This window comes from Methanomicrobium sp. W14, from assembly GCF_017875315.1.
Taxonomy (GTDB): domain Archaea; phylum Halobacteriota; class Methanomicrobia; order Methanomicrobiales; family Methanomicrobiaceae; genus Methanomicrobium.
The window spans coordinates 461371-576713 of record NZ_JAGGMM010000002.1 but is presented as its reverse complement, the minus strand read 5'-3'; the positions used below and the strand labels follow the sequence as shown (position 1 = coordinate 576713).

Sequence of the window (115343 nt, the reverse complement as noted above, 5' to 3'; positions counted from 1 at the left end):
ATATATCCTCTATTTCAGGTGAGGGTTCTCCTTTTACCACAGTCCGGGTCATATCCGAGTAATAACCGGTTTTCAGGTCGCTTGGGAAGATGTCCATTAAAATCGGCTCATTTTCAAGAAGAACACCTTTTCCGGTACAGTGGGGCATTGCGGTCTCAGTCCCACAGGAGACTATGGTGTCTCTTGCAAGAAATCCTCTTTTTAAGAGAAAACACTCTATTTCACCCCTGAGATACGAAGAAGTCATACGTGTTTTTCCGTCATACAGCTCTCCGTTTTTAACCAGTGCAGCCGAGATTTTATTCACCGCAAACTCCATCACTGCATCATTCGCCTTCTGGCATTCGCGGATTTTTTCAATCTCTCCCGGAGTCTTTACAGAGCGCATCTTCTCAACCGTGCCCCGGTCAACGCTTACCCTGCAGAACTTTTCAAGTTCTCTTGCAAGAATAACGGGAAAATCCGCGGGTACAAGTATGTCGCCTCCGGCGACATAGGAGATCATCTCTGCCTGGGCCGTATAAGGGTCAGGTGCGGATTTCAGGTAATCGAAATAGCCTGCTTCTCCCCTTGTGATTACATCGCATTTCGACTCGGACAGTGCGCGATCCTTTTCCATCTGCGGGACTATAAGCTGACCACGACCGCCATGACGCCTGATATAGATAAGGGGGTCGGTCACCGAAAAACCTGTAAGATAGCGCATATCAGGATTTTCGGAAGATGCAACCATAACGTAAGCTTTTGAATTTGCAGCCTCAAGAGACTGGTCTAAAGAATTTATCATAATGCAGTACCCTTACTATTCGACTCAGACTTAGAAGTAATTTTACCAAGAGAGAGACAATTCGTATTAATAATGAATGCATCAGCTGAAAGAACACTCAAGATGAAATTTGCCAAGCTGACGATGATGCTTAATGCGGTATTTCTGCTTGTAGCAATTTCGATTCTGGCTTTTTTTGGCCTGATTCCTGTATTCAGCATTCAGATCTCTGCCATATGCGCTGTTCTGGCTGTCATAACAGCTCTGATGTTCAGAAAGCATTACAGGCAGGACAAGGCATGGCTGAATGAACAGGAAGACTAAAAGACTAAACCCAAAAAATTTTTTGAACCTTTTTCATGGAAAAGATTACTTTAAAATGTTTGAAATGCAAAAAGGTATCCTGTCCGGATATTTTAAAGAAACAGGTTAAAAAAACAAAAAGAACGGCCAAGGAAATGCGCACCTGCAAATATATGCTTCATGGTGCAGGCCGGATTTATTTTCACAAAAAGCGGGGCTTAACAAATTGCTTCAAAAACTGCTTAACGAGATAGAACTTGTCGGAAGACACCTTGAGGTAATAAGGGTTGTACAGAAAAACCAGCCCATCGGAATAATGAAGCTCTCGGAGATACTTGGCATTCCGTCTCACAGGGTGCGCTATTCACTGAAGGTCTTAGAACAGCTCGGTTACATCCGGGCTTCGCCTTCTGGGGCTGTAGCAACGGAAAAAGCCTCGGATCTGATAGATAATCTGGACAGGGAGATCGATTCCCTTATCTCACAGCTTGAGTCTATAAGGAACAGCAGTCCAGATTAATTCCATAATCTTTAAAAGGTAATAAGTAGACGTTTATTGGCAAGTTGCAGAGCAAAAAAGCAGATTGCATTGCCTCCATAACTCAGTTGGTAGAGTGTCTGGCTGTTAACCAGAATGTCACAGGTTCGAGTCCTGTTGGGGGCGCTTTTCCTGAAATTCAGCTTTTTTATACTTTTTATATACAATTCTGGCAATGATTTTGGCTGTAACATAAGTTCCACCGTAAATTAAGCATGGACTTCTTGCAAAAAGGCAGGTTCTAAAAAATATTTCTTTAATGGTTTTAATATCAAGGCTGATTGAAGATAAAAGCAGAAACACGGGCTATTGAAAGTGATTTAAAGATTTCCCGGACTTTTTATCTAAAAAAAATATTTGCATATATCCAACCACTTTAATAAACTCAGACATATTGGTATATACATCTATACCCAATTATAATACAAAGAAAGATGAAATCAAATGAAAGACCTGTATAAAAACATAAAAGAGTTGAGGATGTGGTTTGTGCTTATTTTTGCAGTTATTTTAATTATAGCTATAGTACTCCTGGTAGACCCCGCTACTTTAACCAAATAAAGCTCTCGAAATACTTTTTTTAATGCCTGAATCATAATCTGACATATCTCTGCATGACACAAAATAAAAAGTATAAATGTTGAAATCCGATAGAACAGGATATCTGGGTTTCTAATGTTTTACCACTTCACGCTTTTTAGAAGTATATATGCAGGAATGTCTAAAAATTATATCAGATATTATCTTATTATTGCCTAATTACTCATAAAAAATTATAGAGATATTATTTATTCTTCTGGATTTTCCAATATATAAATAAAAATTATATTTTTGCAACATAAATTTGAGAGAGAGAGAGAATCAGTAGCTAAATTTACACACTTTATACCAGATTTTCAATTTTTCCTTTATAATTATCTGCAGATACTTTTAAACCAGCCCCATATATCACAACACCGTCCGAATCTAAATTATTTGCAGAATTCAGTATATTATTTAATAAATCAGTAATTTCATCCCCGGATTCTGAGACCAATGATCTGAACTCTTTGTCATGATAAGAAACATTTGTCGAAGAAGTACACCCGGCGAAAACAATACCCACAAAAAACAATACAATTAAAAATAGCTACCCCGTTTTCATAATATCAGGATTAAAACAATTATGTCATATAGATATCGTTTTTAACTAGATCTATTCTAAAGAGCAGACAGATGTTTTAGTATAGATTATTTTATTTTAATTAGATTTAAGGTTACAATAAGACAAATTCGCCGTATTTAGGAATAATTTTTTAATCACCACAGGGTTTACTTCATAACAAAAAAAAATGGGAATAATTTTTTATGTATAGTATGCGTATTTGCACATCATGACAAAAGAGATAGCCATTTTCCTTTGCCTAATTTTAATTACTACCGGTATTATCTTTACAGGCTGCACTTCTTCTAAAAATACAAATTCCCGGACTTCTGTAACAATTGAGGAAACAAAATCCTCAACACCAATTGAAACCGAACTTGAGACTATTAAGGCAACAATTGCATCAATGACGGAAACACCGGCAAAAACACCGACACCTTCAAAAACTCCCACACCAACGAAAACGATAAACCCCACAAAAACTGCGACTCAAACACCATCCCCCTCCAAAACAGATTCTTCATCTGCTGTCTGCTCCTGCTCAGGAAATATCTACAACTGTGATGACTTCAAAGACTGGTCTTCAGCTCAAAAATGCTACGAATACTGCCTCTCAGCCACAGGTGATGATGTTCACGATCTGGACAGAGACAGTGACGGTTGCGCCTGCGAAAGCAACAAAGGGTGTACATGCAAATAAATTTTCTCCTTTTTTCCGGGAATACTTTACAGAACTAACAGAATTTTTACAACTCAAAAGGATTTTTAAAAAACAGCTACATTGAACGAACCTAAAAAAATAATATGACCTTAAAGATAAATAATATTCTTAAATGACTAAAGGTTTAAACAGCCTTTCATAGTCTTTATTGTTCAGGCAGTCGTCAATAATCAGGATTTTTTCATCGTCATCAGCTGCAATACTGTAGATAAGTTTCCACGAGTGAGTCATGTTTAATTTCCATACATTCAGCGACCCGTATACATTTTCATACTTCCTTGGTATGACACTTCTCGGAATTAGTTCTCCTGAAAACATGTGTTCTTCAAGAGTCTTTATTGCGTCCTGCATGTATTTCAGACCGTTTTGCTCTTCAATGCTCGAAGAGGTAATCATGTCCCGGTACACCGAAACGATGTCTTCACTTCCAAAGAAAACCGAATCCAAAGCATCTCTGCCGAAAAACTTCAGCTTATCATTTTTTTTGTAGAATGAAACGGTTTCGGGGTCATAAACCCAACAGACATGACCGATTCTGTCAAAAGAGATCTTCCCGGACTCCTGGTAAAAATCAATTATCTGCTCATAAACACTGCTCATAATCCTGCGTGGAAGCTTCATCTGGACAGGAAGGTTTTTGTAAAGCAAATCACGTGTGAATTTTCCGCTGTTTTCCCTAATGGCAGTTTCAACCATCTCCATGCAGTGAGCAACTGGTGACCCAGCTTTTGGCCGGGTAAGGTCAAGGTCGGCAAAACCCTGCATTACAGATACAGGCTCTGTATTTTCACTAATCTCTGTCATCAGTTATAGCATATTGTTGCCACATAAGATAAATTTTTTTGCCTGAAATTTGAGCGTTAAATCAAAAAATAAGCTTATTTATTTGATAAATTTAATCTGATTAACTTCATATCAGATAACCGGCATTTTGCACATAAGACCCGGGGATTCATTAAAATCGTATCCTTTTCAAAGAAGCGTTTACCGTTCTCCGCCACATCAGGTATGAGAATTTCCAAGTTCTGAAATCAAACTTTGAATCCTTAACAGAAAAATAAGCAGGTCCAGTTTACAGGAGCACAAAGGATTCTCAAGACGCATTAAAAAAATAAAAAAACAATTCATTAAAAAAGTTTAATAGGGAGGGTTTATTTTTCAGATAACATACTTTTTCATATCATTCGAAAGACCGCCGGCAAGAGAGGATACCTCATTGATTGCAGCGCTTATCTCTTCAACCGAGGCACTGGTCTCTTCTGCAAGAGCTGCAAGCTCCTCTATCTCGCGTGAGACATCGCCCGTAAGTCCTGCCAGCTCCGACGTGTTATTCGAAACGTTGTTTGCTATATTTACCTGCTCTTCAATGGCATGAACGATTCTTTTGACATCAGCGTCTATTTTTCCGGCATTGTCAATTATTGAATTTAAGCCGTCAAGCGTCTTGTTGACGCTTTCAACACTTTTGATTATCTCAGAGTTGGCCTTGTTTATTGCAGAGGCGGTCTTTTCACTTGACTGCTGGACTGCAGAAACAACACTTTCTATGTTGTCAGTTGCAGCTCTCGCTTCTCCGGCAAGATTTTTGACCTCTCCGGCAACGACTGCAAAGCCTCTCCCGTGTTCCCCTGCACGTGCGGCTTCGATTGCGGCATTTAGTGCAAGAAGATTTATCTGACCGGTAATATCGTTGATAAGCTTTACAACCTTTCCGACCGTATTTATCTGCTCGGAAAGGGAGTTGATTTCATTAACACTTCCTCCCGCAATCTTCTTGACGCTGTTCATCATCTTTCTTGAATCGTCTCCGGAAGACTGTGCAGTCTTTCCTATATCGACCACATGATTGGTCTGCTTCATAACATGGCGGGCAGCCGAGGATATCTCCTGGTTTGAAGAAGAGAGGTCAAGAATCTGTTCGTTTATCTTTTCTATACTGTTATTAAGCTTTTTTGTAAGCCCTGCAGAGTTTGACGCCGACATTGCCACCTTTTCCGCAGCCTCCGACATATCGCCCGCACTGCGCCCGACATCGGTTGAATTCCTGTTTATAAGTTCGACAGAAGCCCTGACCTCTGAAACTGTATGCGAGAAGACTCCACCTACATTGTTAAGGCTTTCCTTTATTGAAGCCATATCGCCTTCAAAGGATAGTCTTTCATCAACTTTCGTGCGGAAATTTCCCCTGTTAAACTCATCAGCAATTCTTGCTATCTCTTTTACTACCTCTCCGATTTTGGACCCCAGGGCATTGATGCTGTTCTTTAGTGAGATGAAGTCCCCTTCAAAACCTTTTACGTCATTTATAGCGGAAGAAAAATTGCACCTTGAGTATTCTTCCAGTGTTTCAACCATCTTTTTGAAAGGTACAGAATAAGAATCAAGAATACTGTTTACGCCCTCAACAACCTTTTTCAGGTCTCCGGAATGCCTGGAAACCGTTATACGGTTTTCTATATTTCCGTGCTCGATCTCTTTTGAGATATATATGATATCTTCTATTGCCCTGTTTGTCTCCTCGTTTCTGTTGAAAATGTTCATTGAAGCGGGCAGCATACTGCCTATAACGTTTATCAGATTTCTTTCCTCTTTTAAAAACGGCCCTTCGTAGTCCCCAGGCTTTTCTTCAAGATACAAAACGTCAAGATAGCCCCCCTCGCCGTTTGCGTCAACAAAGGATACTCTCTGCTTCCACGGAGTTTCCCTGAAATTCAGACTTTTTATGTCATAATTTTTGTATTTAAACCTGGCTACAGTAATTTCGGGGTACTGCCAGCCCGGAGGAACAAGCTCTACTACCTTCATGAGAATGTATTCTCTTTCAAGAGTCGTATCAAAAAGGAATTTGGATACTTCATTTACAAGAGCCTGCTCTTTTAAGCGCTCGTTGTAATGGTAGGCCAGAAGCTTCAGCTTTTCATCCGCCGTTTCATCGGCAGACATCAGTTTCTGCAATCCTTCAAATTTCATTTAAAACACTTCTTCGGGGATTTTACTAGGAATTAACAAAAAATATGGTATTTTTCATCAAATGCATTCATCCTGCTGTCATTTGCTGCTGTGTTTACTGCAAAACGGACATGACCAGATAAAAATAACTGATCAGTTGTGTTCATTGTTGATCTCATTGGGAAAACTGCCAGTAGGCCTGCAAACCAGAGCAGGCGGAGACTAGATAGACTCTCCCGTGACGGATAACTTTTGTGTACGCTAAATACCGCGGTAAATGTTCAGATAAGAAATAATCTTTGGCTGCCTCCACCTGTTTTAATGAATTGTCCGGAATACACAAACTTCATATAATCCTCAAAAAGTCCACATTCAAAGGTTTTTCATTAACTTTTGGAGGAGCGCATCAAAACGCATCAGATTACACCCTTCTGAAAACACCTGTATTTACAATACGCCTAATCGTTTTCCTTTTCAGAATTCTTAAAAACCTGAAATATTCCGGAGATTTTCTTTTTGCGCTGACTACTCTCTATATCATGCCGTACCCAGACACAGTTAGAAGTATCCTTCCATCAATGTAAAATATTAACGATCCAAAAATAATTAGTCTATATAGTTATTGTAGATAATATAGAAATGATTTTTTGAAATGCCAAAAAAAGGAAATAAAGTTTAGTCTTCACGAACCATAATTATCGCTTTTTTCGGGCAGACCTCTACGCATATGCCGCATCCCTTGCAGAAGTCATAGTCTATGACAAATTCTGTATCTACCGCGCCGTCCGGGCAGTAGAGATAACAGTTTCCGCACCTGCTACATTTTTCATCAGATACAACAGGCCGAAACGTTCTCCATGACCCGGTATTTCCGGAAGCTCCCTTTTTAGGTCTTGATATGGCGAGTTTTGCACTCATAACACCAGCTCCTCGTATGCCTTAAGTGCGGCATCAGCATTTCTTTTATCTTTAAACGAACCAGCTATGGCTTTTCTTACCGACTCCCGGGACACAAGGCCCATCTTCGCCACGGCACCCAGAAGAGGTGTATTTAATATAGGATTTCCTGCGACTACAAGGTCAAGAGACAGGGCAACTCCGGTAAGGTCCACATTATAGACTTTATGACCACCAAACTCCATTTTATGAGGACTGTTTATCAGGACTTTCCCGTCAGGCTTTATACCGTGCATAACATCAACAGTCTGCATAACCGAGGCGTCAAGGACTATCACAAGGTCAGGCTTTCTTATCTGCGAGTAAATCCTTACAGGCTCATCGTCTATTCTTATGAATGAAACCACGGGTGCACCACGCCTTTCGGCACCATAAAGAGGAGTTGCTGTTGCATATTTCCCGTCAAGAAAAGCTGCCTGGGCAAGGAGTTTTGCAGCAGTCACACCGCCCTGGCCCCCCCTTGAGTGAAGTCTTATTTCATACATCACTCATCAACTCCGAACCAGAACTCTTCACCGGCTTTCCTTCTCCTGACAAAGCCTGCAATATCATCATAAGTGACTTCCTGACCGCCAAGACCTGCAATCACGCTGAAAGGAGAGCATCCCGTCTTTGCCCGGATCTCGTTTGCAAGAATTCCGCCGTAACCGAACGAACAGTCACGGTCTATCACAACGACATCCTTTCCTTTTACTGCATCGCTTAAATCGGGGAAAGGCCTGAACCAGCGGACACGGATGCATCCGGCTTTTATTCCTTCCTTCCTTAAGAGGTCTGCTGCGACTTCTGCCTCTTTTGCCATCGTGCCCATTGCAATGACAACAATTTCGGCATCCTCTGTCCTGTATTCCTCGTAGATATCGTAAGTTCTACCGAAGCGTTTCCCGAATTCAGCCTGTGTATCTCTTATGACGGCCACTGAATCCCTCATCGCACGCTGGATGTCATACCTGAATTTGAAGTGCTCATCCGAAGGGGTCAGGGTACCGTAGCCGCCGGGATTGTTGATGTCTATTGCATGCGGCAGATTTATCGGCGGGATAAAGTCGCCGGGCTCTACAGTCTCAAGAGGCTGCGTAATATGAGTCAGCAAAAACCCGTCAAGGTTTATCATGACGGGCAGGAGGACATTGTTGTTCTCTGCAATACGGAAAGCCATAAGTGTCATGTCATAGGCTTCCTGAACCGTTGAAACGTAGACCTGGAGCCACCCGGTGTCTCTCATCGACATGGAATCGGAATGCTCCGCTCCGATATTCCAGCCAGGTCCCAGTGCACGGTTGGCGTTCGCCATTACTATGGGAAGACGTGCACCGGCGGACATATGAAGCATCTCGCACATGTATACAAGTCCGTGCGAACTTGTTGCAGTAAAAGTCCGGACTCCTGTTGCAGAAGCACCTATGCATGCACCCATAGACGAGTGCTCGGACTCAACGGGGATATAGTGTGCATCAAGCTGTTTTGTTGCGACATAGTTTGCGGTCTCCTCAACGACCTCGGTCTGGGGAGTTATAGGATATGCAGCTACAACGACCGGCTTTGCATCCTTTACAGCCGTTGCTACGGCCTTGTTTCCGGTAGATACCGTCAGCATACTCCTTTTTCCTCCTGTTCAAGCCTTTTCATGTTCATATCGACATGCTCCTGAAGAATTTTTATGTCATTATCCGATGCAGTCTTAAACCGGCCCTGCATTCCCAGATAGGCGGTTACCGGTATTCTCTTTTTCATTGCAGTCTTTGAGGCACCGGTCACGGAAAGCTTTCCGTATTCACGTTCATAAAGGACCCACATCCCGGACTTAACCGCCAGTTTTCCAACTTCGATAGTCTTTTCAGACGGATATCTCCACCCGGGAGGACACGGTGTCAAAACGTGCATAAACTTTGGGCCGGGTATCGAAAGGGCCTTTTTTACCTTATTATACAGGTCAACAGGGTAGGCACTGCACGCAGTCGCCATATATACAGGATTGTGCGCCTGAACAATCGCATCAAGGTCTTTTTTATATTCAGTCTTTCCGAGAGGCGTTGTGGTCGTCCTTGCACCGATAGGAGTCGCACCTGACCTCTGCATACCAGTGTTGGAATAGGCCTCATTGTCATAACAGACGTACAAGAAGTCTGTTCCACGCTCCAAAGCTCCGGATAACGCCTGTATTCCGATATCCACGGTTCCGCCGTCACCTGCAAAACAGATGACATTGGTCTTTTTCCCTACAGCCCTGAAAGCTTCGCTCATACCGGATGCGACAGCAGCCGCGGATGCAAAAGCAACGTTATATACCGGTATATTCACAGCCGTATCGGGATATTTTCCCTGAATTACACTTGTACAGCATGCGGGAACGACAAGGACAGTGTCTTTTCCTGCCGCTTTTGTGACATAGCGGAGAATAAGAGAGGCACTACACCCTGCACATGCCGATGTTGTTTTTAATATAAATTCCTCCTCAGGAATGTCAGCCAATGTTATAACCTCACTAAAAAATTTGTCATCATTTATAATGATAGTTTGGCTGAACACACTGTCGGGCCATGCCCTCCCGGCTTCGTGCAGCAGAAATTATCATATATGAAAAAAATACTCAGATCTGAGAAACACATGCCTGAAAGAGAGGATACAGAAGATTATTACGAGATTCTTGGTATTGACGACGATGCAGACGAAAACGAGATAAAAAAAGCATACAGAAGCCTTGCAAGGGCATTTCACCCTGATACGTCCACGCACCCGAATGCAAAAAAGATGTTCATACTAGTAAATGAGGCATACGAAACTCTCTCTGACAGCGCAAAAAGAAGCGATTATGACAGACTGCTCAAGGAATCACGCAGTTTATCTTCAAACGAACCCGGCCCTGAAAACCAGACGGAAAACAGTTACACCAAAAATGATGACAGGAACTGCGACACAGATGAAGGCGACGAATTTTCAAAGATGGCTGACCTTGAGTATTACTCGGATGAACCCGAAAGCTATCTTGTAAACGGTTTAAAGAGAACTTTTGAAAACGCCCGCCACATAATAGCCGGAAACACCGAATACATAATAGACGGCGACGAGATGATAAACGTTGGAGAAATCCGGAAGTTCACGTGCAGAAACGAGGAAAAATATCTTATCAACGGCGAAGAATACAGGATTAAAAACGCTCTTCACTACCACACAAATGACACGGAATACGTTGTTATCGATGATAAGCCGTACAGAATCAGAAATCCCTGAAAGTTCCAAAAACAGTAAATCAGAACAAATTACTTAGTAAAATTTAATATTTTTGGATTTTAAGGGATATTATCAGGTACTTCCCACCTAAAAAATCATTCCATACAGCCGGATAAAAATGTGAATTTAAAACCTGCGTATTCCCGGACAATACTTTTTTATGCATAATAATATGCGCACAATACAATAGTTTCAGATACGTCCATAACAGATAACTCGTGACTTCCATCTTTAATAAAAGTCTGAAAATAACCCGAACAGCTTAAATATTTATAAGGATATGTCATCATTAAAGGTGAATTAATATGGTAAAACTGCCAGATAAAAAATCACTGGAAGGCTTTTCCAAAAAGATTTCGGACGCAGTAAGACTTCCGGATGAAGCTGAAAAAAAGCCTGACACAACAACGGCGGAGGCTCCAAAAACAGGCCTTTCAGAAAAGGAACTGGAAAAAATAAGGGAGGAAGAAAGAAAAAAAATAGAGACCGAGAGGAAAGAGAAGGAAGATGCTGAAAAAGCAAAAAAATACGAGGAGATAGAAGCCCAGAAACGTGCGGAAGAGGCAAGACTTCTGGAGGAAAAGAAGAAACAGGTTGAAATGGACCGTCTTGAAAAGGAGAGGCTTGCAGAAGAGGCGAAAAAGCAGAAAGAACGTGATGAATGGGCCCGTGAAGAGGAGAAAAAACGCCTTGAAGATGAGAAGAAAAGAGCCGAGATCGAAAAGGACATACTGAAGAAACAAAAGGAAGAGCAGAAGACCAACGGCAAAAAGAGCCACACATTAAGAAATATTCTTATCGTAATAGTTATAATTCTGGCAGTAATTGCGGCAGGATATGTATCACTTATAACGGGAAACACTAACGTAAGTGCATACGGATACCCGCTTTCATATTCCACAACATATGATGTCCTTGTCCCTGACGACACTTCCCTTGACTTCGGGGGGATTCCTGTCAGTGCTATCAGCAGCGGCGGTTCTGTAACTCTTAAAATAAACAATGACCGAAGAACGCTTTCAACAGGCGAGACGGCGACCTTCCCCGCACAGCACATAATAATAAAAACTCTCGGGATAACCGTATACGACACTGATTACCAGATTACTGCAACTTACCTGGGCGTTGTAACAAACAGGGACGACTTCAGGGTAACAGCCCAGACATCGGCATCTATTCCCTCCTGGCTCATAAGAATTATGATACCGTCAGGGGTAGAACTGGTAGCGGCATAAAAATGCAAAAATAAATTAAGAAAAAAATATATTTTCCTTTTTTAAATGGTTTTTCTTGTATTCCTGTATTGATTACTGGTTTTTTCGGTCTGAAGGCACCACACGGATTTTACCAGACAAAAGACATTTTTTTAAGCTGTGAACTGCTCCTTGCAAGCTCTTTTGAGAATAAAATACTTTTTTCATGAAGATTTACCGGCGTAAATTCTATCCCGCAGTCAACATCCCATAGAATCAGACCTTCCGGTGGTGCTGCAGGAAACCTGTTCCCGGAAGGGTTGTCAAGTGCATTTTTTACCGTATCGAGAGTCATCTCTTTCTTTCCCGCAGAATCAAGGCAGTACGAAATGCAGCGGACCATATTCCACAGAAAAGAGTACCCGCAGATTTCATATACCAGAAAGTCATCATCAACAGAAACTTTTGACGAGAGAATAACCCTTTTCGGGTCTTTTCCGAAAGATTTTGAAAAAGACATAAAATTATGCTCTCCTTTAAAAAGTACCGCCACATCCTTCATAAGGGAAACATCATATGAAATCCCGGGGACATCTGTGGGAAAATAATACCTGTATGTACGGCTTCTGGCATCAAAACGCGGACTGAACGATTCGGAAACCATGCAGTAGCCCTTAAACCTGATATCAGGCGGCAGTTTTTTGTTCGCAGCGGCAACAGCCCTTTCAGGAAAGTCGGTATTGAAAGCAAGAATCTGTCGTCTTGCATGGACGCCCCGGTCCGTCCTCCCGGAAAACACTATATGAGCGTCTTTTTTTTCAGAGGAAAAAAGGTTTAGTTCAGAAAGGCAGCGGATAATTTCACCGAGAACAGTTCTTTTTCCCGGCTGCTGCTGTGAACCGCAGAAATCAGTCCCGATATAAGAGACCTCAAAGGCAATCCTCATTAATACCCCCTCATCTTCTGTGAACCCTGCGTATAATTTTTCTTTTCGTGTTTTTAAGTGACTGCCTTGTATATGAACGAAGAGGGGTCATTTTTCCACCGGGCTCCGTTTTTCCGGCCTTTATAGCCGCAAGAATTGACGGAACATTTTTTTCCGCTTCAATTTTCGTTACACCATATCCCACGAATCGGCAGTTGTGCGCATCACTTCCGGCAACGCACGGTTTCCCGAAAAACCTGGCTTTTATTCCGGCCTTTTTGTTGGCTGATCCGACAATATATCTGCTGTTGAACGACTCAACAGCGTCGACCACCTCTATTGCGTTCTTTACCTTTCTCGCAACCCCGTGCCTGCACTGGTGATACGGGTGCGGAAGTATCAGAAGACCACCCGCCTCCCTTGCAATCCTGACAGTCTCATAAAAATCAAGGCCGGCGGGGACCGGTTTGTCTACGCCCATAACAAGAAGATGACCCTGCTTTGTGGAGACCTCTATTCCCGGAATTACAAGAACACTCCCACCGAGAGTTTTTGCATACTGCGCACCTTCGACAGTATCGTGATCAACGATTGCTATCGCATCAAGGCCTGCCTTTTCCGCCCTTTTAAGCACATCCTCTACGCTGCTTTCACCGTCTCGGGAGAAATTGGTGTGGACATGCAGATCACACTTCAGCATCAAATCAGTAGTATTTTTCACCTATTGCATATTAATTCAAGCTACAATGAAGATTCTCCTGCCAACAGGCTCTCTTGCATACCCAATCGTTAAAGAGGCCTCAAAAGGCTTTGACGTAAGAATCACGGTATCCGGAAAAATCGCGGCATTCTTAACACCTGCAACATTAAAGCGACTTGTTCTTGAAGAACCATGCGACATGGTTCTTGTTTCAGGGATGTGCTCTGCCGATTTTTCGGGGGTTGAAAGGGAAACAGGAGTACCGGTATTTATGGGGCCGCGCCATGCGGCCGACCTGGGAATTGTCCTGGGAGCACTTGACAGCCTCATACTTTCAAAAAGTGTCCCGGCAGACGAACTCATCTCGGAGAGCAAAAAAAGGGATGCTTACGACAAACTTGAAACCCTTGAAAAAGAAGCAGATTACGATTTTGAGGTAAAAGGACTTAAAATCGGAAAAAAATCAAGAATCAAGGTTCTTGCAGAGATTATGGACGCCCATAAACAGAAAAAACTTAAAGAGATAGTTGAATATTTTTTTAAATCAGGAGCGGATATAGTTGACCTCGGGTTCGGTTTTGATGCATCTCCTGAGGATGTGGCAGAGACATTTGAGTCGCTGAAAAACGTAAAAGGAATATTTGCCTGCGATACCCAGGACCCGGGCCTTATCAGAACCGCAATACCCTATGCAGACATATTTCTCTCGCTCCACGAGAACAACATTCCTCTTGTCGCGGGAGAAATTGCAAAAGCTCAAAAAACCGTCGTTATAGTTCCTCTTGAAAAAAGCCTTGATGAAAATATAAATGAAGCAAAAGATGCCGGAATTGAAAAAATTATTGCCGATCCCCTGCTTCAGCCTGCCGGATCAGGTCTTGTAAAATCTCTTGAAGGTTTCCGCAGTTGTAAAACACCGCTTTTTTTCGGTGCAGGAAACGTGACCGAACTGATTGACGCGGACTCTCCGGGTGTCAACGCACTCCTTGCAGGCATGGCAAAAGAGTTAAATGCATCGGTTATATTTACAAGTGAACACTCTGACAAAACAAAAGGAAGTGTCCGTGAAATGAGACGGGCTGTTGAAATGATGGCTTTGATGACAGACAGGCCATACCCCAAAGACCTTGGAATATCCCTTTTCTGCATAAAGGAAAAGCGCAGAAGAATTACACCTACGCTTGATTATAAAAAAGAAATATTTGTCGACAATATTTCCCGCCATACTACAAACGACCCTGCCGGAAACGTCAAAATCGGAACCGAGGGGGAATACATCGTTGCAGTCCATAAAGGAACTGCCTTCAAGGCAAAAAAATGGCAGGACATATTCGACGCACTTATGGAGTCAGACAGGGTTTCACTTCTGGACCATGCTGCATACCTTGGAAAGGAACTATACAAGGCAGAACTATCGATAAAATTTAACCGCAGTTTTGACCAGGACGGACATTTTTAAGCCGCCGACTTTAATTTCTGAAGAGAATTAAAAAAATTAATTTTCCCCGGAAAAAACGCAGGTAAAATTACCTGACTACAAGGACTGAGATTTTGCTGTTCACTACAACAGCAGAGCTCACACTCCCGAGAAGGAACCTTTGTGCTTTTCCCTTTCCTGTAGAACCGACTATAATGAGATCCGCAGAAATATCAGAAGCATACTCAAGAATAGTGTCTCTGGCGTCACCGAACCGGGATATAAACTCGACAGGATAGTTTGCCTCCGAGGCAATTTTTTTTGCATTTTTAAGGATTTCATTGCCTTCAGTCTTAAGAAGGTCAAATATTTTGTCAGAGGAAGGGTCTGACACTCCGAGTGATGGGTCAACTATTGATGTCCCGTATATGCCCACATTTATGGCATATAACCCGTAAAGATTTGCATTCCACGAAGATGCTATATTTATAGCCTTTTTAAGGGCTTTTACGGAAGATTCAGAGCCGTCGATTGCTACCAGAATTTTAGAGTACATGATTTGATCTAATGGCCTTAAAATTATTAATTCTATCCAAAAAGCCAAATTAAGTAATCCGTTTAATGAAACAATTATCAGTGACGCAATTTAAACGTATATTACATTTATGCCGGACATCAGGATTAAAACAGAAGTTCTGAAGACGCTTCTTGAACTTGGTAAAAGTCAGCACCCTAATGAGTTTCTGGCAATTTTAAAGGAAAAAGACGGCATTATCCACGAACTGGAACTTGCTCCCGGAACCATTTCCGGAAGGTCAAGCGCCCGTTTTGACACATTTATGCTGCCGCTTGGGACAAACACTGCAGGGAGCGCCCACTCGCACCCAAGCGGTGCTGTAAGACCGTCTGATGCGGACTTAAGATTCTTCCCGAAAGTAGGAAGATACCACATAATCGTAGGAGCGCCGTACACAGAGATGACATGGAAATGCTTCAGGGCAAACGGCGAACCCTACGACCTGGAGGTAATATGAAATGACAAGAATTGTTGCAACAGGGACTTTTGATATCCTGCACCCCGGTCACATATACTACCTTACGGAATCAAAAAAACTGGGCGACGAACTCTATGTAATAATCGCAAGAGACCATAATATAAAGCACAAGCCAAAGCCCGTTATCCCGGAGGAGCAGCGGCTTTTCATGGTCAGTTCACTCGGAGTCGTCGACAATGCACGTCTTGGCGATATAGAAGACATGTTAAAGCCGATAGAAGATATAAAACCTGACATAATCACGATCGGTTTCAACCAGTACTTCGATATTGAAAAACTTAAAGCAAAACTTGAAGAAAGGGGAATCAAAGCTGAAGTGGTAAAAATTTCCGGGTATAAGGAAGACAATGGTTTTTCAAGCTCAAGAAGCATTATGCATCAGATTCTAAAAAAACGCTGCCACAACAAGCCCTCCGGCGAAAAAAATAACATAACTACTGGCTGAAAAAAACTCTGCCTCAAAAGGCATTTCTTAAATTTCAGAATAATTATATTCAGCAAATAACTTTTCAACAAACAATTTTTAAAAAATTTCATTCCAGAAGAATTCTCCAGATTCTGTTGTTCTCTATTAAAAACCAGTAACCTGAAAGTTCCTTACGGTACTTCCTGTATTCAGGACAGAACATTTCGACAACCCTCCAGAAAGCTTTCGAGTGGTTATGTTCAATTATGTGCGCCAGCTCGTGGACTACGATATATTCTCTTAAATAGTCAGGGAGGGCTGCTATTCGAAGGTTAAAATTAAGCGAGCCTGAAGACGAACAGCTTGCCCATCTGCTTTTCTGGCGCCTTATGCCAAATCCTGAATATTTAACTTCCATGCGTGCCGATACATCGGCAGTCTTTTTGTCAAGGTCTTCCGCCAGTTTTTTCCTGACATACTTTTTGAATTCACGTACAGAAGGATATTCCACGGTCATGTTTTCATAATCAAAACAACAGGAATTACCTGAAAAAAGCGTGAAATAAGACCCGAAAAAAAGCATCATACCGGAATTTTCCTGATTCTGGTTAAATATCTCGGTTTTCTGTTTTATTTTTTTTAAAATCCAGTTCTTTTTTTCATAAAAGACTTTTTCTGCTTCAAAACCTTCTGGTGCGACAATCTTTACAGAACAGTCTGAAAGAACAGAAATACGTACATATTTTACAGGCTTTCTCACGACCGATACTTCAATGCCATCAAGAATCATTCCTAAATCCGGCTGTAAACAAAACTGAAACAGATATCAGTATACCTCATTGGTTTTGAGCATTCCGATGGGGCTTTCCACATTCGGGCGGCGTTTCAGTGTAATTCCATAATGTTTTGAAAGCATATCCCTTACCTTTTCGGATTCTATCCAGCCTGTGTCAAGCCTCGTCACAATATCATTTATCTCGTGGGCCTGGGAGATAATTTTACTGCCCATGTCTCCGCCGTAAAGGTCTGCAAGGCCTACAATTGCCTGGAGAGGATTTCTTATATGATCGTTTAATATTGCAAACTGCTCCATATTTTTTTCAATCTGGAAAAAAGCCTCTTTTTTTAGCTCTTCAAGATTATAATTCTGCGTCCTGTCCCGCAGTATTGTAACAACCTGAACCACATGGTCATTGCCAAAAACAGGGCTCTTTATAACTTCGTAGTATGTAAGACCACCTTCATGCCTGTATTTCACCGTATTGTCAAGAGATTCCCCGGAAGTAAATACAAATTTATATTCCAGACCAAGTTTTCCGGTAAGAAAACCGGCCACTTCCCCGAGTTTTTTACCCAGAACCTCCCCGGAAAGGCTTCCTGACGACACAACAGACGAGAAGGCCTTGTTGCACATTGTAATATTCATGTCGCTGTCAACAACAACAACTCCATCGCGAATCGCATTAATGGCCGAACTGCACTGGACTTCTGATTCACGCAGAGCCCTTTTATTTGTCCTGGTACCCGAAATTTCCTTTGCATAAACCAGAATAAGTGAATATTTTCCGCCGGATATATCAACAGCCGTAAGTTCTGCTTTTTGAATGCCTTCTGTCTTTAAAAGAACAGAGATCTTTTTTCCAGCAGAACAGTCCTCCGGTACCGTTATATCTTTTAGACAGAATTTATACAATTCACCAGGTGAAAAAATATCGGAGATTCTGCTGTTTAATGCCTTTAAACCGTATGACGAAAGCCATTTTTCCATCGCAGGGTTTACATATACAATCTCTTTTGAAGGAGATGAGACAAAAAATACCTTTTCAGGGGATAAAACAAAAATTTCCATTAACTGCTCCGCAAAAGGGCACTCTTCAGGCTCCCCTGCTTCAGCCTCACCCTGCGGAATTACGGCATGAGATGCAAGCATTTTGCAAAGAATTTCTGATGCAATTTCAGTTTTCTTTGCTGTCCCGGACAAATATCCGGTATTATGCAGATTCGAATCTATACGAATACACCTCCTCCGGCAAATAAAATTTTCCTGATTAATTCACCATTCTCTGAAATAAATTCCAGATACGACCCTGATTTCTATATTACGACCGAGTAGGATATATTATTTTGGTTTTCCCTTTAAAATTGATTTAATTACTGCATATCAAACCTGGGAGTCTTTCCTGTTTCAAAAAAATGAAAGTGGCGGAATTATTTTTTTAGTAGACTTTATTGTCTTCCCAGAACTTTACTATTTCATCGCCGCCAATAAATACAAGCCCGTTATCATCGGCATATTTCATAGCATCTTCTTTTTTCAGAGCTCTTCCTGTACTGTCGTCAAGCATCTCACAGATGGTTACGCATGGGTTGATTCCTCCCAGTTCAGCCAGAGTTATTGAAAGTTCGGTCTGACCGCGCCTTACGTCAAGAAGTTTGTCGTTCGCACGAAGAGTCGCCATATGCCCCGGAGTTCTGAACTCTGCCGGAAAGTCCAGAGGGTCATTGTTCATCGCGTGCTTTACATGCTCTGCGAGTTTATTGGCAGTCAGTGCACGGTCTATATCAGTAACACCTGTAAAAGTATCCTTGTGATTAACCCACAGGGAGAATGACGAGTGGTTTGCCCTGTCATAAGGAATATCACCGTCTTTTTCCGCAAGATGGGTCGGCCTTAAGACGTCGCTTGCAAAAGGAAGACCCATAATTTCAGCAGCCTTCGAATGTATCGAAGTGCAGATGAGGCCTCCCGCATCGTTTCTCATATTTCTGATGCTGTCATGATTTATTGCATCAGAGCGTATTGCAAAGTCAGTTTCTCCCTCTCTGTCGGCAAAATCATAAATCAAAATAAATTCGCCGTTTTTCAATGATTCAATTGCATCGTCTATCATCTTATACAAACCTCAACCTTTACCCTGTTGCCGTCTTCAAGATTCATCTTCTCACGAAGTTTTACCTCGGATATTACCTCTATAACGTCGTCAGGATAATGTGACCTGCCGGGAACGATTATTGCGCATTTATACCCGTTTATTCTGCACGGAAGGCATTTTGCACTTCCAAAAGTCCGGTCATCAGCCTGAAATCCTTCTATATCGACCCAGCTGTGCAGCTCAGCCCTTTTCCTGACACTTACACTGAACGGGTCTATCTTCAGGTTCAGAGTCCCCGGATAAGGTCCAAAACCAAGTTTTTTCCGGAACTGGTCCACATAGCCGGGGATACTGACATAATAACGGCCCTCACCAAGTCCGCTTATGACTTCGCCCTCTATAAGCAGAGTTCCCGAATTGTCCTCAAAAAGTTTTTTATAATCCGCGTATTCCCGTTTTAAAGCGTCTTCGCCAAGACGCGTGACTGCAACATACTGACCGTCAGGTCTCACAGACCTTACTATGTAATTCTCTTTTTCAAGTGATGACAACCTGCGGGAAACAGTCATGGGGCTCATTTTAAGTGACTCTGCAAGTTTTTGAGAGGAGACCAGAACCTGACCGTTAAGTCCGCCCATAAGGCCCATCTTTTTAAGAAACAAAAGATCTTCTGCAGTAATCATTCTCATACCACATATGATATGCTTAACATATATGGGTATTGATCTGACACAATCTTCTCAGGTCAATAATTTTCGTGAAATGACGAATGGATATTCGCTAATTATATAATGTAGTAAAATCTCATATAATAATATGAAATCCGCACTGCGGAACCGTCTTGCCGAAAAAATGGCAGGAGAGATTACGCTTTCAGAATCACCCGGCGACGCCCTGAGAAAGTGGAGAATGAATTTCAACATTCCACCGGGAGTTCTGGCAGAAAAACTCGGGTTTTCACCGTCTGTCATTTCAGACTACGAAGGTGGCAGAAGGAAAAGTCCCGGAACAGCAGTAGTCGGAAGGATTGTTGAAACAATTCTCAAAATCGATGAGGAGAACGGGGGCAGGTACATGAAAAAGTACGCCAATATTCTCTACAGCGATTTTGATGATGACGTTATTTATGACATGCACGACTATGACACTTCCATTCCGCTCAAAAGTTTTTGTGATTCAATAGACTGCAGGCTTATTGAAGGCTCAACTGATCACAGAATCTACGGTTATACGGTTGTCAACAGTCTGAATGCCATAGTATCTCTGTCCGCTCCGGAATTCAACAAGATTTACGGCTGGAGCACAGAGAGAGCACTTATTTTTACAAACGTATCTACAGGCAAATCGCCTATGATAGCAATCCGGGTCACTCCATTCAAGCCGCGCTGTGTAATTCTTCAGGGTATAACACCCGAAAAAATTCACCCCATAGTCCCTGAACTCGCTTTAAGAGACAAAATTACACTTTTTACGACAGAAATGGATACAGACAGGATTGTCAAAGTACTGAGGGAAGAACCATGGTAGGAATTCTAACATACGGTGCATACATTCCAAAATTCCGCATAAAAACAGAAGAAATAGCGCGGGTATGGGGTGCAAACGGCGCCGAAATCGCCAAAGGACTAGGTGTGACGGAAAAATCAGTCCCTGACCTTGACGAAGATACGCTTACAATAGCTGTAAACGCTGCAAGATACGCTCTTGACAGAAGGGAGATAGACCCCGAGGATATCGGTGCTATTTACGTGGGCAGCGAATCGCACCCATATGCTGTAAAGCCGACATCAGTTACAGTGGGAGAGGCGATAGGAGCAACCCCTTTGATGACAGCGGCAGACTACGAATTCGCGTGTAAAGCAGGAACCGCCGGAATACAGACATGCATGGGTCTTGTAAAAAGCGGCATGATAAAATACGGGATTGCAATAGGATCGGATATAGCACAGGGAGCTCCCGGGGATGCCCTTGAATACACCGCAGCAGCAGGCGGAGCTGCATTCGTCATAGGAGAAGAGGACGTAATCGCCGAAATAAACGATACATGCTCGTATTCATCCGATACCCCTGATTTCTGGAGGCGCGAAGGACAAACATACCCGAGACACGGAGGACGTTTTTCAGGCGAACCTGCATACTTCAAGCATGTCCAGAGCGCCGCAAAACTCATGATGGAGAAGATGGGAACAAAGCCGTCTGACTACGATTATGCAATATTCCACCAGCCAAACGCAAAGTTTCCGAGAAGTGCAGCCAAGATGCTCGGCTTTACATCAGAACAGATTAAACCGGGCCTTGTAGTTCCGCGCCTTGGAAACACCTACTCCGGAGCAGTACCTGTAGGGCTTTCGGCAACTCTTGACATTGCAAAATCTGGCGACAGAATTTTCGTTACATCATACGGGTCAGGTTCGGGAAGCGACTCGTTCGACATCACGGTTACGGATGCAATCGAGTCTGAAATTGACAGAAAGGCCGCTCCTTCTGTGGAGGAGCTTCTTGACGAGAAAGTATATCTCGACTATGCCGTTTACGCAAAACACAAGGGTAAAATAGTGATGCAAAAATGAGAGAAGTAGCAGTTGTTGGAGTAGGACTCACAAAATTCGGTGAGAGATGGGACACTTCGTTCCGTGACCTCTGCGTTGAGGCAGGTGTTAAGTCAATAGAGGATGCAGGTCTTGACGGCGACAGGATACAGGAGATGTTTGTCGGGAACATGAGCGGGGGACGCTTTGTATCGCAGGAGCATATAGGTGCCCTGATAGCGGACTACGCAGGCCTTGCGACCAACCATATCCCGTCGACAAGGACTGAGGCTGCCTGTGCATCAGGAGGTCTTGCATTCAGGCAGGCTGTAAACTGTGTTGCATCAGGAACCCAGGACATCGTCATAGCGGCAGGCGTAGAGAAGATGACCGATGTTTCCGGAGGAGAGACCACTGATGCACTTGCAGGCGCCGCCGACCGCGAGTGGGAAGGGATATACGGAGTCACATTCCCGTCCCTTTACGCAATGATAGCAGTCGACTATATGAACAAATACGGCCTGACACGCGAGCAGCTTGCGCAGGTCGCAGTTAAAAACCATTACAACGGTGCAAGAAACCCTATTGCGCAGTACCAGAAGGAGATATCCCTTGACACCGTAATGAAATCCACTCTTATTGCAGATCCACTAAGGCTTATGGACTGCTCGCCTGTAACAGACGGTGCCGCGGCAGTCATTCTCTGCCCCCTGGAGCGTGCAAAAGAATTTACCGATACCCCGGTGAAGGTCCTTGCATCCACACAGGCTTCGGATACTATATCTCTTCACGACAGAAGGGATATCAGCACGCTGGATGCAACAGTTGCCGCGGCAGACCGGGCTTTTAAGACAGCAAAGGTCGAAAGAAAGGACATAGACCTCGTGGAAGTCCATGACTGCTTCACAATCGCTGAACTGTGCGCCATAGAAGACCTCGGGTTCTGTAAAAAAGGTGAGGCCGGAAAACTTACCGAAGAAGGATGGACCGCACTTGACGGAGACCTTCCGGTAAACACAAGCGGAGGACTCAAATCCTGCGGACACCCTGTAGGTGCAACAGGAATAAAGCAGGTCTGCGAAATTGTCATGCAGCTCCGTGGAGAGGCAGGCAGGAGACAGGTGGACGGCGCCGAAACAGGTATGTCACATAATGTGGGCGGAACAGGCGCCACTGCGGTAACAAGCATATTCAGGAGGGTTTAAGGATGTCGGTACCGCGGTTCTGGCGTAAACAGCAGAACAGATACAACCTGATAGGAACAAAATGCGAGACATGCGGAACATATTATTACCCGCCGAGATCGCTCTGTCCTAAATGCAGGAGAGAAGGAAAAATAGTTGACCATAAATTCAGGGGAACCGGGAAGGTTGTCACGTACTCCATAATCCGAACGACAAGCGAGCCTTATGACATCCAGACGCCATTTGCAGTAGCTATAATAGAGCTTGACGAAGGAACACGGCTCACTGCCCCTGTCATATGCGATATAGACAAAATATATATCGGGATGCCGGTAAAATCCACATTCAGAAAGATTACCGCAGAAGGAGACAGCGGTATAATCGTATACGGAACAAAATTTGTCCCGGCCTGAAAAATTTCAATAAAAATCCCTTTTTTAGAGCTTTTGATTTATTTCATCTGTAACATCTGCAAAAACGACGAAAATATTATAAACCAGTTCTATTACATATTGGAACAAAAACACATTAAAATAGTAAGCCTGAATATACAGGCAAAAGCGGCATTAAGTAAAAAGTGAAGTTTTTATTCCCCGGAGGACAGGTACAGATGAAAAGGATAAACGTTATAAAAAATCCGTGTCTTCTTGCCGTATCAATAGTCATATGCATAATTCCCGGAATTTTCGGGAGTCTTTTCACCAGTACCAGTGATGGATCATGGTATTCCAGCCTGGCAAAACCCTGGTTTCTGCCGCCTTCATTTCTTTTTCCGGTGGTCTGGACAGCCCTTTACATAATGATGGGAATATCCCTTTACCTCATCCTCAAAGAAGACATATCAAAAAGGAACGTGAATATTGCAGCAGTTTTTTTTGCAGTCCAGCTTATACTGAATGCGTGCTGGTCATTCTTGTTCTTCGGCCTTGAAAGCCCTTTATACGGACTCATAGGCATAATATTTCTCTGGATATTCATACTCCTGACAATTGTCGCTTCATACAAAGTCAGCAGATATGCAGGGGTTCTCCTGGTCCCGTATATATTATGGGTGACTTTTGCGGCAGTTTTAAACGCCGCAGTCCTTGTGCTAAATCCGGTTGTACTTTAAAGACATTCCGTAAAAAAAGATTGGATTTCAATAATCCACTGTTTTGGGTTTTTCCCCGTATCAGCCAAATCTCAGTCAAGAATTACATTCTCCCTGTAAAATACGACAGGTACCTCGTCATAGCCAAGACTTTCTGCCGATTCTTCTATTATATCGTAAATCTGCATAATCTTATCATGGCATGGGTGCTCTTTGTAATATATTCCGGCCCAGACTACCCTGCTGTCACAGCCGAAAGCCATCAGAGGGCCTTCAGGCATAAAAAGCCCGGCTGAAGCCATACCGGCGTCTGCTGCTGCATCGGTAATTTCGTCTATATGCATGCGGACAGGATAATTGCTGGTGTTCCACGAGAATATGCTCGCATTACCGGAATACATCTCAATTCCTTTTGGTCCTCCGGTCATATCATAATCCAGTAGAACGTACTGCCTCTCGGGGTATATCCCGGAGGCCGTTCTAAAAGACATTTCGTCAAGGACTGACAGTGACGCAGAAACTCCCTGAACAAAAACCCCTGAAAAAGCAAGAATTAGAATTAAAACAACGAAAATCCTCAATTTTCTCCCCATCTGAAAACCCTCCACGTATATTTGGAATATATAGCATTATATATATATCATTTTGTAGGAAAACATCTGAAAAAATAAAAAATAAATTTCACTGTTCTTTCATATGCACATCCACCTGGGGGAATGGGATGTTTATTCCGGTTTCAGTGAGTTTTTCAAAGAGCATCTTTAAAACATCCGATTTTACAGGGTAATAGTCATCTGTGTCAACCCATACCCTGAGCTGAAGAACAATAGAGGAATCAGCCATCTCTTTGAACCTTACAATAGGAGCAGGCTCTTTGTGAAGTTTTGGATGGCTGTCTGCGACGTCCAGTGCTACCTTTATCGCATCGTTTATATTTGTATCATACGATACGCCATAATCTAAAACAATTAGTCTCTTATCCATTTTGGTGACATTGATAATCGCACTGTTCCAGACTTTGCCGTTGGGAATTATAACTCTTGTATTGTCAAGTTTTTTTAGTTCGGTCGCCATAATAGAGACATTTTTGACAGTTCCAGTCTCACCTGCAATTGTCACCTCATCCTCAAGGTCATAGGCACGGCTTGCCGAAATCCATATTCCTGACGCCAGGTTGTTTATCGTATCCTGAAGACCGAAACCGAGAATTATCGAGATCCCTGCCGTAATGCTTATAAGTATTCCATCAATATCAAAACCAAGAATTCCAAGAACTGCCATGATAAGGACAAAATACAAGAGCACCTTAAGAGCACGCGTCAGCTGCAGCATTGTCAGAGAGGGGATATTGAGATTTTTCTCACCTATTCTCCCAAACTGTTTCATTAAAACTTTAATGACCAGATAACCCACTATAAGGACCAACAGGGCCGCAATTACCTGCTCTAACGAGACTGAACTGACTGAATCCACATAACTGCCCAGACTGGACAAATCCACTGTCACTTTATCTGCCATTTCGGTTAATACCTCCCGGATAATTCTGATTAAACGGGGTAATGACACAGGGAAAAAGCACAGACGCTCATATGCCGGGGGATCATTTCAAAGGTTTTTAAACTGACAAAACAGAATTTTAAAAATTCCCGCAGTCATATTTATATATATACCATTTAGCCCGTTTAATCAGATTTCTGCTCCCATTTAAGGGAACCGACACATATTTCAAAAAGGCAAAATCCAAAGATAAAAACCTGAAAGACATTTTGCCTCAATGCAAGTCCAGTGTATATTTCCCGGTATACATAATGGTTTTTCTTATCCCCAGCAGATGCAAAAGATTGTAACTAACAAAACGTTTATTTAACTAAAATTAAATTTATCAATATGCGGGCAGAGACTGAACAGGACACAACAAAAAATGAAGGCAGAAATGCTCCCGTCAAAAACAGCAGAAAAATTCTGCTTAAAAGTGAATTTTTGCAATATGTCAGGGAAATTAAGGACCTTAAATTTGAAAAGGCCGTAATTTTTGATAAAGAAGGCAATTTTCTCTTCAGAATGAACGGAAAAAGAAACAACATAGATTTCAGGTACTGTGACATGTTTCTGCTCCAGGAGAATATTTTCATGCACAACCATCCCCGCGGGGGAGGATTCTCACTTCCTGACATCCGGTCTGCATGTGCACTCAATATGGCCGGAATGATAGTTGCAACTCACAGGTTCATCTTTATGTTCTTTCCTCCGGAAAAACAGGAGCACTTTGCAGTATCAGATTATTACAAAATACTAAAGTGCTACAGGATAAGGCTGAAAAGTGTTCCGCTATCTAAGCGCTTCAGACCTTACGATGAAATCTGGAGAGACATTGCAGGCGACCTGGGATACCGGTACCTGAAAATAAGAATATAATAGAAAATAACGATAAAAAATAAAAAACAGGCTGGGAAGAAACTGGACGGTTATACCATTTTAAAGACAGTTGATATCATATACTGCATGGTGCTGCGCCGGAGAGTACGACCTGACCACCTTCTCGCAAATCCTGCCTTTTGTGTACCGCCCCAGTGTGTCAAGCATCTCCCCCTTTTCGGACTGAAGAGTGTAATAATGAATTACACCGCCTTTTTTGCAGAGACTAAAAGCCACTTCCAGAAACTCCTCAGACCTCATAGGAAGGTTCATTATAATCCTGTCAAACGAATGTGCACTGAAAATGCCTTTAAGGTCAAGCGCATCAAAAAGCATGGGTATTATATTTTTTTTATGGTTCAGCTCAATATTTTCCTTCATTAAAGCTACAGCACCGGGATTTATGTCACCTGCATAAATGACAGACGCTTTTTCTGAAAGTACAACCGGGAAAGGACCGACACCTGCAAACATGTCAAGAATTCTCTCTTTTTTTTCTATAAGTGAATATATCCTCTGCCTTTCGTTTGCAAGTCTTGCAGAAAAGTACGCTGCCGAAAGATCGATTACAAAACGGTTGTTGTACTCGATATAATGCGTCTTTGTGGTATTTTCACCTGCAAGGACCACGAAATCCTTTGTCCTGTACTCACCGGATACCGGGCTTTTGGAATAAAGGACTGTATGTATTACAGGTCTTGATTCCAGGAGGTATTCGGCTTCACCCGGGTCGTCGGACTGCATTACGGCAATTCCACCAATAAGTTCGTGCCGTGCAGGCTCCCTTTTCTTCGGCCTCTTTTCAAAAATATATTCTCCTGAAGACTCTTTTTCCGACACCACCGGAAACACGATGAAGTCGTCTTCACAGACAGGCTTAAATTCCGTATCGTACATTCCAAGAGCTATCAGCCTTTTTCTGACAGCCTCACCATTTGACTTTTCTACCTTTATTCCCCAGTGCTGCTCTTTCATTCAACCGCCATAATATTGTATCTTATCCGACTAATAACTAAATGCAATGGAAGACTACATCGAAAAGCTAAAAAACGGCAGCATAAAAATTCACGAGCTTGAAAAGGAAATGCCGGCAGAAAAGGCTGTATCGGTCAGGAGGGAGTACATAGAGGAAGAGACCGGATACAAATTCGACAAAGTCGGCAAATTTTCGATAGACGCAGAAAGGGCGGCAAGGAAGAACTGCGAAAATATGATAGGTACAGTTCAGGTCCCGCTCGGCGTTGCAGGAAAAATCAAAGTAAACGGAGAATACGCAAACGGAGAATTCTATATACCCCTTGCAACGACAGAAGGCGCCCTTGTCGCTTCAATAAACAGGGGATGCAAGGCCATTACAAAAGCGGGCGGTGCGGATGTAAGAATACAGCGTGACGGAATGACAAGGGCACCGGTTTTTGCCGCTAAAAGCGTCGTCCATGCAATAGACATTATAAGATGGATAGAGAGCAACAAAGATGAACTGAAGAAAATCGCCGAAGAGACGACTTCTCACGGCAAACTGACTGACATCAAATGCTTTCTTACCGGAACAAACGTGCATGTAAGAATAGAATTCTTTACAGGCGACGCAATGGGGATGAACATGGTTACCATTGCATCCGAAAAGATTGCACAGAAAATAGGGCAGGAAACCGGTGCTGTTTTTATATCCCTCTCCGGAAACATGTGTACCGACAAAAAACCGGCTGCAATAAATCTGATACTTGGAAGAGGAAAAACGGTCGCAGCAGGTGTCTTTCTTACGGATGATATGATAAAAAACATATTCAAGACTGATGCCAGGACCATGGCTGAGGTCAATACCCGCAAAAACCTTGTCGGTTCAGCACGTTCGGGCGCACTCGGCTTCAACGCCCAAGCTGCAAACGTTATAGCTGCTATGTTTATTGCGTGCGGGCAGGACCCTGCACACGTGGTTGAAGGGTCAAATGCAATAACCACAGTCGACCAGACGGACGGAGGTGTATATGTTTCCGTCACGCTCCCGTCCCTTCAGGTCGGAACAGTAGGCGGAGGGAGCGGACTTGACACACAAAAAGAATGCCTTGAAATGCTGGGCTGCCACGGCGGCGGGGAAGAGCCGGGCAACAATTCCAGGAAATTTGCCGAAATCGTTGCATCAGCAGTTCTTGCAGGCGAACTTTCTCTTATAGGCGCACTGGGCGCAGGACATCTTGCAAGGGCGCACAAACAGCTTGGAAGGTAAACTCCTGCCTTTTTTTAAAATACTATTTTTATCCAGGATTTTTTCAGGTTATGTCTGCACTTGTCCTGATTTCAACAGGGCGTTTTGTCAGATTATTTCAAAAAGCATATATATAATAATACTAAAATTCATATTTGTATTACCGGGAGCTAAAAAAACAGAAATGTACCCGGATAATGCAACAGTATCACCAAAAAGAACAGCCAGTGATGTCTGCCGATGCCGTAAAATATCCGGAAATGATCCTAAACCCTTACCTGCACATGTAAGATGAACCGTATTTGAACGATGCCGGAAAAACATTTGAAATACCTGAATTTCGGGCTTAAATTTATTTTCACACAAAGCAGACCAAATCCACATAAAAAAAGGCCTCAATAAAAATTCCGGGTACCGGCAGAAAGCAGACGTTCTGTTTTTTCATAATGATTTACTAAATTTTTACTCTTTTGAGGTTCTTCAAAAAACGCGGTGAAAATCCTGTACGCATATTCTAAATGATACAGAAAATACAAAACCACAATCATAATCAATGGGGGCCCTATTTCAAATACGGTTATCAGGTTATATAATGGACATTTTCAGGGAGACCACAGAAGAGAGCAAAATCAGGTGGGAAGCAAATGCAGACTTCCGGGATTTCAAAATGGGCGATGATTCAAACTCTTTCCAACGAAATATAGTAAGACCTCATACCGAAAGAGATGCTTGACGCAGAAAAAAAGGCGACCTTATTCTGGATGTAGCCTGTGGAAACGAAAATTTTTCCCTGTGCCTTGCAAAGAAGGGTGCTGAAATAGTCGCTTTTGATTATTCTGACAAAATTTTCCCAAACGCAAAGAAAAGACGTATGAAGCATTCTGAAAATATTCTTTGATGCAGGATTTGTCATGACCGGATTTTACGAAGAAAACGACGATGAAATGGAATTCCCGGCAATAATTATAGCAGGACTACAAAAAACTGAATCCGCCTGACAGCAATTCATTTATTCAAACCACTTCATCATAAGAATTGCATCTTCACCGTCGCTGTAGTAGTTGCCTACAAGAAACACCTGCGAATAACCCATTTTCTGGTAAAACCTCCGGGCTTCCTGATTCGAAACACGCACCTCGAGCTGGACACCGGCTGCACCTATCACCAGACATTCATACTCTATTCTCTGCAACAGTCTTCCGCCAAGGCCAAGTTTTCTGAACTGCGGCAGGACTGCGATATTCATGATATGACCGTAGACCGCTTCAGAAGTGTCCTCCACACCTGCCGTGACAAATCCTGCAATTTTTTCTTCTGCTTCGGCAACAAAAAATGTTGATGAGGAATAGAATAGTGCATCTACAAAGGCCGATTCGTCCCAGGGGTCTTTAAAAGAGCTGGTTTCTATTGAAACAATCTGCCGGAGGTCTCCTCTTTTTGCCCTTCTTATTGAAATATTTTTTTCATCCATCTGATTACCGGATAAAGTCGCACCTGAATTAAGGTGCAGTCATTTTATTTTTATTTTAATGATATAGTTTTGTTCTATTTTCTGTATTAAATGCACCCAGATAACAGATAAAACCAGAGGTCAGGCCATTTAACCTGCACAAATAAACGAGGAACGGTTTACCCCACCGCTGAAAACTATAAAGAGAAATATACATGATAAAAATTCTTACGTCAAAGTGAAACAATAGAATAATGTTTCACAAACTCTTAATTTGTACCCCGCAGATAAACCTGAATGCCACCGGCGCTTCAATCCAATGGAATTTCTGTGCACAATGCATAAAAACAGAAAATAAAATAAGCCTGCCTTTAAACGGTAATTAAGGTATAAACCCTAATAGGCAATAACTTACTCTGGCATAATTCAGACAAATAATTTAAAACAAGGAGGACTTTTCCGTTATGGTGAAAATATTCAGCTTCCCCGCAATAAGACCTGTTCCAAAAAAAGCTGCTGATATCGCATCAGCTCCGTACGATGTCGTAAGTACCGAAGAGGCGCGTGAATGCATTGAAAAGAACCCTGACAGCTTTATGAAAGTCATAAGGTCTGATGCAATGATGCAGGACCTGGACCCGAAAGACTCGCAGGTCTACGCGACAGCAAAAAGAAACCTTGAAGAGATGATCAAAGGCGGACTTTTAAAGCGGGATGATAAACCTGGAATTTATGTCTACAGAATAGAACAGGACAAAAGCATATACACCGGATTTGTCGCCGATGTATCGGTAAAGGATTACGAGGAGAACAGAATCAAAAGGCACGAACTTACCCGCTATGAAAAGGAGGAGGACAGGACAATGCACATTGATACTACAAATGCAAACACAGGTCTTGTTGTTCTGCTCTACCGCGACCCCGGTGAAATCACCTCTTACGTAGAATCACTTATAACCAATAAAAACCCGGACGGCATTGCAAAAAGCGAATCGGGTGCATTACATAAAGTGTTCAGGATATCTGACGATGAACCGGTAAAAAAACTGGTCTCTATGTTTGAGGACGTAGGTGCACTTTATATTGCCGACGGTCATCACCGTGCCAAATCATCGGTAAACGTTGCACAGAAAAGAAGAGCAGAGGGAAGGGTTACAGAAGAGGCCGGGAGGTTCATGGCTGTTATCTTTGCGGAAAGCAGTGTAAAGATATACGGGTATTCGCGTCTCGTAACGGATCTGAAGGATTATAACCCTGAGACTTTTTTGAATAAACTCTCGGAGGTCTTTGAAATAAACTCCTGCAAAAAAGTTGACGGCAGTTTATCCCAGATACCTCCGCATAAAAAAACAGACAAACCCCTTCACGTATTCCACATGTACATGGGCGGAAAATGGTATGAACTTTCGGCGCCGGTAGAAAATCCTGATGACATAATAGCATCTCTGGATGTTTCGGTCCTCCAGAAAAAAGTTATGGAGGACATACTCGGGATAACCGACCCGAGAGGTGACCAGCGTCTTCAGTATCTCGGCGGTTCAAAACCTGTTCACGAACTTGAAGAAAGCGTTGATTCGGGAATGTTTAAGGCGGCCTTTTCAATGCAGCCCGTTAAAGTTAAGACTGTCCTAAAAGTTGCGGATAATGGTGAAATCATGCCTCCGAAATCAACATGGTTTGAACCAAAACTCCTCTCGGGGCTTGTCATTCATACCCTGGATTAACACATTTTTCGATAAACAGGCCACATAATTATTTATTTCTAGTTTTAAAGCAAATGGAGCGATAAAAATAATTTTTTATACACAGTTCTAATTAGCAACTGTTATATTTTACTCATATGATATAATTAAACATCCAAGATAAACCCGTTAACCGCTACCCACATGGATCGTGATTCTGTTGAAAAGGGCATTAACGTTCATACTGGCTGCTTTTATGATATGCTTCTGCACTGTGTGTGCATGCGTCAGCCAGAACAGCCAAAACACTACCCAAAACATATCCCTTCTGGGAGACGCTACACTCACGGGTGACCATGGCAGCATAACAGAAACAGGTAACATCTCCCTTAAAGAAGCTCTGGATAAACTGTATTCGTCTGTAAACCCGGATTTTCCGGGAGCAGAAGAAACCGGGTATCATGTAGCCGCAAAAGACAGTGAAATACAGATTGCCAATATAGCAGGTGCAGGTGTAAACAGGTACGGGAACGCAGATTCCTGGATATTCGGTGTAAAATACGGGGAAAACACAACTCTTCTCTACCTCGGCAGTTCAGGCCTTAAGGAAGTGGTCTGGCCCGGTCCGTTTCCCGACAGCGCAATAAGGACGGATGATGTCATGATGCCGTCTGAAATACTGGAAAAACAGGCAGGATACACTGACGAGATGTTTGACAGGTCATATGACGACAGGCTCTACATAATTCTTGAAGACGGAGTATATTATATTACTCCGGAGCAGTCTGATGACATAAAGGGAGTACAAATTGACGCATATACAGGGGAAGTGATCAATTGAAGGCGGTCAGCGATGATTCCGGTATGCTTTCGGTTGACTTTCTTGCAGGCTTTACAATATTTCTGGTCGCCCTGATATTCGTAATCAGCATGATCCCAGGTCTTTTGCTTAATGTAAAGAGTTCTACAGTCGATTATGACGCAGTCTCTTACAGAACATCCGTCATACTTGCAGAAGACCCGGGATGGCCGACAGGTACTCCGTGGGAGCTCAAAGACTCAAAGCACAAGGATGAAATAGAAAGGCTTGGACTTTCCGTATCTTCGCAGACACCAAATATACTTTCGACATACAAGATTAACAAATTCTTCAGCAGTACAACTGAATTCAATTTTACAGAAGACGAATACAGAAGTAAAGCCATATTCGGAGACTTTGGATACCAGTTCAATATATCCCTCCGTGACGGTTCATCATCAACTCTCTGTGCCGGAGAGCCTGTCCCGAAAGGAGGATACGGGTATATGAAGAGACTTGTAAAGATTAAACATTACAGCTCGGCTGACATCCAGGCAGACCTTCTGAATACAACCAAAAATATAAAGTCATCATCGTTTCCAAAGCAAATAGAACAAAAAATCGAGTGCAGGTTCAACTACTCCCTTCTATACGACAAAACCATTTCTGCCGAATACAGGATAGACCCGAAGACGGAGCCTGTGACATTCAGAATTTACAACCTGAGCAAAAGTCTGGAATCTGAATCTGACAACTATACTGTAAACCTTGTAAATGCACGGTTTCTTAAAGACGGTACAAAAATCTCAATGGCTTATGATTCTTTTGACAACAGCTCGTATATATACAAAATAAACGGCGTCCCACGCACTATGAATTATAACGAGACCGCCATTGAAGACAAAAACATTTCGGACATCGGCTTTACGATTCTTCCAAGCCTGATGTTCTCATCCGAAATCACGTCAACAGTATCGGTTGAATTAAACCTTGAATATGAGATCAAGAAAAATTCAACAGTCAAAATGATTGGCGGAAACTTCTCTTATGACTATGATTCACCGTATATGACCAAGCCGTACCTAACAGACGGAGTTATGGAGGTCTGCATATGGTAAAAAGCCTCTCATGTTCAGGACAGCTTTATACTATTGAAGGACTGACGGCAGCCGTGATTATGCTTGTCTCCGCATATGTGGTCCTTGGGACAGGTATGGTCTTAACACCCGGAGACGTCCACATCCCGGACATGCAGCTGGAACAGCTTGGAAATGACGCACTTCTGATGATGGATACGAAAGACACATACACGGAAGGAAACGTTCTTTCTTCAATAATAAGCAATGCAAGCGGAAATTCCGACCCGGACGGGCCGGCCGCATCTGAATTCAATTCCGCCTTTCAGAATTACCTGGATATGAACACAGGAGCAACAGCATTTGTCAATTCTCTCAGGTATAACTCCACAATATACTACTATGACCAGACAACAAAAACAGTGAAGGCTGTACCTTTTGCGCACAGCAGTGAAGGCGATAACCCGGGCAGAAGTCCTGCTATCCGCTGCGGCAGATACGTGACCGCCGACTGGAAGGGTAAGGAGACAGTTTTGAAGCTGGAGGTTTTACTGTGGAGAGACTAGACGACGACGGACAGTGGATTGTCCTGATGGGATTTATCATAAGCGTCGGAATATTCTTCCTCGCAATAATCATAAACCAGTCCGTGATGGTCGGACAGACGACATCGGAAGGTGTACTTGAATTTCCAAAATCAGAGATTCAGGACATTAGAGCTGAAATTCTCTACCTCGCTGAAAACGGCGGGGATACAACCGAAAACATGACAGTCCTTCAGAATCTTGCAATGAACAGGGAAGACACTGTTTTATGGTATAATATAACAGAAAACAGGTACTCTGACTCATACTATACATATACCGAAGCAGTAATCCACTACAATAACGGGGTGACATCATACGACGAAACATACCTTCTTCCAAAAAAGGAATAACGACGAAGCCGTAAGCACGATTGTAGAGTACATTCTCATAACCTCAGTACTTGTTGTCATGCTGACCGTCGTCATGATAGTAACAAACACCTCACTTATTGAAAACCCGTCAAACACCCTGAAATACCACTCATTTGTCGATATAGGAAACGGAGTAAGTGCAAGGATAGTCGACATATACGTCATCGCCCCCGAGACAGGAAGAATTTCAACTAAATTTGACCTGCCGGATGACGTTGCCGGAAAAGATTATTGGGTAAAAATGGACCCTTACCTGGCCGGTGCGTCCCAGACAATCATCATAACCGACGGCAGTATCAGGAGCAGAATTTCCATCGCCGGAATCGGGGCGACAAGAGGGGTTACAGGAAACACCACAGGCTCCGGCATAAACAGAATTACATACGACTCGGGAGGAGTATGATGGCAGGAACAGAATTTCAAAGAACTGACAGTGAAAGCGGAGTATCTGAAGCAATAGGATTTCTGATAATGTTTTCAATCGTGGTTACCGGGATTGCGATGGTAACTCTGTACGCGTATCCGCTCCTTTTGCAGTCGCAGATAAACTCTGACGAGAGGACAATGGAGCAGACCATGATCTCTTTGCAGAACGAGATGAAGATACTGACCTACAGTAACGTTCCCTACAGGGACCTTGCAGTACGCGTCTCAGGGGGTTTTCTTGACGCCTTTGATTCCTCAAAATCCAAAGACAGCTTCATGTTTGATTATCCCGACTCCTCCGGCAACTCACAGAGTTATACGTTCAGCCCCGGTTACCTAAGATACACTTCGGGTGAGGGTGACGCAGTATATACTATAGAGAACGGTGCAGTCCTCTCACGCCAGAAATTCCAGGAAGGATCGGTTATGGTTGCAGAACCGAGGTGGTATTACGACGAATCCGCAGGCACGCTTGTAATACTCCTCACAAAAATATCGGCTGACAGGGACTATTCACTAAGCGGCATAGGAAACGTCCGTATGAGTATGCTCAGTGAGCCCGTCACCGTTACTGACGAGAGTTACAATACAGGTCCAGTACCGGTATATCTTACTTACAGTCCTGACAGTTCAGACGACCTCTCGGCGGCATGGAAAAACTACCTTACCGGGGACTCATTTTCAGGCGGGAATTTCGGGGACTACGGTTCGAACACCTATAATTTTACAGGAGTAAAAAGGCTTGTAATAAAAGAATACAACATAAAAATAGAAGATCTGTAAAAGAAAAATGTAATATTAATATTTCAGAATAACTTTTTTTCAACAAAAATTAAAAAATAAAAAAACGGAATCAAATTCACAGATAATTATTTCTCATCAGCCACTCGACCTGCGGCTTTGTGTATCTGTATATAATATCACACTTTTCGTCCTGGAAGGACCACGGAACTACTATAAGAACATCACCTTCACGGATCCATACCCTTTTCTTAATTTTTCCCTTGATGCGACCCACGCGGGTTACACCATCATAGCTTCTCACCCTGATATGATTTGCCCCCAGCATTAAGTCCGCTGTTGCAAACTGCTCCTTGTTCCGTTTATTTGGGAGACGTACACGTACTATTACGTCCCCCCCTGCTCCAGGTCCTCTTTTTTTCTTATTATCTACCAGAAATTCCAACTCCGATTTTATACATATTAGCGCTTATTAAATATATCAATTCTTATCAGGGTATATTTTGATACTGACATTTTTCATTTTTCTGCTCTTCTTAAATATTTTAATTCATGAAAATCACGAAAACTGCGAAAAACAATTTTAACGGATAGGTATTCTGATTTTTAAATATATACGCCCGGAATCAATATTTAGTATATATTAATCAGTAACAAATTATATTAGAGAGGTAACTTCAAAGTATAGACATACCCTTTCTATATAAGCATTTAAAATGCCTACAACAATAAATATAATCGTAAACAGTTCAAAATAATCAACCCGGATAAGGCAACCAAAATCAGGAAGTCTGTTGAAAAATGAAAGAAATATACCTGACACCTAAAACAGAGGACTTGAATCGCCCTGAAAAACATGATAAAATTGAACACGGTGTCTGGATACATCTTTCATCTCCCGACCAGTCAGAACTTCAGGAGGTGTCCCTGTCTACCGGTCTTCCCGTAGAATATCTCAAGGCAGCCCTTGATGAAGAGGAAAGGCCAAGGACAGAATTTGAAAACGGCAATACCCTGATAATTATTGATACTCCTGAAAAAACCGGTGACGGCGATGTTCTTCTTTACGACACCCTGCCTCTCGGAATAGTCATAAACGAAAAATTCATAGTGACAGTGTGTCTTAAAAACAACTCAGTTCTCGACGAATTCAGGGAAGGGAAAATCCCGAATTGTTTTACATATAAAAGAACCAGGTTCCTTTTGCAGCTGCTTTATAAAAATGCCCAGTACTTCCTGAAATACCTGAGAATTATAGACAGGGAAACAGACCAGGTTGAAGAGCTCCTGCACAAATCAATGAAAAACCAGGAGTTAATTGAGCTTTTAGACCTTGAAAAAAGTCTTGTTTATTTCTCAACGTCGCTGAAGGCAAATGAGGTCGTACTTGAAAAAATCCTTAAATTCCGTCCAATAAGGATGTATGAGGACGATACAGACCTTCTGGAAGACGTAATTATAGAGAACAAACAGGCTATTGAGATGGCTAATATCTATTCAAACATACTTTCCGGAATGATGGACGCATTTGCATCCATCATCAACAACAATATGAACCAGATAATGAAAATTCTGGCGTCAGTAACGATTATACTCTCAATTCCAACAATGATCTCCAGTTTTTTCGGTATGAACGTCCCTCTTCCGTTTCAGAGCAGTCCTAATATGACCATGCTCCTGTTCATTTTGTCCCTTCTTATATCAGTGTCACTTGGGATAATCATGTGGAAAAAAGAGTTTATTTAAAAAATAAAAGACGGGTTTATTATGGTTTTACAGGAGGTTTAACTGAAATGGCTTTAAAACCTTTTTTTATTTTTTTTAAATACATCTGCGGCGGCGACCTCTTCCTGATCTCCCTCCGCAGAAGCCCTGACCACATCCGTAAGGAACTCCACCGCGGCCCGCCCCGTATACTACATTATCCGGGTTTTCAATAGGAGAAGTCTCCGGAATCCCGGTCTCCTCACCGGACTCACTTATTTTTTCCGTCAAATCTCTGCTACACTGACCGAGTCTTCTTCCGGTCATCCTGCCACAGCCCCTTGGGCCGGTTCTGTCAAATCCTGGCATTTTTATCTCTCCCCGGCAGGCTGAAGATTTGCGGAACGTGATATTTCCTCTTTCAGATCAATAGGTGTTCTTCACCCTGCCTGTAGTATATTATTACTCATATGTGCAAAATAAAACTATCGGTCAGATAAAAAATCTCTTAATCTTCGTTTCCGGGTACAATCTCAAGCCTTTTTCCGTTGACAAGTGCATCAGCAATTTTTTTCCGGCCATTATGCAGGTCCCTCCAGAGTGTACGCCGTGATACACCCATGATTTCAGCAGCCGCCTCCTGGTCATTATCCAGGAGGTCTACAAGTCTTACAGCCTCCATCTCTTCAGGAAGAAGAAACACAGTTTCTCTGCCGGAAAATTCCTCATTTTCGTAAGGTGCAAAACATCCCCTTCTGCATGCGCCGTTCATTATTCTTTTTGCTCTTGGCCTTCCCCTTCCCCTCCTGCACCTGCCTTCACCGCAGTTTCCGTTTGTCTCTTCAGTCATGGTATCACAAATATTTCAAAGGTTTCAAAGAATTTTAATCCTGCCAAAAATCCGCTGCTTCTGCATTTTAACAGTGCCAAAGCTTATGTTTTATTAATAATATTTTCATGTTTTAAAAAAGCATCCCCCAGGAGTATAAACCGCCCCCCCGTTTAGTTTATAGCATTAAAAGGATGATAATTTATCCGGCAGACTGGAATGATAATAGAACTCGGCCCTTTGAACTACGCTATAGGAGTAATAGGAATTGCTGTTTTTGCAGTTACCGGAGTCCTCGCCGGGGCAAAAAGAGGCATGGATATATTTGGCATAGCCATAATAGCTCTTGTGACCGCTCTCGGCGGAGGTACTTTAAGGGACGTGATAATCGATACTCCGGTATTCTGGATACAACACTTTGAATATGTCTGGATTGCGGTGGCTGCAGCGATTGCTGCATTTTTTCTCGAGGACTATTTCTGGAAAACACATAAACCGCTGCTGCATCTTGATGCACTCGGAGTATCCCTTTTCAACGTCCAGGCGATAGACAAAACGCTTACCCTTGGATTCAGCCCAGGCGTTGCTGTAATTATGGGTGTAGTTACAGGTATCTCAGGCGGTATTATGAGAGACATCTTAACCGACAGACCTAATCTTGTCTTAAAGCAGGAGCTTTATGCAACGCCTATCCTGATAGGAGGAGTAATGTACGTCTGTATGCTCTACCTGCTGCCAGCCCTTAAGACTGTAAGCGCTATTACTGCAATTCTGGTAGTTTTCATTATCCGTGTCGCAGCAATCAGGTGGAACCTAAGGTACCCGAAATGGCTGCTTTTTGCCGGAAAAGAAAGCAATTTAAAACAGGACCATAATCACCAAAAATAAATTTTTGAGAGCATCATTTTGCTTTTATTAAATTTGACTTTATTAAAAAGAATATTCTAAAGAGAATATTTTGGTTTCAGACTGAATTTGCTATTGTTTAATTCTATTGCTTGATATGGTATTTTTCATCAAGGTACTCCTCAAATTTCACGAGGGCGTCCTTCATGTCCGCCCTCCCGAACCCTATCCTGAAATGGGTATTTGAAAAGCCGTACACGGTTGAAGGAAGGAGAAGAACCCCGGCCTTTTTCATCACGTCCATGCAGAAGGAATCGGCATTCTCACCGGTCTTAATCCTGACAAAACCTATTGATGAGGCCTTTGGCCTTACCCAGCCAAGAATATCCCTGTATTTCAAAAAGAATCCGTCAAGGAGTTTCAGGTTTCCGCGGATAATTTCAAGATTTCTTTCAATCAGCTTTTCACTGTTTTTAACTGCAATCTCAGAGAGAAATTCCGATGGCGCACTCTGGCATATTGACGTGTAATTTTTGAACCCTGCAATGCCCTCCATCAGTTCACTGTCCTTTGACGCAATCCAGCCGACCCTGAGTCCGGCAAGCCCGTACGCCTTTGACATGACCCCAAGGGACACTCCCTTTGAGTACGAATCGGCGACGGCGGGAAGACGGTCGGAAATACTGTATTCAATGCCGCGGTACACCTCATCCGAAAACAGGTACAACGAATGTTCAGATGCTATTTTTACTATATCCTCCAAATCATCCTTTGAGAAATTGTAACCTGTTGGGTTGTGCGGTGTATTCAGTATAACTGCTGCCGTATTCTCGCGTATAAGTGACCTGAGGACACTTAGATCCGGCTTCCAATCGTCCTCCTCACGCATTTCCCAGAAAGTCACCGAGCACCCTATCGACTTCGCTATCTCATAAAGCGACTGGTAGCCGGGGTGCATTACGATTATATTGTCTCCCGGGCTTAACGCGGCATTCATGAAGACGAATATCCCTTCTTCGGCACCTGAAAAAGTAATAATCTCATCAGGGGTTATGGAAGTGTAAACCGACGAGATTGCTCTTCTAAGGGAAGGGGAGCCTTTTGTCTCCGTATACCCAAGCCATACGTCCAAATATGATTCAAAAGGCTCTTTGCAAAATTCAAGAAGCTCTTTTGCCGACATTGACTGGCAGTCTGAAGTGCACAGAAGATAAGGTGCACAAAACTCATACTTTTCAAGATACTTCTCAAGCTGAAAATCGTCAATTTTCATATCATTTTCATATCTGTACTCAAAACATATACTTTTTTACGCTTAAAAATATTGACATTCAGTAAATACCTCCTGTTTTACCGGATTTAGAAGTAGAATTTTCAAAAGTTCGGGTCTGTTTTAGAAGAGATGTCATGTCGTTTCACAGAAAACTGACAAAAATTTAAAAATGCGCTGGATAGAAGGGGATTTTTTTATATCAGAATTCCAGCATTCTTAAAATACGTTTATCCGTTTACCCGAGGCGGTGCGCAAGCTTTTCGATACCCACCCTTTCAAGATGAGAACACAGACGCTCATGCCCAGTGCACTCATCGTCAATATAATCGATTACTTTCCCTGCAAAATCAGTTATATCGCCCTCTGAAATTTCGTTTTCATAAAGAATGCCGGACTTTATCTCCCTCCCGGCGCGTCCGCCGATATATACATGCAGACCTTTTTTTCCGGGGGTGATGTTTCCTTTTTTGCAGGCACGGACGCAGTCTCCGCATGAGACACACAATGAATAGTCTATCGAAATTCCGTCTTTGGGATCATTCAGGGATATCGCATCCTCCTTGCATACGGATATGCACAGACCGCAACCGTCGCAGCTTTGGGAAGTCAGGACTTCAGGCGTTAAAAACGCAACAAACCCGAGATCGTTAAGCTGCGCACGCCCGCAGTTGTTGGGGCATCCAGAGATTGCAGCCTTGAACTTTACCGGAAGTTTTCTGCCTCCGAATTTCTCCTCAATCTTAAGTGCAGCTTCTCTGCTGTTTATTATCCCGTGGGGACAAAAAGCCGCTTTGCACGCAAATACCGCCCTTACAGAAGCGCCTGTCCCGCCTATAACAAGCCCTCCCGCTTCAAGTTCAGATACTGCATCATTCAGTTTATCAAACGGCACATATGGAATCTCAACATTAAGCCTTGATGTAAAACATACTTCTCCACGCCCGTATTTACCGGAAACCGAGGATATCAATGCCAGCTCTTTTGAATTAAGGTTACCTGCCGGGGCACGTATTCTTATTGTCCGGAATTTTTTGTCCTGCTCCTTTAAAATGCCAAAGCGGTTTTCCTTTCCCATACGGAGTATATTGACTTTGAGGAATAAATATGATAACCATGGGTGCAAACTGCCCGCCTGCGGTAAACGCTGCCCAAAAATTATCAGGGCAGAACGCCAAAACAATAAACGACGATGAATTACTCCTTTGCAGAAAGGATGAACACACAAAAGGAGTCCTTTCTGAACAGACTTTTTGATGTCTCAAACGACCCTGAAATAATCTCTTTTGCAGGTGGTCTTCCGGATAAAAATCTTCTTGACGTCAAAGGCATAGAAAATGCGGCGCAGGACGTTTTTGAAAATGAAGGAAGAGAAGCGCTTCAGTATACGACGACTACCGGGTATCTTCCTCTAAGAGAATATATTGCCGAAAGATACAAAAAAAGGCTTGGAATCCCTGCGTGCGCAGACGAGATAAGAATTGTGAACGGCTCGCAGCAATGTCTTGACCTTACAGCCAAAATTTTTCTTGACAAAGGCGATTTCGTAGGCATAGAAAAACCAGGTTATCTCGGCGCAATAGAGGCTTTTTCAATGTACCAGCCGTCATTTAAAGGCGTTGAAATGGACGGGGAAGGCATTTCCGCTAACGGTTTCAGGGAGCTTTTTGAAAAAGAAAAACCCAAATTCTTCTATGGCATACCGAATTTCCAGAACCCGTCAGGCAGGTCTTATTCAACGGAAAGAAGAAGAGAAATTGCTGAAATTCTCACTGAAACAAAAGGAATTTTTTACGAGGACGACGCCTTCGGTGAACTCTCATTTGACAACAGGCCGATTCCCCCGGTAAAGAAATTTGCATACGACAATACAATAATGAGCGGATCTTTTTCGAAAATTATCGCTCCCGGGATGAGAATGGGATGGATTTACGCACCATGCGAAATTATCAAAAAATTTGACTGCGCAAAGCAGGCCGCGGATCTTCATTCAAATTTTTTATGCCAGAAAATAATGCACCATTACCTTGGAAAAGCTGACATTGACAACCATATAAAAAAGATTAATTCAATATACAAAAGAAAATGCAGGCTTATGTGCGACCTCTGCGATGACATTTTGCCTGGGGATGTAATAAGAACCGACCCGAAAGGCGGGATGTTCATGCTCCTGACCCTTCCGAAAGGCATAAACTCCCTGAAGCTATTTGACAGGGGTCTTGAGAAAAAAGTTTCTGTTCTTCCGGGAATTCCTTTTTACACAGGAAAAGGCGGAGAAGACAACGTAAGGCTAAACTTTTCGTCCCCGTCCGAAGACGAGATTGCTGAAGGAATGAAAAGGCTTAAAGCGGCTATAGACGATTTTTAATTTTTTTGACCCCTGAACAGATTCCAGTCTCAGTTTATTACTTTTTTTTACTTATAATAGTCAAAAAAACGCAAATGACAACTTTTTTCTATATAATTCCCCGGTCCATTTCCTGACTGCCTGTTTTATCTTATGCCCCCCGTGACCACAGGATTAAAATATTGTCAGCACAAGTCTAAATCATAAATCCCGGGGGGATACTGATTATGAAAGTACTGATTGTATATGCTCATCCCGAGCCTGAATCACTTAACGGGACCCTTAAAGACTTCGCCGTGGAGGTTCTCAAAAAAGAGGGACACTCTGTAAAAGTATCCGACCTCTACGCAATGCATTTTAAGGCCGCACTTGACGGGGAAGATTTTCCGGACAGGACTGACAAAGAAAAACTTGTAATCCCGAAGGAGCAGATGAATGCATATGAAAAAGGCACCTTCAGTCCTGACATCGCAGAGGAGATTGAGAAGGTAAAATGGGCGGATACCATAATCTTTCAGTTCCCGATATGGTGGAGCAGCTGCCCGGCAATTCTTAAAGGGTGGTTTGACAGGGTTTTTGCACAGGGATTTGTAGTAGACCTGGGTAAAGGACGCCTCTTTGATAAGGGTTTTCTGGCAGGAAAAAAGGCACTGATTTCCGTAACCGTCGGCTCGCCGAAGGAGCTGTACACAAAATACGGAATCAACGGTGACCTGGAGGTCCACCTTATGACCTTATGGCATTCCACACTTGAGTTTACCGGAATAGAAAATTATGACATATTCTACATATTCAGTGCATCATCAATGGACGACAAAAGAGTAAAATCAGAGCTTGAAAGATTTGAAAAAGTGCTTAAAAATCTAAAATAACAATTCAAAAACGAAGATTCCAATTTTTTTAACTTCCTCACCAGTGCTCAGGGTGCAAAAATCAGAAAATACCGGATTTTCGTTTATTTCTTATCCCCGAATGTACTATAGGCATGCGTCTGCACAAAGCCTGCGGTGCTATCTTAATCTAAGATAAATGTCTTACCGCGTTTTTTAAAGTACCTCTCAAAAACAATATTATCTTTAAGAGAAAAACTAATGTGATAATTTAAAACCCGACCAAGGGGAATATCCCATAATAGGTGATATATTGGCAATCAAAACGATTAAATCTGCCTTTGATCATTACGACAGGCAGTATGGAAAAAAGGGTGTAAAGCCGGATAAAAAAAGGCTGGATAAATTGTTCATGGCTTTATATATACTTGGTGACAAAGGAAAAAAAAGTGTCATAAGACAGGATATAGAAAGGAAATGTTCGATCTCCAAAAATGAAATTATGCTCGCAATCGAAGAGCTTACGGAGAAGAACTATATCATTGACGAATCTACCATGTCAGGCATGAAATGGCGCCTTAACAGGAACGGAATCTCTTACGCAGAGGATCTTATAGATGATCTTGAAAGCAATATAAGTCCCGTTTATATTCCTGATCCTGACTAAACACAGATCTGCCCCTCCAAAAAATAATCGCAGGCTTTAGGGAGGCTTATTTGAAATCAGCAAAGGAATAACAAAAACTTTAAATTTTTCTCCCGGCTGACTCCTGATTTTTTAGTATCACGTTTTTGCTATTACGAAAGAAAATTTCAGCAAAAACAAACTGTAAAAAGTAAAGGGATTTATCTTCCGGATTATCCGGAATACAAATCACATGCACCTTCCGGCAAGAGCTTCCCCGAGTATTTTTTCAATATCAATCCAGATTACAAGGTCTTTTTTTGTGCTGCCTGCATTTCCCATTTTTATTATACCCTTGACAAAAGCCTCTTTTGACAGAGACGAGTCCATCTGGTCGATATCCTCCTCATTTACCTGGAGGACACTCTGGACATCGTCGACAATAAGACCTACACTGCTGCCGCCCGTAGTCTCGGGGACGAGAACAATTATCTTCCGGTTCACATAGTCTTTTCCGCAGTCCAGACCCATAAGGCAGTTTAAATTCATTACGTTCGTTATTTCGCCCCTTAGATTGATAATTCCGGCGATATGCTCAGGAGACCTGGGGACAGGAGTAATAGGCATCATTTCAACTATTTCACGGGCAGTGTTGATATCTATGGCATAATTTATGCCAGATATCTCAAACTGCACGACATTTATGGAAGACATTTTCAGTACATGCCCCCTTTAATACCTGAAATGAGAGTTGGCCTCGTCAAGCTCCTTTATAAGAGCGTTGACCTCGTGAACCGCACTTCCTATTTCCTCTACCGAGGCGCTTGATTCTTCGGCAAGTGCCGCAAGCTCTTCTGACTCTTTCTGGACATCCTTTGTCATCTTGTTGCTTATTTCAGCCGCATTGACTATATTGTTTGCAATATAGGCCTGGTCTTCTATTGCCTTTGTTATCTCCCCTATGTCATGGGTGACCTGACCTGCACTCTTAATGATTGTATTAAGCGCTTCAAGCGTCTTGTTCACACTCTCGACACCGTCGATAATCTCGGTATTAGCAAGCATTATTGCCTTCGCAGTCTTTTCGCTTTCCTCCTGGACAGCGGACACCACTTTTTCAATCGAGTCCGTGGCAGACCTTGCTTCAGCCGCCAGATTTTTTACTTCACCTGCAACGACTGCAAAACCTCTTCCGTGCTCACCTGCTCGTGCGGCTTCAATTGCAGCGTTCAGCGCTAAAAGATTAATCTGCCCGGCAATGTCATTTATCAGCTTGACTATTTTTCCTACCTCTTTTACCTGTTCAGTAAGGCTTTGTATTTCCACGACACTTTCCTTTGCAATCTTTTCAACACCGCCCATCTTACCGTTTGTGGTATTCGCAAGGTTCTGGGTCTCTTTGCCGACGTCAACAACATGATTTGCTGCATTGTATACTTCCTGCGAAGTACTTGCAATCTCTTCGTTTGAAGCCGAAAGGTCGGAGATCTGCTTCGTAATATCATCAATATTTCCGAGCAGCGACCTTGTAAGGTCTGCGGTCTTCTGGCTTGCATTTGCAACACCCTCCGTGGCCTTTGCAACCTCATCTGTCCCTTTAGTTACCTCGTTTGAGTTTTCGACGACCTGACTTGTAACTTTGCTTGTTACTGACAGTGAAACCGAAACAGATTCTCCGATATTGTTTACCGCAGTTTTAAATGTTTCAAAATCTCCCCTTACGGTGAAATCATCCGAAAAACGTGCCGTAAAATCAGCATCCGCGTACTTTCTGCATACGCGTATGGATTCGTTCATCGGAATTACAAACGAATCGATTGTCTTGTTGACAGATTCGACAAGCCCTCCGAATGCACCTTTGTGAGCCGAAGCGTTGCTTCTGTAGTCGAGTTTTCCTTCAGAAGCATTGCTGCCGAGAATCTCTACTTCCTGGGTTACATTCTGTATTGCTTCCATCATGCAGATAAAGGCAGGAACAATTCTGTCGTTTTCAGATCTCTTACCTTTCCCCGACCCAATGCTGCGGAATTTTTCAAGATCAGAAAAATTGCCCTCCGATATATCTCCCGCTACCTTCTGGAGAGTTAAAAGCCGCTCCAGTACAAGATTCGTGGACTCTGCAAGCCTGCCGTAAAGCCCTGCATAATTGCCGTCCACTCTTTTTGTATAGTCATTATCGGACATTGAGTCCAGAATATCGGCAGTATCGGATACTGCTTCCAGACCTTCAAGAAGAGTATTTATTTCATTCACAATACCCCTGAATTCATCCCCGAATTCAGAAGGGTTCAGCTTATTTGCACGGTCGCCACTGTTTAACACTGACAATATTTCTTCAAGTTTTGATATTTCTGACATCTGTGAAATCACTCCATGTTAACCTGGTTAAATTACCAGCATCCGGGTGGTTTAAACAGAAGATGCCTCCAATAACAAAAGCACTAAGAAAAGAAAAAAGACACCTGCAGGATATATCTATCTTCTTAACTCTCCGCTAAACCACCCCATGGAATGAAATATGAACTGTTACGTGATAATGATTCCCGGAAACTATTAAATACCTATTTCAATTGTTGCAAGAAATACATTGAACATATTTCTTTGGATAGGAATATAATTCTGAAATAAGATTATACCATTTTTAAGATAACTATATTTTTTTTAATTAAATACATACTATATCCAATATATTACCTTAACAAACAATTTTTGTGAGATAACTTTTATTTTAAGTATAATTTCTGGATGTAAAATAAATATTTTAGTATGACCTCATTTTTTAAATCCTGCCGTTAAGATTACTTAAGTTTAAACAGGACGACTGAAGCAGTAAACAATCGCAAAAAAACATATTAAAGGCAGACTGTTTACCTTAAAGTTATCATCGACGAAATACAGCTTACCTTTTCCGGGGTCAGTCTTCCCTTCTTTCCAACGACTTCATTTTTGCGGATTTTTGTTATATTATTCACAAGGATGTAACTTTCGTCAAAAAGACTCAGACCGCCTTTTTCGAAATCGTCAAGATCAAGTGCCACCAAAGGGCAGTCTCTTGGGAGATGGCTTGTAACAGGGCATATTTTTACAAAAACGCCTTCAGAACCGAGAACAACTGCAGGTCTTGTTTTGACACCACTGTTTCCCCCGAAACGCACAGGGGCAAGAACAACGTCTCCAGGAAAAAATTCAGGCATTTTACATTTTTTTATCGGCTTTTATCATGCATTAAACTGACGGCATGAAATTAAACCGGTCTTAAATCCCAAAGACCTCCAAGCCTTCATCCGGCATTTCAGATAGTCCCAAAACGTAAGGCCAAAAGGGATATAAGTCCGGGTCAGGCAATAAAATTTCAGGGACAATAACTACAGATTATGATTATAAAAGCAGGTTTCTCTGAATTTTGTCGGTGAAACGTGATAATATCTGTGGAATAACCTGCTGTAATAGTTCACAGAGTCAAAACCGCACTGTCGTGCGATTTCCGTAATGTTCAAGTCGTTTTTCTTCAGAAAATCCGTGGATTTTTCCAGCCTGAATTCATTCAGGTAATTAGTCATAGTTTTTCCGGTGATCTGCTTAAAGATCCGGCAGAAATAATATACTGTTATATTTGCATTTTTTGCGAGATCGCTTACCGATATTTTTTCGGCATAATGATTGCTGATGTACTGCAAAACCGAGTCAAACCGTCTGAGGTTACTTATCCTCGCTGAAAATTCTTTGGGAGATAGTATTTTTTCGACGTGTCCTCTGAGCAGCAGAACAAGAAGCCTATAAATCGAAGATTTTACCGCGAGCTCATAGCCCAAATCTCGTGAATAATACTCCTTAATAATATCAGAGACACATTCAAAAACCTGCCTGTCATTGTGAATCAGGTTACGAAAGGTAATGTAGTTCTGTGACAAAGGCACGAGGAATTTTGTCTGGCACAAATCCACCTGGCTGCTAAAAAGAAAAGGCAGATCCACCCGGATAACATAGAGATTCAAATCATCCGAAAGACTTTGAAGATAATGGAGCTCATTGCTGTTAATGACGGCAATATCTCCGGCAGTCGCCTGAAACCGGTACTTTCCGCATTCAAGAAAAGCGTTTCCTGAAAGGATAACATACAACTGCATATGCTCATGCCAGTGCCTGCGCAGTATCATTCCGGCACTCAGATCTGACCTCTGAAAAATATCCACGCCAAAACCGGTGTCCGGCATTTTTTTATAAAAATAATCCTGATTGACCTTCATAAATCAACATCATATCAATATTATGCTAAATTTTGGCAATATAAACATTGTATGGCCTTTTATTTATAATTTCCATAACAAATTACTATAGATGCCAGAGAGAAATCCAAAAATCTCAAAAATGTTATCCAGAAATTTGAAAGAAGTGCATTAAAGCCATGAAGAAGACACCCGCAAATTCGAACACGGAGAAAAACATCACCCTTTTTGTTGTGGTGGCCATGTCGTTTCTGGCAACACTGGACGCAAGTATTGTAAATATCGCCCTTCCTGTGATGTCGGAAAGCCTCAACGTTCCGCTTTCTTCCATTGAATGGGTAGTCGCGAGCTACGTCATGATTATCTGTTCCACCTTGCTTTTTTTCGGCAGACTGGGAGATATTTTCGGAAAATCAAGAGTATTCAGCTACGGGACACTTTTGTTTATCATCGGCACACTGCTATGCGGTGTTTGCAATTCATTCGTCCCGCTGATAGTATGCCGGTTTATTGAAGGAATCGGTGCTTCCGCCTATATGGCCAATAACCAGGGCATTATTACAGAATTGTACCCGCAGGAGGGAAGGAGCAGGGCTCTTGGCATCCTGGCCGCAACCGTTGCCCTGGGAACCATGACCGGAGCGCCTCTCGGGGGCTTCATTGTATCCCTGCTGAGCTGGAATTATATCTTCTATGTCAATGTGCCCATAGGTATTGCTATCTTTGGCTTTGGACTAAAATACCTCCCGAAAGATAAAAAAAATCCGGACCAGCATATCGACAAAGCCGGCTCTGTCCTGCAGTTTTTTGGAACCATGCTCCTCTTTGGATCGCTTATGGAGGCACAGAAAGCCGGATTCTCAAGTCCTTACATACTGGATTCCATTCTGCTTGCTGTCGTCATATTTGTCCTGTTTATAGGTCTGGAAATGAGATGCCAACAGCCGCTTCTGGACCTCAGCCTTTTCAGGAACCAGCTTTTCCCGATAAGCCTTATCTGCGCACTGATCTCATTCATCTGCATAACTGCCAATACGTTTCTTTTTCCGTTCTATCTGGAGGATACGCTCAAAATATCCCCCTCAGCCTCAGGACTGCTTATGATGATTTCCCCTATAGTTATCGCACTTCTCTCCCCTTCCTGCGGGACTCTGGCGGATAAAATCAGGCCGGAAATTCTGACTATGGCCGGCCTTTCCGTAATGGCCGTAAATTTTTTTCTTATGTCTTTCCTTAATATCCGTTCAACGGTTGTCACCTGCGCAATACTGCTGTCAATCATGGCCGTAGGCCAGTCATTTTTCCAACCGGCCAACAACTCACTTATCATGTCTGCATGCCCCAAAAACAAACTGGGCATAGGGGGAAGTGTAAATTCCCTGGTACGCAATCTCGGACTATACCTGGGAATCGTCCTATCCACGACCTTTCTCTACACTTTTATGAGCAGTAAACTCGGGATTACAGTGACCGACTACGTAAAAGGAAGAGATGATGTTTTTGTCTACGGCATGGAAAACGATTACCGGATTCTGACGTTGCTTTGCATCATCGGTGCATTAATCACAGTTTTCAGGTTTACAAAAACGCGGAAGCACAGCGGTGAAACAATCATAAGAAAGAAAATCAGGACAAATAACCGGAAATCCGGCAATTAAAACCTTGTATAGTGAAAATGTATTCCTGTTATAAAAAAAAGTATGTCTGTCAAAAAGTGGGGAGTAAAAGTGACATGGTCTGACATAAAACCACAGGACTGAATACAGAATAAAATATGACCAGTCATCCCTCCTCACTTTATTATGTCATTTTCACTTACATAGTCCAGGTACCCTTTGATAAGTTCTCCAATCACAAGGGCATTGTTTCCGCATATTTTTAAAAGTGCCTCCTGCTGCCTGATATCAGGAGGATTCTCCTTTACCGGAAATGCCTTTATGAAACAGCCAAACACATCCCTGTGAACAATTTCACCGTCAAAACAATTTTTTTTCAGCTCTTCATAAAACCTCTCAAGTTTTTCAGGATCGCTCATATTCAGGAGCACAAAGAGATTTTTTATTCCTTCTTCTGCCATTGTCTGAGCCTTTAACAGGCCAATAGGATGTTTTTCACCTGCCGAAACAAGAGCCGTTCCCGCATATGACAATACCCTTTTGTCAAGTGACTCCAAAGGTATGCTGTCATCGATGGAGTAATGTCCGATGTCCCCGAAATCCCTTAAATCCAGTAATGTTCCCGGTTTGAGCCTTGTTTTTCTTGAATATTTCAGCCTGATTATCGAATAGTCTGACATGCTTATTGCGTAAACCTCAAAGTTACTCTCTTTCCCGGATGAAGGGGCGGATATTACCGCAACGTAAACGATATCGGAAAGAGTCGGCGGAAGCCTTTTTCTTTTCTTCTCCGAAGGCTCTTCGTTTCCGGAAAATTTGTTTTCAGAGGATTCAGGAGATTTAACCGGCAGATTTTTGGGTTCGGGTTTTTTTGGAGGTGAATTTTTCATGGTATTCAGATTCATTAAAGCCGCGATATTATATGGCTTTCGACAGGGCACATGAAAAAAACCTTTCCTCTAAAACACATAGAATGGTTATTCAATTTTCTTTTTTTCGTTAAACAAGCACCATAAAAGCTCAAAACTTCCTAATAGCAATCATATATAACGGATTCGGTACCAGATAAATATTGAACATGGATGAAAGGGAAGAAAAATATGCAAAAATAAAAGAATTTCTCCAGGAACGCTATCCTAAGGGAGAATCAATTTCCACAATAGCACGAAACCTTAATATGAACAGGGGATCGGTTGCAAAATATATGGAGGTTTTGCATTCGCACGGCCATGTAATAATGAAGCCGTACGGAAAGGCCAAACTATACTATTTTTCAAGAAATATAGCTTTCGATGACTTGTTTGACTATCTTTCCGATGCAATAGTCATTCTTGACACCAGCCTTCACATATCAATGGTGAACAAGAGCTTCATTGATACATTCAATATCCGCTCAGGAAAGAATATCGTGGGAAGAGAACTGTCCAAAATCAATCTTGCAGTTTTTGACAACCCGACAATATGGGAAAATATAAACAGGGCACTTAACTCCCAGATCTTCGTAAACGAAATGCTCCTGATAGAACACGGGACTGACAGAATATTTCTCACCGAATTCGTTTCCACTTTCATTTCATCCATATCATTTGCCGGAAAACCCGGTATTATGATAAGCCTCCGGGACATAACGGTCTGGAAAAAAACCGAAGAAGCCCTCAAAGACAGTGAAAGGAAAATAAGAACTCTTTTTGAGGAGGTTCCAAGCGGCATCATACTTTTCCAGGAAGACGGCACAATCCTTAACGCAAACAGGGCTTCGTTTGAAATACTTGGAATTACAGAATTCGCAGACCTTGCCGATTTCAGGCTTTACGACCTATTCTGCTCAGAAAATATAATAAAAGGCCTTATCAGCAGGAACGAAATTGCAGAAATTACACTTTCCTGCGATTTTGACAGAATGAAGTTTAAAGTGCTTAAGTCCACTAAAAAATCAGGGACTGCGTATTTTCAGATTGTTTTTGCACCCGTCGTCAATAAAGGCTCGAACACTCCAAAAGAATATTTTATCCTGTTTCTGGACATAACGGCAAAAAAAATCGCAGAAAAACAGTTAAAGGAAAGATACAGAAGCATTGTCGGAAATCTTCCCGGAATTGTCTTTCAGTTCTATGCAAGGGATTCCGGGGAATGGGGAGTATACTATGTAAACGAGAGGTCAAGAGAGCTTTACGGCCTTCCGACAGAGCCGCTTGAAAACTGGTTTGACAGGTTCGGAGACTGCATAGACCTCCGGGACAGGCAGAGATGGTACCAGTCAATTATCAAGGTTATAGAAACCGTTTCCCCTTGGGAGTTTGAAGGGAAATTCATCAGGCCATCAGGCGAAGAGATGTACATCAGGGGAATTTCCAAGCCGGTTCGCATGAAAAACGAAACTGTCTGGAACGGAATTTTTCTGGACATAACGGACAGAAGAAAGGCAGAAGAGGCGCTTCATATAAGCGAGGAGCGCCTGAGAGGGATTACAAGCAATCTCCCCGGAATAGTATACCAGTTCTATGCAACAGATTCAGGAGAATACGGGACATATTACGTAGACAACCGTTCATACGAAATATACGGTGTTTATCCGGCACCTGTAGATACATGGATTGAAAGGTACGCCGAATGTATAGCTCCGGAAGACAAGGAAAGATGGTTTAAATCTATTGATGATGTCACAAAGCGTGGCGTATCATGGGAATTTGAGGGGAGATTCATAAGACCTGACGGTGAGGAGATGTACATCCAGGTACTTTCAAAACCAGTGCGGCTCAAACATGAAACTGTCTGGAACGGAATAATTCTTAATGTAACAGCCAGAAAAAAAGCCGAAGAGGCCCTTAGAAGGACAGAGCTGAAAGAAGCACGCTACCATTCGTTCTTTGAAAACACCTGCAACGGAGTATTAATTTATGAGCCTGTCGGAAACTGCAAGGAATACATTATAAAAGATGTAAACAAAGTGACAGCATCCCTTCTCAGGATGAATAAAGAAGATATTGTCGGAAAAAAACTATTTGAGGAATTCCCGGACCTGCCGAGGGATTATATTCACAACCTTTTGAGGCGGGTTATGGTGACTGAAGTTCCTGAATTTGTAATGCCCGTGAAATACCGCAATCATGAAGACTTCCCGTGGATCTCGCACTATGTGTTCAAACTGCCTTCCGGCGAAATCGCGTCATTTATGATTGATGTTACAAAGGCCGTTGATGAGAACAAAAGAGAGAAAAACTAAAAATTATCCCTATTTTATCTCTTACAGAACACTTGAAAATATGACATTTTCCAAATTTCCATATTTGCGCTTTACTCAATAATCAGTCATTTTGAGGATCTACACATTGCATAATGGCGAGCAATAAAAAACCGGATTTTCTTTTTGTATTGATAATAAAGGCATGCACCAGGTTTGAAATCAGTTTTGAATAAGAATAACAGTTTTTTGAGAGACGAATGGCCCAGGGGTTTATTGATGAGCAATAAAAAATATCTTTATGCCTGAACTCAATAAATTACCAATCGTGGATCAGAGAGGTCCGCAAAAACCGTGAAAGAAAACTAAAGTATGGGCGGCACAGTCAGACCCCCAATCGTCTATCAGGAGGCATAATGGTTTACGACAAGTCTGCCTCTTATATGAGCTTAAGGCTCCGACTGAAAAACGCCGATCATTATATTGCACGAATATGTATTCAATATTTTGGTCACACTAAAACCACATAAGCCCATACAGTCGGTTTTCTCCGGTAAGGAGGAAATAAAAAATGGATACTAAAATTGGCTACTTTGCGTCTATTGAACAGTACAAACCGATGGATGCCCTTAAACAGGCAGTACGGGCTGAAAATGTAGGATTTGACTCAATATGGGTTGATGACCATTTTCACCCATGGTATCACGACGATGCACAATCAGGACAGGCATGGGCCTGGATGGGTGCAGCCCTTCAGGCAACAAAGAAAGCGTTTTTCTCAACCTGCATAACTTGTCCAATCCTGAGATACAACCCCGGTGTTGTCGCCCAGACATTCGCGACTTTAAGGCAGATGTACCCTAAAAGGGTTGGAATAGCCGTAGGTGCCGGAGAGGCTTTAAACGAAGTTCCGGTCACCGGCCAGTGGCCCACAGTCCCCGAACGCCAGGAGATGACAGTCGAGGCAATTGAGGTCATGAGAAAGTTGTGGGAGAACGAAAAACCGGTATCCTATAAAGGCAAATATTACACTCTTGAAAAGGCATTCCTTTATACGAAGCCCGAGGACGAAGTTCCGCTTTATTTCAGTGGAATGGGACCAAAAGGCGCGAAACTTGCAGGAAAATACGGCGACCACCTGATGACGGTCTCTGCAGATACAGAGATGCTTAAGAACATGACCATCCCTAAATTCGAGGAGGGCGCAAAAGAAGCAGGGAAAGACCCCAGCAAGATGGAAAAGGCTATGCTGATATGGTACTCGGTAGACCCCGACTTTGATAAGGCCGTCGAAGGAAACCGCTTCTGGGCAGGCTGCCTTGTTCCTTCAATGTTCAAATACAGGGTCAGCGACCCGGCGGAGGTCCAGTGCCATGCGAACCTTGTCCAGCCTGATGTCCTCAAAAAGAACTACCTGTGCGCAACTGACGCGGAAGGGCTGATACATGAAATTGAAAGGTTCAAAGAGGCAGGTATCAACCACTTCTGCCTCGGCAACTCCAGTCCGAACGTCAACTTCGGAATAGATGTCTTCAAGGATGTCATTCCTGCTGTCACAGACTAAAAAAAATTATTTTTTAGTAAAAATTTTCAGGAGGACCGGTACTATGAAGCAGAGTAAAATCATGGATGAACCTGACAGGGAGATAGTCTTTCTTTCAGACAGAGAGATTGAAAGTTCAGACAGGGAGTGGTATGAACATCCTGAATGGAAGGGAATCCGCTTAAAGGATTTGCTAACAGGAAAAGATACAGGAAACAAATTCAGCTATCATCTGGTACACATTGAAAAGAATTGTGAAATTCCAAAACACCTTCATGAAAAGGAATGGGAACTGAACAGAATGATTAAAGGCAAGGGTCTTTTTATATTCGATAATAAAGAGATAACTCTTTCTGCCGGGCAGACATTTGCCACACCACCCGGAGTCAGCCATGCAGTAAGTTCATATGACAGTGAGATGTCCCTTCTTGCTCTATTCATTCCTGTATCAGACTAAAAACAAAGAAAGAAATCGGCCACACGTCCTTACCAAAAAATAAAAAATATTCCTTTTTTAAGAGGATACTGTGAAAACCTGAAAAAAGTTTCAGGATTAAACCCCGTCATACACTGATAATACAAAGAATGCTGTTCCCGGAAGTTAAGTGAGATTTCCGGGAATAATTAAAAAGCTTATTTTTTGGATTTTTTATACGTTTTTGCCGGCAAATCATGACAATTTACCTTCCACCTGCGCCACCGCCGCCGAAACCTCCGCCGGCACCGAAACCTCCGCCCGATGCTCCCTGGGAGGGAGGAGTGAATGTGCTGATGGAATGAAATCCTATAAACCATATGTAGTGCGGATAGAAATAGCCTGTTTCGGAGACATCCACTTTCAGCTCTTTCATCGCCGCCTCAACCTTGTCGCCCGCACCAAGAGCCGTTGCGTAGACAAGCCATTCTCCCCACATGTTCAAATCTTCTGTCCCGTATTTTTTTATCTGGCTCAAATCGGATACAAAACGCTTAAACGATTCCCATTCAAGCTTTTCTTTGTAATAATCGTCTTTCCAGTGCCCGAACAGTGTCGACGGGAACAGGGTTGCAACAAGGGCCTGTATTATTACGACAACCCCGAGCGAAACTCCAAGAAACTCCGGAGAGGAGGCATCAGGGTAAACGAAAAGGCAGATCATAGAGGCAATTATTAAAAGTCCTCCCGCCGCGTAGAACAAAATCAGGTTTCCCCTCCCGTCGACTGCATACCTGGACGAGAGGGTCTCATCAGATGATGACATTATGCTGTTGAGGCTCTCTTTAAGGGCCGAGGCAATTTTTTCGTCGGCGGACGACTTCATTGCACTGCGTGAAATCTCCTCGAAATACCCGGTGTCCAGAACACCGTTTTTACCGGAGTTTGCACTGATAAAGCCAAGTACTTTTCTTTCGTAGGAATCGTCTGTTTCACCGTCAAGTATCTCGATGAGGACTCCCTTTTCGTCCTTCTTTTCTGTAAGCTTTATCTTCTTCTTTTTGTGCAGGTCAAGAAGCGTCGCATAAAATCCGTTTTCGTCGGACTCAAAAGCATCTCCCTTAAAGAGAAGATTGACCTGCCAGGGTGTCAGTTTTTTGTCGGGGATTGTACTGAGATACTTCGGGACTGTATACTGCTTCTCGCGCCCGGACACGTAATACAGAACAACCAGAAGGAAAGGCACAAGAAGAACAATTATCTTTCCTGCATCCGCAACAATTCCTGCAACACTAAAACCGGCCTCATAAGAGCCGTTTTCAGATACGGTCTTTTCCGAAACTCCCTCAACGTATTCCTTTTGTCCGGGAATGTTTTCCGCCGCACCGGGCTTTAAAAGCATCTCAGCTTCGATTATCTCGTCTTCAGGAGAACTTCCCGTAATTACGGCCCCCCCGTCCTCATAGCTTATCTGATAACCTGGCGGGTGCATGAAAACTTTCGTTATCTCTGGAGAATCAAGCGTTATCTTAACGTTTTTGTAAGGTATATGATCGCTTGCAAACATGATGTTTATGTGCGATGCTTCATCGTCATACTCAATGGGAGGATATATTTTGTACGTGAACCCAACGGTATATTTCCCGGGACTGAAATATCCGGCGTCTAAAATTCCCGCTTCGTTAGGATATGCCTTTTCGCTGACAAAAGAGGTCAGGTCGGACTCCTGCCCGGAATCGCCGGCATTAAACAGGTAAACGTCACCGTTCTTCGATTTTATATAACCAGCGGTGTTGTCAGGCGTTTTTACACCTACCAGTTCGATACGGGAACTGTCAGGGATTGACCCTGCCTGTGATGACGAATACAAAGGTGCAGCCCAGACACGGTAAAGCATCCTGTATTCCCCCGACTCTTTCACATCATATACATATTTCTCGGTAAGGGTCCCGTTGTCGTGCCAGACGACCTCATATGAGTCGACGACAAGACTTCCGTCAAACGACCCTTCGCCGGAAAACAAAAAACCGGATACGAATATCCCGGCTATGCCGATAAAAAGGGCTGCAATAAAGATTACTGCAACCTGAAACTTTTCATCCATTTAAAAACCTTTAATCAGAATTCTATTTTGGGAGCCTTTTCAAGGTTTTCGTCTTCGAACTCAAGGTAATCGAGTTTTGTCAGGTGGAGCATATTCCCGATGATGTTTGACGGAATAGTCTGAAGCATTGTGTTGTACTGCTGGGAGATGTTGTTGAAGGTATAGCGCTGGCGTGCAATCTCGTCCTCGATGTCCTTTATGGAGTCCATGAGTGTTTTGACTGTCTGCGACGTCTTAAGGTCGGGATAATTTTCCATAACTGCAAAAAGCCTTCCAAGAACAGACCTTGACTCGGCTTCTATTTTGTTTAAGTCCCCGACACCTGCACTTCCGACGCTTGTACGCATCTTCGTTACGCCTTCAAGAGTCTCCTTTTCAAACTTGGCGTAGCTTTTGACTGAGCCTAAGAGCTGGTCAATCATATCAAGACGCTTTTTCATCGCGACTTTTATCTGGCCGAGGGTCGCCTCGGACGAATTTTTCAGGCTGAAGAATTTGTTGTAAATGCCGACAAGCCACAGAATCAGCACAATTATTACAACAATTATTATTCCTGCGATTATGTATTCCAAGATCATGACAATAACCTTTTTTTTGTACTGCTGAATTCTTTCAGCTACCAGGGATTTAAATTGATAGGATGATTCTGGAAATTTAAATATCAGATACAAGAGATGAAACGGACTTCAATACAGAGTATCAAATAGAGGGGCCTTTGAGAATTGGCCATAATATATATAAATCAAAGAGTATAAAAAGGATATATTACAGTGCCCGCAGATGAACACAGAGAGACTCCTTTTCCTTGACATCATAAAGGCGTTCGCGATTCTCCTTGTAATATTTGTCCATATGCAAAACTTTCTGTCCGCAATAATCATACCAAATTATTATCTCATTGAAGGGCTCAAATTCCTTGGCCTGGCCTGTTTTACGTTTGCATCAGGCTATGCAATTCATGAAAACAACATGATATTAAAGGACAGATACGATATTCTGCATTTCTATAAGAAGAGAATCACAAGGGTATATCCGCTTTATCTCGCCGCACTTTTCCTGTTTTTCATCTGTTTTCAGGTACTGGGGCTCTTTCATGCCATAAACTACAGCCTCGCAGGATGGGCTGCAAATATACTCTGTATTCAGGTTCTTTTGGCAACACCTTCATTCGAACCCGTATTTACACTCTGGTTCATCGGTTTCATAATGGTAATGTATGCAATATACCCGCTTTTCTCGGGCGGTAAGGGAGTGACAGGCAAAAAAGTCTTAGCTGCCATAGCAGTTTTCATCTTCCTCCTGGTAATTCACGAATCATTTGATATTATCGATTACAGGCTATTTTTCTATTATTTCTTTTTTATTTTCGGAATGCTGGCATCAAAGGCAAAATACAGATTCGGATTTATCGAAAAGCCGTTCAAAAATCATAGAAAAATCGTCGTACCTGGCATAACTGCGCTTGCATATGCGTCATACTGTATCTACCTGTTCCATATGCCTGTCTTTGCCGTAACAAACGTCTTCATAAAAGGTGCAGGAATATCAGGAGCATTGCAAAATGCAGTTTTGCTCATGCTCATAATTCCGGCATTATTTGTCATGTGCTGTTATATCCAGAAAGGATATGATAAAATTATCAGAAAATCAGGAAGTTTCAGGGAGCTCTAAAGCAGGAAAGGTCTTTATTATCAGACCTTGTTCACACAAGATGATGGATATCAGGAGTAGTATAAAAAGAGTCCCTCAGGATTTTATCATATAAGTCCTCATATGCCATTTCCCTGCCTTTTACCTCATTAAACTGTGTGATTAGGTCTTTGTCCGGGTCCTTCATAACCTCACCGGAGAGCCGTTCTGTCTCTTTCTTTAACTTCTCTTTCTGCTCATAAAGGTAATTGTGTAACTTACTCTAGTCAACTATCATATTAAATCTCAGCCTACTCTGCGACTACAATTTATCATCTGATTTCATGAGATATAAATTCTGGTCAGCAGGGGACGGGCGGATGAATTCCGGAGGTTGAATTTGCAAAATAAATCAGGGTGCAGACTACGGGTACTAAAAAACAGAAACGGGAAACCAAAACATTATGATAAAGGACTCCAAAAGGAGGTTATCCGGAAAAAGAACCGGTTCAAAACCGGGAGGCAGGGTGCGGTTTTTAAGCAAATATTATGTCAGGCCAGAACATGAAACAAAATTATTCACAGACCAAGCAGGCATTAAACGATATGAAAACCTCAGAAATGGATTTTCTTCACCCATTTCCTAAATCACTCCATGCAGAGATTGATATAGGTATTTTCGTAAAAGAAGAGAGCCTCTTAGGGGAAATGACAGAAAAAGCACTCCTGGAAATCCTGAAAAAACTTGAAAAAAGTCTTGACAACACACCTGCAACCTACTGCATTCTGCTTCCGTTTGAAAAAAATCCCGGTCATGAACTGATGGAAAAAGTTCTTTTAAGCCGGAAACCTGACCGAAAAAGTCCTATTGATATTGTCCTTGTAAAAAAGCCTTATAAAAATGCATCCGTCTTAAACGCTGCAGAAAAAACTGAACCTTTCAATAAAGAGATCAGGTACAGGGTAACCGAATCGGATGAGAATTCCAAAACAAGCGGTTACGACCCCGTTTCAGACAAAATCGCAGAGATAAGCAATCTTATAATTGTTGTAGGAGAATGGGAGCCTAAATTGTCAAAATACCGGAGAGGAAGCGTTTTTGCGCTTGCAAAACACTACGGGACGACAATCATCGCCATAAACCCCGATAACGCGGAAATCTGCGAAATTCCTCACGAGGACAGGATATTTGAGTCATACAAAAACCTGAACGAGTACAACAGCGAAAAACTCCCGAGAAAAGCATATGAAAAAAGGGTCGAAATGGATATCGCGACAATAAAAAAAGAAGCAAAAAACTCCGGACTTTCCGAAGAACTTGTAAAAGACCTGTATACCTCCATGATCCCGCATTTTACCAGATCAAAGATGCTTTCGGAAAAATACAGGTTTTTTTACTCGCTTGCAGGAACTTCCGTGCCCCTTCTTGCAGCGCTTGCAGTCTTCACAATCACTATACAGACTCTTTTTTTCCATGATTACCCCGAACTCGTCTGGTTTGAGGTAATAGAAATATTAATGATAATCCTTCTTATGGCCGGGTCAAGGTACGGGGGCTATCACAGAAAATGGATAGACTACAACTTTTTTTCAGAAAGGATACGGGCCGCCTTCTTTTTGTATGTGGCATGCATAATCTGCAAAAAACCAGACACCCCGCCGCATATGAGCCTTGCACACCGCCCGAATGACTGGATGGTAATAGCTTTCGAATCCGTCATCCGTGAAACGCCCCTTAAGTACTGCCGGATTGAAACGCCCTTTGAACCCGTAAAATCGTTTATTATATCAGCATGGATAAACAACAGGCTTTCATTTTACCGCAGGGAAGGAAAAAATTCCGCAAAAAAATACAGAATACTCTCCTTATCAGGCGAACTTTTATTTCTGCTTACTCTTATTCTTGCGGTAATCCACGCCCTGGGAATAGGACACTGGGAGGATAAAAATATCAGCGGGTCACTTGTCCTGGCAGCCCTTACGATAACAATGCCTGCACTTGCCGCCGCAGTCTCCTCAATAAGGGTCCAGAGAGAATATCTTAGAAACGCGGAAAGATATTCCCATATTGAAAGGCACATAGCCTCCATAAAAAACGAAGTCGAACACGTCAGTGATATGAACAGACTGCGTGAATTCCTGGAGGAGATGAACGAAATAACTTTAAGAGAACAGCAGGACTGGAGGATAATATTCAGGTTTCGTGATATAGAACCCGTATAAAAAAAGTGTGTAATTACAGATTACTCAGCGGATATTCTTTTATCCGCACTTTGAATAATCTTTTCAAGCATCTGCTGGTATGTCATCCCGGAAATTTCGGCCATTTTTGCGAGGTGACCGTCCCAGCACCACCCCGGATTCGGGTTTACCTCAAGAAGCCGCGGGGTGTTGTTGCGGTCAAGCCTCCAGTCAAACCTTGCATAATCCCTGCACCAAAGCCTCCTGAAAAGCTTCAGGCAGCTTGCAACCAGAAAACGCCTTGCATCCTCCGGAAGGTTTGCACTGACCGACTTTACACGGCTGTACGGGGAGTCAGGGTCCCATTTCGCCTCGTAGCCGCAGATTTTCGGCAGGTCATCAGGAAGGTTTGAATAGTCCTCCTCTATTATCGGGAGGACTTCATAGGAACCGGGAGGGTTTCCGATTATCCCGACACTGATATCCTTGCCGGAAAGATACTCCTCAACCATTATTACACAGTTGTCGAAATAAGTGAAATTGTATCCTTTTATTTTTAAAAGAGCCTTTTTCATCCGGTTTATAGTGGTGAAATCATCATCGTCGAAGACGCACGAAGGCTTTACCGAGTCCGAAAGCCTCGGGTCTCCCATGACAACGACTACGGATTTCTTTTTTTCTTTGGATTTTACGACAGGAGTCCACTTTTTTTCAACAACGGCCGTCGCAAGAAACCTCCTTGCCATCATCCCGAGATCCTGGTTTCTGCGTGATTCTGAAACAAGAGGATTTTCGACTGATATCTCATGAAAGTCGCACTCCTTAAGCATTGCAGAGATTTCTTCTCCGCCGTAAAGCCTTTCCGAGTAGAACTGGTCAGCTATAACTCCTTTTTTTACGTGGGTTATAACTTCTCTTGTAACAAGTCTCTGTCTGTCAGAGGAAAGACACCTCTCACGACATACAAAATAGTTCTGGTCAATCCATTCCCAGCTTCTCGGGACAAAATTTGTTTTCAGGTATTTGCCGTCTGATATATCCAGGAGAAGTCTTCCTTTAGGCTTTAAAACCCTGAATACCTCTTTTAATACTTTCTTGTCGTCATCGTTGGACTTGAAATACCCAAAACTGTTTCCGGGAATCAAAACGCAGTCAAAAGTATCGCACGGGTAAGGAAGCTCTCTTGCATCCCCCTCCCTGAAATTTACATGCAGGCCAAGACTTTTGTTCTGCTTTTTTGCCCGTGTTATAAGGTAATGAGACCTGTCAAGACCACATACGTCAAGACCACATACATTTGAATAGCCCCTCTTTGCTATCTCAAGTGAATGCCTGCCCTGGCCGCAGCACAGGTCAAGAATAGAACCGTCTTTCGGCGGATTTACTTTTGAAAGAAAAATGTCAACTTATTTTTTTGTTATTCCATCGTCATCTATAACGTCGCCGTCGGTCCTGAGGTAATTTGCGTTGAAAATTTCCATCCACCAGTCGGCGCGTACATAGCTTTCAAGGCTTTCCACAGGCCCGAGTACATTTGTGATTCCTGATTTGCCATGACTTTTGTTTATTTTTTCCTATAAAAATTTCAGTTATTTTTTAAGGGGAAATATTTTGCTGAAGGACAGTTGTTTTCCATTCATCAATGAATTCAGAAGGATATTTTGAGCAGGGAAAGTGTACTCGCGCAGAAAAGAAGTGCATAATGCCGGATTAGCATTTTTTACAGGCCAAACACGGTGGCAGCCGTTTTTAAAAATGTTCGTGAATCTGAAATCACTGCTTTGCCGGAAATCAAAACAAACGAAAAGAACTCTTGCCTTATACGAGACAAAAAAATGACCAAAATAAGTAAATTTATATCTCCCGCAGTTCAGGGCTTTTTTATTCAGACATCAAAATCACTTATTTCCCACCCAAGAGACTCTTTTATTATAATATAAGCCATTTCCGGGGGGATTACGCCCTGCTCTGTTATTATCAGGTCGATGTAATCTGCAGGGGTCACATCGAATGCAGGATTTCTTACGGTAACGTTTGGGAGGGTCAAAGAGACAGACTTATCAAGGACTTCCGAGGAATCCCTCTCCTCTATTCTTATAAGTTCACCCGTTATCGTCCTGGGAGCAAATTTGTAGGTCTCGGCTGCAACTATAAAAGGCGTCCTTGCCTCGTGAGCTGCAAGGGCTATCTGCGAAGTGCCTATTTTGTTTACCACAGCGCCGTTTGCGGTAACGGCATCAGAACCGACAATTACAAGAGTCACCTGCTTCATAAAAAAACGGGCCGCAGAATCGACGATGAAATTTGTCTTTACACCGGCATCAGACAACGCCTTTATCGTTAAAAGTCCCTGTTTTCTGGGGCGGACTTCGGTTGCAAAGACCTCAAAATCCTTACCCTGCCTGTGAGCTTCAATGATGCACGCAATTGCGGCCTGCGAGTTGCAGTGGGTTAAAATAACGTCCCCGTCCCTTATATGCCTTGCACCGATCTCTGCAATACGCCTGACAGCGGCATTAGAACTCTCAACGAAATCGTAGGCACTTTTTCTGACAGAGTTTAATGCCTCTTCATAGCTCTCTGCACTTCTCACTCCTTTCATAACGATATTAACAGCGTTTGGAAGTGAAACTGCCGTAGGCCTTGTCTGCAGAAGAATGTCCGCCGCAGATTCCATTTCCTTTTGAAATGTCTTCAGATCACTGGTTTTCAGGCTTTCCGAGTATTCCTTCAGAGCAGTCGCACACGTCCGTGCAATTCTTCCTGCGCCTCTTATTTCCATGTTTTTTATTTTCCGGGCGGTATCGGCAAGTGACATAGATTTCCGGTTAAAGATAATGACAGTATACTTATAAAAAAACAACTTATCACGGTTGAAAGCCAATAACCGGATTTTTGTTATCACGGGCGTTGTACTATCTTTCGGGTGCCATTATTCCAACACAGGACTTCATCCTGAAAAAAGAAATATATTAGTTAAATGAAATAATTGACTATGCTGGGAGAACAGACAAACCCATGAAAAAAATACTCCTGATAGATGACGACTACAGCATATTATCATTATATTCAAAATTTACTGAAATAACAGGGCATATACCAGTAACTGCAACTGATCTGAGTGAGTGCATGGACGTACTGGAAAGAAATACGCCTGATTTGATTCTGCTGGACATTCTTATGCAGCCTGAAGACGGATGGGAAATTCTTGGTAACATCAGGAAGAAGAATTTTTCAAAAGATTTACCTGTGATAATTCTTACTGCAAAGACACCTCTTCAGTCTGAGGTCCAAAGATACGGCGCAATGATAGACGGTTACCTGATGAAGCCTGTAACTCACAGAGTCTTCAGGCAAAAAATAGACAGGTTCTTTGATTCTGCACATAAAATACGGGCATTTTCAGAAGTACTCGATAAAAAAGATGTCAGCAAATGTATAATCAATGAGTACAGGTCAGTCTGCCGCCAGTACCGGTTTTTATGTGACATAATTGAGATCTACGAAAGAGAAAACCTATCACTTGAAATTACGACATTTGATAAAAGAAATATATGCAACAATAACCCTGAAGACTCAAAGGAAATAGGAAATATAAAAGCGAGCATACTTAAATCCAGACTCCGCATAAAAGAGATAGAATGCCTTGCATAAATAAGTCAGAGAAACCTGCTGCCTGCAACAAAATTTAGAGTAAATAAAATCATATTTTTAGGGAAAAATTTTTTTCACATTTTTAAAAATTTGCATTATAATATAATTGAGTGATAATGCAGAATTATATGTACTAGAATAGCATAAGGTATAGATAACAGCCTAGTCTGTTGGAAAATAAAAAAATGAGTGAAAGAAATTTTGGAGGCCAGCACAGAAACTCCGGCCCCCGCGAACCAAGAGAAATGTATAAAGCAGTCTGCTCAGATTGCGGAAAAGAGTGCGAAGTTCCATTTAAGCCTACAGAAGGAAGACCAGTATACTGCAGGGACTGCCTGCCAAAATACAGGAAACCTAGGTATTAAATAAATTAATTCTTTTTTTATCCGGTACAGGGTTTTATATCTATTTTACCTGAAAACTAAAAAAAGCTTCAGGATTAAACCGATTTGTGCAACGGCAGAATAATCGCCGGACAGATTTATTATACAGAAAGTGCAATCCATCTTTATTTAAGAAAGATTATGGACTTTTCAGTTTTTTCAGCACAAAGGCGGAGGAAATTTCTTTCAGCGGCAGTTTTGACAGCCTTATTAATTCTTCTCTCCGCATTATCCTCAGGATGCACCGGTACGAAAAGCCAGGACTATATGCCGCAAAATTTAAGCGAAAACAAAATATTACGGGAAATTGATGAAAACGCTTCTTCTGCTATAAATCAGACTGAAAATACCAACAGCCCGGATAAGACGGAGTCACAGAACGAAACGCAGAGTTTTGAGGAAAACGGATATAATTCACTGTACCCGCAGTTGATTGCAGACAAAACAAAGGAAGATGAATACGAAAAAAGGACTTTTACGACAAAATTTCAAAAATCAGAGTATGATGTGACATTTGACGTAAACATGTCAGTTTTAAACGGGGCGGCAAACGCCAACAAAAGCCTTGCCTTCCATATTGCACGCGAGCCGGAAGAAGTTCAGGTCAGTTACTACAAATCATTCTTTGAAGGTCCCGAAAACGACATTTTCCTGAATGAAACCCTGAAAAAACTGAGACATATCAAAATTGCAAACAGTTTCAGCGATGAGGAATACCTTGAATACCTTATTGCATTCGTCCAGCAGATACCGTATGACAATTATGCACAGGGGACACGCTTTCCCGTAGAAGTGATTTACGACAAAACCGGTGACTGCGACGAAAAAAGCATGCTTTTAATAGGTCTTCTTGAAAAAAGCGGTTATGATGTGGCACTGATTCTGTTTCCAAAACAGGGGCATGCAGTTGCCGGAATAAGAATAATTCCCGGCGGCGATACCAATTTCAGGATGTACAGGTCTGATGACGGCAGAAAATACCTCTTTATAGAGGCTACCTCCCCAAGCTATATCGGACTTTATCCTGATGAATACGAAGATGCAAATGCAGTCGTAATACCCATCGGAGAAAACGGAAGAAGTTATAACAACTACAATTACGTTGCATATATCGTTGGCAACAAAAAGAAAATTGAAAACAGAATTTTGTATTTTGAGAAAAGACTCAATGAAATCTACGATGAGGCAGTAACACTTGAAGAAAAACTGAACAACCCTCAAAAGTACTATAATACCCAGGAGGAGTACGATTCAGACTACCTGAAATATTCAGGTCTTGCCAATGAATTCAGGGAAATTCATGAGTATTACCTGAAAAACATTGAAGTTTATGAGTATATTGTAAATTACCCTTATGATGTCGAAGGGGTCAGAAGAACGATATACAACAGCAAAGTGAACGATATAGAATATTAGCCCTTATTTTTCACCATGAATAAATAAGAAAAAAATGAAACCCAATATTTTGGTCTCTAAAAAAATAGTCTATTTTTATTTCTTCCTCAAAAAAATCAGGCGGTTAAATCCCACCACATCGCAACAACGTTCTGCTTCTCCGTAAAAAGCCCGTCCTCTGCATGCGGAAAGACCAGTTTTTTTATCTCTTCAAAGACATCATTGTCGACCTCTCTGAACCTGCCGATAAAGGATGCAATAGACCTTGCTTTTTCCTGCGCGGTCATGGTGCTTGTATACGAAAAATGGCTTACATTAAGAAGCCTTCCCCACTGGCGGAGAATGACGTAAGCAAAATAATCTCCGTCAGGCTCAAACTCGCCGCCGTATTTTTGGCCGGTAATCTTTTCAAAAACGTCCTTTACCAGCTGTCCGCGTCCTGCAGGCTGGACAATTGCACAGTACTTCTTTGAAGCATTCTCCATTTTAATAAGATGCTCCTCCAAATCCGGAATCATCCAGAGAAAATGTGAACAGAAAACAAGAGAATACTTGTCCTTTAACTTTTCATCGTCTGTTCTGAGCCAGTTGGTATTTATAATATCAACGTTTCTGCACCCGTTGTCGCTGAGGTTTTTTTCAAGGTGGGATATGTTTCTTGCAGAAAGATCAATACATGTAATCTTTTTGGTCATTTTGCTGAGAGGGACGGTCACAGTCCCGGGGCCTGGCCCTATCTCCAAAACCTCATCAGATGAATCTATAAATTCCGAGAATATTCCGGCGGTTTTTCTACCATATTCATATTCACCCTGTGACACCCTTTTTGAAAAATCAGACGCAGCCTTATCCTTTATCTGCGGGTCAAACGAGAGTTTCGGGCCTTTGAACCTCTCGTGCAGTATCGACTGTCTTGCATCCTTCCAGTTTATTGTATATTTCAGCTCTCTTTTTTGGGTATTCATAAAAAGTTTTTTCAGTTTTATATTATAAATCACATTTGATTAAGCATTTGAAAAAATCAACAAAAATTACTGCAAAAAAGATTCATTGAATTTTTACCGCAGTTGATATTCATACAGGATAAAAAACAGAAGTTATTATTTGAAATAATTATTCAGGAGTCCTGCGCCAGTAGCCTGACGGAATTTTATCTATGAGCATTCCTTCCACAAAAACGGGCATAAGCTGCCTTGCCTGCTCTATAGCCTTTTCAAGCCGCCATTTTCTGTCGGCGTATATTGTGTATATGGGTTCCCCCTTCTCTACCTTCTGGCCTCTCTTCCTGTGCATGTAAATGCCCGCACCCTTGTCATGCGGTGCACCGGCAATTCTTGCAATCGAAATAAGGGCTTTGTTTTTCATTTCGACAACATAACCGCTCTCGGGAGCGTTGACCTCAAAGGAAAATTCCCCGGGATTAAAGTCATTTGACGTGACATCCGGGTTTCCGCCCTGGACGGCTATAATCTCCTTCATCTTCGAAAGCGCCTTTCCGCTCTTCAGAATTTCCTCTGCAAGCTCAAAACCCATTCCCGCCGGAGTTTTCCCAGCCATTTCAAAGGCCATGCCTGCAATTGTAAGGCTTTTCTGTATAAGAGAACCAGGCTCATCCGACCCTTCAAGGACCGACAACGCTTCTCTGACCTCCAGGTTTACGCCTATGCAGTGCCCGACGGGGGCTTCCCCATATGTAAGTGCACATTCAACACGTATCCCGAACCTTTCTCCAAGCTCTATGAACTCCCGGGCAAGTTTTCTGCCTTCGTCAGCGGTCCTGACCTTGGCCTCACTTCCTACAGGAATATCGATTACGACAAGGTCAGCTCCGGCGGCAATTTTTTTTGCCATAACACTTGCAAGCATCTGCCCGCGTGCGTCTATTTTAAGTGGATATTCATAAATTATTATCCTGTCGTCAGCAGGAGCGATATTCGTCGCCCCTCCCCAGACAATCGCTCCGCCTGTTTTTTCGGTCATGACCTGAAGCTCCTGCGCTGAAAACTCCACGGGTGCCAGTGCCTCCATGAGGTCTGCCGTCCCGCCGGCGCCGGTAATGGCCCTTGAACTCGTTTTAGGTATTTTGAGGCCGGATGCTGCGATTACAGGAACAACGAGAAGGGAAATTTTATTTCCGGGAACGCCGCCTATCGAGTGCTTGTCGACAATAGGATGTGACGAAAACGAGAGTTTTTCACCCGTTGTGACCATAGAACGCGTCAGAAACTCAACTTCGTCCATATCAAGCCCGTTTATATATGAGCCCGTAATAAACGCACTGGTCTCACCGGGAGACAAAACATCTTCTACAATATCGGTCACAATAACGTTCATCTCGTCGTAATTCAGTTTTTCCCCGTCCATCTTCTTTTTTATGAAGTCTATAGACACAGGCCGGTCTGCGGACCTCACCTCAAATTCATCGCCGTCGGATGCATTCAGCCTCTTATTGGTCTTGAGGTATATCCCGAAATTTCCTTCAGGAAATATTGTCTTTGTTGTAACAACGAAGGCCTGAACAAACGTCCCCGTACCCTCTCTTATAATCTGGACGCGGTCTCCGTCAAGGACTCCTATTTTCCTGGCATCCCCTTCGTTTAAGACAACACCCTTGTAATCAATATCAAGAAGTTTCGCGGTAAGTTTAACCATATAAATGCAACTCTCTAATAATCCTTGAAGACTGATTGGCACCGGACAGGTAAATTCTTTATGGACGGGGAATTGCCAAAAAATATGCAAATCCGGCACCAGAAACGTGGTTTCAGTGATACTTCTCATAAACGCCGGGACATGTCTTTTCGGGACCCGGGACATAAAAAAGGATACGAACAAAGACATCATAAACAGGCGGTTTTACCTACTGCTTCATAACTGATGGAATCATATGTATAGTAGGAGACCTGAAAAATGGAAACCAGTAAACTGTATGTCGGAAACCTGACATACTCCGTGGATGATAAACAGCTGGAAGAACTGTTTTCTCAATATGGTGATGTTAAAAGCGTCAAAATTATTGAACGTAAAGGATTTGGATTCGTCGAAATGGGCACTGCCGAAGAAGCCGAAAAGGCAAAAGAGGCACTCAACGAGACTGAATTTGAAGGCCGCAGACTGAGAATAGACGAGGCAAGACCGCCGCGTCCCAGAAGAGAATTCAACAGCAGATACTAAAAGTATCTGCCTGATATTCTTTTTAACAATCTGAAAAGAAAAGCTGTATTTTAACAGCAGTATTTTCAGTTTTGCAAATGCATCTATTTTTGATTGATTTATTATTCTGACTTTTTAATTTGAGCTTATGTTCTGCCCTGCAAGATATCCAGTTGAAAACGCAGCCTGAAGGTTGTAACCTCCGGTGTCACCGTCGATATCAAGAACTTCTCCTGTAAAATATAAATTTCTGCAGATTCTGGATTCCATTGTCTTCGGATTAACCTCTTTCAAGTCAACACCGCCTTTTGTGACCATACCCTCATTCAGACCTCCGATTGAATCGATTACAAAAGGATGGTCACAGATTCCCTCAGATATATCATTTCTTTTGCTTTTTGAAAGATGCGCACATTTTTGATCATGCTTTATTTCAAGAAGATCCAGTATCCTTCTCGCAAACCTTTCATAAAGGCCGTACCCTGTTATTACCGACTTTACGGATTTTGTCCCGTTTAAAGATATCTTTTCCGTAAAATCCTTTAAAAAATCCTCTTTTCTAATTTTCCCGATAAAAGAAATTTTTATGGTGTCACCTGGTTCTGCATATCTTGAGATGTGAAGAATTCCGGGACCGGAAAGACCCCTGTGAGTAAAGAGAATGTCACCAAAAAGCTCTTTTTCCTTTTTATTGCGGCGGTATAAAGAGATGCCTGCATTTTTAAAAGAGATTCCGCTTAAACATGCGAAGTGATTGTCGCGGACATATACAGGACACAGGGCAGGAGATGCTTTTTTCACAGTATGACCAAAATGTTCCGCAATTTTATAGCCGTCTCCTGTAGAGCCGGTTTTAGGGTATGTAATCCCTCCTGTTGCAATAACAAGACTTCTGCATGAATATCTTTTGGCCAGAGTTTCTACAAGAAATGAACTATCTTCAAAACAAGCTTTGGTCAGCGTTTCTCCGCATTTTATAATGACATTTTTTGCAGAGCACTCATCAAGCAGAACTTCAAGGACGTCAGAAGACTTTTTTGAGACAGGAAAAACTTTGTTTTGTTTTTCAACAACCGTTTCGAGGCCGCGTTCGTTAAAAAAATTTACAAGATCGTCATTTGTGAAATTGAAAAGAGAAGGCTTCAGGAAATTTCCTTTCTCTTTGTCCCCGTATTTGATGAAAAAATTTTTAATATCTCCGCTCTGCGTGATATTGCACTGCGAAAGACCGGATATCAGCAGTTTTTTGCCGCAGATCTCATTTTTTTCAATGACTAAAACCCTGTTTTTTCCTTCTGAGGCACTGACGGCACAAAACAGACCTGACGGTCCGCCTCCGGCTATTATAACGTCGTAATATTCTGTTGATTTATTCAGGACAGCACAACCTTTTGTTATCATTATTGAATGAACATTATAAAATATGATGCAGTGTTTACATGGAAGTCCTGACGCCGGGATAACTATATATTCAAACCTATGTCAACTATGAGAAACATGGGGAAACAAAACCTCAAAATAGGACTTATACAGACTGAAGTTTCAGATAATACGGACTGCAATATCAAAAAAACACTCCTGCTTGCAGAAGAGGCACTCAAGAAAGGTGCAAAAATAATCTGCCTCCAGGAGCTTTTTTCAACGCCTTATTTCCCGCAGTATGAAAATAATGATGCCGAAAAATACGCCGAGAGTATCCCCGGAAAAGCGACGAATGTATTTTCAGAGCTTGCAAAAAAGTATCACGCCGTTATTGTGTTAACTGTATACGAAAAAGCAGATGATAACAGGCATTACAACTCGGCAATAGTAATAAACTCCGACGGGACACTGATGCCTGCATACCACAAAGTTCACATCCCCTATGATCCCCTATTCTACGAAAAGGACTACTTTTATCCGGGAGACTCATATCAGGTCTACGATACGATATACGGAAAAATAGGTGTCTTAATCTGCTACGACCAGTGGTTCCCGGAAGCTGCAAGAAATCTTGCACTAAACGGCGCTGAAATTATTTTTTACCCTACCGCAATCGGCTACATCTCAGGTCTGAAAGACACTGCCGAAGGCGACTGGAAGAACGCATGGATGACAGTCCAGAGAGGTCATGCCATATCAAACAGTGTTTACGTCGCCGCCGTAAACAGGACAGGCAGGGAAGGAGAGCTTGAGTTCTGGGGAAATTCATTCTTATGTGACCCTTTCGGAAACATTACGGCAGAAGCGGGTGATAAAGATGAAATCGTCCTTGCAGACATCGATTTCTCCCTGAACAGGGATATAAGGGAGGGATGGGGATTTCTGAAAAACAGGAGACCTGAAACATATGATACCCTGACAAAACCGGTAGAAGGACGTTTTTTAAGCGAAGGTTATACCTGCAACCCGAAAAAGCGTCAGGACACTCCTAAAAAACTAGGGTACCGCATGCCTGCCGAATGGGAGAGGCACGATGCGGTCTGGCTGTGCTGGCCGTATGATATCGAGACATTTTTTGACATTGAATCGGTTGAAAAAACATATACCGCAGTTGTATCCTGGATATCCTCCGGTGAAATGGTAAATCTCCTTGTCAAAGATGAAAACATGCGTGATAAAGTCAGGAAGATTCTTTTTGATGCAGGATGCCCTCCCGGAAAAATAAATTTTTTCGTACAGGAATACGCAGACGTGTGGATACGCGATTACGGGCCGGTTTTTGTCGTAAACAGGGATAAAAAAAGCATCGCAGCAGTTGACTGGGTATTCAATGCATGGGGCGGCAAGTATGAAGACCTGAAATCAGACAATGTTATCCCGTCGGCTTTATCAAAAATCCTTCAATTAAACCTGTTTCATCCCGGAATCATACTTGAGGGCGGGTCAATCGACGTAAACGGGAAAGGCTCACTTCTCACGACACGACAGTGCCTTCTGAACAAAAACAGAAACCCGCACCTGAAAAAGGAGGAAATCGAAGAATATCTTGACGAATACCTGGGTGCGGAAAACGTAATCTGGCTTGAACAGGGAATAACAGGCGATGACACGGACGGACACATTGATGATGTCGCAAGGTTTGTAAACCAGAATACTATCATATGTGCAGTTGAGGAAAACCCGGATGATGAAAACTACGAAATACTCAGGAAGAATTTTGAGATTCTTAAAAACTCAAAGGACGAATCAGGCAGTCCCCTGAATGTGATTAAAGTCCCCATGCCCGGAAGAGTCGACAGCAAAATAGCGCTACCTGCAAGCTACACGAATTTTTACATAGGAAACGGAATTGTAATCGTTCCGGTATTCAAAACGAAAAACGATTCAAAGGCTCTGGAAATAATCAGAAATGCATTCCCCGACAGAAAAGTTGTCGGAATAGACTGCCGCATGATGGTCTACGGACTTGGGACAATTCACTGCGTAAGCCAGCAGCAGCCTTCGGTATAAAATTTCTGCTTAAAATAATTACATTTTTCCCTGAGAGAAACCCCGACAGAATACATCAAATGTACCTGATGACTTGGAAAAGAGTTCAGGACTTAATCCCGTAGAAAAATAAAAACGGGGCACAATTTTTTCAATCTCAGTTTTAAGGTCTCACAACAGTTACTTTGACCGATTACAATATCTGCAATGACTGCTGATTAGTGTACCTGTAAACCGGTTGTCCGGTTTACAATGGAGATTATTATCTTGATTTCGATCAGGTACTACAGAATCTATGATATCGGAAATGAGATCGATCTCGATCTGCTTGAAAAAGACCTTACGCAGACTTTCCCTACAGCAAGGACAAGTTTTCTGCGCGTTAAGCCAAAGTCAATAATTCTTGAAAACAAACCTGTTTTACTGAAATCAGAACCAGTAAAAATTGAGAAAGAAGGAACAACTTTAGAATTCAGCGTTCTGGCGAAGATATACGATATAGGTGCAATAAGCATATGCTTCGTGTATGAAAATCCCGACGGTACTTACCCTGAAATGGAGAAGACCGCCCGCTTCATCACATCAAACGATCTGATAGGGAACTTGTTCACAGATTACCTTAAAAGCATGATGGAAAAGCTGAAGTTTTCCATAAAAAATTTCAGTTACGACCCGGAATTTTTTGAAGACTACACCATATACCTGTCTGACACGACAAAGCTTGAAGGGGACCCCGCATCTCTTCTACTGGGAGAAGACGCCGATTTTTCATCGCAGATGCACGATGAAGTGATGAAAAACACACAGAGCTACACAAAAGATGATATTGCAGTATTGTCATGGGACTCAGCCATTTTGTGCGGACAGGATACGCAGCTGTCGCTTGACCTCATTGACCTGATAGAATTTGCAAATGTACAGGTCCTTGAACTCCGGTATTACGACAGGGAACTCACCCGCCAGATGTCAAGGATGTACGACGACATCGAGCATGCAGACCGGATGCCGAGCTTTCTCAGGATGAGGCAGTATCACTCAATCATGAACCAGCTGATGAAAAGCAGCGCCGAAATATCGGAAGTGACTGAAAAAGTGCATAACCTTATAAAAATCACCGAAGACGTCTACTACGCACGTATTTATGAGTCAGCACTTAAGGTTATGAGGAGCGGGCAGTGGACAGGAAGCGTGGAGAAAAAAATAGAGACCATCCAGGACAGCTACTCAATGCTTTCTGATGAAGTCAGAATCCAGCATTCAAACTTCCTTGAATGGATTGTCATAATTCTTATAGCAATAGAGGTTGCCATCATCGGAATACAGGAAATTATGATGCTGTAAAAATCCGAAAAATACATCTTTTAATCCTTTTTTTGACCATATAAATTTTTTAAAGGTATTCTTACCCGAAAAAAATTCTGGTAAAATATTCTGTGTTTCATCACAGTTTTTCTTTATGGATTGGCGACGTCAAGGGCTTCCGACTCTTTCCGCATTTTTTTGAATATCGGCATAAACCGGGGTAAGACCAGCAATAAACCGAATTTTTACAGACAATACACTCTTATGAAAGTCAAAAAATTCCAAAAAAACGAGCGGGCCCAAGGGGATTTGAACCCCCGACCACCTGGTTAAAAGCCAAGCGCTCTGCCTGACTGAGCTATAGGCCCATTTCAGATATTCACAAAACCGCTGTAAACCAAAAACCAACCTGAATTATAAACTTTTTTTTGATTTAGGGCGGATATTGCAGATTAATATTATTTTTTAAAATAATTAAACCTATCTAAACGATCTGAATTTGAAAATCCATTATATACCGGAATATACCCCCGTAATATAAAAGCAGTCTATCAGTTCTGCAAAACTAAAAAAAAGGCAACAACCCGAAATCATATTTCAGCATAATACCTGAAGCATTTTACAGTTTTAAGGAAACAGCCGCTAAAAATTTTTTTCCATGAAGCAAGGACCAATAATATAAAATTCTATATCCTGCGCAAAATATGAAATACGTTGTCATATTTTAGTAGATTGTAAATAATTTTTCAAATCCGGTTCAAATTTGGGGGATTTATTTTATTTTATATTTGCATAGATATCAGGATTTAAGTACATTTAAATGAAATGCCTTGTCTGGACACTTATTTGTCAACCGTTTTTAAGGAGTAACTCTAATGACAACAACCGAAATTGAAAACGTACTGACGGAATTCATTGGCGGAAACAATGAAATCCTGATTGATACAAAATTAATGGACGAAAGATATCAGAAAATCGGAGAACTGATAAATCAAATATTAAAGGCAAAGAAAGAAACTGATGAAAATGCCAAACTATTTTATCATTCCCTGTGCAAAAATCCGATTCCAATAGTCGTCCTGGAACCTGATTATACAATATCTGATACAGACGACTACTTCATCAATATTTCCGGTAATTCAAAAGAAAGACTTTGCTCAATGAACCTGAACAGTTTCATCTCAGAATTTGATCTGAAAAAAATACGCGGAGAAGGTGTCGAAGAAGCATTCAGAAAACTTGAAACGGTATCCGGGGTATACCAGATGAACCTTAAAGGGGAAAGAAAAATTTTTCAGGTCGCATTCAACCCTCTTTTCGATGAAAATAATGAATTTCTCCACTTCGTCATCTCATTTTCTGACATAACAGAGGTCGAGGACACCAAATCATGGTACCAGTCAATACTTGATGCAATTCCCTTCCCCATCTCGGTAACCGATATGAAGATGAGATGGACATACATCAACCCGGCCGCAGAAAAAATGATTAAAACCGGCATAAATGAAGCGATTGGAAATACATGCAACAGATGGAACAACAACATCTGCAACACCGCAGACTGTGTAATAGAACGCCTTAGAAGAGGAGAAAAAACAACATACTTCGAGCAGAACGGGAAAAATCTGATGGCAGGGGCCGCATGGGTAAAGGATGCCTTTGGAAACAAAACTGGTCATGTGGAAGTCATTCAGGACATAACTAAGTCTGTAAGAATCGGAGACTACCTGAAGGATGAAGTCCGGAAAGTTGCAGGAGACCTGCAGTGCATTGCAGATGGAAGAAACGACGAAGTCAGCCTTCAGGTAAGTGAGGCCGACGAATACACCGAAGAAGTCAGGGAACTCTTTTTTGGTGTGGCAGAATCTCTAAAAACCGTTAACAATACCCTGGACATGCTTATGAAAGACATAAACAGACTTGTCAGGGCCGGAGAGGAAGGAGAACTTGATTTCAGAGCTGACACCGAATCTTACAAAGGTGCATACAAAAAGATTATTCAGAGCATAAACCATGTTTATGACAGTTTGTCTATCCCAATAAACGCAACAACAGATGTCTGCAACAGTTATTCAAATGCCGACTTTACTGCAAGATTTGATGACAGCCTGGATGTGAAAGGTGATTTCCAAAAGCTGAAAGAATCGGTCAACAATATCGGTATTTCAGTTTCAGTAATGCTTTCACAGACAGGAAAGATGACGGACAAGGTATCTTCAAGCTCCAATGATGTGAACAAAGGAACAAATGACGTCGCAAAAGCCGCGGAAGGCGTTGCAAATGCAAGTCAGAAGACAGCCGATCTCACAAGAGACCTGTTGAAAGACATTGAAGAGGTGAACCGTCAGATATCTGATCTTTCGGCATCAAACGAAGAGATAGCAGGAACTTCACAGGAAGTTTTCAATTCCTCAAACCATGTCCTTGAAATTGGGAAGGAGGCACAAAACCTTGGAGAAGAAGCAAACGAAAGGATGAAGAACGTGGAAAAAATAGCGAACGCAAGTGTAAATGAAATCCACGACCTTTCGGAAAAGGTAAAAGACATCGAAAAGGTTGTAAAACTTATAAACGATATTACCGGTCAGATTAATCTTCTCGCACTTAATGCAGCAATTGAAGCTGCACGTGCAGGTGAGCACGGGAGAGGATTTGCAGTCGTTGCAGGTGAAGTCAAAAACCTTGCAGCAGAGGCCAGAGAAGCGACAAATTCCATTGAAAGCGTTGTTTCCACAATCCAGACCGGAAGCGAAAACACTGCAAAAGCAATAACCGAGGCTAATGACGAAATTAAGGTAGGTGTTGAAAGCGTTACAAAAACCATTGAGTCCCTGAACGCAATAATTAAAAACACAGGTCAGGTTTCAAATGACATCGGTGAAATTACAAAGGCAATCGAAGACCAGGCCAACATCTCAAACAATGTCGTAAGAGCAATGGAATCAGGTACACAGCAGACCAAGAACGTCCAGAAAGAGACAGAAGAGCTTGCAGCACTTGCAGAAGAGGCAAGTGCATCAATAGAAGAAATCGGAAGTGCAATGCACGAGGTGAATTCGTACATAAAAGAACTGAAAGATGAGAACTCAAAATTCAGATTTCAATAAAATATCTGCCCTGCGGGTTATCCAAAAATATGATAAACCATAATACTAAAAACAACTTTTTCACTGTCTTTTGGCAGATTATCTGAACAGGTAACCAACTGCGGGCTTAAGAAACACGAAGGACAGTCCCTTTTTATGCTGCGCGCGCGGGAAGGATTTTTATCAGTATCTTGATTTTTTGGAAATAATCTTTAAAAAAACGGGTAAACAGAATAGATCACTCTAAATATATATTATTTTAGTTATGAAAATCATAAATATCACCTTGTTGAAAATCCCATTTTGTATATATTGTATTACGATACGGATATACATATTTGTTTAACAGGTGTGATTGCTATATGAGATTAACAGACTTCAAAAACACAATCTCAGAACTTTTCAGCGGAAAAAAAAGTTCCCATGAAAGTACTGAAAAAAATGAAAATGAATACTTAAAGCCCAAAAAATTTGTAAACAGGCTTATTGAAGCAGATGCAAGAGGTGAACTACTACAAAAAACTGTTTATGCATCAGCTAATTCTTCATATGACAAATCCGAAGGCCTTTTTTTCACTTTCCTGACATTTAGCGGGATTCACGCAACAAAGACCCTGAAAATATGGTATGACAGAGTCATTGACGCAATAACTTATCTGGTTCATGCAATAGACCCGGATATGAACACAATATGCCTGAGAAAGGCATTTAAACAGACAATAATCGCGGAATGTTCAGCATTTGTGGATTTGGGACAGAGTAAACCATTTCCGGGACAGACCAAAAACATGAACAACTAAAAGAAGGTGTACACGATATGTTACCTGAAAATATTGAAAACAGCCTGAAAAATTTTCTGGACGGAAACACAAATTCAATGATTGACCTGAACAACATCGACAAAGAGTACTATGAAACAGGGTCTCTCCTAAACCGGATTATGGCTCAAAAAAAAGAGTCAGACACAAAAGCTTCATACTACAATGATGCGATTAACTATGCTCCGGTTCCTATAGCCGTTCTGAATTCTGATCTAAAATTTACGGCAATTAACGAAGATTTCATAAGTCTAACAGGGTACAAAAGAGAAAAACTTCTTTCAATGACCCTCGACGATTTTCACTTTGAGTTCAGACTTGAGAAAACAGAAGGAGAGACTGCAAAAGAGGCCATAAAATTCAGAAAAAGGGCAGAATGCAGGTATATTATGAATTCCGGGGGTACAGAAAGGATAATCTCCGCATCCTCTGTTCCAGCATTCAACAAAAACAATGAATTAACCGGAGTTTATATCTCCCTGAAAGACGTCACCCGGATAGAGGAACAGAAAGCATTTTACGAATCAGTACTCTCTGCTATTCCTTTCCCGATATCAGTCACGGATTTGGACATGAAATGGACGTATATAAATCCGGCAACTGCAAAAATGGCAAATATTGATATTAAAGAGGCAATAGGCCTTCCGTGCAGCAGGTGGAATACAAAAATTTGCAACAACGGCAAATGCGCCATAGAACGTCTTAAAAAAGGCGAAAAAACAACTTACTTTGACCAGAACAACAGCCACTACCTTGCAAATATGGAGTGGATAAGAGACGCAGAGGGAAAAAATACCGGACATGTTGAAGTAGTTCTGGATATTACGGAATCTGTCAGTATTGAAGAGTACCTTAAAAAAGAGGTAAAGAAAGTAGCTGATGACCTGAAATGCATAGCTGAAGGCAGACTACAGGATATAAACTTTGAAGTCGGAGAAGCGGACCAGTACACAGAAGATATAAGAAAACAGTTTCTGGGTGTCACAGGGTCTGTAAAATCCGTATATTCTACACTGGACAGACTTGTCAGTGATATCAACAGTTTCATTAATGCCGGCAAAGACGGAAACCTTGACTTTAAAGCTGACGGCAGCCTGTACAAAGGGTCTTATATTGATATAATAGAAGGAATCAACGCACTTATGCATACGTTTTCAGAGCCCGTATACGCTGTAATGAATGTATGCAGGAGATATGCCGACGCCGATTTTAAGGCACGTTTTGATGAAAACATCAACGTTAAAGGGAGTTTTCTTGAACTCAAAAACGCTGTTGACAATATAGGGGTTTCCGTCTCAGAAATGCTTTCACAGACCAGCAACATGATAGAAATGGTCTCCTTGAGCTCAAACGACGTAAACAAAGGAACCAGTGATGTCGCAAAGGTTGCCGAAGGCGTTGCAAATGCAAGCCAGAAGACCGCCGATCTTACAAAAGACCTCCTTGAGGACATTGAAGAGGTAAACCGCCAGATAGCTGATCTTTCGGCATCAAACGAAGAGATAGCAGGAACATCACAGGAGGTATACAATGCTACAAATCACGTTGTCGAGATTGGAAAGGAGGCACAGGGACTGGGCAACGATGCCAACACCAAAATGATAAATGTAGAAAATATAGCCAAGGCAAGCGTTGAGGAAATACAGAATCTTACAGAAAGCATAAAGGAAGTAGGTAAGGTTGTAAAACTTATAAACGATATTACAGGCCAGATTAATCTTCTCGCCCTCAATGCCGCAATTGAAGCGGCTCGTGCAGGGGAACACGGGAGAGGATTTGCAGTCGTTGCAGGGGAGGTCAAAAATCTGGCAGGTGAAGCCAGAGATGCAACAAACTCCATAGAAACTGTCGTTTCAAAGGTCCAGTCAGGAAGTGAAAAGACCGCACAGTCTATAACAACAGCCAATGCTGAAATAATGGAGGGTGTTGAAAGCGTCACAAAAACCATTGAAGCCCTTAACACAATCATCAAAAACGCCGGGCAGGTCTCAAACGATGTTGGTGAGATTACAAAAGCGATTGGTGACCAGGCCAATATATCAAACAACATTGTAAAATCTATGGAGGCAGGAACGGAGCAGACCAAAAACGTCCAGAAAGAGACAGAAGAGCTTGCAGAACTTGCAGAAGAAGCCAGTGCGTCCATTGAAGAGATTGGAAGCGCTATGCACGAGGTGAATTCATTCGTGAAAGAGCTGGGGGAGACAAATTCACGGTTCAAATACTAAGGAAGGAAAACCATGGCTTCATTTGACAACGTTGTTGTAGTGCAGTTTGAAATATCAGGCGTCCAGTATGCACTGGATATCCAGGTTGCACGTGAAATTGTAGAGATGATTCCTATAACCCCTGTCCCTCTGGCACCAAAGCATATTGCCGGCATTATAAACCTCAGGGGCGAAATTACAAACATACTTAACCTGAATTACCTGATGGGGCTTCCTGTCCGGACAAACTCAGAGAATAAAAAAATAATAGTTCTTGTCCCTGAGGCTGCAAACGGGTCCAATGTCGGCCTTATCGTCGACGATGTCATGAGTGTCCTACATGTAAATGAAGACGACATAGACGAGATGGAAGAATCTATTTCAAAAGAGGCGTATGTAAAAGGTGTCATTAAATCCGGGAAAGACAGTGCCGGAAACAAAGCACTTATAATCTGGATTGATATAAAGGAGACACTCTCTGACATCCTGAAAGAGACTCATGTAACGTAAAAGGCAAAACGATTTGCGCCTTATAACTAAACCAGAAATAATGAAATACCCATAAATAAATATAATATTTAATAAAAAGTACAATATTTTATTTTGGGGACTTTTCCTGAAACTTTTGATTTGAATATTTTTTTGATTTATGAATGGATTTTCAGCAGAATTCAAACAAGAATTATAACGGGGATTATATTTCCTTATAACAGTGAATATTTAATGAAACAGCCTTTTTAAGATTTTACAGGCAATCTTAAGCCCGGCAGATGAATGCATACTACAACTGTTGGTCCCAGTGCATAAAATGCAGTATGTCCAAGGTATTTCAAAATATTTTTTATTATCATTCTGCGCGCGACACAGATACTTTCCTAAATACGGGTTTTTTGGAAATAACATTCAAAAATAAGATCATATAAAATAGATCGCTATAGTTATATATAACTCACATTATGAAAAAAATATATATAACTATATATGAAATTCCAATTAGTATACTGTATTACGATACTGATATACACAAAAATTAAAAGGATGTGACTGGTTATATGGGAATAACTGAGCTTGAAAATGCAATTTCAGATTATATCAGCGGGAACAAAAATTCCCTTGTAAATATTGAAAGAATAGACGATGAATACTCAAAACTCGGAAAACTTGTAAACAACCTGATTGAAGAAAACCTGAAAACCGGCATATACCGCAGAAACATATTTTCCGTTCCTGCGCCTGTTGCTGTTCTCGGCAAAAACCTGGGAATATCTGACGTCAATGACGACTTTACGAAAATAACCGGATATTCAAAAGAAAAACTTATTTCAATGAACATTCAGGAGTTTTTTTCTCTGACAGAAGCCAAAAAAACAAAGGGCTGTTCATTAAATGAAGCAATAGAAAGCAAAGAGGAAGTTTCAGGAATATATACCCTGAATTTAAAAGGAAATCAAAAAACAATTGAAATTCTGGCAAAACCGTCTTATGACGAGAAAGGAAACCTTTCCGGTGTTTTTGTATCATTAAACGACATAACCCCGGTATACACAGAAACACTCTGGTACAAAAAAATCCTTGATGCAATACCCTACCCGGTTCATGTTACTGACGAAAATATGAAATGGAAATTTATGAACAAGGCGTTTGAGCAGCTTTTAATTGATAACAACACAATTTCATCCAGAGAATCCGCGTATGGAAAACCATGCAGCAATGCAAATGCAGACATCTGCAATACAAACCAGTGCGGAATACACCAGCTGAGAACAACGGGTAAAAACGAAACCTACTTTGAATGGCTGGGAAACGAATGCAAACAGGTAACGTCATCATTGAAGGACGACAACGGAAATATTATCGGATATGTCGAAACAGTCCAGGACATATCAGAATTAGTTAATAAGACTGCATACTACGAATCCATACTTGATGCGGTCCCTTACCCGATTCATGTAACTGACAACAATATGAAATGGACATACATGAACAAGGCATTTGAAAAAATACTTGTAGAAAACCACTCGGTTTCAGACCGAAAATCTGCATACGGGATGGACTGCTGTACAGCAAATGCAAGCATATGCAACACTGACCAGTGCGGAATACACCAGCTGAGAACAACGGGTAAAAACGAAACCTACTTTGAATGGCTGGGAATGGAAGGCAAGCAGGTAACCGCAGCTGTAAAGGACGCAAAAGGAAACGGCATAGGATACGTTGAAACTGTCCAGGACATTACGGATATAATCCGCCCCCAGAAATACCTTGAGGCTGAATTCGACAAAGTGGCAATGGACCTTAAATGCATTGCCGAAGGAAGACCGCAGGACGTAAAGCTTGAGGTAGGGGAAGCAGACGAATATACAAAACATATCAGGGGAAAATTCCTTGAAGTCAACGAATCCGTGGATTCCGTAAACAAATCATTCCTGAGACTTGTGACTGACATAAAATCACTTGTCAGCGCAGGAGAGGCAGGAAATCTGGAATTCAGGGTTGATACTTCAAAATACCAGGGCGCTTACATAGAACTCGTCAGGAGTATGAACGACCTTCTGGAGTCGATTTCGATACCCCTTAAAGAAGGAATGGTTGTCTGCGACAAGTACTCCAATGCGGACTTTTCGGCAAGATTTTCAGACAAAATTAAAGTTGAAGGGGATTTCCATGAATTCAGGACCGCAATAGATAATATTGGGATTTCAGTTGCAGAACTTCTTGAAAAAGGCAACAAAGTCACTGGCATGATTGCCTCCAATTCCAGGGAGATAAACAAGGGAACTGATGACGTCGCAAAAGCTGCGGAGGGAGTTGCAAATACAAGCCAGAAGACTGCAGATCTTACAAAAGACCTCCTTAAGGACATTGAAGAGGTGAACCGCCAGATAGCTGATCTTTCGGCATCCAACGAAGAGATAGCAGGAACTTCACAGGAGGTATACAATGCAACAAACCACGTTGTCGAGATTGGAAAAGAGGCCCAAAGCATGGGCAACGATGCCAACACCAAGATGATGAGCGTCGAGAAGATAGCCAGGGCGAGTGTTAAGGAAATACAGGAGCTTACAGAAAGTATAAAGGAAGTAGGCAAGGTTGTAAAGCTTATAAATGACATTACCGGACAGATTAATCTTCTTGCACTAAATGCAGCAATTGAAGCGGCACGTGCAGGAGAACACGGAAGAGGTTTTGCAGTTGTTGCAGGTGAAGTTAAAAACCTGGCAGGAGAGGCAAGAACCGCAACCGATTCCATAGAAAACGTTGTCTCCAAGGTCCAGTCAGGAAGTGAAAAGACCGCACAGTCAATCACTTCCGCCAATGACGAGATAATGGAAGGTGTGGAGAGTGTTACAAAGGCAATCGAGGCGCTGAATACAATCATCAAAAGTGCAGGACAGGTCTCAAACGATGTCGGTGAGATTACAAAAGCGATTGAAGACCAGGCGAATATCTCAAACAATATTGTAAAGTCCATGGAATCCGGGACACAGCAGACCAAAAATGTCCAGAAAGAAGCAGAAGAACTTGCCGCTCTTGCAGAGGAGGCCAGTGCATCCATAGAGGAGATCGGAAGCGCTATGCATGAGGTGAATTCATTCGTCAGTGAATTAGAAGAAGCCAATTCCAAATTCAAATACTAAGGGAAGGAAAGTCGATGGCTTCATTTGATAACGTTGTTGTAGTGCAGTTTGAAATATCCGGTGTCCAGTATGCACTGGATATCCAGATTGCACGTGAAATCGTTGAGATGATTCCTATAACCCCTGTTCCAATGGCACCAAAACATATTGCCGGCATCATAAACCTCAGGGGTGAAATCACAAACATACTTAACCTGAATTACCTGATGGGGCTGCCTGTTCAGGCAAACTCAGAGAATAAAAAAATAATAGTTCTTGTCCCTGAAGCTGCAAACGGGTCCAATGTCGGTCTTATCGTAGACAATGTTATGAGTGTCCTCCAGATAGCAGAAGACGATATAGACAAGATGGACGAATCGATTTCAAAAGAGGCATACGTAAAGGGGGTTATTAAATCCGGAAAAGATAATGAAGGGAATAAGGCCCTCATTATCTGGATAGACATCCCTAAGATATTATCCGACATATTAAAAGAGACACACGAAGCATGATAAAATAGGGAATAAATTGATAATATATCATTTTATCAGATAAAACATCACAACCCGATTCCAGGAGAAATCAATGGTGATACTTTAATATATTATTGGATTTCCCTAATTTTTTTAAAATGAGTTCTGATCTGTAAAAATTTTCCAATTTTTGCACAGAAAAATATAGCATAAAACAGGATAAAAAACTCTGAAATAAAAAATTCAAAAAATCATTATCTAAAAATTCAAAGGATACTATTTGACAATTTACATAATATTTTAAATGTTTACTTAAAAATTATGAGGGAAATATAATATTAAATTTGTGAAACCAAAATGCACAATAAGCAGTACACCAGAAAACATTTCAAATATTGTATAAGTAACTGCGCGCAAGCCAATGTTTTTTTCAAAAGGAGGTATTTTTAGAAATATTATTCAAAAATAAGATCATAAAAAATAGATCTCTATAGTTTTATAAAATAATAAATATGAAATATTTATATATGGCACAATAAAAAGTCCCATTTTGTATATAGTATTACGATATGGATATACATAAACGTTTAACAGATGTGATTGTTATATGGGACTAACCGAGCTTGAAAATACGATTTCAGATTTCCTCAGCGGAAATAAAAAATCTTTTGTGAATACTGAAAAAACAGAAGAGGAATACCTGCAGCTGGGAAAACTCATAAACAGGTTGATTGAGGCAAACAAAAAAGTAGAATATTGCTGCGGGGCAATGCAATCAGCTCCTGTGCCGGTTGCCGTTTTAGACAAAAATCTGAGAATTCTGGATGCAAACGACTATTTTGTCAAAATAACTGGTTACCCTAAGGAGACTCTTGCATCAATGAGCTTAAAAGAGCTTTATTCTGTTCTTGAGGCAGAAAAAACAGATGGAGAATCCGTAAATGATGCAATCGAAAAGAGACAGAAAGTCTCCGGCAGATACATCATGAATTTCAGAGGTGTGGAAAAGACCATAAAAATATCCGTAAACCCGTCTTATGACGACAACGGAAGCCTGTCTTATATTTCAGTACTATTCCTCGACGTCACCGAAACTGAGGCCCAGAAAGTATGGTACGAGGGAATAATCGATGCAATTCCATTCCCTGTTCATATAATAGACGAGGATATGAAATGGACATATATGAATACTGCCTTCGAAAAGGCACTTATGGCAAATAATGTTATAAAGAGCAGAGAATGGGCACGTGGCCGGCCATGCAGCACTGCAAACTCCAATATCTGCAATACTGAAGAATGTGGCATAAGAAAACTGAAGAAGACCGGAAACAGTGATTTTTGTGAGAGTTATTTCAACGACGGACACGGCCTGGAATACAAAATGGCTACAGCTGTAATCAGGGACAAAAAAGGGAATACGACAGGATACGTTGAAACATGCCAGGACATAACCGATCTCCTGAATAAAACCGCCTTTTACGAATCCATACTTGATGCAGTGCCTTACCCTATTCATGTCACTGACAACAACATGAAATGGACATACATGAACAAGGCATTTGAAAAACTTCTTCTTGAAAGTCACACCGTTTCAAACAGAAAATCCGCATACGGAATGGACTGCTGCAATGCAAATGCAAGCATATGCAATACTGAACAGTGCGGAATACACCAGTTGAGAACATCAGGCAAAAACGAGACTTTCTTTGACTGGATGGGAACAGAATGCAAACAGGTAACCGCAACTGTAAAGGATGCAAAAGGAAACGGCATAGGATACGTCGAAACTGTCCAGGACATTACAGACATTGTCCGCCCCCAGAAATACCTTGAAGCTGAATTTGACAAGGTGGCAACGAATCTCAAATGCATTGCGGAAGGAAGACCCCAGGATTTGAAGATTGAAGTAGGGGAGGCGGACAAGTACACAAAGCACATCAGGAAACAGTTCATTGAAGTCAATGAATCGGTAAGTTCGGTAAATGAAAGTCTGTTAGACCTTGTAAACGATATTCAGTCCCTTGTAAATGCAGGGGAGAAGGGAAACCTTGAATTCAGGGTTGACAGCACAAGATACCAGGGTGCTTATATAGGACTTGTCGAAAGCATGAACAACCTGCTGGAGTCAGTTGCATTACCTCTTAAAGAAGGAATGGAAATATGCGACAAATACTCCAATGCAGACTTTTCAGCAAGATTTTCAGATAATATAAAAGTGGAAGGGGATTTCCATGAATTTAAGACCGCAATCGATAATATCGGAATTTCGGTTGCAGAACTTCTCGCAGAGAGCAGCAAAGTAACGAACATGATTGCCTCCAATTCCGGGGAGATAAACAAAGGAACCGACGATGTTGCAAAGGCGGCCGAGGGCGTTGCAAATACAAGCCAGAAAACAGCCGATCTTACAAAAGACCTTCTTAAAAACATCGAAGAAGTAAACCGCCAGATAGCCGACCTTTCGGCGTCCAACGAAGAAATTGCCGGCACATCGCAGGAGGTCTACAAGGCTACAAACCATGTCGTTGAAATTGGAAAAGAGGCCCAAAGCATGGGCAACGACGCCAGCACCAAGATGAGCGGTGTGGAGAAAATTGCCAAAGAAAGTGTTGAGGAGATAAAAAGTCTTACCGAGCAGATAAAAGAGGTAGGAAAGATAGTCAAACTTATAAACGATATTGCAGGCCAGATTAACCTCCTTGCACTAAATGCAGCAATTGAAGCGGCACGTGCTGGTGAGCACGGAAGAGGATTCGCTGTCGTTGCAGGTGAGGTCAAAAACCTTGCGGCAGAGGCAAGGGCTGCAACGGACTCCATAGAAAATGTCGTTTCAAAGGTCCAGTCGGGAAGTGAAAAGACCGCACAGTCAATCACTTCCGCCAATGACGAGATAATGGAAGGTGTGAACAGCGTTACAAAGGCAATAGAGGCGCTGAATACAATCATCAAAAGTGCCGGACAGGTCTCAAACGATGTCGGTGAGATTACAAAAGCGATTGAAGACCAGGCGAATATTTCAAACAACATTGTAAAGTCTATGGAAGCCGGAACACAGCAGACCAAAAACGTCCAGAAAGAGGCAGGAGAACTTGCCGCTCTTGCAGAAGAGACAAGTGCATCCATAGAAGAGATTGGAAGCGCTATGCACGAGGTGAATTCCTTTGTAAAAGAGTTAGAAGAAACAAACTTCAAATTCAAGTATTAGGAAGGGAATTATGGCTACATTTGACAATGTCGTTGTTGTGCAGTTCGAAATTTCAGGAGTGCAGTATGCTCTTGATATTCAGATTGCACGTGAAATCGTTGAGATGATACCTATAACCCCGGTTCCTATGGCACCGCAGCATATTGCAGGAATAATAAATCTCAGAGGTGAAATCACAAACATACTTAACCTGAATTACCTAATGGGGCTTCCGGCGCACACGGAATCAGAAAACAAGAAAATTATAGTACTTGTTCCGGAAGCTGCAAACGGGTCCAATGTCGGCCTTATCGTTGACGACGTCATGAGTGTCCTCCAGGTCTCTGAAGACGACATAGACAAGATGGACGAATCAATTTCAAAAGAAGCGTATGTAAAAGGTGTTATCAAATCCGGAAAAGACAGCCACGGAAACAAAGCACTTATAATCTGGATTGACATCACGAAGATACTTTCTGACATCTTGAAAGAAACTCATGAAACGTAAGAAACAAAGCGATTTGCGCTTTATTACTCCACCAGAAATAATGACATACCCGGAAATTAAATCAAAAATAAAACCACCCAAAATTTCTCAGGTATATCCCAGGGCTTTTTAAAACCCAGACCTGAGCACTTTTTTTATGTCATTTAACAAAATTATGAGCATATACACCAAATCTGTAAACTGACAGACAATGAGATAAATATTGTTTTAAATAAAAATTTTTGAAAAATATATAAATCTTTAAAAAGTCAGTTTCACAATAATCAGATGAAGATGATTTGCAACTATTTTACCGGTTATACCAAATGCAGGATAACTAAAATCTTTCAAAATAGTGTACACAATCATTGCGCGCGCATAGGCCGTTTTTTTCAAAATACGCTTTTTTTGGAAAAATTATTCAAAAATAAGATCAAAAAAAATAGATCTCTATAGATATATAAAACTATAATTATGAAATACATATATATTGCAATTTAAAAAATCCCATTTTGTATACTGTAGTTTCAGTGCGGATATACATAAATGTTTAACTGATGTGATTGATAAATGGGATTAACAGAGCTTGAAAATACGATTTCAGATTATCTCAGTGGAAATAGGGATTCACTGGCGAATACTGAAAGAATAGATGAAGAATACTCCGGCCTTGCAAAATTAATAAACAGGCTGATAGAGACAAACAGGAAAACCGAATTTTGCTGCGGGGCAATGCACTCTGCACCTGTACCGGTTGCTATTCTAAATAAAAACCTTAGAATTCTGGATGCAAATGAAAAATTTGTCAAATTAACCGGTCATCCAAAAGAAACTCTTACATCAATGAGCTTAAAAGAGCTCTATTCAGTTCTGGAGGCTGAAAAAACTGATGGGGATTCGGTAAACGAAGCAATTGAAAAGAAAACAGAAGTTTCCGGAAAATACACAATGATTTTCAGAGGTGAGGAAAAAAACATTGAAATTTCTGCAAACCCCTCTTTTGCCGACAACGGAGATCTCTGTTATATTTCAGTAGTATTCCTTGACACTACATTGATGGAGAATCAGAAAATCAGGTTTGAAAGAATAATCGATGCAATACCTTTTCCCGTTCACGTAATGAACAACGACATGAAATGGACATACATGAACAAGGCTTTTGAGCAGGAATTAGTGTCAAATAACGTAATTAAGAGCAGAGAGTGGGCATACGGTAAATCATGCAGCACTGCAAAAGCAAGCATATGCAATACTGAAGAATGTGGTATAAGAAAACTGAGGCAGTCAGGAAACAACGACAAATGCGAGAGCTACTTCAATGGCCACGGTATGGAATATAAACAGGTTACCGCATCAATTCGTGACAAAAAAGGAGACGTAATAGGATATGTTGAAACATGCCAGGACATAACCGAACAGCTAAACCAGACTGCTTTTTATGAATCAATCCTTGATGCAGTTCCTTACCCGATTCATGTCACAGACAACAATATGAAATGGACGTACATGAACAAGGCATTTGAAAAGATTCTTATCGATAATCATACGGTTCCTGGCAGAAAATCCGCATACGGAATGGACTGCTGCAATGCAAATGCAAGCATATGCAACACCGAACAGTGCGGAATACACCAGCTGAGAACAACCGGCAAAAACGAGACTTTCTTTGAATGGCTGGGAATGGAAGGCAAACAAGTCACTGCAACCGTAAAGGACGCAAAAGGAAACGGCATAGGATATGTTGAAACAGTACAGGATATCACTGACATAGTCAGGCCCAGAAGATACCTCGAAGTTGAACTGGACAGAGTTGCAACCGATCTCAAATGCATCGCAGAAGGAAGACCTCAGGATTTAAAGTTAGAAGTCGGCGAGGCAGATAAGTACACAAAAGACATCAGAAAAAAATTCCTTGAAGTCAACGAGTCAGTAGGTTCTGTCGAAAATTCCATGTCAAAACTGGCTGAGGACATAAAGTTACTTGTAAATGCAGGAGAATCAGGAAATCTTGAATATCGGGCTGACGGTTCAAAATACCAGGGTGCATATCTCGAACTGATTGAAGGCATGAACAGCCTTCTGAAATCTGTCGCAATACCCCTTAAAGAAGGAATGAAAATATGCGACAAGTACTCCAATGCAGACTTCTCAGCAAGATTTTCAGATAATCTAAAAGTGGAAGGGGATTTCCATGAATTTAAGACCGCAATTAATAATATAGGAATCTCGGTTGCAGAGCTTCTCGCAGAGAGCAGCAAAGTAACAAACATGATAGCATCCAATTCAAGAGAAATAAACAAGGGAACGGACGATGTCTCTAAAGCGGCCGAAGGTGTTGCAAATACAAGCCAGAAGACAGCTGACCTTACAAAAGAGCTTCTGAAAAACATCGAAGAGGTGAACCGCCAGATAGCCGACCTTTCGGCGTCCAACGAAGAAATTGCCGGCACATCGCAGGAGGTCTACAAGGCTACAAACCATGTCGTTGAAATTGGAAAAGAGGCCCAAAGCATGGGCAACGACGCCAGCGTCAAGATGGGCGGCGTAGAAAAGATTGCCAAAGAGAGTGTTGAGGAGATAAAAAGTCTTACCGAGCAGATAAAAGAGGTAGGAAAGATAGTCAAACTGATAAACGATATTGCAGGCCAGATTAACCTCCTTGCACTAAATGCAGCAATTGAAGCGGCACGTGCTGGTGAGCACGGAAGAGGATTCGCTGTCGTTGCAGGTGAGGTCAAAAACCTTGCGGCAGAGGCAAGGGCTGCAACGGACTCCATAGAAAATGTCGTTTCAAAGGTCCAGTCGGGAAGTGAAAAGACCGCACAGTCAATCACTTCCGCCAATGACGAGATAATGGAAGGTGTGAAAAGCGTTACAAAGGCAATCGAGGCACTGAATACAATCATCAAAAGTGCCGGACAGGTCTCAAACGATGTCGGTGAGATTACAAAGGCAATTGAGGACCAGGCCAATATCTCAAACAATATTGTAAAAGCAATGGAATCCGGTACAGAACAGACAAAGAATGTCCAGAAAGAGGCTGAAGAGCTTGCCGCTCTTGCAGAGGAGGCAAGTGCATCAATAGAAGAGATTGGAAGCGCCATGCACGAGGTGAACTCATTTGTAAACGAATTAGAAGAATCAAACTCTAAGTTCAAGTATTAGGATGGATGATTATGGCTTCATATGATAACGTTGTTGTAGTGCAGTTTGAAATATCGGGCGTTCAGTACGCACTGGATATTCAGATTGCACGTGAAATTGTTGAGATGATACCAATAACCCCCGTTCCTATGGCACCGAAGCATATTGCTGGAATAATAAATCTCAGAGGTGAAATCACAAACATACTGAACCTGAATTACCTGATGGGGCTTCCGGTGCATACAGACTCGGAGAACAAAAAAATAATCGTTCTCGTCCCGGAAGCTGCAAACGGATCTAATGTAGGCCTTATCGTTGACGACGTCATGAGTGTCCTCCAGGTCTCTGAAGACGACATAGACAAGATGGACGAATCAATTTCGAAAGAAGCGTATGTAAAAGGTGTTATCAAATCCGGAAAAGACAGCAGCGGAAACAAAGCACTTATAATCTGGATTGACATCACGAAGATACTCTTTGACATCTTAAAGGAAACACACGATGCCTGAACAATAAGGTTTTAAGTTTAATTACTCCACCAGAAATAATGACATACCCAAAAATTAAATCAAAAAAACAACCACCAAAACGATTTTCAGGCATATCCCCTGGCTTAACTAAAAAAGCCTGACCTGAAAATCACCCCCCCTTTAGGTTACCCGGCTTTATGCATAAAACACTTTTAAAAATACAGGACACCTGAATTCTGGATGGTTTAAAAAAGGATATAAAAAATTTAAAAAAGCAGTTTAGACTTTTGGTTAATTTTTTTCGTCATTAAGCTCTTTTCTTGCCCGGGTTATTTCATTCATACTTTCATCGGATACTAAAGGATAATGAAGATTCAGCGACTGAATTTTTGTGGAGATTAAATCTGCAATCACAGTTCTTGCAACCCACTTATGATCTGCGGGAATTACATACCATGGCGCCCATTTGGTACTTGTCTTTTCAAAAGCCGTTTCATACGCTGCCTGATAATCTTCCCAGTACTTACGTTCCTCAAGATCGGAAGGCGAAAATTTCCAGTATTTTTCCTTGTTATCGAGACGGCTCAGGAGACGTTTTTTCTGCTCGCCCTTTGAAATATGAAGGAAAAACTTCAGGATGACAGTCCCGTTTCTGACAAGATACTTCTCAAACGCATTTATGTCCTCATAGCGTGCATTCCAGAATTTCTCATCCTTTTTTACCGGAGGAAGGTGCATAAGGTTTTCAAGAATTTCAGGATGTACACGTACAACAACGACGTCCTCGTAGTATGACCTGTTAAAAACTCCTATGCAGCCTCTGGGAGGCAGTTTTCTGCTACATCTCCAGAGATAATCATGGTCAATCTCTTCTGCGACAGGCAATTTAAAACTGCTTACTTCAACGCCCTGCGGATTTACGCCGGACATCACATGTCTTATCGTCCCGTCTTTTCCGGAAGTGTCAATGCCCTGCAGAATTATAAGGACCGAATATACGTCATTTGCCCATAAAAGACTCTGGGCGGATGAAAGAGAGTTTTTGCTTTCTTCAAGAACTTCTTCAGCCTCTTTTTTCAGGTCACCCTTTTCAATATCCTTTAATTCTTTATACTGGTACCAGCCTGTCCCGAAATCCTTTAAAGACACTTTTTTTCCGGGAATAACTAACGTTTTACTTATAAGAGACTCAGGTATCATTTTTTCACCGTACAGACGTATTTTCAAAGACTTTCCGGCCAGATAACATTTTCAGGACAAAAGCCTTCAGACAGTAATATTTCAGTAAATTATGATAAAAATAATTTTGCCGGTGAAAACTTTTTTTGCACGGGTTTACCTTAGACTGATTCAGACTGTAAATACCTCAAAAAAACAAAGAATTCATTCAGAAAAATCATTTAGAAAAACGGTATAAAATAAAGATAATATCAGAATTAAACCCTGCCTTAATACTGGTGAAATATGCCTGCGGCAGGGTTTTGTCTTAAGATGCAGTAAAAAAAATTAGTCCCTTTTTTGTAAAAACCACGTTAAAAGATTATTTAAATGTGGTCTCACAGGACTTCCTTGTTCTTGACTTCCTTCATCAGGTGATGCATATGCTCGTCAAGATTTTTCAGATGGCTGGAAAGTTCATCAATGTCTCTTCCTACATGCTCAAGGTCATCATGTATGTGCTGTGTTTCTTCACTTATATGATCAAATATTTCTTCGGTCATGGTAGACTCCTGCTATTTTAGCTGATTCATTTAATTATGAATCTGTTTTGCGCAGCAGAAAAAAATCTGCAAAATTACAGGTATTTTTCTTCTGCTACGATAATTATGTTGAAAATTTGGTCCTTTAAAATCCTCTCCTAAGAAATTTAGGTGATTTTATCCACTTTTTACAGGTTTAAAAAATAATGAATTTCCTAAAAATACCTGTAAAAAAGGACAATATTTTTGTCAGGTTCCAGGTGCAGCCGAAATTACGTGAAAACATCTTTTCAAAATCCGCAATAAACTATATTTCGGTTAAACTCCTCCTTGTTAGATCAATGAAGGTGGTTTTACTCTTTTTAGTGGCTATGCTGGTCCTTCCTGCATCGGCAATATCATTTGAGGGGATAAATACCAGCAGTCTTGACATCCCGGAGATAAATGAGGCAAACTTCACTGAAAACCCTCTTGGAACCCTTGAATCTCTGGAGGCATATGCAGAACATCTTATTTCAGCGGCAGATGAGATTTTAAAGTTTATTGAGAGCATCTTTGATATGCTGGGGATTGCAAATGACGAAAATGTCACAAATCTCATGAATATTCTAAACGAAAGTGCAAACATATCAGTTGATAAATAAGAACTTTCCCTTGGGATATCGTACAACATTTATGCAACTATAAAAATACATTAAAATGCACTAAAAACGGATCAGGATTTATTTGTCCATCCTGAGAGTGCGGGCATTCACTGCAACAATTACTGTAATCAGACTCATCAGGACAGCACCTGAAGCCGCCAAAACGGGTGTTATATATCTAAAGGAATGATGAAATATGTCGGTTGCCGAAATACTGTTTTGGCTTATAATTATATTTCTTGTATGGCAGGTCACAATAAGGGCAGTCCCCAGAATCCACCCCTTTCCTGCCCCGGCATTCATCGGAAAATTTCTTGACTCTGACGTCCTCAGAAGAATTCAGCCGCCCGGTAAAGTGCTCACCCGAAGCAGGATAAAAAAAGGAATGACTGTTCTTGAAATCGGGTGCGGGAGCTGCTGTTATATGCCTTTTACGGTAAAAACGACAGGACAAAAGGGAAAAGTCGTCAGGCTTGACATCCAGAGGGAAATGCTTGACCAGTGAATGAAGAAAAAAGAAAGTCTGCCTGACCTTGTGCAGGGAAATGCACTTCTTCTCCCCTTTAAGGATGAAACTTTTGATGCCGTTTACATGGTTACAGTTCTGCAGAAGATCCCGGACTATCCGCTGAAGAGAACGACTATCACTATGGGCGAAGCGGCCGGGTTCTCTGTAGACACTACGGAAGGGAAATTGTGGAATTATACGGTCCGGTTCAGGAAGCCCTGAAGGAGAAAGGATTATGGGAGAAATCATAACAGACAAAAAGGAAATTGAAGATATGCTGCTGAATTCGCCGTACCTGAAGACTCGGCATGTGCAGGGACAAAGAGCCCAACGTAGTGCCTATGGCATTCGGGTATAAAAACGGAGTGATATATCTTCACAGTTTAAAAAAAGGCAGAAAAATAGAGACCCTGAGGATAAACCCAAATGTATGCTTTGAAACGGAGACAGACTATGAACTGGTTCCATCAGATAGCCCGTGTTCATACAATATGAAATACCGGAGTGTCATAGGTTTCGGGACAGCTACGATTCTTAAAGATGAAGATGAGATCAAGGAAGGGCCCGGAGTTATTGCCGGGCGTTACCACGACGGGGGATGCGATCCAAAAAGCCTTAGCACCGGAAGACTTGCCGTTATCAGGATATAAGTGACGGGAATGACCGGCAGGAAGAACATGACTGACTAATCACCTGGAGGATTTTTGTTATAGAGAATTTACTCTTCCCCCTTATACTCACCGCCGGCCTCACGAAGTTTCCGGGCAAGCCTCGACCTTTCAAGGGCTATACCAAGCTGAAGCCCGATTGAGGAGAGGTTATCAAGGCTTGTCCTGGTATAGTGCTTTTCCGTCCTGCTGCCCATGTTAAGGAGCCCTACAATACGGCCGCCTGCCTTTACAGGAAGTATCAGCAGAGTTTTCACGCCGTTTTCGCGGATTAAAGGGTCGAGAAGTGACGTATACTCAGGTGTTCCGGAAACTACATAGACAAGGTTTTGGTCCCTGAATGCACGCTCAAAAAGACCGTTGAAAGTTCCGGCTATACACATTTTCATGATATTTTCAGGCATATTGCGGTGGACTCTCGGCACCATCCCTTCGGAATCATCCTTAAGATAAATGCATCCCATTTCAAAACCAAGAGCACCCATTGCCGCTTCAATCGACTGCTCAAGAATTGCATTCTCGTCTGAGGCGGTGTTAAGAATTGTGGAAACGGCGTTCATCGCAATTAGAGTATTGACAAACTCTGTACGTTCCCGGTCAAGCCTCTGCATCCTAAGAGCACTTGCAATCTCATCCGCAACTATCTCGATGTTTTCCACTTCGGTCGCACTGAGAGAAGACTTCATAAGAAGAAGCACCGCACCGACCGCCTGCTCTTCGTCGATAACGGGAACGGCGACCGCATAGCTGAACGTTTCCGCATCCTTCTCCTCCGATACGGTCTCAAGAGATGTCATGCAGCGCCTGAGAAGAGGAAAGAATTCCTGCAACTGTTCAAAAGGAGGTGCAGTGCTGAAGGCTATATGCATGTCAGCCATAACGACATTTCCATGGACAAACGGAACAAGATTTTCCCTGACCCCTTTAAGGGTCTCCCGCAAAAGGTCTTCCTCATTTTGAGCCGCTGCGGCTGTCCTTATAATATACAGGAGAGATTCCAGGTGCCGCCGCGTCCTCCTGCCCGACAGGTCTTCGCCGATGAGTACATATGCACCGGTACCTCCATAGCTTCCCTGGCCCGGTGATACAAGAGTGAAGTTATACGAACGATATATTCCTGCCTTTTCAAGAATATCGAGTTTTATCGAAGCAGTACTGCCCGGGACCGCGGACCTGAAGAGTTCTTCAAGCTTTGCAGTCTGGGAATGGTGTACAAGGTCAGTAAAGTTAGTTACTTCCGGAAAAAGCGACTCGAAAAGTCTGTTTCCGGCGATTATAGAATAGTCTTTTGCAACACTCAGGACTATGGTCTCAGGAAGGTCCAGGGAGTCACGCAGCTTTGCCTCCCTTAGAAGAAGGTTATGAAGTTCAAATGCAGCCTGCGCAGTCTTCTGAATATTTCCCGGGATATTACCCTGTTTTTTACGCGAAATTATTTCAGTGCCGCTTTCCGCAGTCTGCTTCATCATCCACAGCTTGTTTCTTCCGATTTCATGGTAATCCGTAATTCCCTTTGCATGAAGCGTCCACAGGTATTTGAGGGTAGTCGCCCTGCTCTTTCCTGTCCCCATGGATATTTTGTCAAGCATGCACTCTTCAGGCGGGTGAGACCGCAGATATGCCACAATCAGGTATTCGGTTTCTGCGAGGTCATCTGTATCTGCCGGCGTCATTTATACTATGTAGTATAATTTTCCATTAGGCAATAAACATTTCCCGGCATATAACTGTTATTGCTCCACACAGATCCCGATAAAGATGAGATCTCATCAAAACATTAATATATTTTGTACTATACAGTATAGTTATACCAAATTGAAAAGAAGCCTGGACACCAGGACAATTGAACGACCGGAGGAAAAAACAATGTCATATGAAAAGACAGGAAAAGAACTGAAAGAGATACTGGGGCTTAAAGGAAGTCCTGTTGCAGTAAAGATTGCAGAGACAGAAGCAGACATACCGTCAGGCTACCAGAAGATTCAGGAAAGGAGCAGACACTGCCAGTTCGTACAGGACTCAAGACTTAAGGGCATGAAAGGCTATGCGACAAGAAGCGAGCACCTCTGCAAAGGCGGGGCAGGGGTAATGGGAATAGAAAAGCTTCCAGAATCAGTTGCAAACGGCAAAATGTATCATACCCTGGGCAACTTCAAAACCGCCGAAGGAGCACTCGAGACTGTGTCGGCAATCCCTAAATGCACAACAAAGTCCTACGCATCCATATACTCTCCGCTTGAATCGGCAGAGTTTGAGCCCGACGTCGTAGTAATAGTTGCAACACCAAGACAGGCTCTCAGGCTAAGCCAGGCCTACCTGTATGCCACAGGCGGCAGAGTATCGAGTGATTATTCCGGGATCCAGTCGGTTTGTGCTGATGCGGTCGTGGCCGTAAAGCAGCGCGGCGTTTTAAATATGACTCTCGGGTGCAACGGGTCACGCAAAAACTCGGGTATCGCGGAAGACGAGGTAATCCTCGGCATACCACCAAAAGAACTGCCGGGAATAGTTGAAGCACTAAAACTCTTCGCAGAAAAGTGGGGGTAAATCATGGTTAAGACAATCCCTGCACGGGGGATAAAATCACCGAACTCCTGCATACTTGCAGAAAACGTCATCAGGCATTCCGCAGGGCCAGATGAAGAAGTCATATTCCTCGTCAGTCCCGGTGCCGAGGAGGGTATGGACAAGGTTGCAGCAAAGTTCGGATATACCCTTGAGACAGGAAAAAACGGCGACGACATCGAAGTGAGGATGAGTCCGCGTGAAATCGTGATGCAGGAGGTAGATGTAACAGGCGACACCTGCCCCGGCCCCGCCATTACCGTAGGAAACATCCTTGACTCACTCCAGACAGGAGAACGGCTTAAGGTGAAGTGTTCAAGCAAATCCACACTGGAAGACATCGCCCGTGCAGTAACGGCCAAAGGCTCACGTGTCATAGAGAAGGGAGAGAAGGGAGAACAAAGCTACCTCATCGCCGAAAAGGCCGAAGTTTCGGCATCGGAAGATAAGACTGTTCTTTCAGGAAGCCGCAAATCCGTCGTAATCGTCCAGAGCAACGGAATAAGCAACGCCGAAAGGGCTTATGCAACCTTCCTCTTCTCGAAGGTGGCGCTTTCTATGGGAAAGACGGTTACAATCTTTCTGCTCATGGACGGGGCCAGCATGGCAAGACAGGGAGCTGCGGCAGGTGTAAAGCACCCCGCATTTGACAGGCTCGACAGTCTTATGGACGAGGTCATCAAAGCGGGTGCAAAAATCTACGTCTGTGAGCTTTCTGCACAGTTCCGGGGTATAAACGAGACCAATCTCGTTTCCGGCATGACAATAGCCGGTGCAGCAACTTATATCGACCTTATAAGTAACCCCGCCAACGCGGTGGTAAATTTCTGAGGTGAAAAAAATGGAATACACATACCTTGTTATTGCCCTTGCAGTACTTCTGAGCGGCATCACCACCGGGTTCATCACATTCCGGATGACCGGGATGCGTCTTGCAGTGCACTTCGGGGTGCTGATATTAGCCTTTGCTGCAACCATCGCAGCAGTTGCGACGGCAATCCCGGCAGTAGTCATTGCCGCCGCAGTCCTCCAGGTTCTGACAACAATTACTGCATACACACAAATCTGGCCGACTCTGAAGTACTCAATACAGACTGCCCCTGCCTATGCACCGCACCTTGCCCTTGTTACGATGCTCCCGGTCCTCGCCATAGCCGCAGTTGCACTGTAAGAATATTATCTTTTTTTTACAGCAGCCTCCTTATTTTTTTAAATTTTGTCTCCTTTGTCACTACCTGTATGCCGCCATGTCCATGGCTGTTGCCCAAAACGGCAAAGCTATACCCTGCCAGGCTGGCGTGACCAGACAGGCATTTAGAATATTATTGAAATAAAAGCTTCATAATACAGGAAAAGAAAAGCCAAAAATCAGATAAGCCAGAATTTTTGAAAAAACCCTTCTCTCCGGGCTTTATAGTACATTGCTGCAGCGATGATTTCCGGGACCATAAAATACAGGCAATTTTGGCATTTTTTAATGAACTAATGAGGCAGTTGCTCCGCTATTATCCCTTTTTAACAGGAATCTTATTCCGAATAATATTAAGGCAACACCTACCGCCACGTTCAGGAGTCTCACTATAATCAGAGGCAGAAAGCTTCCCGGTACATACCCAAGTGCTGCGGTGACTGTCAGGAAAATCATCGTAGACATGACACAGCCGGCGGCAAAAAAAAGACCTGTTTTTTATTCCATTTGTTCACCAGTATCTGCGCAGAGACCACACCGCTCCAAAAAACAATGGTCAGGGGATTTGACGCCGTCAGAAGTAACCCCTGTACAAACAGATTTCTTCCAGGTACGTCGGAGAACAATGCAATGCGGGGCAGAAAAGATATATCAAAAGCACCTGCTATTGTGTTCACACCTAACATGACCAGAACCAGACAGCCCGCAATTATTACAGCCGCCTGTACTCTTTTCCTGCTGATAATAACGGCGATGCCGGCATACGATAAGGCAATATACAAAGCATCAATGAGGGCCAAAAACAAGATACAGTCCGTTAAAAAATCCGTATGTAGCGGAAGTGTTGAACACCATTAAACATTGGACCTATGGCAAGCTGCAACAACATCCCGAATTTGAGGCCCTTTAAGATCATTGCATTACCTTTACAAAAATTAATTTCTTTCTCCGGTTTTATGAATCAGGGGGTAAAGTGACCCAAATACCCTGAAATCAGGGTATTGAAGTGCAAACCAGATATAATGGGTCCAATATCAAAATATTATAATTATGAGTACATCATGAATCCGATGGACTGAATTAAAAGTCAGAGTATATAAGGTTCGATCAGAGGGAGGGAATCAGAATATATTTATTGATCCATGAATAAACGAATTATAGAAAATCTCAAACGCATTTTACAGAGTATTTATGAATATTCCAGACAGTTATACAAATGGAGAATATTTTCGGATAAACCCCACGTGGGATGTAGAAGATTCTCCATGGAAAGCCAGACAGATTCATAAAATCATCCGGAGAAACAACCTCCATCCCAAATCCATCTGCGAAGTAGGATGCGGCGCGGGTGAAATCCTAAAACAGCTTCAGATAATACTTAATGATAACTGCGAATTTTCAGGATATGAAATTTCCCCCCAGGCATATAATCTCTGCCTGAATAAAACCAACAGCCATTTAAATTTTATACTAAAAGACTTCATGCTGGAAGAAGACGTTCATTATGACGTCCTTTTGTTAATTGATTTGATCGAACATCTTGAGGATTACTTCACTTATTTGAGAAATATAAAAAATAAAAGTGACTATAAGATATTCCATATTCCTCTGGAATTTTTTGCATTGGCAGCTATATTCCATAGATTTAGTCTAAATCAGCGAAATAAAGTTGGTCATCTTCATTCTTTCTCAAAGGACATTATTATTCAGACCTTAAAAGATATGGATTATGAAATAATTGACTATTTTTATACACCAGGATATTCTCTGGGCCATAATTATGGAATAAAGGACAAACTTGTCAAATTACCAAGGAAATACCTTTTTCCATTAAATAATGATCTGACGGTAAGAATATTCGGCGGATATTCCCTTATGGTCTTGGCAAGATAAATCACAGTGAAGCTCTCCAAAATATACTTAAAAATTTTCGCAAATTTATACTCACAGCACGATGCGGCAAAATGAGATCTGACAGCCATATCTCAGAGCATTCAATTGAATTGCCCTATCGGGCTTATAATCAGGATTTTCATATTACCCCTATCTGTGAATGGATCTTAAATTAATTTTTACACAGACACTGAGAACTTGAAAAATAAGCTCACCGCCTTTTACTGATGAAGCGCTTTCGGACTTTTTAAAATGAAATTGTCCATGTCATAAGAAATATGACACTTTATCCATACCTTATTGAGATCAGCTCCACAGATGAACATCCCCGGAGTTTATGGTCTCATCCTCCAAGGCGCCGGCAAACTGTTGCAGCAGAGTATGCCTTTCTCCGGCCATCTCTTTCGCGGTGTCTGTGTACATCAGTTCTCTGAGTTTTAGCAGTTTTTCATGGATATGAGCAGTGGCACCTTCAATACCGTCCCCACGTTCTCCTGCCTGCATAAAAGTCCGTGCAATCCCGACTGCCCCTATGGCATCGAGTTTGTCAGCGTCAGAAAGAATCTTCGCCTCAGGAGTTTCAGGTTTAGTGCCTGTGCTGTAGCGGTGAGAGCGTATTGCATGAACAATTGCATGGATACGGTTTTCATCGCAGCCATTTGATCTGAGATATTCCTCTGCAATTCGTGCTCCTTCCTCTTCGTGCGGAATACCTGTTTCCTTTTCCAGCGGACGGGCAACATCGTGAAAGAGAGCGGCAGGAATAAGAATCTGCATATCTGCTCCTTCGGCTTTTCCTATTTCTACGCAGAGTCGGGTGACACGAAGTGTGTGATCAAGACCATGTGATCCTGACTTTCTGAAGAAAGTTTCAACAAAAAACAGTATCTTCTCAATCCCAGTGTTTTCCATGTTAAGAGAGGTTGGCGCTTGGCAGAAATAAGGGGTTTGCCATATGCAGACTATTATATACTGCCCAATTGCGGGGGCAAATGCACTCACAAGGGAATGATAGTTATTATTCTACAATAAGCTCCTCTGCCAAACGATCTCTCAAAACCACACCTCTTCAAAATTTTAAATTAGAAAAATGTATACGAAACATATGGAAAAGACCATACTATTCGCACATTCTGTATTTCATCTTTAGCCGGATTATTCTGTCATACGACTCGTTTATCCTCTCCTCCGTGATTTCACCTTCCTGTATAAGCTCCTTTATCAGTCCTGTCGCATTCTCTGCAATCCTTTCATCATAGACGATATTGTTTGCAAAGAGAATTATATCGCAGCCGGCATTTATTGAAAGATTTAAGGCTTCCTTCATTCCGTAATTATTGGCAATTGCGCCCATATCCATCGCATCGGTAATTACGACGCCGTCATAACCCAGCCTGTTTCTGAGAATACCTGTTATGGTTTTTTCCGAGAGGGTTGCAGGATAATCGGGATCGATATTTTGGTTATAGATATGTGCAGTCATCACCATATCCGGAATACCCTCATCTACCAGGATTTGATATGGTATAAGCTCCTCCTCGCTCCATGAATCCGTCACATCGGTAAAACCCGCATGGGAATCCGCCATCGCACTCCCGTGACCGGGGAAATGCTTTATCGCTGTAATTATACCTGCTTTTTGGTGTTCATCAATAATCCATCCGGCATTGCGGGATACAACATCCGGGTCTTTTGAAAAACTTCTGTTAAGCTTTCCTATTGCCGGAGAATCCGGATTAACCATCAGGTCAACAACAGGAGCAAAATTCATATTGAACCCGGCATCTTTTACGGTATTTGCAAGAATGCTTCCGGCATCACGCGTTATAGTCTCATTGTCCATGCTGCCAAGATACCCGGCGGAGGAAACTGCCGGAAATCCATAACTTTCCCTGAGACGGCAGATTTTACCGCCTTCCTGGTCAACTGAAATAAAGAGAGGGATTTCTCCTGCATAGCCCCGGAGCTGGCTGTTTAGCAAAAGAACCTGTTCAGGTGATTTGATATTTCTCTCACTGCTGTTTAAGGCCACATCGCGATCGAATAGGATTACTCCGCCAATTCTTCCATCTCTTATATCATCGGCAATCTGTGAGTCATTATCTGCGGTAAATCCCCGGAAGCCTACCATAATCATCTGGCCTATTTTTTCATCCAGTGTCGCATCCGGAATCATACACTCGTTTTTGGAGTCATAAGCCACCAGATCATCAGGTGTCTTAGTCTGTTCGTTATACTTTGGATCCCCGGTACAGCCGGCTATAAAAATAACTGCAATCAGGCAAAATAAAACAGATATAGAAAAAAGCTCCCTATTCATTTTGTCACCAATGTTTGATATTGGTTGTATAACAGGAAATGAGATAAAGTTTACAATTTTAATTTTGTGATATCAGATGTTACAGGGACATAACTCAAAAGATAACTATAACCCAATTCCAAAGTGCGAGGGGAGGGAGTCGAACCCGCGAACACCTGCGTGAGTGGATCTTGAGTCCACCGCCGTTGACCACTTGGCTACCCTCGCCTGTAAAAAAATCAGGACTTATACATGTATGCATCTTTAAAGATTAAAGACCGCGAGTACTGCATCAGCAGACAAAAACTTTCGCTGCCGGTGCACAATACACCTATATCATTTGTCCTTTCACCAATTTAAAGGATTCATAAAAACAACATTACAAAACAAAATCCGTCTCAGCCGCCATAAAATAACTGTCCTGAAAAAAATCAGGATTTTTTGCCTTTTTTTGGGATCTGACCATTTCTGTCTTTCTTTTTTTTGAGTCTTTAGTTTATTCGTGTTTACCTGTAAGAAACAACAACACTGTAATAACCGCACCTGTAAGGTGAAATCACCTCACTAAATCCCACATCCTTTAACTCACTGACAAACGAAAGGACGGTATTATCCCGGCAGTAACCGTCGAGAGGGTTGAGCATCCCGCAGGTCTCCTCATCTGAAAACCCGTTTTTAAGCATCACTTCAGCCCATTTTTCCTTATAAACCTTTTTTTCAAAATCACTTTCAGGAGAAAACATATCACCACAGACAAACCTTCCGCCTTTCTTCAGCATACCATAAATATCGGCGAGAAATGACTTTCTCTCATCGTCACTTAACGCAAAGACAGCCTGCGTTAAAATAACCACGTCAAATTCCCCTGACCTGTAATCCTTCATATCGCAGTGAATGAAATTCACATCTGAAAGCGAAGGTTTCCCTGCGGCAAAATCAAGCATGTCTTTGTCAATATCAACGCACGTAATATCAGAACCGGGACATTTTTTTACAATCATTTCAGTTAAAAATCCTGTTCCCGAAGCAAGTTCAAGGATTTTAGTATCATACGGCCTGATATACCCGGCGACAGTCCCGAAAAACGCCTCAAAGTTCGGAACACATCTTCTCTGGACATCGTCATATTCATTCGGAATAACCATAACCGGACTTTATTAAACGCAAGCCTGATATAAATTGCCCCTGCCTAATGCTGCCCACCGTTTTGACGACGTTTCAAAAGACTCCGGGGTGGATTAAACACCGGTCAATTTCACATATAAAAACCGTATGCACTTAAAAAGAGAGTATACACCATCAAAAATAATCCTACAGACAAAAGTGTAGAATATGGACAACAAAGAGTTCTGGACAGCAGTCGATAAACTCGTTTCTGAATCAAAAATAGTTATCGACCGCCCAAAGGGAAGTAATCATCCAAAATACCCGGATTTTATATACCCTGTCGATTACGGTTACCTTGATAAAACAACCTCACACGATGGTGAAGGAATTGATGTCTGGTGCGGTTCCGGGAAAACAGGTGCTAATGCAATAATATGCACTGTTGATTTATACAAAAGGGATAGTGAAATTAAAATTCTCCTCGGTTGTAACGAAGAGGAAATAAAACTGATATATGATAAAACGAATGATAGCGATTTGATGAAGGGAATTCTAATCAGGAGGTAGTTAACAGCTTTCACCGGGGCATTTGAAAAAACAAGTATTATTAAAGACGTATCCCTTTAAAAACTAAAAAATATTACATAAAGTCGGCAAGCCCGAGCTGTTTTTCCGGGGGCTCACCGAACGTGGAAAGAATAGCCATCCTCAAAACCTCCACCCTCTGGCGGGTGTACTCCGAGACGTCATACTCCTCGCACATCTTTATCGACATATCGAGATATTTTTTGACCGAACCCTCGTGAACCGTTGCGATAAGCTTGTTTCCGCACTTAGTGCACTTTCCGGCGATAGGCATCCTGCGGTACTTAGAATTGCACCTCGTGCACCTTACGGTCTGCTTTGAAAAAGAGTTGAGGTTTCCCATGATATCCCTGATAAAATGCGTTTTTAAGACCCTCTCCGCAACATCGCTTTCATCGACCGCACGAATAATCTTTCCCAGCTCAAGTTCGGCCTCAAGCTTTTCAATCATGGTCGTAAGCGTATTGTACGACGAAATAAGGGGCCCTGCCGAGATATCGGAAGTATCATGGGTGAACATAATCCCCTCGTACTGTGCGGGCGTCCCTAGCCTTAAGTCCACGTGGTCAACCTCCTTTTCGATATCTTTGGGGTGAGTATACTCAAGCGCCGCAAGGTACATCTTCAGGGGATAATGGTCGCATGCATCTACGTTGTGGCACTCACCGTCGACCTCCGCCGGGTCAATCCTTTTCGTAAGGACAAGGGGAGCGTCCATAGAGCCGCCGCGGGTCTCCGGCAGAAACGCCTTCGAGAAGTTTATGAGACCGTCAAGAAGAAGCATAACGCAGTCCTCGTCGCCGTCGCACTGGCCCGTAAAGATGCCGTTTGCAGAAAGGGTATGATCGGCGTCGACGGTCAGGCAGTACACATAGTCCTCAGCAGACTCAAGAATAATCTTCTCCTTTACAATGTCGGTTATCATAACGCCGTTTTCAAATACCGGGACGTAATCGCCGACATTTAATTCCACCGCCTTTATCTTCCTCTGGTACGCCATATCACAGACAAGCATCGCGTGATCGAAAGTGACAGTAACCGACTTTCCCCTGCCGGTCTTAAACATAATAAGCGACTTCGGTGCACGGTGAATGGAAACGGACGTAATCCGCCTCATCCTTATGGCACCGTAGCTGTCAATCGAATGAGTCCAGAAAGTCCGCATCGGATCAGAATAGTATGTGCCGACGCGGTCAAGCTCAGGTCTAGAAAGGTCGAAATTTTCAACGACAAAGTCCCTTATCGGAAGAGTCCTCCACTGCCCGTCATAAACCGAGATTTCAGTCTCGCCGACAAAGCAGTTGCGCCTTTTTGCGGCATGGAAATACGGGTGGCCGTATCCTACGTGAGCTTTTGAAAAGCCGATAAGCCTTACGAGGACTCCCGCACTGGTATGCGGTGCAAGACCAATCAGGAGCTGTCCCACCAGATCTTCTTTTCTCTCGGCCTTATAGTAAGGTTCAATCCCGTAAATCTTCACGAGCATATCGTCAAGGAAATTCGCGACCTTCAAAAGCCAGTCCCCGCAGTCCTCCGAGACCAGTATGTCCTGGCATTTCAGCTCAAGGACCTGTCCATCGCTTTCAAGCGGCTTTTTGTATACGTCTCTGGGGTAACCGAGCTCAACAAGCCTCTGCCATGAAATACCAATCTCTTCCGGTCGGAAATGGGTCAGCGGAAGGTCAATCATATCATAGCGGACTGTCCCGTCCTTGAAGACATACAGGTCTTTTTCGGCTCTTAAAACACCCTTTTCAAGAGGCTCGACGCACCTCTCCTTTGACATCAGGCCCTTGACACCCTTGCACAGCTTTATCTCCGAGTCCCTGATGCCGAGGTGCGAAAGTGCCCTGTTATACTCCTCCTTGACATCAATCTTGATGTTCTGGAGGCACACACCCTCCACCTTGCATACAGGACACATCCCGTTCTTTGTCTCGCGCCCGCACCTGGGGCAGATAAAGACGGCCTTTGTATGACCACCGCACTCGCACCTGTTCCTGAAAGTCTCTTTACCGCAGACCTCACACCTCCTAAGGCCGATATCTGTCTGGATTATACCGCCCCTGCGGTTCTCTTTGCTCTTTGAAGCCTCCTGGAAAGACCGCCTCGAACCGCCCTCATCACCTACGGGGAACAGTCCGTTTGGAGGAGGACTCATCTTTCTCTCCTTTGATTTTCCGGGGCGGCCCATACGCCCGCCGATTCTTGTGCCGGCCTTTGACCTCATCTTAAAGCCTGACAGGTGCATGACCATATCCATCGGGTTTTCGCAGGATACGTCATCCCGGGAGGAAATACTTTCAAGATTTTCGGAAAGCCCGAGACATGCAAGAAAAACGTAAGGCCTGTCAATGAGAATTTTTCCGTCTCTTACCCTGTGGAGAACAAGAAGCTCCTCAAGGACACCCTTCTGAACCGGATCTGCAGGGAGCGTTAAAATTTCGTCCTGCAGCTTACCGTTCTTTTCCACAAACTCCGAAAGACTGCGTATTTTATCGCAGGTGATATCGTCCCACATGTACATATAATCCGGGTGAAGGAAGTACCCTGCCTTTGCAATCTCTATTGCCTCTTTTTCACCGGAGGGCCTTTTTTTTCCGTCAGACTCCATGGTCCACCACTCGTGGCAGTATGAAGAGGGCACAAGCACGTGGTTGTTCTCAAGAAACTCCCCGAAGCTTACAAGAATTTCACCGACATCTATTATCTTTGATACACTGCGGCTGTGCATCAGGGAGAGTGCGTCTTCAATTCTATCAACTCTCACAAGGTCCCCGTTAGAAAGCCTTACCGTAGGGCCCTCAATAGTATCGACCGGGACCACTCCGGCCGCCTTGCCAGGTCTTTCCACCTTCATCTGCGTCCCTACGGCAAGGAAATCGCCGAGAAGGTGAAGAGTCGCTGGATTAAAACCCGCAGCCGCAAAACCGGTGTTTCTCGAACGCCCGTACCTTAAACGAAAGCCTCCCTTTCTCATTGGATACGAAAACACAGGTCTTCCGCCGATAAGGTCACGTATATACTTGTCCTTGGGTTTTATCTTCGGGCCGCCCTCTTCATGCTCCTCATCTTCGTCGGAAGGAGGTTTTGTCGCCCCTGACACAAGAACGTCGAGCCATTCCCAGCCTTCCATGTGGACTTTTCTTACAATCTTCTGGATCTTCGGAGCCTTCAGCCCCAGACCTTCCGCAACGACAAGAGCCATTCCCCCGCGTACGACATTGGTCTCTACCCTCTCGAGGTTTCTGTAGCCTGAGACCTCGACCTTTTCGGTCGGCTCACCGTCTATGCACACAGGGCAGTTTTTTATGATATGCCTCAGTTCGTCATCAGATGGCATATACTGGAGGCTTAAAATGGAGTTGTATTTTTTAATCTCCTCGACATACCTCTCTATCTCCTCCTCACGGGGGATGTAGCGGTTCATGCCGAGCTTTTTTCTGACGTAGTCGCCTACAAGAACTGAAAGGGCCTGTGCAGTCCCGCCTGCACTTCTTATAGGGCCCGCGTAATAAATCTTTAAATATTCTGTCCCGTCATCGTTTTTGCCGATGCCAATCTTTCCGATACCTTCGGTCGGTGCCGCAACCACACCTTCAGTCAAAAGCGCCATCGACGCACGGATAGCGTGGTCAAGTATATCTTCCTTTGTCTCCTCACCGAACTTTTTTGCAACGAAATCGTCACCGATTTTAAGGGACACCTCTTCACGCGACATGATTTCCCCAAGCTCACGCAGGCGCTGTGCAACACCCTTATACCCCATAAGAGCTTCAACACGGTCGGCAAGGTCACTGGCTATCGGGATCTCGACATCAGTACGTGGGTCATAACCCTCCTTACGTGCTTTTTTTGCTATATCTATCGCGTTGTATAAAGCGTCCTCAATCGATTTGAAGTATTTTTCCATATCCGGCGAGGCCTGCATAATCCATAATTAGTCCCTTATGCCAGATATAATATTCACAAAAACGATTAAGCAGCACCTTCCGCTGAAAGCCTGAAGGCAAAAATGCCTGGCTAAAAATCATTTTGAATGATTTTCTGCAGCATCCCAAAGGCGATTATAAAAACATTATTGCCTGATGAGAAAAGAGAAATAAAATACAAAAAGAAAGTACAGGTCGCTTTAAGGACTCCGGGAATTTCCGGGCGGAAATTATTTTGACTAACCGGAAAAATCCTTTTTCTGCCGGTAAAAATATACAACCATAAATCAAACCAAGGTTTAAGGGGATATATCAGATGTTTAATGTTCGCGCCTTCTCCATTGGAAAAGCACACGAGGAAGTTATAAAGACAATCCTCAAACACGGGATATACATAGTCACCGAAGACAACGAAAAGACGATTGAGCTTCCAGAGCCTCTCAACATCCACGTGGGAAGCCCTTTTGCAGACTATATGATAAGCCCATACAATATGTTCAAACAGGGCGCAATGGAAAAATACGTCCAGGACCTCTTATACGGGACTGACAACGATTTTGTATATACATACCACAACAGGCTTTTTGACTACCCTGTTGCCGGAAAGAACGGAGAAATCCTCGGAGACGGCGACAAAAAAGGTATAAACCAGATAGACTACATCGTTGAAAAATTAACAGAAGAACCGTCTTCGAGGCGTGCGGAAGCGATAACCTGGTTTACGACAAAGGACGAACCATCAAACAACCCACCGTGCCTGCAGAGAATCCAGTGCTTCATAAGAGACAAAAAACTCAACATGCATGTCGAGTTCAGGTCAAACGACATGCTCTCTGCACTCGGGGCCAACATGTACGCCCTTGTCCACCTGCAGAAGATGATTGCAGACAGGCTTAATGCAAAGACAGGCTGGTATTCGCACACTTCGGTCTCGGCGCATATGTATCATGAACGTGACCACGAAGAGCTTGTAAAGTACATAAAAGGTCTCGGCATTGAGGACTCTCTCAAAAACTACGAAGCAGGAGCATACATCAAAATATAAACACCTGAAAAAACTCAAAATCCCATAGTATAAGTTTTTCAGGCATTATCTCATTTTTATGAATGAAATGTTAAAGAATCCTTTTTAAAATCCGTTATACGACTTTCACTGAAAAAGCATTTTACCGGCTCTCCGGACTTAAGTTGTTGAGTGTTATCACTGCACAGCGGTGCGGCATGCTTTCAGGGTCGGATTCCTGTATGTACTTCCGCAGGGGCTCTGCAGCGGGGTCACCAATTCTTATAAGGGCCTTTGAAGCAAACCCCCGTGTTACGCTGTCGTCACCCTCAAAAATCTCTATCAGACCGGATATTGCAGGCTCACCAACTGAGGCAAGGGCAGCCGCAGCATAACGCCTGACATTGTCGTCAGGATAGTGTTTAAGTGTAAACAAAAGCTGCTCTACGGCTGGTTCACCGATTTTTGCAAGTGCATTTGAGGCATACCATTTCACGTCATTATCGGTTTCGGCCGACATAAGCTCAATGAGCGGGTCAACGGCATCCGTCCCCATCTCCGAAAGTGCCTCAACGGCCCCTCTTCTCTCCTCAAGGTCCCCGGAAAGAATTTTTTCAATTTTATCTCTGATATCGTCTGCTACTGCCATAATAAAAACCTGCAAAATTTATGGTCTTAATTAATGTCTATTAATAAATCATCTTTACTAAAAAACTCCGGGAAAAATGGAGGGAATACATTGGTTGAATTAAATTGAATTAACTAAAAATACATTTATTTTAAGATTGAAATTGACTTTTCTCAATAATTTTTGATAATTTTTCAGGCAATAATTAAATACAGGAATTTACACCAGAATAAAACTGAGGCTGGTAAAAATGACAGCATATGCACAACTAAACGAGAAGGAAATAGGCGGACTGAAAGAATGCGAGGACGAAATGGGAGTAATTCTTATTGCATACGAGAAACCCGTCCCCCCGGCAAACATCAACACGTCAAGTCTTGAGAAAATAAAAAGTCTTGAAAAAGAGATTGGCGTAAAGCTCGTTGCTTACGAATAAAAAAGCGACGTGCAGTCCAAATCCTTAAACATTTTTTAGCATCTGGCTTTCCTTATCAACGGAATTTTTCGCAATCATTCCTTTTAAACCCCCATGATCAATATCACATAATTAATATGAGATGCTGATATACTCCCATAAGATAATGTTCTCCGGCAAAAAGGAACAGTTACAACCGGAAGAATCAGCTTTTTCCGGTCGTATAAAAACTGTTGAAGCTTACATATCGGGACGTGTTCAGGGAGTCGGGTTCAGGGCATGCGTAAAGAGAATTGCATGCAGCCTGCGCATTACAGGACGTGTTATGAACCTTGACGACGGGAGGGTACACCTGATAGCGACCGGAGAATCGGTAATTATAGACAAAATGATCTCTTCTCTCTATGAATGCCCGAGAGCCTACATAAGGGAGATGGACATAAAAGAGATAAAGCATAAAGAATTCGGTAACTTTGACATAGAAAGAGGAGATTAGATCAGAAATTCTCCCGGACAATCAATAGTCGACCATAAAGCCCTCGCCATTAACGACTGATTCCTTATACGATAAAACTGTTTTTTCAATCTTTTTTTGTGCAATTGACCTGTGCAGAGAGTCAATAAGTACCTCTATTAGTTCATCGTTGAGGTGACATCTCCTGTTTCCGCAGTCGTAATGTTCGGTTGTCAGAAACTCGCGTGCAATGGGAAATACTACGGAATCAACCATGCCCGCCTTGAACGGGTCAATTACGTCAAGCACAAGAGACATCTTTCCGTCCCTTAGGATTCCTATGTCGAGATCAAGGTCGGCACCGGTTGCACATACGCAGCAGTTCCCGAAAAGCATGGAATACCCAAGAGAAAGCATAGAGTTTACAGGATCAACGTGCGGTCTTTTGGTGCGCCTCCTGAAACCGTGGACAGAGTTTATGATCCTTGACATGACCTCATAATACATATCACCCGATAGTTTGTGTATGCGCCTGAGTTCATCCATCTTAATCAGGTAACTGACGTCGTCAAGCATATTGTAGAAAAACTCCTCTTCACCCTCGTAAAAAAGACTTTTTCCTACTTCATTGCCGGACTTTTCTATCATCATAAGGCGCGACTTTATCGACGACCTCACAACTTCGGAAGCACGGATATACCCGGGAGCCTTTTTTTGCAGCTCCCTTATCTCCTCGTCCTGACGGTACCCGAACGGCCTTAAAACAGCGAGAGGAGTCCCGTCCGCATCAAAAAAAGATATTGAAATGCCGTTTTTTAAAAGGTGGGATATCGCAGAAGTATGTATATTGTGCCCGCCGACAATAAGCAGATGCGAAACTTCAGAAAGCGGATATTCCTTTGTAACGCCTTTTTTCTGGATTATCAGCGTAGTGGTCGTCGCTTTGATATGCCCGCCGAATCCGGCCACAGTTTTCCAAGGTAGTCTGAGATCATCCATATGCAATAAGTCCTTACGCAGAAAAACAAAAGCTATAGAATATTTTATGCCGGCAGTGCATAAATTGAACTGATCACAGCCCTGGCGCAAACCGAAAAGCCGTTGCTGATTTTTTTGTTCAGTATATTAATTTAATTCAAGTTAACACAGAAACAACCCGTATTTTCCTGAAAAACGCCTTTAACACCGTTTTATGCAAACTGATAACAATGCATAAAAAATAAATCAGTACATCTCCTAAACATCTTTCGATGAATAATAAGTTTTCTGGTGTACTTATAATTCTCCTGGCTCTGGCAGCAATATCATTTGCAGGATGTACAGGCAGCCAGCCGGCTGAAAACACATCTGCAGGGGCAGGTAATGCCACAGCAGAACAGACGGTTGCAGGGGAAGAGACATACATAATCGGTATCGACGGCGAATATCGACCTTATTCCTACATTGACACAGAAGGAAATGCCCAGGGGTTCGATGTGGAATCTGCGAAATGGATCGCGAAAAACCAGGGATTCAATGTGGAGTTCCAGCCCCTGGCATGGGACGGCATAATCCCCGCGCTCCTTGCAGGAAAAAATGACATGATCTATTCGGGCTTGACAATCACAGATGAACGCCTTGAAAAAGTCAACTTTTCTATTCCTTACCTCCAGGTAGACCAGGGTGTTGCATTCAACAACGACTCTGACTATACTATGGATGATTTCATGAACGGAACGCTTGTAATAGGCGCCCAGAGAGGAACGACAGGCTCAATATGGACTGAAGAAAACCTCATAGAAACAGGTCTTATGCCATCCGAAAACCTGAAGTATTACGACAATTTCCCAAGCGCAGTAACTGACCTGCAGAACAAGAGGATAGACGCGACAATTTATGACGTGCCGTCACTGCGTGATGCAATTGAAGGAAAAACAATGGAAATCCGCGACCAGATAGACACAGGCGAGGTTTACGGGGTTGCAATAAAAAAGGATGACACTGCACTTCTTGACAAAATTAACGCAGGGCTGAACAACCTTATGGACGACCCGTACTGGCAGGAACTTCTGGAGAAGTACAAGCTTGTCGGGGCATCCCCGCACAAAAAATAAAATTCTTTTTTTTATAGAGAGACTTAAAAGGGCAAATATCAAAACCCATCAGCGCAAAACTACTATGAAAGTAGTGCACGGCAAAAATTCTAAGATTTCCGGGAAAACATTATAATGGAGTATTTTTAGGATCAAGGGGTTTTGCTGGACATTTATTGCAAAATTGTAATTCAGTCTGTTGTATCAGACAAACAGGGGATCATATCCCCGGAAAAACAATCATATCTGTAAACATAATATCCTGTCAGCATCAGTTCAAAATTTAAATCCGGCAGAAAAAGAGCACGCAAAACCGCTAAGGAAAAAAGATGGATATATTTTCAATATTGTCTGAATGGCTTCCGTACCTGGTCTCGGGGGTCCTTGTAACTCTGGGGCTTGTCGCCTCGGCACTAATTATCGGTGTACTTCTCGGACTTCCTATGGCAATAGGCCAGGTCTACGGGAACAGACTCCTGAAGACGGCTATAGGGCTGTATGTATGGTTTTTCAGGGGGCTTCCGGTCCTTTTGCTTCTTTTCATGTTTTACTTTACCCTTTTCCCGTTCCTGAACCTGGATCTGCCTGAATTTTTTGTCGGTGCAACAGTTCTCGGGCTTCGCGGTGCTGCATACCAGTCCCAGATCTTCAGGGGAGCAATTCAGTCCATAAGCGAAGGACAGATGACGGCCGCACGTTCCCTCGGGATGAGCAGGCTGACAGCAATAAAAACAATCATCATACCGCAGGCAACACGAATAGCACTGCCCGGGTGGTCAAACGAATACCCTAACATCCTGACTGATTCTGCGATATGCTATGCAATCGGCGTTGCAGAGCTTCTGACGAGGACATCGCAGATTGTTGCGCAGACGTACATTACCATGCCGATATACCTTGTATGTGCACTGATATTCATCCTGCTCAACTACGCCGGAATGAGAGTCATATATATGCTCGAGAAGAAAGTGGCAATACCCGGATTCAGCGGGGGAACACCCGGCGGAGTGATCTGATAAAATGACAGAAGAATATGAATATACACTGAAATCGGAAGACGAATATATACTGAGAGTGGAGGACATCCACAAAACATACGGTGATTCCGAAGTCCTCAAAGGCGTCTCTTTCAATATAAAAAAAGGGCAGACAATTGTCTTTATAGGTCCGTCAGGAACAGGAAAGAGCACACTTTTACGGTGCATCAACCAGCTTACCGTTCCTGAAGAAGGGAGGGTCTGGCTCAACGGTGAGGAGGTCACTAACTGCGGAAGCAAAATAAATCATTTCAGGCAGAAAATAGGAATGGTCTTCCAGAACTTTTACCTTTTTGATCACCTTACAGCCGTCAGAAACGTGGAAATCGCCCTAATCAAAGTAAAGGGAATGAAACCGGAAGATGCAAGGAAAAAAGCCCTTTTCGAGTTAAGACAGGTGGGAATGGAGGAGTGGGCCGACCATTACCCGGCCGAACTTTCAGGCGGTCAGGCTCAGCGTGTGTCAATTGCACGTGCACTTGCAATGGAGCCGGATGTAATTCTCTTTGACGAACCGACATCCGCACTTGACCCGGAACTTACAAGAGAAGTCCTTGAGGTTATGAAAAAGCTTGCACTTGACGGCATGACGATGCTTGTAGTGACACACGAGATGGGCTTTGCAAGATCTGTTGCAAACAGGATAATCTTTATGGAAGGCGGAAAAATCGTTGAATCCGGAACTCCGGAGGAAATAATGAACAACCCTGAATTTAAAAGGATGGGAAGTTTTATCGGAAAAATCAGCGGTCTTACAGGAGATTAAAACCAGATGGACACA

Annotated in this window: 116 protein-coding genes and 3 tRNA genes (2 of these 119 only partly in view); 70 read left to right on the top strand and 49 right to left on the bottom strand. The window is 42.4% G+C overall.

Features of this window, described 5'->3' with window-relative positions; translation table 11 throughout:
- Positions 1–787, bottom strand: the 5' portion of a protein-coding gene (locus J2128_RS08670) for a Xaa-Pro peptidase family protein (protein ID WP_209690725.1). Its footprint begins 344 nt before the window's first position; 787 of the gene's 1131 nt are visible here — the first part of the coding sequence; the start codon lies at positions 785–787; its stop codon lies beyond the left edge, outside the window.
- 102 nt (positions 788–889) lie between these two features.
- Here J2128_RS08670 and J2128_RS08665 point away from each other — a divergent pair, with 102 nt between their 5' ends.
- The 3 genes from J2128_RS08665 (at position 890) to J2128_RS08655 (ending at position 1733) form a co-directional block, all read left to right on the top strand.
- Positions 890–1090: a hypothetical protein gene (locus J2128_RS08665; RefSeq protein ID WP_245323501.1), complete on the top strand. Its 201-nt coding sequence runs from the start codon at positions 890–892 to the stop codon at positions 1088–1090.
- A gap of 205 nt (positions 1091–1295) precedes the next feature.
- A complete protein-coding gene (locus J2128_RS08660; protein WP_209690723.1) occupies positions 1296–1589 on the top strand; it encodes a winged helix-turn-helix transcriptional regulator in 294 nt (97 codons plus the stop codon).
- A gap of 71 nt (positions 1590–1660) precedes the next feature.
- A tRNA-Asn gene (locus J2128_RS08655) sits at positions 1661–1733 on the top strand.
- 757 nt (positions 1734–2490) lie between these two features.
- Here the strand turns inward: J2128_RS08655 and J2128_RS08650 are convergent.
- Positions 2491–2643 carry a hypothetical protein gene (locus J2128_RS08650; RefSeq protein ID WP_209690722.1) on the bottom strand — a complete coding sequence of 51 codons (153 nt, stop codon included), beginning with the start codon at positions 2641–2643 and terminating at the stop codon, positions 2491–2493.
- 337 nt (positions 2644–2980) lie between these two features.
- Between J2128_RS08650 and J2128_RS08645 the strand changes: the two genes are divergently transcribed.
- Positions 2981–3451 carry a hypothetical protein gene (locus J2128_RS08645; protein ID WP_209690721.1) on the top strand — a complete coding sequence of 157 codons (471 nt, stop codon included), beginning with the start codon at positions 2981–2983 and terminating at the stop codon, positions 3449–3451.
- Positions 3452–3580: 129 nt separating this feature from the next.
- Here the strand turns inward: J2128_RS08645 and J2128_RS08640 are convergent, their stop codons facing one another.
- The 6 genes from J2128_RS08640 to J2128_RS08615 form a co-directional block, all read right to left on the bottom strand.
- Entirely contained in the window at positions 3581–4276 is a 696-nt protein-coding gene (locus J2128_RS08640; protein ID WP_209690720.1) for a hypothetical protein, read from the bottom strand.
- A gap of 354 nt (positions 4277–4630) precedes the next feature.
- Positions 4631–6442, bottom strand: a complete 1812-nt coding sequence (locus J2128_RS08635) for a methyl-accepting chemotaxis protein (RefSeq protein ID WP_245323498.1) — start codon at positions 6440–6442, stop codon at positions 4631–4633.
- 654 nt (positions 6443–7096) lie between these two features.
- Positions 7097–7339: a 4Fe-4S binding protein gene (locus J2128_RS08630; RefSeq protein ID WP_209690719.1), complete on the bottom strand. Its 243-nt coding sequence runs from the start codon at positions 7337–7339 to the stop codon at positions 7097–7099.
- Positions 7336–7863, bottom strand: coding sequence for a 2-oxoacid:acceptor oxidoreductase family protein (locus J2128_RS08625; RefSeq protein WP_209690718.1), 528 nt, complete (start codon positions 7861–7863; stop codon positions 7336–7338). Before J2128_RS08625 ends, J2128_RS08630 begins: the two co-directional genes overlap by 4 nt.
- Positions 7863–8975 (bottom strand): transketolase C-terminal domain-containing protein, encoded by a 1113-nt coding sequence (locus J2128_RS08620; protein WP_209690717.1) that lies wholly within the window; start codon positions 8973–8975, stop codon positions 7863–7865. The genes J2128_RS08625 and J2128_RS08620 overlap by 1 nt, the downstream gene beginning before the upstream one ends.
- Positions 8969–9850 carry a thiamine pyrophosphate-dependent enzyme gene (locus tag J2128_RS08615; protein ID WP_209690716.1) on the bottom strand — a complete coding sequence of 294 codons (882 nt, stop codon included), beginning with the start codon at positions 9848–9850 and terminating at the stop codon, positions 8969–8971. Before J2128_RS08615 ends, J2128_RS08620 begins: the two co-directional genes overlap by 7 nt.
- 135 nt (positions 9851–9985) lie before the next feature.
- Between J2128_RS08615 and J2128_RS08610 the strand changes: the two genes are divergently transcribed.
- Together J2128_RS08610 and J2128_RS08605 are read left to right on the top strand one after the other, a co-directional pair.
- Positions 9986–10609 (top strand): DnaJ domain-containing protein, encoded by a 624-nt coding sequence (locus J2128_RS08610; protein WP_209690715.1) that lies wholly within the window; start codon positions 9986–9988, stop codon positions 10607–10609.
- A 305-nt stretch (positions 10610–10914) separates the two neighbouring features.
- Positions 10915–11844: a hypothetical protein gene (locus tag J2128_RS08605; protein ID WP_209690714.1), complete on the top strand. Its 930-nt coding sequence runs from the start codon at positions 10915–10917 to the stop codon at positions 11842–11844.
- 109 nt (positions 11845–11953) lie between these two features.
- On the opposite strand, the gene truA is transcribed toward J2128_RS08605, so the two are convergent.
- Positions 11954–12748 carry a tRNA pseudouridine(38-40) synthase TruA gene (truA, locus tag J2128_RS08600; protein WP_209690713.1) on the bottom strand — a complete coding sequence of 265 codons (795 nt, stop codon included), beginning with the start codon at positions 12746–12748 and terminating at the stop codon, positions 11954–11956.
- A 10-nt stretch (positions 12749–12758) separates the two neighbouring features.
- Positions 12759–13427: a PHP domain-containing protein gene (locus tag J2128_RS08595; protein WP_209690712.1), complete on the bottom strand. Its 669-nt coding sequence runs from the start codon at positions 13425–13427 to the stop codon at positions 12759–12761.
- 46 nt (positions 13428–13473) lie between these two features.
- Between J2128_RS08595 and J2128_RS08590 the strand changes: the two genes are divergently transcribed.
- Positions 13474–14886, top strand: coding sequence for a dihydropteroate synthase-like protein (locus J2128_RS08590; RefSeq protein ID WP_209690711.1), 1413 nt, complete (start codon positions 13474–13476; stop codon positions 14884–14886).
- A gap of 67 nt (positions 14887–14953) precedes the next feature.
- Here the strand turns inward: J2128_RS08590 and J2128_RS08585 are convergent, their stop codons facing one another.
- Entirely contained in the window at positions 14954–15400 is a 447-nt protein-coding gene (locus tag J2128_RS08585; protein ID WP_209690710.1) for a universal stress protein, read from the bottom strand.
- Positions 15401–15509: 109 nt separating this feature from the next.
- Here J2128_RS08585 and J2128_RS08580 point away from each other — a divergent pair, with 109 nt between their 5' ends.
- The gene (locus J2128_RS08580) at positions 15510–15878 is read left to right on the top strand and encodes a Mov34/MPN/PAD-1 family protein (RefSeq protein WP_209690709.1); all 369 of its coding nucleotides are present in this window, start codon (positions 15510–15512) and stop codon (positions 15876–15878) included.
- Between the two features lies 1 nt (position 15879).
- Positions 15880–16344, top strand: coding sequence for an adenylyltransferase/cytidyltransferase family protein (locus J2128_RS08575; protein ID WP_209690708.1), 465 nt, complete (start codon positions 15880–15882; stop codon positions 16342–16344).
- Between the two features lie 88 nt (positions 16345–16432).
- Here J2128_RS08575 and J2128_RS08570 read toward each other — a convergent pair whose 3' ends face one another.
- From J2128_RS08570 to J2128_RS08555, 4 genes are all read right to left on the bottom strand, one after another.
- Positions 16433–17095 (bottom strand): M48 family metallopeptidase, encoded by a 663-nt coding sequence (locus J2128_RS08570; protein WP_209690707.1) that lies wholly within the window; start codon positions 17093–17095, stop codon positions 16433–16435.
- Positions 17096–17131: 36 nt separating this feature from the next.
- A complete protein-coding gene (locus J2128_RS08565; RefSeq protein ID WP_209690706.1) occupies positions 17132–18286 on the bottom strand; it encodes a PAS domain-containing protein in 1155 nt (384 codons plus the stop codon).
- Between the two features lie 235 nt (positions 18287–18521).
- Positions 18522–19196 carry a 3,4-dihydroxy-2-butanone-4-phosphate synthase gene (gene ribB, locus J2128_RS08560; RefSeq protein WP_209690705.1) on the bottom strand — a complete coding sequence of 225 codons (675 nt, stop codon included), beginning with the start codon at positions 19194–19196 and terminating at the stop codon, positions 18522–18524.
- Entirely contained in the window at positions 19193–19861 is a 669-nt protein-coding gene (locus J2128_RS08555) for a DUF120 domain-containing protein (RefSeq protein WP_209690704.1), read from the bottom strand. Before J2128_RS08555 ends, ribB begins: the two co-directional genes overlap by 4 nt.
- A gap of 133 nt (positions 19862–19994) precedes the next feature.
- On the opposite strand from J2128_RS08555, the gene J2128_RS08550 reads away from it, so the two are divergent.
- From J2128_RS08550 to J2128_RS08530, 5 genes are all read left to right on the top strand, one after another.
- On the top strand, positions 19995–20705 hold the full coding sequence (locus J2128_RS08550; protein ID WP_209690703.1) for a transcriptional regulator: 711 nt from the start codon (positions 19995–19997) through the stop codon (positions 20703–20705).
- On the top strand, positions 20699–21748 hold the full coding sequence (locus J2128_RS08545; protein WP_209690702.1) for a hydroxymethylglutaryl-CoA synthase: 1050 nt from the start codon (positions 20699–20701) through the stop codon (positions 21746–21748). Before J2128_RS08550 ends, J2128_RS08545 begins: the two co-directional genes overlap by 7 nt.
- The gene (locus tag J2128_RS08540) at positions 21745–22911 is read left to right on the top strand and encodes a thiolase domain-containing protein (protein ID WP_209690701.1); all 1167 of its coding nucleotides are present in this window, start codon (positions 21745–21747) and stop codon (positions 22909–22911) included. Before J2128_RS08545 ends, J2128_RS08540 begins: the two co-directional genes overlap by 4 nt.
- A gap of 2 nt (positions 22912–22913) precedes the next feature.
- Positions 22914–23303 (top strand): Zn-ribbon domain-containing OB-fold protein, encoded by a 390-nt coding sequence (locus J2128_RS08535; protein ID WP_209690700.1) that lies wholly within the window; start codon positions 22914–22916, stop codon positions 23301–23303.
- A 197-nt stretch (positions 23304–23500) separates the two neighbouring features.
- Positions 23501–24001: a TspO/MBR family protein gene (locus J2128_RS08530; protein WP_209690699.1), complete on the top strand. Its 501-nt coding sequence runs from the start codon at positions 23501–23503 to the stop codon at positions 23999–24001.
- Positions 24002–24072: 71 nt separating this feature from the next.
- Here the strand turns inward: J2128_RS08530 and J2128_RS08525 are convergent, their stop codons facing one another.
- Both J2128_RS08525 and J2128_RS08520 read right to left on the bottom strand, forming a co-directional pair.
- On the bottom strand, positions 24073–24573 hold the full coding sequence (locus J2128_RS08525) for a hypothetical protein (protein ID WP_209690698.1): 501 nt from the start codon (positions 24571–24573) through the stop codon (positions 24073–24075).
- An 88-nt stretch (positions 24574–24661) separates the two neighbouring features.
- Positions 24662–25498 carry a mechanosensitive ion channel family protein gene (locus tag J2128_RS08520; protein ID WP_209690697.1) on the bottom strand — a complete coding sequence of 279 codons (837 nt, stop codon included), beginning with the start codon at positions 25496–25498 and terminating at the stop codon, positions 24662–24664.
- Positions 25499–25867: 369 nt separating this feature from the next.
- On the opposite strand from J2128_RS08520, the gene J2128_RS08515 reads away from it, so the two are divergent.
- Positions 25868–26395, top strand: a complete 528-nt coding sequence (locus tag J2128_RS08515) for a hypothetical protein (protein WP_209690696.1) — start codon at positions 25868–25870, stop codon at positions 26393–26395.
- A 60-nt stretch (positions 26396–26455) separates the two neighbouring features.
- On the opposite strand, the gene J2128_RS08510 is transcribed toward J2128_RS08515, so the two are convergent.
- Positions 26456–27370 carry a class I SAM-dependent methyltransferase family protein gene (locus tag J2128_RS08510; protein ID WP_209690695.1) on the bottom strand — a complete coding sequence of 305 codons (915 nt, stop codon included), beginning with the start codon at positions 27368–27370 and terminating at the stop codon, positions 26456–26458.
- A 46-nt stretch (positions 27371–27416) separates the two neighbouring features.
- Here J2128_RS08510 and hmgA point away from each other — a divergent pair, with 46 nt between their 5' ends.
- The 3 genes from hmgA (at position 27417) to J2128_RS13025 (ending at position 29499) form a co-directional block, all read left to right on the top strand.
- Positions 27417–28622 carry a hydroxymethylglutaryl-CoA reductase (NADPH) gene (gene hmgA, locus J2128_RS08505; protein ID WP_209690694.1) on the top strand — a complete coding sequence of 402 codons (1206 nt, stop codon included), beginning with the start codon at positions 27417–27419 and terminating at the stop codon, positions 28620–28622.
- A gap of 571 nt (positions 28623–29193) precedes the next feature.
- A complete protein-coding gene (locus tag J2128_RS08500; RefSeq protein ID WP_209690693.1) occupies positions 29194–29334 on the top strand; it encodes a hypothetical protein in 141 nt (46 codons plus the stop codon).
- A 21-nt stretch (positions 29335–29355) separates the two neighbouring features.
- Positions 29356–29499, top strand: a complete 144-nt coding sequence (locus J2128_RS13025; protein ID WP_209690889.1) for a methyltransferase domain-containing protein — start codon at positions 29356–29358, stop codon at positions 29497–29499.
- Between the two features lie 111 nt (positions 29500–29610).
- Here the strand turns inward: J2128_RS13025 and rimI are convergent, their stop codons facing one another.
- Entirely contained in the window at positions 29611–30072 is a 462-nt protein-coding gene (rimI, locus tag J2128_RS08490; RefSeq protein ID WP_209690692.1) for a ribosomal protein S18-alanine N-acetyltransferase, read from the bottom strand.
- A gap of 443 nt (positions 30073–30515) precedes the next feature.
- Between rimI and J2128_RS08485 the strand changes: the two genes are divergently transcribed.
- The 7 genes from J2128_RS08485 (at position 30516) to J2128_RS08455 (ending at position 35775) form a co-directional block, all read left to right on the top strand.
- Positions 30516–31775: a DUF1015 domain-containing protein gene (locus J2128_RS08485; protein ID WP_209690691.1), complete on the top strand. Its 1260-nt coding sequence runs from the start codon at positions 30516–30518 to the stop codon at positions 31773–31775.
- 178 nt (positions 31776–31953) lie between these two features.
- Positions 31954–32574 (top strand): hypothetical protein, encoded by a 621-nt coding sequence (locus J2128_RS08480; protein WP_209690690.1) that lies wholly within the window; start codon positions 31954–31956, stop codon positions 32572–32574.
- Positions 32571–33650, top strand: coding sequence for a hypothetical protein (locus J2128_RS08475; RefSeq protein WP_209690689.1), 1080 nt, complete (start codon positions 32571–32573; stop codon positions 33648–33650). The genes J2128_RS08480 and J2128_RS08475 overlap by 4 nt, the downstream gene beginning before the upstream one ends.
- Positions 33644–34174: a hypothetical protein gene (locus J2128_RS08470; RefSeq protein ID WP_209690688.1), complete on the top strand. Its 531-nt coding sequence runs from the start codon at positions 33644–33646 to the stop codon at positions 34172–34174. The genes J2128_RS08475 and J2128_RS08470 overlap by 7 nt, the downstream gene beginning before the upstream one ends.
- The gene (locus tag J2128_RS08465) at positions 34162–34545 is read left to right on the top strand and encodes a hypothetical protein (RefSeq protein ID WP_209690687.1); all 384 of its coding nucleotides are present in this window, start codon (positions 34162–34164) and stop codon (positions 34543–34545) included. The genes J2128_RS08470 and J2128_RS08465 overlap by 13 nt, the downstream gene beginning before the upstream one ends.
- A 58-nt stretch (positions 34546–34603) precedes the next feature.
- Entirely contained in the window at positions 34604–34969 is a 366-nt protein-coding gene (locus J2128_RS08460) for a hypothetical protein (RefSeq protein ID WP_245323496.1), read from the top strand.
- A complete protein-coding gene (locus tag J2128_RS08455; RefSeq protein ID WP_209690686.1) occupies positions 34966–35775 on the top strand; it encodes a hypothetical protein in 810 nt (269 codons plus the stop codon). The genes J2128_RS08460 and J2128_RS08455 overlap by 4 nt, the downstream gene beginning before the upstream one ends.
- A 76-nt stretch (positions 35776–35851) precedes the next feature.
- Here J2128_RS08455 and eif1A read toward each other — a convergent pair whose 3' ends face one another.
- A complete protein-coding gene (eif1A, locus tag J2128_RS08450; RefSeq protein ID WP_209690886.1) occupies positions 35852–36169 on the bottom strand; it encodes a translation initiation factor eIF-1A in 318 nt (105 codons plus the stop codon).
- Between the two features lie 365 nt (positions 36170–36534).
- Here eif1A and J2128_RS08445 point away from each other — a divergent pair, with 365 nt between their 5' ends.
- Positions 36535–37479 (top strand): magnesium transporter CorA family protein, encoded by a 945-nt coding sequence (locus tag J2128_RS08445; RefSeq protein WP_209690685.1) that lies wholly within the window; start codon positions 36535–36537, stop codon positions 37477–37479.
- Positions 37480–37554: 75 nt separating this feature from the next.
- On the opposite strand, the gene J2128_RS08440 is transcribed toward J2128_RS08445, so the two are convergent.
- Both J2128_RS08440 and J2128_RS08435 read right to left on the bottom strand, forming a co-directional pair.
- The gene (locus J2128_RS08440) at positions 37555–37806 is read right to left on the bottom strand and encodes a DUF5320 domain-containing protein (protein ID WP_209690684.1); all 252 of its coding nucleotides are present in this window, start codon (positions 37804–37806) and stop codon (positions 37555–37557) included.
- 139 nt (positions 37807–37945) lie between these two features.
- A complete protein-coding gene (locus tag J2128_RS08435) occupies positions 37946–38287 on the bottom strand; it encodes a DUF134 domain-containing protein (protein ID WP_209690683.1) in 342 nt (113 codons plus the stop codon).
- A gap of 198 nt (positions 38288–38485) precedes the next feature.
- Here J2128_RS08435 and J2128_RS08430 point away from each other — a divergent pair, with 198 nt between their 5' ends.
- Positions 38486–39154, top strand: a complete 669-nt coding sequence (locus J2128_RS08430) for a trimeric intracellular cation channel family protein (RefSeq protein ID WP_245323493.1) — start codon at positions 38486–38488, stop codon at positions 39152–39154.
- Positions 39155–39257: 103 nt separating this feature from the next.
- Here J2128_RS08430 and J2128_RS08425 read toward each other — a convergent pair whose 3' ends face one another.
- A complete protein-coding gene (locus J2128_RS08425; RefSeq protein ID WP_209690682.1) occupies positions 39258–40385 on the bottom strand; it encodes an aminotransferase class I/II-fold pyridoxal phosphate-dependent enzyme in 1128 nt (375 codons plus the stop codon).
- 235 nt (positions 40386–40620) lie between these two features.
- A complete protein-coding gene (locus J2128_RS08420; RefSeq protein WP_209690681.1) occupies positions 40621–41460 on the bottom strand; it encodes a 4Fe-4S dicluster domain-containing protein in 840 nt (279 codons plus the stop codon).
- A 29-nt stretch (positions 41461–41489) separates the two neighbouring features.
- Here J2128_RS08420 and J2128_RS08415 point away from each other — a divergent pair, with 29 nt between their 5' ends.
- The 4 genes from J2128_RS08415 (at position 41490) to J2128_RS08400 (ending at position 44226) form a co-directional block, all read left to right on the top strand.
- Positions 41490–41639: a hypothetical protein gene (locus J2128_RS08415; protein ID WP_209690680.1), complete on the top strand. Its 150-nt coding sequence runs from the start codon at positions 41490–41492 to the stop codon at positions 41637–41639.
- Positions 41599–42750: a PLP-dependent aminotransferase family protein gene (locus tag J2128_RS08410; protein WP_245323490.1), complete on the top strand. Its 1152-nt coding sequence runs from the start codon at positions 41599–41601 to the stop codon at positions 42748–42750. The genes J2128_RS08415 and J2128_RS08410 overlap by 41 nt, the downstream gene beginning before the upstream one ends.
- A gap of 206 nt (positions 42751–42956) precedes the next feature.
- Positions 42957–43601 carry an NAD(P)H-dependent oxidoreductase gene (locus J2128_RS08405; RefSeq protein ID WP_209690678.1) on the top strand — a complete coding sequence of 215 codons (645 nt, stop codon included), beginning with the start codon at positions 42957–42959 and terminating at the stop codon, positions 43599–43601.
- A 271-nt stretch (positions 43602–43872) separates the two neighbouring features.
- Positions 43873–44226, top strand: coding sequence for a hypothetical protein (locus tag J2128_RS08400; protein ID WP_209690677.1), 354 nt, complete (start codon positions 43873–43875; stop codon positions 44224–44226).
- Between the two features lie 207 nt (positions 44227–44433).
- Here J2128_RS08400 and J2128_RS08395 read toward each other — a convergent pair whose 3' ends face one another.
- From J2128_RS08395 to J2128_RS08380, 4 genes are all read right to left on the bottom strand, one after another.
- Positions 44434–44898 carry a chemotaxis protein CheW gene (locus tag J2128_RS08395; RefSeq protein ID WP_209690676.1) on the bottom strand — a complete coding sequence of 155 codons (465 nt, stop codon included), beginning with the start codon at positions 44896–44898 and terminating at the stop codon, positions 44434–44436.
- Between the two features lie 18 nt (positions 44899–44916).
- Positions 44917–46542 (bottom strand): methyl-accepting chemotaxis protein, encoded by a 1626-nt coding sequence (locus tag J2128_RS08390; RefSeq protein WP_209690675.1) that lies wholly within the window; start codon positions 46540–46542, stop codon positions 44917–44919.
- 509 nt (positions 46543–47051) lie between these two features.
- Positions 47052–47378, bottom strand: coding sequence for a type II toxin-antitoxin system PemK/MazF family toxin (locus J2128_RS08385; protein ID WP_209690674.1), 327 nt, complete (start codon positions 47376–47378; stop codon positions 47052–47054).
- Between the two features lie 171 nt (positions 47379–47549).
- Complete coding sequence (locus tag J2128_RS08380; RefSeq protein WP_209690673.1) at positions 47550–48377, bottom strand: AraC family transcriptional regulator; 828 nt, start codon at positions 48375–48377, stop codon at positions 47550–47552.
- Between the two features lie 212 nt (positions 48378–48589).
- On the opposite strand from J2128_RS08380, the gene J2128_RS08375 reads away from it, so the two are divergent.
- Positions 48590–50068 (top strand): MFS transporter, encoded by a 1479-nt coding sequence (locus J2128_RS08375; protein WP_209690672.1) that lies wholly within the window; start codon positions 48590–48592, stop codon positions 50066–50068.
- A 134-nt stretch (positions 50069–50202) separates the two neighbouring features.
- Here J2128_RS08375 and J2128_RS08370 read toward each other — a convergent pair whose 3' ends face one another.
- The gene (locus J2128_RS08370; RefSeq protein WP_209690671.1) at positions 50203–50916 is read right to left on the bottom strand and encodes a hypothetical protein; all 714 of its coding nucleotides are present in this window, start codon (positions 50914–50916) and stop codon (positions 50203–50205) included.
- A gap of 188 nt (positions 50917–51104) precedes the next feature.
- On the opposite strand from J2128_RS08370, the gene J2128_RS08365 reads away from it, so the two are divergent.
- From J2128_RS08365 to J2128_RS08355, 3 genes are all read left to right on the top strand, one after another.
- Positions 51105–53249 carry a PAS domain S-box protein gene (locus J2128_RS08365; protein ID WP_209690670.1) on the top strand — a complete coding sequence of 715 codons (2145 nt, stop codon included), beginning with the start codon at positions 51105–51107 and terminating at the stop codon, positions 53247–53249.
- A gap of 529 nt (positions 53250–53778) precedes the next feature.
- On the top strand, positions 53779–54771 hold the full coding sequence (locus tag J2128_RS08360; protein WP_209690669.1) for a TIGR03557 family F420-dependent LLM class oxidoreductase: 993 nt from the start codon (positions 53779–53781) through the stop codon (positions 54769–54771).
- Positions 54772–54814: 43 nt separating this feature from the next.
- The gene (locus J2128_RS08355; protein WP_209690668.1) at positions 54815–55207 is read left to right on the top strand and encodes a cupin domain-containing protein; all 393 of its coding nucleotides are present in this window, start codon (positions 54815–54817) and stop codon (positions 55205–55207) included.
- Between the two features lie 223 nt (positions 55208–55430).
- Here J2128_RS08355 and J2128_RS08350 read toward each other — a convergent pair whose 3' ends face one another.
- Both J2128_RS08350 and J2128_RS08345 read right to left on the bottom strand, forming a co-directional pair.
- The gene (locus tag J2128_RS08350; protein ID WP_209690667.1) at positions 55431–57269 is read right to left on the bottom strand and encodes a DUF2207 domain-containing protein; all 1839 of its coding nucleotides are present in this window, start codon (positions 57267–57269) and stop codon (positions 55431–55433) included.
- Positions 57270–57283: 14 nt separating this feature from the next.
- A complete protein-coding gene (locus J2128_RS08345) occupies positions 57284–57847 on the bottom strand; it encodes a LemA family protein (protein WP_209690666.1) in 564 nt (187 codons plus the stop codon).
- Between the two features lie 202 nt (positions 57848–58049).
- On the opposite strand from J2128_RS08345, the gene J2128_RS08340 reads away from it, so the two are divergent.
- Positions 58050–58940 (top strand): acyltransferase, encoded by an 891-nt coding sequence (locus tag J2128_RS08340; protein ID WP_209690665.1) that lies wholly within the window; start codon positions 58050–58052, stop codon positions 58938–58940.
- 31 nt (positions 58941–58971) lie between these two features.
- Here J2128_RS08340 and J2128_RS12885 read toward each other — a convergent pair whose 3' ends face one another.
- Positions 58972–59106: a hypothetical protein gene (locus tag J2128_RS12885; protein ID WP_281069291.1), complete on the bottom strand. Its 135-nt coding sequence runs from the start codon at positions 59104–59106 to the stop codon at positions 58972–58974.
- Positions 59107–59362: 256 nt separating this feature from the next.
- On the opposite strand from J2128_RS12885, the gene J2128_RS08335 reads away from it, so the two are divergent.
- Both J2128_RS08335 and J2128_RS08330 read left to right on the top strand, forming a co-directional pair.
- Complete coding sequence (locus tag J2128_RS08335) at positions 59363–59545, top strand: hypothetical protein (RefSeq protein WP_209690664.1); 183 nt, start codon at positions 59363–59365, stop codon at positions 59543–59545.
- Positions 59505–61121 carry a hypothetical protein gene (locus tag J2128_RS08330; RefSeq protein WP_209690663.1) on the top strand — a complete coding sequence of 539 codons (1617 nt, stop codon included), beginning with the start codon at positions 59505–59507 and terminating at the stop codon, positions 61119–61121. The genes J2128_RS08335 and J2128_RS08330 overlap by 41 nt, the downstream gene beginning before the upstream one ends.
- Positions 61122–61141: 20 nt before the next feature.
- Here the strand turns inward: J2128_RS08330 and J2128_RS12970 are convergent, their stop codons facing one another.
- Complete coding sequence (locus J2128_RS12970) at positions 61142–62479, bottom strand: methyltransferase domain-containing protein (RefSeq protein WP_348632389.1); 1338 nt, start codon at positions 62477–62479, stop codon at positions 61142–61144.
- Between the two features lie 485 nt (positions 62480–62964).
- On the bottom strand, positions 62965–63897 hold the full coding sequence (locus tag J2128_RS08320) for a ribose 1,5-bisphosphate isomerase (RefSeq protein ID WP_209690662.1): 933 nt from the start codon (positions 63895–63897) through the stop codon (positions 62965–62967).
- 200 nt (positions 63898–64097) lie between these two features.
- Between J2128_RS08320 and J2128_RS08315 the strand changes: the two genes are divergently transcribed.
- The 3 genes from J2128_RS08315 (at position 64098) to J2128_RS08305 (ending at position 66532) form a co-directional block, all read left to right on the top strand.
- Positions 64098–64733: a response regulator gene (locus J2128_RS08315; protein ID WP_209690661.1), complete on the top strand. Its 636-nt coding sequence runs from the start codon at positions 64098–64100 to the stop codon at positions 64731–64733.
- Positions 64734–64918: 185 nt separating this feature from the next.
- Complete coding sequence (locus J2128_RS08310; RefSeq protein WP_209690660.1) at positions 64919–65098, top strand: CxxC-x17-CxxC domain-containing protein; 180 nt, start codon at positions 64919–64921, stop codon at positions 65096–65098.
- Positions 65099–65314: 216 nt separating this feature from the next.
- Positions 65315–66532, top strand: coding sequence for a hypothetical protein (locus J2128_RS08305; RefSeq protein WP_209690659.1), 1218 nt, complete (start codon positions 65315–65317; stop codon positions 66530–66532).
- Between the two features lie 95 nt (positions 66533–66627).
- On the opposite strand, the gene J2128_RS08300 is transcribed toward J2128_RS08305, so the two are convergent.
- Both J2128_RS08300 and J2128_RS08295 read right to left on the bottom strand, forming a co-directional pair.
- The gene (locus tag J2128_RS08300; RefSeq protein WP_209690658.1) at positions 66628–67476 is read right to left on the bottom strand and encodes a class I SAM-dependent methyltransferase; all 849 of its coding nucleotides are present in this window, start codon (positions 67474–67476) and stop codon (positions 66628–66630) included.
- Positions 67477–67624: 148 nt separating this feature from the next.
- Positions 67625–69163, bottom strand: a complete 1539-nt coding sequence (locus J2128_RS08295) for an AMP phosphorylase (protein ID WP_209690657.1) — start codon at positions 69161–69163, stop codon at positions 67625–67627.
- Between the two features lie 258 nt (positions 69164–69421).
- On the opposite strand from J2128_RS08295, the gene J2128_RS08290 reads away from it, so the two are divergent.
- On the top strand, positions 69422–69685 hold the full coding sequence (locus J2128_RS08290) for an RNA-binding protein (protein ID WP_209690656.1): 264 nt from the start codon (positions 69422–69424) through the stop codon (positions 69683–69685).
- A gap of 114 nt (positions 69686–69799) precedes the next feature.
- Here the strand turns inward: J2128_RS08290 and J2128_RS08285 are convergent, their stop codons facing one another.
- Entirely contained in the window at positions 69800–71065 is a 1266-nt protein-coding gene (locus J2128_RS08285) for an NAD(P)/FAD-dependent oxidoreductase (RefSeq protein ID WP_245323486.1), read from the bottom strand.
- 96 nt (positions 71066–71161) lie between these two features.
- Here J2128_RS08285 and J2128_RS08280 point away from each other — a divergent pair, with 96 nt between their 5' ends.
- Positions 71162–73096: an agmatine deiminase family protein gene (locus tag J2128_RS08280; protein WP_209690655.1), complete on the top strand. Its 1935-nt coding sequence runs from the start codon at positions 71162–71164 to the stop codon at positions 73094–73096.
- A 246-nt stretch (positions 73097–73342) separates the two neighbouring features.
- Positions 73343–74416, top strand: coding sequence for a hypothetical protein (locus tag J2128_RS08275; RefSeq protein ID WP_209690654.1), 1074 nt, complete (start codon positions 73343–73345; stop codon positions 74414–74416).
- A gap of 255 nt (positions 74417–74671) precedes the next feature.
- Here the strand turns inward: J2128_RS08275 and J2128_RS08270 are convergent.
- Positions 74672–74745, bottom strand: a tRNA-Lys gene (locus J2128_RS08270).
- Positions 74746–75252: 507 nt separating this feature from the next.
- Here J2128_RS08270 and J2128_RS08265 point away from each other — a divergent pair.
- The 10 genes from J2128_RS08265 (at position 75253) to J2128_RS08220 (ending at position 91902) form a co-directional block, all read left to right on the top strand.
- Complete coding sequence (locus J2128_RS08265) at positions 75253–77484, top strand: methyl-accepting chemotaxis protein (RefSeq protein ID WP_245323484.1); 2232 nt, start codon at positions 75253–75255, stop codon at positions 77482–77484.
- A 341-nt stretch (positions 77485–77825) separates the two neighbouring features.
- Positions 77826–78263: a hypothetical protein gene (locus J2128_RS08260; protein WP_209690653.1), complete on the top strand. Its 438-nt coding sequence runs from the start codon at positions 77826–77828 to the stop codon at positions 78261–78263.
- 17 nt (positions 78264–78280) lie between these two features.
- The gene (locus J2128_RS08255) at positions 78281–80509 is read left to right on the top strand and encodes a methyl-accepting chemotaxis protein (protein WP_209690652.1); all 2229 of its coding nucleotides are present in this window, start codon (positions 78281–78283) and stop codon (positions 80507–80509) included.
- 12 nt (positions 80510–80521) lie between these two features.
- On the top strand, positions 80522–80998 hold the full coding sequence (locus tag J2128_RS08250) for a chemotaxis protein CheW (protein WP_209690651.1): 477 nt from the start codon (positions 80522–80524) through the stop codon (positions 80996–80998).
- A 542-nt stretch (positions 80999–81540) separates the two neighbouring features.
- Positions 81541–84126: a methyl-accepting chemotaxis protein gene (locus J2128_RS08245; protein ID WP_209690650.1), complete on the top strand. Its 2586-nt coding sequence runs from the start codon at positions 81541–81543 to the stop codon at positions 84124–84126.
- A 14-nt stretch (positions 84127–84140) separates the two neighbouring features.
- Positions 84141–84617 carry a chemotaxis protein CheW gene (locus J2128_RS08240; RefSeq protein WP_209690649.1) on the top strand — a complete coding sequence of 159 codons (477 nt, stop codon included), beginning with the start codon at positions 84141–84143 and terminating at the stop codon, positions 84615–84617.
- 568 nt (positions 84618–85185) lie between these two features.
- Positions 85186–87783: a methyl-accepting chemotaxis protein gene (locus tag J2128_RS08235; protein WP_209690648.1), complete on the top strand. Its 2598-nt coding sequence runs from the start codon at positions 85186–85188 to the stop codon at positions 87781–87783.
- 10 nt (positions 87784–87793) lie between these two features.
- On the top strand, positions 87794–88270 hold the full coding sequence (locus J2128_RS08230) for a chemotaxis protein CheW (RefSeq protein ID WP_209690647.1): 477 nt from the start codon (positions 87794–87796) through the stop codon (positions 88268–88270).
- A 549-nt stretch (positions 88271–88819) separates the two neighbouring features.
- Positions 88820–91414, top strand: a complete 2595-nt coding sequence (locus J2128_RS08225; RefSeq protein WP_209690646.1) for a methyl-accepting chemotaxis protein — start codon at positions 88820–88822, stop codon at positions 91412–91414.
- An 11-nt stretch (positions 91415–91425) separates the two neighbouring features.
- On the top strand, positions 91426–91902 hold the full coding sequence (locus J2128_RS08220; protein WP_209690645.1) for a chemotaxis protein CheW: 477 nt from the start codon (positions 91426–91428) through the stop codon (positions 91900–91902).
- Between the two features lie 252 nt (positions 91903–92154).
- Here J2128_RS08220 and J2128_RS08215 read toward each other — a convergent pair whose 3' ends face one another.
- Together J2128_RS08215 and J2128_RS08210 are read right to left on the bottom strand one after the other, a co-directional pair.
- Positions 92155–93090: a polyphosphate kinase 2 family protein gene (locus J2128_RS08215; protein WP_245323482.1), complete on the bottom strand. Its 936-nt coding sequence runs from the start codon at positions 93088–93090 to the stop codon at positions 92155–92157.
- A gap of 329 nt (positions 93091–93419) precedes the next feature.
- The gene (locus tag J2128_RS08210) at positions 93420–93584 is read right to left on the bottom strand and encodes a hypothetical protein (RefSeq protein WP_209690644.1); all 165 of its coding nucleotides are present in this window, start codon (positions 93582–93584) and stop codon (positions 93420–93422) included.
- A gap of 185 nt (positions 93585–93769) precedes the next feature.
- On the opposite strand from J2128_RS08210, the gene J2128_RS08205 reads away from it, so the two are divergent.
- The 4 genes from J2128_RS08205 (at position 93770) to J2128_RS08190 (ending at position 95365) form a co-directional block, all read left to right on the top strand.
- Positions 93770–94207, top strand: a complete 438-nt coding sequence (locus J2128_RS08205; RefSeq protein WP_209690643.1) for a hypothetical protein — start codon at positions 93770–93772, stop codon at positions 94205–94207.
- Positions 94208–94403: 196 nt separating this feature from the next.
- Positions 94404–94712, top strand: coding sequence for a hypothetical protein (locus J2128_RS08200; protein WP_209690642.1), 309 nt, complete (start codon positions 94404–94406; stop codon positions 94710–94712).
- Positions 94713–94937 (top strand): methyltransferase domain-containing protein, encoded by a 225-nt coding sequence (locus tag J2128_RS08195; RefSeq protein ID WP_209690641.1) that lies wholly within the window; start codon positions 94713–94715, stop codon positions 94935–94937. It abuts the gene before it with no gap.
- An 86-nt stretch (positions 94938–95023) separates the two neighbouring features.
- Positions 95024–95365, top strand: a complete 342-nt coding sequence (locus J2128_RS08190; protein WP_209690640.1) for a pyridoxamine 5'-phosphate oxidase family protein — start codon at positions 95024–95026, stop codon at positions 95363–95365.
- A 68-nt stretch (positions 95366–95433) separates the two neighbouring features.
- Here the strand turns inward: J2128_RS08190 and J2128_RS08185 are convergent, their stop codons facing one another.
- On the bottom strand, positions 95434–97056 hold the full coding sequence (locus J2128_RS08185; protein ID WP_209690639.1) for a GAF domain-containing protein: 1623 nt from the start codon (positions 97054–97056) through the stop codon (positions 95434–95436).
- Positions 97057–97249: 193 nt separating this feature from the next.
- On the opposite strand from J2128_RS08185, the gene J2128_RS08180 reads away from it, so the two are divergent.
- The 3 genes from J2128_RS08180 to J2128_RS08170 are packed head-to-tail and all read left to right on the top strand — an operon-like array spanning position 97250 to position 99119.
- A complete protein-coding gene (locus tag J2128_RS08180; RefSeq protein ID WP_209690638.1) occupies positions 97250–97930 on the top strand; it encodes a DUF169 domain-containing protein in 681 nt (226 codons plus the stop codon).
- Positions 97931–97933: 3 nt separating this feature from the next.
- Positions 97934–98779, top strand: a complete 846-nt coding sequence (locus tag J2128_RS08175) for a DsrE family protein (protein ID WP_209690637.1) — start codon at positions 97934–97936, stop codon at positions 98777–98779.
- Positions 98780–98789: 10 nt separating this feature from the next.
- Entirely contained in the window at positions 98790–99119 is a 330-nt protein-coding gene (locus tag J2128_RS08170) for a DUF5400 family protein (RefSeq protein WP_209690636.1), read from the top strand.
- Between the two features lie 470 nt (positions 99120–99589).
- On the opposite strand, the gene J2128_RS13020 is transcribed toward J2128_RS08170, so the two are convergent.
- The gene (locus tag J2128_RS13020; RefSeq protein ID WP_394357557.1) at positions 99590–99919 is read right to left on the bottom strand and encodes a LysE family transporter; all 330 of its coding nucleotides are present in this window, start codon (positions 99917–99919) and stop codon (positions 99590–99592) included.
- A gap of 409 nt (positions 99920–100328) precedes the next feature.
- Between J2128_RS13020 and J2128_RS08160 the strand changes: the two genes are divergently transcribed.
- Positions 100329–101030, top strand: coding sequence for a bifunctional 2-polyprenyl-6-hydroxyphenol methylase/3-demethylubiquinol 3-O-methyltransferase UbiG (locus J2128_RS08160; protein ID WP_209690634.1), 702 nt, complete (start codon positions 100329–100331; stop codon positions 101028–101030).
- Between the two features lie 306 nt (positions 101031–101336).
- Here J2128_RS08160 and J2128_RS08155 read toward each other — a convergent pair whose 3' ends face one another.
- The 4 genes from J2128_RS08155 to J2128_RS08140 all read right to left on the bottom strand — a co-directional run bounded on the left by J2128_RS08155 (position 101337) and on the right by J2128_RS08140 (position 104474).
- The gene (locus J2128_RS08155) at positions 101337–101942 is read right to left on the bottom strand and encodes an HD domain-containing protein (protein WP_209690633.1); all 606 of its coding nucleotides are present in this window, start codon (positions 101940–101942) and stop codon (positions 101337–101339) included.
- Between the two features lie 208 nt (positions 101943–102150).
- Entirely contained in the window at positions 102151–103350 is a 1200-nt protein-coding gene (locus J2128_RS08150) for a glycoside hydrolase family 3 protein (protein ID WP_209690632.1), read from the bottom strand.
- A gap of 124 nt (positions 103351–103474) precedes the next feature.
- Positions 103475–103557, bottom strand: a tRNA-Leu gene (locus tag J2128_RS08145).
- 278 nt (positions 103558–103835) lie between these two features.
- The gene (locus J2128_RS08140) at positions 103836–104474 is read right to left on the bottom strand and encodes a class I SAM-dependent methyltransferase (protein ID WP_209690631.1); all 639 of its coding nucleotides are present in this window, start codon (positions 104472–104474) and stop codon (positions 103836–103838) included.
- A gap of 187 nt (positions 104475–104661) precedes the next feature.
- Between J2128_RS08140 and J2128_RS08135 the strand changes: the two genes are divergently transcribed.
- Complete coding sequence (locus J2128_RS08135; protein ID WP_209690630.1) at positions 104662–105003, top strand: hypothetical protein; 342 nt, start codon at positions 104662–104664, stop codon at positions 105001–105003.
- A gap of 73 nt (positions 105004–105076) precedes the next feature.
- Here J2128_RS08135 and J2128_RS08130 read toward each other — a convergent pair whose 3' ends face one another.
- Entirely contained in the window at positions 105077–108952 is a 3876-nt protein-coding gene (locus J2128_RS08130) for a DNA-directed DNA polymerase II large subunit (protein ID WP_209690629.1), read from the bottom strand.
- A 317-nt stretch (positions 108953–109269) separates the two neighbouring features.
- On the opposite strand from J2128_RS08130, the gene J2128_RS08125 reads away from it, so the two are divergent.
- Positions 109270–109998: a thymidylate synthase gene (locus J2128_RS08125; protein ID WP_209690628.1), complete on the top strand. Its 729-nt coding sequence runs from the start codon at positions 109270–109272 to the stop codon at positions 109996–109998.
- Positions 109999–110119: 121 nt separating this feature from the next.
- Here J2128_RS08125 and J2128_RS08120 read toward each other — a convergent pair whose 3' ends face one another.
- On the bottom strand, positions 110120–110605 hold the full coding sequence (locus J2128_RS08120; protein ID WP_209690627.1) for a HEAT repeat domain-containing protein: 486 nt from the start codon (positions 110603–110605) through the stop codon (positions 110120–110122).
- Positions 110606–110834: 229 nt separating this feature from the next.
- Between J2128_RS08120 and J2128_RS08115 the strand changes: the two genes are divergently transcribed.
- On the top strand, positions 110835–111020 hold the full coding sequence (locus J2128_RS08115; protein WP_209690626.1) for a hypothetical protein: 186 nt from the start codon (positions 110835–110837) through the stop codon (positions 111018–111020).
- Between the two features lie 121 nt (positions 111021–111141).
- Positions 111142–111495 (top strand): acylphosphatase, encoded by a 354-nt coding sequence (locus tag J2128_RS08110; RefSeq protein ID WP_348632384.1) that lies wholly within the window; start codon positions 111142–111144, stop codon positions 111493–111495.
- Between the two features lie 21 nt (positions 111496–111516).
- Here the strand turns inward: J2128_RS08110 and cas1 are convergent, their stop codons facing one another.
- Positions 111517–112452 (bottom strand): CRISPR-associated endonuclease Cas1, encoded by a 936-nt coding sequence (gene cas1, locus J2128_RS08105; protein WP_209690625.1) that lies wholly within the window; start codon positions 112450–112452, stop codon positions 111517–111519.
- Positions 112453–112703: 251 nt separating this feature from the next.
- On the opposite strand from cas1, the gene J2128_RS08100 reads away from it, so the two are divergent.
- From J2128_RS08100 to J2128_RS08085, 4 genes are all read left to right on the top strand, one after another.
- A complete protein-coding gene (locus tag J2128_RS08100) occupies positions 112704–113546 on the top strand; it encodes an ABC transporter substrate-binding protein (RefSeq protein WP_209690624.1) in 843 nt (280 codons plus the stop codon).
- A gap of 308 nt (positions 113547–113854) precedes the next feature.
- Positions 113855–114541, top strand: a complete 687-nt coding sequence (locus J2128_RS08095; RefSeq protein WP_209690623.1) for an amino acid ABC transporter permease — start codon at positions 113855–113857, stop codon at positions 114539–114541.
- Between the two features lie 4 nt (positions 114542–114545).
- The gene (locus tag J2128_RS08090; protein WP_209690622.1) at positions 114546–115328 is read left to right on the top strand and encodes an amino acid ABC transporter ATP-binding protein; all 783 of its coding nucleotides are present in this window, start codon (positions 114546–114548) and stop codon (positions 115326–115328) included.
- 6 nt (positions 115329–115334) lie between these two features.
- Positions 115335–115343 carry the start of an amino acid ABC transporter permease gene (locus tag J2128_RS08085; protein WP_209690621.1) on the top strand. The gene runs 705 nt beyond the window's last position, so the window shows 9 of its 714 coding nt (coding positions 1–9); its start codon is at positions 115335–115337; the stop codon falls past the right edge of the window.

Excerpts from the sequence above, each read along its gene's own strand:
- J2128_RS08665 (WP_245323501.1), top strand. The coding sequence starts at position 890 with ATGAAATTTGCCAAGCTGACGATGATGCTTAATGCGGTATTTCTGCTT.
- J2128_RS08645 (WP_209690721.1), top strand. The coding sequence starts at position 2,981 with ATGACAAAAGAGATAGCCATTTTCCTTTGCCTAATTTTAATTACTACC.
- J2128_RS08640 (WP_209690720.1), bottom strand. The coding sequence starts at position 4,276 with ATGACAGAGATTAGTGAAAATACAGAGCCTGTATCTGTAATGCAGGGT.
- J2128_RS08635 (WP_245323498.1), bottom strand. The coding sequence starts at position 6,442 with ATGAAATTTGAAGGATTGCAGAAACTGATGTCTGCCGATGAAACGGCG.
- J2128_RS08630 (WP_209690719.1), bottom strand. The coding sequence starts at position 7,339 with ATGAGTGCAAAACTCGCCATATCAAGACCTAAAAAGGGAGCTTCCGGA.
- J2128_RS08625 (WP_209690718.1), bottom strand. The coding sequence starts at position 7,863 with ATGTATGAAATAAGACTTCACTCAAGGGGGGGCCAGGGCGGTGTGACT.
- J2128_RS08620 (WP_209690717.1), bottom strand. The coding sequence starts at position 8,975 with ATGCTGACGGTATCTACCGGAAACAAGGCCGTAGCAACGGCTGTAAAG.
- J2128_RS08610 (WP_209690715.1), top strand. The coding sequence starts at position 9,986 with ATGCCTGAAAGAGAGGATACAGAAGATTATTACGAGATTCTTGGTATT.
- J2128_RS08605 (WP_209690714.1), top strand. The coding sequence starts at position 10,915 with ATGGTAAAACTGCCAGATAAAAAATCACTGGAAGGCTTTTCCAAAAAG.
- truA (WP_209690713.1), bottom strand. The coding sequence starts at position 12,748 with ATGAGGATTGCCTTTGAGGTCTCTTATATCGGGACTGATTTCTGCGGT.
- J2128_RS08595 (WP_209690712.1), bottom strand. The coding sequence starts at position 13,427 with ATGCTGAAGTGTGATCTGCATGTCCACACCAATTTCTCCCGAGACGGT.
- J2128_RS08590 (WP_209690711.1), top strand. The coding sequence starts at position 13,474 with ATGAAGATTCTCCTGCCAACAGGCTCTCTTGCATACCCAATCGTTAAA.
- J2128_RS08585 (WP_209690710.1), bottom strand. The coding sequence starts at position 15,400 with ATGTACTCTAAAATTCTGGTAGCAATCGACGGCTCTGAATCTTCCGTA.
- J2128_RS08580 (WP_209690709.1), top strand. The coding sequence starts at position 15,510 with ATGCCGGACATCAGGATTAAAACAGAAGTTCTGAAGACGCTTCTTGAA.
- J2128_RS08575 (WP_209690708.1), top strand. The coding sequence starts at position 15,880 with ATGACAAGAATTGTTGCAACAGGGACTTTTGATATCCTGCACCCCGGT.
- J2128_RS08570 (WP_209690707.1), bottom strand. The coding sequence starts at position 17,095 with ATGATTCTTGATGGCATTGAAGTATCGGTCGTGAGAAAGCCTGTAAAA.
- ribB (WP_209690705.1), bottom strand. The coding sequence starts at position 19,196 with ATGATAGACGATGCAATTGAATCATTGAAAAACGGCGAATTTATTTTG.
- J2128_RS08555 (WP_209690704.1), bottom strand. The coding sequence starts at position 19,861 with ATGATTACTGCAGAAGATCTTTTGTTTCTTAAAAAGATGGGCCTTATG.
- J2128_RS08550 (WP_209690703.1), top strand. The coding sequence starts at position 19,995 with ATGAAATCCGCACTGCGGAACCGTCTTGCCGAAAAAATGGCAGGAGAG.
- J2128_RS08545 (WP_209690702.1), top strand. The coding sequence starts at position 20,699 with ATGGTAGGAATTCTAACATACGGTGCATACATTCCAAAATTCCGCATA.
- J2128_RS08540 (WP_209690701.1), top strand. The coding sequence starts at position 21,745 with ATGAGAGAAGTAGCAGTTGTTGGAGTAGGACTCACAAAATTCGGTGAG.
- J2128_RS08535 (WP_209690700.1), top strand. The coding sequence starts at position 22,914 with ATGTCGGTACCGCGGTTCTGGCGTAAACAGCAGAACAGATACAACCTG.
- J2128_RS08530 (WP_209690699.1), top strand. The coding sequence starts at position 23,501 with ATGAAAAGGATAAACGTTATAAAAAATCCGTGTCTTCTTGCCGTATCA.
- J2128_RS08525 (WP_209690698.1), bottom strand. The coding sequence starts at position 24,573 with ATGGGGAGAAAATTGAGGATTTTCGTTGTTTTAATTCTAATTCTTGCT.
- J2128_RS08520 (WP_209690697.1), bottom strand. The coding sequence starts at position 25,498 with ATGGCAGATAAAGTGACAGTGGATTTGTCCAGTCTGGGCAGTTATGTG.
- J2128_RS08515 (WP_209690696.1), top strand. The coding sequence starts at position 25,868 with ATGCGGGCAGAGACTGAACAGGACACAACAAAAAATGAAGGCAGAAAT.
- J2128_RS08510 (WP_209690695.1), bottom strand. The coding sequence starts at position 27,370 with ATGAAAGAGCAGCACTGGGGAATAAAGGTAGAAAAGTCAAATGGTGAG.
- hmgA (WP_209690694.1), top strand. The coding sequence starts at position 27,417 with ATGGAAGACTACATCGAAAAGCTAAAAAACGGCAGCATAAAAATTCAC.
- J2128_RS08500 (WP_209690693.1), top strand. The coding sequence starts at position 29,194 with ATGGACATTTTCAGGGAGACCACAGAAGAGAGCAAAATCAGGTGGGAA.
- rimI (WP_209690692.1), bottom strand. The coding sequence starts at position 30,072 with ATGGATGAAAAAAATATTTCAATAAGAAGGGCAAAAAGAGGAGACCTC.
- J2128_RS08485 (WP_209690691.1), top strand. The coding sequence starts at position 30,516 with ATGGTGAAAATATTCAGCTTCCCCGCAATAAGACCTGTTCCAAAAAAA.
- J2128_RS08470 (WP_209690688.1), top strand. The coding sequence starts at position 33,644 with ATGGTAAAAAGCCTCTCATGTTCAGGACAGCTTTATACTATTGAAGGA.
- J2128_RS08460 (WP_245323496.1), top strand. The coding sequence starts at position 34,604 with ATGCTGACCGTCGTCATGATAGTAACAAACACCTCACTTATTGAAAAC.
- J2128_RS08455 (WP_209690686.1), top strand. The coding sequence starts at position 34,966 with ATGATGGCAGGAACAGAATTTCAAAGAACTGACAGTGAAAGCGGAGTA.
- J2128_RS08445 (WP_209690685.1), top strand. The coding sequence starts at position 36,535 with ATGAAAGAAATATACCTGACACCTAAAACAGAGGACTTGAATCGCCCT.
- J2128_RS08440 (WP_209690684.1), bottom strand. The coding sequence starts at position 37,806 with ATGCCAGGATTTGACAGAACCGGCCCAAGGGGCTGTGGCAGGATGACC.
- J2128_RS08435 (WP_209690683.1), bottom strand. The coding sequence starts at position 38,287 with ATGACTGAAGAGACAAACGGAAACTGCGGTGAAGGCAGGTGCAGGAGG.
- J2128_RS08430 (WP_245323493.1), top strand. The coding sequence starts at position 38,486 with ATGATAATAGAACTCGGCCCTTTGAACTACGCTATAGGAGTAATAGGA.
- J2128_RS08425 (WP_209690682.1), bottom strand. The coding sequence starts at position 40,385 with ATGAAAATTGACGATTTTCAGCTTGAGAAGTATCTTGAAAAGTATGAG.
- J2128_RS08420 (WP_209690681.1), bottom strand. The coding sequence starts at position 41,460 with ATGGGAAAGGAAAACCGCTTTGGCATTTTAAAGGAGCAGGACAAAAAA.
- J2128_RS08415 (WP_209690680.1), top strand. The coding sequence starts at position 41,490 with ATGATAACCATGGGTGCAAACTGCCCGCCTGCGGTAAACGCTGCCCAA.
- J2128_RS08410 (WP_245323490.1), top strand. The coding sequence starts at position 41,599 with ATGAACACACAAAAGGAGTCCTTTCTGAACAGACTTTTTGATGTCTCA.
- J2128_RS08405 (WP_209690678.1), top strand. The coding sequence starts at position 42,957 with ATGAAAGTACTGATTGTATATGCTCATCCCGAGCCTGAATCACTTAAC.
- J2128_RS08395 (WP_209690676.1), bottom strand. The coding sequence starts at position 44,898 with ATGTCTTCCATAAATGTCGTGCAGTTTGAGATATCTGGCATAAATTAT.
- J2128_RS08390 (WP_209690675.1), bottom strand. The coding sequence starts at position 46,542 with ATGTCAGAAATATCAAAACTTGAAGAAATATTGTCAGTGTTAAACAGT.
- J2128_RS08385 (WP_209690674.1), bottom strand. The coding sequence starts at position 47,378 with ATGCCTGAATTTTTTCCTGGAGACGTTGTTCTTGCCCCTGTGCGTTTC.
- J2128_RS08375 (WP_209690672.1), top strand. The coding sequence starts at position 48,590 with ATGAAGAAGACACCCGCAAATTCGAACACGGAGAAAAACATCACCCTT.
- J2128_RS08370 (WP_209690671.1), bottom strand. The coding sequence starts at position 50,916 with ATGAAAAATTCACCTCCAAAAAAACCCGAACCCAAAAATCTGCCGGTT.
- J2128_RS08365 (WP_209690670.1), top strand. The coding sequence starts at position 51,105 with ATGGATGAAAGGGAAGAAAAATATGCAAAAATAAAAGAATTTCTCCAG.
- J2128_RS08360 (WP_209690669.1), top strand. The coding sequence starts at position 53,779 with ATGGATACTAAAATTGGCTACTTTGCGTCTATTGAACAGTACAAACCG.
- J2128_RS08355 (WP_209690668.1), top strand. The coding sequence starts at position 54,815 with ATGAAGCAGAGTAAAATCATGGATGAACCTGACAGGGAGATAGTCTTT.
- J2128_RS08350 (WP_209690667.1), bottom strand. The coding sequence starts at position 57,269 with ATGGATGAAAAGTTTCAGGTTGCAGTAATCTTTATTGCAGCCCTTTTT.
- J2128_RS08345 (WP_209690666.1), bottom strand. The coding sequence starts at position 57,847 with ATGATCTTGGAATACATAATCGCAGGAATAATAATTGTTGTAATAATT.
- J2128_RS08340 (WP_209690665.1), top strand. The coding sequence starts at position 58,050 with ATGAACACAGAGAGACTCCTTTTCCTTGACATCATAAAGGCGTTCGCG.
- J2128_RS12885 (WP_281069291.1), bottom strand. The coding sequence starts at position 59,106 with ATGAAGGACCCGGACAAAGACCTAATCACACAGTTTAATGAGGTAAAA.
- J2128_RS08335 (WP_209690664.1), top strand. The coding sequence starts at position 59,363 with ATGATAAAGGACTCCAAAAGGAGGTTATCCGGAAAAAGAACCGGTTCA.
- J2128_RS08330 (WP_209690663.1), top strand. The coding sequence starts at position 59,505 with ATGAAAACCTCAGAAATGGATTTTCTTCACCCATTTCCTAAATCACTC.
- J2128_RS08320 (WP_209690662.1), bottom strand. The coding sequence starts at position 63,897 with ATGTCACTTGCCGATACCGCCCGGAAAATAAAAAACATGGAAATAAGA.
- J2128_RS08315 (WP_209690661.1), top strand. The coding sequence starts at position 64,098 with ATGAAAAAAATACTCCTGATAGATGACGACTACAGCATATTATCATTA.
- J2128_RS08310 (WP_209690660.1), top strand. The coding sequence starts at position 64,919 with ATGAGTGAAAGAAATTTTGGAGGCCAGCACAGAAACTCCGGCCCCCGC.
- J2128_RS08300 (WP_209690658.1), bottom strand. The coding sequence starts at position 67,476 with ATGAATACCCAAAAAAGAGAGCTGAAATATACAATAAACTGGAAGGAT.
- J2128_RS08295 (WP_209690657.1), bottom strand. The coding sequence starts at position 69,163 with ATGGTTAAACTTACCGCGAAACTTCTTGATATTGATTACAAGGGTGTT.
- J2128_RS08290 (WP_209690656.1), top strand. The coding sequence starts at position 69,422 with ATGGAAACCAGTAAACTGTATGTCGGAAACCTGACATACTCCGTGGAT.
- J2128_RS08285 (WP_245323486.1), bottom strand. The coding sequence starts at position 71,065 with ATGATAACAAAAGGTTGTGCTGTCCTGAATAAATCAACAGAATATTAC.
- J2128_RS08280 (WP_209690655.1), top strand. The coding sequence starts at position 71,162 with ATGGGGAAACAAAACCTCAAAATAGGACTTATACAGACTGAAGTTTCA.
- J2128_RS08265 (WP_245323484.1), top strand. The coding sequence starts at position 75,253 with ATGACAACAACCGAAATTGAAAACGTACTGACGGAATTCATTGGCGGA.
- J2128_RS08260 (WP_209690653.1), top strand. The coding sequence starts at position 77,826 with ATGAGATTAACAGACTTCAAAAACACAATCTCAGAACTTTTCAGCGGA.
- J2128_RS08255 (WP_209690652.1), top strand. The coding sequence starts at position 78,281 with ATGTTACCTGAAAATATTGAAAACAGCCTGAAAAATTTTCTGGACGGA.
- J2128_RS08250 (WP_209690651.1), top strand. The coding sequence starts at position 80,522 with ATGGCTTCATTTGACAACGTTGTTGTAGTGCAGTTTGAAATATCAGGC.
- J2128_RS08245 (WP_209690650.1), top strand. The coding sequence starts at position 81,541 with ATGGGAATAACTGAGCTTGAAAATGCAATTTCAGATTATATCAGCGGG.
- J2128_RS08240 (WP_209690649.1), top strand. The coding sequence starts at position 84,141 with ATGGCTTCATTTGATAACGTTGTTGTAGTGCAGTTTGAAATATCCGGT.
- J2128_RS08235 (WP_209690648.1), top strand. The coding sequence starts at position 85,186 with ATGGGACTAACCGAGCTTGAAAATACGATTTCAGATTTCCTCAGCGGA.
- J2128_RS08230 (WP_209690647.1), top strand. The coding sequence starts at position 87,794 with ATGGCTACATTTGACAATGTCGTTGTTGTGCAGTTCGAAATTTCAGGA.
- J2128_RS08225 (WP_209690646.1), top strand. The coding sequence starts at position 88,820 with ATGGGATTAACAGAGCTTGAAAATACGATTTCAGATTATCTCAGTGGA.
- J2128_RS08220 (WP_209690645.1), top strand. The coding sequence starts at position 91,426 with ATGGCTTCATATGATAACGTTGTTGTAGTGCAGTTTGAAATATCGGGC.
- J2128_RS08210 (WP_209690644.1), bottom strand. The coding sequence starts at position 93,584 with ATGACCGAAGAAATATTTGATCATATAAGTGAAGAAACACAGCACATA.
- J2128_RS08205 (WP_209690643.1), top strand. The coding sequence starts at position 93,770 with ATGAATTTCCTAAAAATACCTGTAAAAAAGGACAATATTTTTGTCAGG.
- J2128_RS08200 (WP_209690642.1), top strand. The coding sequence starts at position 94,404 with ATGTCGGTTGCCGAAATACTGTTTTGGCTTATAATTATATTTCTTGTA.
- J2128_RS08195 (WP_209690641.1), top strand. The coding sequence starts at position 94,713 with ATGAAGAAAAAAGAAAGTCTGCCTGACCTTGTGCAGGGAAATGCACTT.
- J2128_RS08190 (WP_209690640.1), top strand. The coding sequence starts at position 95,024 with ATGTGCAGGGACAAAGAGCCCAACGTAGTGCCTATGGCATTCGGGTAT.
- J2128_RS08185 (WP_209690639.1), bottom strand. The coding sequence starts at position 97,056 with ATGACGCCGGCAGATACAGATGACCTCGCAGAAACCGAATACCTGATT.
- J2128_RS08180 (WP_209690638.1), top strand. The coding sequence starts at position 97,250 with ATGTCATATGAAAAGACAGGAAAAGAACTGAAAGAGATACTGGGGCTT.
- J2128_RS08175 (WP_209690637.1), top strand. The coding sequence starts at position 97,934 with ATGGTTAAGACAATCCCTGCACGGGGGATAAAATCACCGAACTCCTGC.
- J2128_RS08170 (WP_209690636.1), top strand. The coding sequence starts at position 98,790 with ATGGAATACACATACCTTGTTATTGCCCTTGCAGTACTTCTGAGCGGC.
- J2128_RS08160 (WP_209690634.1), top strand. The coding sequence starts at position 100,329 with ATGAATATTCCAGACAGTTATACAAATGGAGAATATTTTCGGATAAAC.
- J2128_RS08155 (WP_209690633.1), bottom strand. The coding sequence starts at position 101,942 with ATGGAAAACACTGGGATTGAGAAGATACTGTTTTTTGTTGAAACTTTC.
- J2128_RS08150 (WP_209690632.1), bottom strand. The coding sequence starts at position 103,350 with ATGAATAGGGAGCTTTTTTCTATATCTGTTTTATTTTGCCTGATTGCA.
- J2128_RS08140 (WP_209690631.1), bottom strand. The coding sequence starts at position 104,474 with ATGGTTATTCCGAATGAATATGACGATGTCCAGAGAAGATGTGTTCCG.
- J2128_RS08135 (WP_209690630.1), top strand. The coding sequence starts at position 104,662 with ATGGACAACAAAGAGTTCTGGACAGCAGTCGATAAACTCGTTTCTGAA.
- J2128_RS08130 (WP_209690629.1), bottom strand. The coding sequence starts at position 108,952 with ATGCAGGCCTCGCCGGATATGGAAAAATACTTCAAATCGATTGAGGAC.
- J2128_RS08125 (WP_209690628.1), top strand. The coding sequence starts at position 109,270 with ATGTTTAATGTTCGCGCCTTCTCCATTGGAAAAGCACACGAGGAAGTT.
- J2128_RS08120 (WP_209690627.1), bottom strand. The coding sequence starts at position 110,605 with ATGGCAGTAGCAGACGATATCAGAGATAAAATTGAAAAAATTCTTTCC.
- J2128_RS08115 (WP_209690626.1), top strand. The coding sequence starts at position 110,835 with ATGACAGCATATGCACAACTAAACGAGAAGGAAATAGGCGGACTGAAA.
- J2128_RS08110 (WP_348632384.1), top strand. The coding sequence starts at position 111,142 with ATGCTGATATACTCCCATAAGATAATGTTCTCCGGCAAAAAGGAACAG.
- cas1 (WP_209690625.1), bottom strand. The coding sequence starts at position 112,452 with ATGGATGATCTCAGACTACCTTGGAAAACTGTGGCCGGATTCGGCGGG.
- J2128_RS08100 (WP_209690624.1), top strand. The coding sequence starts at position 112,704 with ATGAATAATAAGTTTTCTGGTGTACTTATAATTCTCCTGGCTCTGGCA.
- J2128_RS08095 (WP_209690623.1), top strand. The coding sequence starts at position 113,855 with ATGGATATATTTTCAATATTGTCTGAATGGCTTCCGTACCTGGTCTCG.
- J2128_RS08090 (WP_209690622.1), top strand. The coding sequence starts at position 114,546 with ATGACAGAAGAATATGAATATACACTGAAATCGGAAGACGAATATATA.